Source organism: Rhodovibrio salinarum DSM 9154, assembly GCF_000515255.1.
Classification (GTDB): domain Bacteria; phylum Pseudomonadota; class Alphaproteobacteria; order Kiloniellales; family Rhodovibrionaceae; genus Rhodovibrio; species Rhodovibrio salinarum.
In genome coordinates, this window is sequence record NZ_KI911559.1 from 1,956,936 (window position 1) to 2,069,785 (window position 112,850).

The 112,850-nt window shown below is 66.0% G+C and carries 103 protein-coding genes (1 of these 103 only partly in view); 40 read left to right on the forward strand and 63 right to left on the reverse strand.

Features of this window, described 5'->3' with window-relative positions:
* Both RHOSA_RS0109085 and RHOSA_RS0109090 read right to left on the reverse strand, forming a co-directional pair.
* Positions 1-815, reverse strand: the 5' portion of a protein-coding gene (locus RHOSA_RS0109085; protein ID WP_027288420.1) for an NADP-dependent isocitrate dehydrogenase. Its footprint begins 406 nt before the window's first position; 815 of the gene's 1,221 nt are visible here — the first part of the coding sequence; it begins with the start codon at positions 813-815; the stop codon falls past the left edge of the window.
* Positions 816-968: 153 nt separating this feature from the next.
* Positions 969-1,553 carry an LOG family protein gene (locus RHOSA_RS0109090; protein WP_027288421.1) on the reverse strand — a complete coding sequence of 195 codons (585 nt, stop codon included), beginning with the start codon at positions 1,551-1,553 and terminating at the stop codon, positions 969-971.
* Positions 1,554-1,848: 295 nt separating this feature from the next.
* On the opposite strand from RHOSA_RS0109090, the gene RHOSA_RS24165 reads away from it, so the two are divergent.
* On the forward strand, positions 1,849-3,390 hold the full coding sequence (locus tag RHOSA_RS24165; RefSeq protein ID WP_051431984.1) for a LysM peptidoglycan-binding domain-containing protein: 1,542 nt from the start codon (positions 1,849-1,851) through the stop codon (positions 3,388-3,390).
* Between the two features lie 27 nt (positions 3,391-3,417).
* Here the strand turns inward: RHOSA_RS24165 and RHOSA_RS0109100 are convergent, their stop codons facing one another.
* Positions 3,418-3,969, reverse strand: coding sequence for a hypothetical protein (locus RHOSA_RS0109100; protein WP_027288422.1), 552 nt, complete (start codon positions 3,967-3,969; stop codon positions 3,418-3,420).
* Between the two features lie 131 nt (positions 3,970-4,100).
* Here RHOSA_RS0109100 and RHOSA_RS0109105 point away from each other — a divergent pair, with 131 nt between their 5' ends.
* Positions 4,101-4,721, forward strand: a complete 621-nt coding sequence (locus RHOSA_RS0109105) for a CDP-alcohol phosphatidyltransferase family protein (RefSeq protein ID WP_027288423.1) — start codon at positions 4,101-4,103, stop codon at positions 4,719-4,721.
* On the opposite strand, the gene RHOSA_RS0109110 is transcribed toward RHOSA_RS0109105, so the two are convergent.
* The 3 genes from RHOSA_RS0109110 to RHOSA_RS0109120 all read right to left on the reverse strand — a co-directional run bounded on the left by RHOSA_RS0109110 (position 4,718) and on the right by RHOSA_RS0109120 (position 8,632).
* Positions 4,718-5,128 (reverse strand): YbaN family protein, encoded by a 411-nt coding sequence (locus RHOSA_RS0109110; RefSeq protein ID WP_081728603.1) that lies wholly within the window; start codon positions 5,126-5,128, stop codon positions 4,718-4,720. The genes RHOSA_RS0109105 and RHOSA_RS0109110 overlap by 4 nt on opposite strands.
* A gap of 121 nt (positions 5,129-5,249) precedes the next feature.
* Positions 5,250-7,097, reverse strand: a complete 1,848-nt coding sequence (locus tag RHOSA_RS0109115) for a glycine betaine ABC transporter substrate-binding protein (RefSeq protein WP_081728604.1) — start codon at positions 7,095-7,097, stop codon at positions 5,250-5,252.
* Complete coding sequence (locus tag RHOSA_RS0109120; RefSeq protein WP_200372060.1) at positions 7,088-8,632, reverse strand: BCCT family transporter; 1,545 nt, start codon at positions 8,630-8,632, stop codon at positions 7,088-7,090. Before RHOSA_RS0109120 ends, RHOSA_RS0109115 begins: the two co-directional genes overlap by 10 nt.
* A 277-nt stretch (positions 8,633-8,909) precedes the next feature.
* On the opposite strand from RHOSA_RS0109120, the gene RHOSA_RS0109125 reads away from it, so the two are divergent.
* Positions 8,910-9,752 (forward strand): SDR family NAD(P)-dependent oxidoreductase, encoded by an 843-nt coding sequence (locus RHOSA_RS0109125; protein ID WP_027288427.1) that lies wholly within the window; start codon positions 8,910-8,912, stop codon positions 9,750-9,752.
* A gap of 82 nt (positions 9,753-9,834) precedes the next feature.
* Here the strand turns inward: RHOSA_RS0109125 and RHOSA_RS0109130 are convergent, their stop codons facing one another.
* A complete protein-coding gene (locus RHOSA_RS0109130) occupies positions 9,835-10,527 on the reverse strand; it encodes a metal-dependent hydrolase (protein ID WP_027288428.1) in 693 nt (230 codons plus the stop codon).
* 247 nt (positions 10,528-10,774) lie between these two features.
* Here RHOSA_RS0109130 and RHOSA_RS21530 point away from each other — a divergent pair, with 247 nt between their 5' ends.
* Entirely contained in the window at positions 10,775-12,742 is a 1,968-nt protein-coding gene (locus RHOSA_RS21530) for a lytic transglycosylase domain-containing protein (RefSeq protein ID WP_156092632.1), read from the forward strand.
* Between the two features lie 74 nt (positions 12,743-12,816).
* Here RHOSA_RS21530 and ade read toward each other — a convergent pair whose 3' ends face one another.
* On the reverse strand, positions 12,817-14,571 hold the full coding sequence (gene ade, locus RHOSA_RS21535; RefSeq protein ID WP_051431986.1) for an adenine deaminase: 1,755 nt from the start codon (positions 14,569-14,571) through the stop codon (positions 12,817-12,819).
* 127 nt (positions 14,572-14,698) lie between these two features.
* Here ade and RHOSA_RS24170 point away from each other — a divergent pair, with 127 nt between their 5' ends.
* Complete coding sequence (locus RHOSA_RS24170) at positions 14,699-15,295, forward strand: YqhA family protein (RefSeq protein ID WP_051431987.1); 597 nt, start codon at positions 14,699-14,701, stop codon at positions 15,293-15,295.
* Positions 15,296-15,500: 205 nt separating this feature from the next.
* Positions 15,501-16,844, forward strand: a complete 1,344-nt coding sequence (locus tag RHOSA_RS0109150) for an alanine/glycine:cation symporter family protein (protein WP_027288429.1) — start codon at positions 15,501-15,503, stop codon at positions 16,842-16,844.
* A gap of 56 nt (positions 16,845-16,900) precedes the next feature.
* Here RHOSA_RS0109150 and RHOSA_RS0109155 read toward each other — a convergent pair whose 3' ends face one another.
* The 3 genes from RHOSA_RS0109155 to RHOSA_RS21545 are packed head-to-tail and all read right to left on the reverse strand — an operon-like array spanning position 16,901 to position 21,389.
* The gene (locus RHOSA_RS0109155) at positions 16,901-17,353 is read right to left on the reverse strand and encodes a YaiI/YqxD family protein (protein ID WP_027288430.1); all 453 of its coding nucleotides are present in this window, start codon (positions 17,351-17,353) and stop codon (positions 16,901-16,903) included.
* A gap of 5 nt (positions 17,354-17,358) precedes the next feature.
* A complete protein-coding gene (locus RHOSA_RS0109160) occupies positions 17,359-17,751 on the reverse strand; it encodes a response regulator (RefSeq protein ID WP_027288431.1) in 393 nt (130 codons plus the stop codon).
* Complete coding sequence (locus RHOSA_RS21545) at positions 17,748-21,389, reverse strand: CheR family methyltransferase (protein WP_081728607.1); 3,642 nt, start codon at positions 21,387-21,389, stop codon at positions 17,748-17,750. The genes RHOSA_RS0109160 and RHOSA_RS21545 overlap by 4 nt, the downstream gene beginning before the upstream one ends.
* A 132-nt stretch (positions 21,390-21,521) precedes the next feature.
* Between RHOSA_RS21545 and RHOSA_RS0109170 the strand changes: the two genes are divergently transcribed.
* A complete protein-coding gene (locus tag RHOSA_RS0109170) occupies positions 21,522-22,223 on the forward strand; it encodes a Crp/Fnr family transcriptional regulator (RefSeq protein WP_081728608.1) in 702 nt (233 codons plus the stop codon).
* Between the two features lie 13 nt (positions 22,224-22,236).
* Here RHOSA_RS0109170 and RHOSA_RS0109175 read toward each other — a convergent pair whose 3' ends face one another.
* Positions 22,237-22,980, reverse strand: coding sequence for a CDP-alcohol phosphatidyltransferase family protein (locus tag RHOSA_RS0109175; protein WP_037255987.1), 744 nt, complete (start codon positions 22,978-22,980; stop codon positions 22,237-22,239).
* Positions 22,981-23,088: 108 nt separating this feature from the next.
* Complete coding sequence (locus RHOSA_RS0109180) at positions 23,089-23,622, reverse strand: glycine cleavage system transcriptional repressor (RefSeq protein ID WP_027288434.1); 534 nt, start codon at positions 23,620-23,622, stop codon at positions 23,089-23,091.
* Positions 23,623-23,867: 245 nt separating this feature from the next.
* Between RHOSA_RS0109180 and RHOSA_RS24175 the strand changes: the two genes are divergently transcribed.
* Positions 23,868-24,596, forward strand: a complete 729-nt coding sequence (locus RHOSA_RS24175) for an EthD domain-containing protein (RefSeq protein WP_051431989.1) — start codon at positions 23,868-23,870, stop codon at positions 24,594-24,596.
* Between the two features lie 11 nt (positions 24,597-24,607).
* On the opposite strand, the gene RHOSA_RS0109195 is transcribed toward RHOSA_RS24175, so the two are convergent.
* Positions 24,608-25,129 carry a CIA30 family protein gene (locus tag RHOSA_RS0109195; protein ID WP_037255990.1) on the reverse strand — a complete coding sequence of 174 codons (522 nt, stop codon included), beginning with the start codon at positions 25,127-25,129 and terminating at the stop codon, positions 24,608-24,610.
* A 223-nt stretch (positions 25,130-25,352) separates the two neighbouring features.
* Between RHOSA_RS0109195 and RHOSA_RS0109200 the strand changes: the two genes are divergently transcribed.
* Positions 25,353-25,589 (forward strand): HP1242/YdcH family protein, encoded by a 237-nt coding sequence (locus RHOSA_RS0109200; protein ID WP_027288436.1) that lies wholly within the window; start codon positions 25,353-25,355, stop codon positions 25,587-25,589.
* Between the two features lie 220 nt (positions 25,590-25,809).
* Here the strand turns inward: RHOSA_RS0109200 and RHOSA_RS24180 are convergent, their stop codons facing one another.
* Together RHOSA_RS24180 and RHOSA_RS0109210 are read right to left on the reverse strand one after the other, a co-directional pair.
* Complete coding sequence (locus tag RHOSA_RS24180; protein ID WP_027288437.1) at positions 25,810-26,244, reverse strand: response regulator; 435 nt, start codon at positions 26,242-26,244, stop codon at positions 25,810-25,812.
* Positions 26,245-26,680: 436 nt separating this feature from the next.
* Positions 26,681-27,058 carry a hypothetical protein gene (locus RHOSA_RS0109210; protein ID WP_027288438.1) on the reverse strand — a complete coding sequence of 126 codons (378 nt, stop codon included), beginning with the start codon at positions 27,056-27,058 and terminating at the stop codon, positions 26,681-26,683.
* A gap of 767 nt (positions 27,059-27,825) precedes the next feature.
* Between RHOSA_RS0109210 and RHOSA_RS0109215 the strand changes: the two genes are divergently transcribed.
* From RHOSA_RS0109215 to ccmI, 4 genes are all read left to right on the forward strand, one after another.
* Entirely contained in the window at positions 27,826-28,257 is a 432-nt protein-coding gene (locus tag RHOSA_RS0109215; RefSeq protein WP_027288439.1) for a CBS domain-containing protein, read from the forward strand.
* A 264-nt stretch (positions 28,258-28,521) separates the two neighbouring features.
* Positions 28,522-30,534 (forward strand): heme lyase CcmF/NrfE family subunit, encoded by a 2,013-nt coding sequence (locus RHOSA_RS0109220; RefSeq protein ID WP_027288440.1) that lies wholly within the window; start codon positions 28,522-28,524, stop codon positions 30,532-30,534.
* A gap of 18 nt (positions 30,535-30,552) precedes the next feature.
* A complete protein-coding gene (locus RHOSA_RS0109225; RefSeq protein ID WP_242468840.1) occupies positions 30,553-31,059 on the forward strand; it encodes a cytochrome c-type biogenesis protein in 507 nt (168 codons plus the stop codon).
* Complete coding sequence (ccmI, locus tag RHOSA_RS0109230) at positions 31,056-32,945, forward strand: c-type cytochrome biogenesis protein CcmI (protein WP_027288442.1); 1,890 nt, start codon at positions 31,056-31,058, stop codon at positions 32,943-32,945. The genes RHOSA_RS0109225 and ccmI overlap by 4 nt, the downstream gene beginning before the upstream one ends.
* 64 nt (positions 32,946-33,009) lie before the next feature.
* Here ccmI and RHOSA_RS0109235 read toward each other — a convergent pair whose 3' ends face one another.
* Entirely contained in the window at positions 33,010-34,020 is a 1,011-nt protein-coding gene (locus tag RHOSA_RS0109235; RefSeq protein ID WP_027288443.1) for a ChaN family lipoprotein, read from the reverse strand.
* Between the two features lie 167 nt (positions 34,021-34,187).
* Between RHOSA_RS0109235 and RHOSA_RS0109240 the strand changes: the two genes are divergently transcribed.
* Complete coding sequence (locus tag RHOSA_RS0109240) at positions 34,188-35,861, forward strand: thiamine pyrophosphate-binding protein (protein WP_027288444.1); 1,674 nt, start codon at positions 34,188-34,190, stop codon at positions 35,859-35,861.
* Positions 35,862-35,923: 62 nt separating this feature from the next.
* Here the strand turns inward: RHOSA_RS0109240 and RHOSA_RS21565 are convergent, their stop codons facing one another.
* Positions 35,924-37,570, reverse strand: a complete 1,647-nt coding sequence (locus RHOSA_RS21565; protein ID WP_051431991.1) for a trimethylamine methyltransferase family protein — start codon at positions 37,568-37,570, stop codon at positions 35,924-35,926.
* Positions 37,571-38,004: 434 nt separating this feature from the next.
* Here RHOSA_RS21565 and RHOSA_RS0109250 point away from each other — a divergent pair, with 434 nt between their 5' ends.
* Positions 38,005-39,660, forward strand: a complete 1,656-nt coding sequence (locus RHOSA_RS0109250) for an electron transfer flavoprotein-ubiquinone oxidoreductase (RefSeq protein WP_027288445.1) — start codon at positions 38,005-38,007, stop codon at positions 39,658-39,660.
* A gap of 51 nt (positions 39,661-39,711) precedes the next feature.
* Here the strand turns inward: RHOSA_RS0109250 and RHOSA_RS0109255 are convergent, their stop codons facing one another.
* Positions 39,712-40,161, reverse strand: coding sequence for a host attachment protein (locus tag RHOSA_RS0109255; RefSeq protein ID WP_027288446.1), 450 nt, complete (start codon positions 40,159-40,161; stop codon positions 39,712-39,714).
* Between the two features lie 184 nt (positions 40,162-40,345).
* On the opposite strand from RHOSA_RS0109255, the gene guaB reads away from it, so the two are divergent.
* The 4 genes from guaB (at position 40,346) to guaA (ending at position 45,463) form a co-directional block, all read left to right on the forward strand.
* Entirely contained in the window at positions 40,346-41,800 is a 1,455-nt protein-coding gene (gene guaB / locus RHOSA_RS0109260) for an IMP dehydrogenase (RefSeq protein ID WP_027288447.1), read from the forward strand.
* Between the two features lie 30 nt (positions 41,801-41,830).
* On the forward strand, positions 41,831-43,237 hold the full coding sequence (locus RHOSA_RS0109265; protein WP_027288448.1) for an RsmB/NOP family class I SAM-dependent RNA methyltransferase: 1,407 nt from the start codon (positions 41,831-41,833) through the stop codon (positions 43,235-43,237).
* Entirely contained in the window at positions 43,234-43,788 is a 555-nt protein-coding gene (locus RHOSA_RS0109270) for a GNAT family N-acetyltransferase (protein ID WP_027288449.1), read from the forward strand. Before RHOSA_RS0109265 ends, RHOSA_RS0109270 begins: the two co-directional genes overlap by 4 nt.
* A 106-nt stretch (positions 43,789-43,894) precedes the next feature.
* Positions 43,895-45,463 (forward strand): glutamine-hydrolyzing GMP synthase, encoded by a 1,569-nt coding sequence (guaA, locus tag RHOSA_RS0109275; protein WP_027288450.1) that lies wholly within the window; start codon positions 43,895-43,897, stop codon positions 45,461-45,463.
* Positions 45,464-45,492: 29 nt separating this feature from the next.
* Here the strand turns inward: guaA and RHOSA_RS26060 are convergent, their stop codons facing one another.
* Entirely contained in the window at positions 45,493-45,915 is a 423-nt protein-coding gene (locus tag RHOSA_RS26060; protein WP_169816619.1) for a DUF488 family protein, N3 subclade, read from the reverse strand.
* A complete protein-coding gene (locus tag RHOSA_RS25725; RefSeq protein WP_027288451.1) occupies positions 45,887-46,822 on the reverse strand; it encodes a hypothetical protein in 936 nt (311 codons plus the stop codon). The genes RHOSA_RS26060 and RHOSA_RS25725 overlap by 29 nt, the downstream gene beginning before the upstream one ends.
* Before the next feature lie 70 nt (positions 46,823-46,892).
* Between RHOSA_RS25725 and RHOSA_RS0109295 the strand changes: the two genes are divergently transcribed.
* On the forward strand, positions 46,893-47,987 hold the full coding sequence (locus RHOSA_RS0109295) for an IS630 family transposase (protein WP_027288061.1): 1,095 nt from the start codon (positions 46,893-46,895) through the stop codon (positions 47,985-47,987).
* Positions 47,988-47,989: 2 nt separating this feature from the next.
* Here RHOSA_RS0109295 and RHOSA_RS0109300 read toward each other — a convergent pair whose 3' ends face one another.
* The gene (locus RHOSA_RS0109300) at positions 47,990-48,385 is read right to left on the reverse strand and encodes a hypothetical protein (RefSeq protein WP_027288452.1); all 396 of its coding nucleotides are present in this window, start codon (positions 48,383-48,385) and stop codon (positions 47,990-47,992) included.
* A gap of 162 nt (positions 48,386-48,547) precedes the next feature.
* On the opposite strand from RHOSA_RS0109300, the gene RHOSA_RS0109310 reads away from it, so the two are divergent.
* Positions 48,548-49,567: an SMEK domain-containing protein gene (locus tag RHOSA_RS0109310; protein WP_156092636.1), complete on the forward strand. Its 1,020-nt coding sequence runs from the start codon at positions 48,548-48,550 to the stop codon at positions 49,565-49,567.
* A gap of 414 nt (positions 49,568-49,981) precedes the next feature.
* Here the strand turns inward: RHOSA_RS0109310 and RHOSA_RS21570 are convergent, their stop codons facing one another.
* From RHOSA_RS21570 to RHOSA_RS0109325, 3 genes are all read right to left on the reverse strand, one after another.
* Positions 49,982-50,353 (reverse strand): hypothetical protein, encoded by a 372-nt coding sequence (locus tag RHOSA_RS21570; protein ID WP_156092638.1) that lies wholly within the window; start codon positions 50,351-50,353, stop codon positions 49,982-49,984.
* 332 nt (positions 50,354-50,685) lie between these two features.
* A complete protein-coding gene (locus tag RHOSA_RS0109320) occupies positions 50,686-51,153 on the reverse strand; it encodes a RidA family protein (RefSeq protein ID WP_027288454.1) in 468 nt (155 codons plus the stop codon).
* 133 nt (positions 51,154-51,286) lie between these two features.
* Positions 51,287-51,910, reverse strand: coding sequence for a glutathione S-transferase family protein (locus RHOSA_RS0109325; protein ID WP_027288455.1), 624 nt, complete (start codon positions 51,908-51,910; stop codon positions 51,287-51,289).
* 198 nt (positions 51,911-52,108) lie between these two features.
* Between RHOSA_RS0109325 and RHOSA_RS24185 the strand changes: the two genes are divergently transcribed.
* Together RHOSA_RS24185 and RHOSA_RS0109335 are read left to right on the forward strand one after the other, a co-directional pair.
* Positions 52,109-53,227 (forward strand): hypothetical protein, encoded by a 1,119-nt coding sequence (locus RHOSA_RS24185; RefSeq protein WP_051431992.1) that lies wholly within the window; start codon positions 52,109-52,111, stop codon positions 53,225-53,227.
* 71 nt (positions 53,228-53,298) lie between these two features.
* On the forward strand, positions 53,299-53,526 hold the full coding sequence (locus RHOSA_RS0109335; protein WP_027288456.1) for a hypothetical protein: 228 nt from the start codon (positions 53,299-53,301) through the stop codon (positions 53,524-53,526).
* Between the two features lie 11 nt (positions 53,527-53,537).
* Here RHOSA_RS0109335 and RHOSA_RS0109340 read toward each other — a convergent pair whose 3' ends face one another.
* A complete protein-coding gene (locus RHOSA_RS0109340; protein WP_027288457.1) occupies positions 53,538-54,074 on the reverse strand; it encodes a DUF2867 domain-containing protein in 537 nt (178 codons plus the stop codon).
* Between the two features lie 201 nt (positions 54,075-54,275).
* Between RHOSA_RS0109340 and RHOSA_RS0109345 the strand changes: the two genes are divergently transcribed.
* A complete protein-coding gene (locus tag RHOSA_RS0109345) occupies positions 54,276-54,899 on the forward strand; it encodes an SAM-dependent methyltransferase (protein ID WP_027288458.1) in 624 nt (207 codons plus the stop codon).
* Positions 54,900-54,994: 95 nt separating this feature from the next.
* Here RHOSA_RS0109345 and rpmG read toward each other — a convergent pair whose 3' ends face one another.
* Positions 54,995-55,162: a 50S ribosomal protein L33 gene (rpmG, locus tag RHOSA_RS0109350; protein ID WP_027288459.1), complete on the reverse strand. Its 168-nt coding sequence runs from the start codon at positions 55,160-55,162 to the stop codon at positions 54,995-54,997.
* 202 nt (positions 55,163-55,364) lie between these two features.
* Between rpmG and RHOSA_RS0109355 the strand changes: the two genes are divergently transcribed.
* On the forward strand, positions 55,365-56,507 hold the full coding sequence (locus RHOSA_RS0109355; RefSeq protein WP_027288460.1) for an ISAs1 family transposase: 1,143 nt from the start codon (positions 55,365-55,367) through the stop codon (positions 56,505-56,507).
* Between the two features lie 47 nt (positions 56,508-56,554).
* Here the strand turns inward: RHOSA_RS0109355 and RHOSA_RS21580 are convergent, their stop codons facing one another.
* From RHOSA_RS21580 to RHOSA_RS0109410, 11 genes are all read right to left on the reverse strand, one after another.
* Complete coding sequence (locus tag RHOSA_RS21580) at positions 56,555-58,222, reverse strand: S41 family peptidase (protein ID WP_051431993.1); 1,668 nt, start codon at positions 58,220-58,222, stop codon at positions 56,555-56,557.
* A 256-nt stretch (positions 58,223-58,478) separates the two neighbouring features.
* Positions 58,479-60,935 (reverse strand): ribonuclease R, encoded by a 2,457-nt coding sequence (gene rnr / locus RHOSA_RS21585; protein WP_215905000.1) that lies wholly within the window; start codon positions 60,933-60,935, stop codon positions 58,479-58,481.
* A gap of 51 nt (positions 60,936-60,986) precedes the next feature.
* Positions 60,987-63,782, reverse strand: a complete 2,796-nt coding sequence (gene topA, locus RHOSA_RS21590) for a type I DNA topoisomerase (protein WP_051431994.1) — start codon at positions 63,780-63,782, stop codon at positions 60,987-60,989.
* 49 nt (positions 63,783-63,831) lie between these two features.
* Positions 63,832-65,013, reverse strand: a complete 1,182-nt coding sequence (dprA, locus tag RHOSA_RS0109375; RefSeq protein WP_322786838.1) for a DNA-processing protein DprA — start codon at positions 65,011-65,013, stop codon at positions 63,832-63,834.
* A 100-nt stretch (positions 65,014-65,113) separates the two neighbouring features.
* Entirely contained in the window at positions 65,114-65,584 is a 471-nt protein-coding gene (locus tag RHOSA_RS0109380) for a DUF4760 domain-containing protein (RefSeq protein ID WP_027288462.1), read from the reverse strand.
* Between the two features lie 113 nt (positions 65,585-65,697).
* The gene (gene plsY, locus RHOSA_RS0109385) at positions 65,698-66,330 is read right to left on the reverse strand and encodes a glycerol-3-phosphate 1-O-acyltransferase PlsY (RefSeq protein ID WP_027288463.1); all 633 of its coding nucleotides are present in this window, start codon (positions 66,328-66,330) and stop codon (positions 65,698-65,700) included.
* Between the two features lie 21 nt (positions 66,331-66,351).
* On the reverse strand, positions 66,352-67,683 hold the full coding sequence (pyrC, locus tag RHOSA_RS0109390) for a dihydroorotase (protein WP_027288464.1): 1,332 nt from the start codon (positions 67,681-67,683) through the stop codon (positions 66,352-66,354).
* A complete protein-coding gene (locus RHOSA_RS0109395; RefSeq protein ID WP_081728613.1) occupies positions 67,680-68,720 on the reverse strand; it encodes an aspartate carbamoyltransferase catalytic subunit in 1,041 nt (346 codons plus the stop codon). The genes pyrC and RHOSA_RS0109395 overlap by 4 nt, the downstream gene beginning before the upstream one ends.
* A 318-nt stretch (positions 68,721-69,038) precedes the next feature.
* Entirely contained in the window at positions 69,039-69,314 is a 276-nt protein-coding gene (locus tag RHOSA_RS0109400; RefSeq protein ID WP_027288466.1) for a hypothetical protein, read from the reverse strand.
* Between the two features lie 80 nt (positions 69,315-69,394).
* On the reverse strand, positions 69,395-70,612 hold the full coding sequence (locus RHOSA_RS0109405; protein WP_027288467.1) for a CaiB/BaiF CoA transferase family protein: 1,218 nt from the start codon (positions 70,610-70,612) through the stop codon (positions 69,395-69,397).
* 47 nt (positions 70,613-70,659) lie between these two features.
* On the reverse strand, positions 70,660-71,568 hold the full coding sequence (locus RHOSA_RS0109410; RefSeq protein ID WP_037255997.1) for an AEC family transporter: 909 nt from the start codon (positions 71,566-71,568) through the stop codon (positions 70,660-70,662).
* 149 nt (positions 71,569-71,717) lie between these two features.
* Here RHOSA_RS0109410 and RHOSA_RS0109415 point away from each other — a divergent pair, with 149 nt between their 5' ends.
* Positions 71,718-72,275 (forward strand): DUF29 family protein, encoded by a 558-nt coding sequence (locus RHOSA_RS0109415; RefSeq protein WP_027288469.1) that lies wholly within the window; start codon positions 71,718-71,720, stop codon positions 72,273-72,275.
* Here the strand turns inward: RHOSA_RS0109415 and ruvX are convergent.
* The 7 genes from ruvX to proV form a co-directional block, all read right to left on the reverse strand.
* Positions 72,259-72,732, reverse strand: coding sequence for a Holliday junction resolvase RuvX (gene ruvX / locus RHOSA_RS0109420; protein ID WP_027288470.1), 474 nt, complete (start codon positions 72,730-72,732; stop codon positions 72,259-72,261). The two genes, RHOSA_RS0109415 and ruvX, sit on opposite strands and share 17 nt — an antisense overlap.
* 3 nt (positions 72,733-72,735) lie before the next feature.
* Positions 72,736-75,960, reverse strand: coding sequence for an efflux RND transporter permease subunit (locus tag RHOSA_RS21595; protein WP_081728614.1), 3,225 nt, complete (start codon positions 75,958-75,960; stop codon positions 72,736-72,738).
* On the reverse strand, positions 75,957-77,126 hold the full coding sequence (locus RHOSA_RS21600) for an efflux RND transporter periplasmic adaptor subunit (RefSeq protein WP_051431995.1): 1,170 nt from the start codon (positions 77,124-77,126) through the stop codon (positions 75,957-75,959). The genes RHOSA_RS21595 and RHOSA_RS21600 overlap by 4 nt, the downstream gene beginning before the upstream one ends.
* 27 nt (positions 77,127-77,153) lie before the next feature.
* On the reverse strand, positions 77,154-77,723 hold the full coding sequence (locus tag RHOSA_RS21605; RefSeq protein WP_051431996.1) for a PadR family transcriptional regulator: 570 nt from the start codon (positions 77,721-77,723) through the stop codon (positions 77,154-77,156).
* A 253-nt stretch (positions 77,724-77,976) separates the two neighbouring features.
* A complete protein-coding gene (locus RHOSA_RS0109440; RefSeq protein ID WP_027288471.1) occupies positions 77,977-78,846 on the reverse strand; it encodes a glycine betaine ABC transporter substrate-binding protein in 870 nt (289 codons plus the stop codon).
* 143 nt (positions 78,847-78,989) lie between these two features.
* Positions 78,990-79,925, reverse strand: a complete 936-nt coding sequence (locus RHOSA_RS21610; RefSeq protein ID WP_051431997.1) for an ABC transporter permease — start codon at positions 79,923-79,925, stop codon at positions 78,990-78,992.
* 4 nt (positions 79,926-79,929) lie between these two features.
* A complete protein-coding gene (gene proV, locus RHOSA_RS0109450; RefSeq protein WP_027288472.1) occupies positions 79,930-81,120 on the reverse strand; it encodes a glycine betaine/L-proline ABC transporter ATP-binding protein ProV in 1,191 nt (396 codons plus the stop codon).
* 530 nt (positions 81,121-81,650) lie between these two features.
* Between proV and otsB the strand changes: the two genes are divergently transcribed.
* From otsB to RHOSA_RS24190, 5 genes are all read left to right on the forward strand, one after another.
* Complete coding sequence (gene otsB / locus RHOSA_RS0109455) at positions 81,651-82,496, forward strand: trehalose-phosphatase (RefSeq protein WP_200371927.1); 846 nt, start codon at positions 81,651-81,653, stop codon at positions 82,494-82,496.
* A 133-nt stretch (positions 82,497-82,629) separates the two neighbouring features.
* Entirely contained in the window at positions 82,630-84,510 is a 1,881-nt protein-coding gene (locus RHOSA_RS0109460; protein ID WP_081728616.1) for a glycoside hydrolase family 15 protein, read from the forward strand.
* A complete protein-coding gene (gene otsA, locus RHOSA_RS0109465) occupies positions 84,507-85,889 on the forward strand; it encodes an alpha,alpha-trehalose-phosphate synthase (UDP-forming) (RefSeq protein WP_027288475.1) in 1,383 nt (460 codons plus the stop codon). The genes RHOSA_RS0109460 and otsA overlap by 4 nt, the downstream gene beginning before the upstream one ends.
* Positions 85,890-85,925: 36 nt before the next feature.
* A complete protein-coding gene (locus tag RHOSA_RS21615) occupies positions 85,926-86,876 on the forward strand; it encodes a glucokinase (protein ID WP_037255999.1) in 951 nt (316 codons plus the stop codon).
* A 63-nt stretch (positions 86,877-86,939) separates the two neighbouring features.
* Positions 86,940-87,848 (forward strand): peptidoglycan-binding protein, encoded by a 909-nt coding sequence (locus RHOSA_RS24190; protein ID WP_051431998.1) that lies wholly within the window; start codon positions 86,940-86,942, stop codon positions 87,846-87,848.
* 11 nt (positions 87,849-87,859) lie between these two features.
* On the opposite strand, the gene RHOSA_RS0109480 is transcribed toward RHOSA_RS24190, so the two are convergent.
* Positions 87,860-89,836 (reverse strand): M1 family metallopeptidase, encoded by a 1,977-nt coding sequence (locus RHOSA_RS0109480; RefSeq protein ID WP_051431999.1) that lies wholly within the window; start codon positions 89,834-89,836, stop codon positions 87,860-87,862.
* 111 nt (positions 89,837-89,947) lie between these two features.
* Entirely contained in the window at positions 89,948-90,901 is a 954-nt protein-coding gene (locus RHOSA_RS0109485; RefSeq protein WP_027288477.1) for an SEL1-like repeat protein, read from the reverse strand.
* 283 nt (positions 90,902-91,184) lie between these two features.
* Between RHOSA_RS0109485 and RHOSA_RS0109490 the strand changes: the two genes are divergently transcribed.
* On the forward strand, positions 91,185-92,210 hold the full coding sequence (locus RHOSA_RS0109490; protein WP_027288478.1) for a rod shape-determining protein: 1,026 nt from the start codon (positions 91,185-91,187) through the stop codon (positions 92,208-92,210).
* Between the two features lie 35 nt (positions 92,211-92,245).
* On the opposite strand, the gene RHOSA_RS21625 is transcribed toward RHOSA_RS0109490, so the two are convergent.
* The 5 genes from RHOSA_RS21625 to ubiT all read right to left on the reverse strand — a co-directional run bounded on the left by RHOSA_RS21625 (position 92,246) and on the right by ubiT (position 96,901).
* Positions 92,246-93,601 carry an ABC1 kinase family protein gene (locus RHOSA_RS21625; RefSeq protein WP_037256003.1) on the reverse strand — a complete coding sequence of 452 codons (1,356 nt, stop codon included), beginning with the start codon at positions 93,599-93,601 and terminating at the stop codon, positions 92,246-92,248.
* Complete coding sequence (locus tag RHOSA_RS21630; protein ID WP_051432000.1) at positions 93,598-94,080, reverse strand: type II toxin-antitoxin system RatA family toxin; 483 nt, start codon at positions 94,078-94,080, stop codon at positions 93,598-93,600. The genes RHOSA_RS21625 and RHOSA_RS21630 overlap by 4 nt, the downstream gene beginning before the upstream one ends.
* Positions 94,081-94,269: 189 nt before the next feature.
* Positions 94,270-95,196: a ubiquinone anaerobic biosynthesis protein UbiV gene (ubiV, locus tag RHOSA_RS0109505; protein ID WP_027288479.1), complete on the reverse strand. Its 927-nt coding sequence runs from the start codon at positions 95,194-95,196 to the stop codon at positions 94,270-94,272.
* Positions 95,196-96,203: a ubiquinone anaerobic biosynthesis protein UbiU gene (gene ubiU / locus RHOSA_RS0109510; RefSeq protein ID WP_027288480.1), complete on the reverse strand. Its 1,008-nt coding sequence runs from the start codon at positions 96,201-96,203 to the stop codon at positions 95,196-95,198. The genes ubiV and ubiU overlap by 1 nt, the downstream gene beginning before the upstream one ends.
* Positions 96,200-96,901, reverse strand: a complete 702-nt coding sequence (ubiT, locus tag RHOSA_RS24195) for a ubiquinone anaerobic biosynthesis accessory factor UbiT (protein ID WP_051432001.1) — start codon at positions 96,899-96,901, stop codon at positions 96,200-96,202. The genes ubiU and ubiT overlap by 4 nt, the downstream gene beginning before the upstream one ends.
* Before the next feature lie 379 nt (positions 96,902-97,280).
* Between ubiT and RHOSA_RS25090 the strand changes: the two genes are divergently transcribed.
* Entirely contained in the window at positions 97,281-97,442 is a 162-nt protein-coding gene (locus tag RHOSA_RS25090) for a hypothetical protein (protein ID WP_156092640.1), read from the forward strand.
* A 177-nt stretch (positions 97,443-97,619) separates the two neighbouring features.
* Here RHOSA_RS25090 and RHOSA_RS24200 read toward each other — a convergent pair whose 3' ends face one another.
* The 6 genes from RHOSA_RS24200 to RHOSA_RS0109550 form a co-directional block, all read right to left on the reverse strand.
* Positions 97,620-98,147 (reverse strand): YMGG-like glycine zipper-containing protein, encoded by a 528-nt coding sequence (locus RHOSA_RS24200; RefSeq protein ID WP_051432002.1) that lies wholly within the window; start codon positions 98,145-98,147, stop codon positions 97,620-97,622.
* A 46-nt stretch (positions 98,148-98,193) separates the two neighbouring features.
* Positions 98,194-99,063, reverse strand: coding sequence for a hypothetical protein (locus tag RHOSA_RS0109530; RefSeq protein ID WP_027288481.1), 870 nt, complete (start codon positions 99,061-99,063; stop codon positions 98,194-98,196).
* Positions 99,060-99,569 (reverse strand): putative periplasmic lipoprotein, encoded by a 510-nt coding sequence (locus RHOSA_RS0109535; protein WP_051432003.1) that lies wholly within the window; start codon positions 99,567-99,569, stop codon positions 99,060-99,062. The genes RHOSA_RS0109530 and RHOSA_RS0109535 overlap by 4 nt, the downstream gene beginning before the upstream one ends.
* A 44-nt stretch (positions 99,570-99,613) precedes the next feature.
* Positions 99,614-100,909: an outer membrane protein assembly factor BamD gene (locus RHOSA_RS21645; protein WP_051432004.1), complete on the reverse strand. Its 1,296-nt coding sequence runs from the start codon at positions 100,907-100,909 to the stop codon at positions 99,614-99,616.
* A gap of 71 nt (positions 100,910-100,980) precedes the next feature.
* Complete coding sequence (locus tag RHOSA_RS0109545) at positions 100,981-101,613, reverse strand: LpoB-related protein (RefSeq protein WP_027288483.1); 633 nt, start codon at positions 101,611-101,613, stop codon at positions 100,981-100,983.
* Between the two features lie 219 nt (positions 101,614-101,832).
* Complete coding sequence (locus tag RHOSA_RS0109550) at positions 101,833-102,264, reverse strand: DUF4399 domain-containing protein (RefSeq protein ID WP_027288484.1); 432 nt, start codon at positions 102,262-102,264, stop codon at positions 101,833-101,835.
* A gap of 170 nt (positions 102,265-102,434) precedes the next feature.
* Here RHOSA_RS0109550 and crcB point away from each other — a divergent pair, with 170 nt between their 5' ends.
* The 3 genes from crcB (at position 102,435) to RHOSA_RS21650 (ending at position 103,908) form a co-directional block, all read left to right on the forward strand.
* Positions 102,435-102,827 (forward strand): fluoride efflux transporter CrcB, encoded by a 393-nt coding sequence (gene crcB, locus RHOSA_RS0109555; protein ID WP_027288485.1) that lies wholly within the window; start codon positions 102,435-102,437, stop codon positions 102,825-102,827.
* 106 nt (positions 102,828-102,933) lie between these two features.
* Positions 102,934-103,374, forward strand: coding sequence for a VOC family protein (locus RHOSA_RS0109560; RefSeq protein ID WP_027288486.1), 441 nt, complete (start codon positions 102,934-102,936; stop codon positions 103,372-103,374).
* 126 nt (positions 103,375-103,500) lie between these two features.
* Positions 103,501-103,908 carry a GFA family protein gene (locus RHOSA_RS21650; protein ID WP_037256007.1) on the forward strand — a complete coding sequence of 136 codons (408 nt, stop codon included), beginning with the start codon at positions 103,501-103,503 and terminating at the stop codon, positions 103,906-103,908.
* An 8-nt stretch (positions 103,909-103,916) separates the two neighbouring features.
* On the opposite strand, the gene RHOSA_RS0109570 is transcribed toward RHOSA_RS21650, so the two are convergent.
* The 5 genes from RHOSA_RS0109570 to RHOSA_RS0109590 all read right to left on the reverse strand — a co-directional run bounded on the left by RHOSA_RS0109570 (position 103,917) and on the right by RHOSA_RS0109590 (position 108,140).
* Positions 103,917-104,120, reverse strand: a complete 204-nt coding sequence (locus RHOSA_RS0109570) for a YgaP family membrane protein (RefSeq protein WP_027288487.1) — start codon at positions 104,118-104,120, stop codon at positions 103,917-103,919.
* Between the two features lie 130 nt (positions 104,121-104,250).
* On the reverse strand, positions 104,251-105,324 hold the full coding sequence (locus RHOSA_RS0109575; protein WP_027288488.1) for a Glu/Leu/Phe/Val dehydrogenase dimerization domain-containing protein: 1,074 nt from the start codon (positions 105,322-105,324) through the stop codon (positions 104,251-104,253).
* A 177-nt stretch (positions 105,325-105,501) separates the two neighbouring features.
* A complete protein-coding gene (cobD, locus tag RHOSA_RS21655; RefSeq protein WP_037256010.1) occupies positions 105,502-106,548 on the reverse strand; it encodes a threonine-phosphate decarboxylase CobD in 1,047 nt (348 codons plus the stop codon).
* A 15-nt stretch (positions 106,549-106,563) separates the two neighbouring features.
* The gene (locus RHOSA_RS0109585; protein WP_027288489.1) at positions 106,564-107,157 is read right to left on the reverse strand and encodes a 2-hydroxychromene-2-carboxylate isomerase; all 594 of its coding nucleotides are present in this window, start codon (positions 107,155-107,157) and stop codon (positions 106,564-106,566) included.
* Between the two features lie 92 nt (positions 107,158-107,249).
* Entirely contained in the window at positions 107,250-108,140 is an 891-nt protein-coding gene (locus RHOSA_RS0109590) for a DMT family transporter (protein WP_027288490.1), read from the reverse strand.
* Between the two features lie 264 nt (positions 108,141-108,404).
* On the opposite strand from RHOSA_RS0109590, the gene ugpB reads away from it, so the two are divergent.
* The 4 genes from ugpB to RHOSA_RS0109610 all read left to right on the forward strand — a co-directional run bounded on the left by ugpB (position 108,405) and on the right by RHOSA_RS0109610 (position 112,760).
* The gene (ugpB, locus tag RHOSA_RS0109595; protein WP_027288491.1) at positions 108,405-109,730 is read left to right on the forward strand and encodes a sn-glycerol-3-phosphate ABC transporter substrate-binding protein UgpB; all 1,326 of its coding nucleotides are present in this window, start codon (positions 108,405-108,407) and stop codon (positions 109,728-109,730) included.
* Positions 109,731-109,892: 162 nt separating this feature from the next.
* The gene (gene ugpA, locus RHOSA_RS0109600; protein ID WP_027288492.1) at positions 109,893-110,780 is read left to right on the forward strand and encodes a sn-glycerol-3-phosphate ABC transporter permease UgpA; all 888 of its coding nucleotides are present in this window, start codon (positions 109,893-109,895) and stop codon (positions 110,778-110,780) included.
* A 13-nt stretch (positions 110,781-110,793) separates the two neighbouring features.
* Positions 110,794-111,642, forward strand: a complete 849-nt coding sequence (gene ugpE, locus RHOSA_RS0109605) for a sn-glycerol-3-phosphate ABC transporter permease UgpE (RefSeq protein WP_027288493.1) — start codon at positions 110,794-110,796, stop codon at positions 111,640-111,642.
* 35 nt (positions 111,643-111,677) lie between these two features.
* A complete protein-coding gene (locus RHOSA_RS0109610) occupies positions 111,678-112,760 on the forward strand; it encodes a sn-glycerol-3-phosphate import ATP-binding protein UgpC (RefSeq protein ID WP_027288494.1) in 1,083 nt (360 codons plus the stop codon).
* Positions 112,761-112,850 lie beyond the last annotated feature (90 nt).

A 112,850-nucleotide genomic window follows, 5' to 3' on the forward strand; every position in this document is an offset into this window, starting at 1 on the left:
TCGTAGTTCTTGCAGGCCCAGATGTAGCCACCGGACCACTTCAGCGAGGCGGCGACCATGTCGTCGATCAGCCGGTGCTCGTAGGTGATGCCCAGACGGTCGAACTCGGCCTTGAACTCGTTGTCGAACACCTCCTGGAAGATGTCCTTGAAGCGGCCGTCGTAGGTCTTGAGGATCGTGTTCTTGGTCGAGAGGTAGACCGGCCAACCGCGCTGCACGCCGAACTGGAAGCAGGCGCGGGCGAAGTCGCGGATCGACTCGTCCAGGTTGTACATGCCCATGGCGATGCCGGGACCCTTGAAGTCCTGCACCTCGTAGGTCACGGGCTCGCCACCGTCCTCGGGCGTGTAGGTCATCGTGACCTTGCCCGGGCCCGGCACCTTGAAGTCGGTTGCGCGGTACTGGTCGCCATGGGCGTGACGGCCGATCACCACCGGCTGCGTCCACCCCGGCACCAGGCGCGGCACGTTCTGGCAGATGATCGGCTCGCGAAACACGGTGCCGCCCAGGATGTTACGGATCGTGCCGTTGGGCGAGCGCCACATCTTCTTCAGCCCGAACTCCTCGACGCGCGCCTCGTCCGGTGTGATCGTGGCGCACTTGACGCCGACGCCATGCTCCTTGATCGCCTTGGCGGCGTCGACCGTGACCTGGTCGTCGGTCTCGTCGCGGTGCGTGACCGACAGGTCGTAGTACTTCAGGTCGATATCGAGGTAGGGGAGGATCAGGCGTTGCTTGATCCAATCCCAGATAATCCGGGTCATTTCGTCGCCGTCGAGTTCGACGACCGGGTTGGCGACCTTGATCTTCGCCATTTCTGCCTCCCCTTGGGCGCGGTCTGAAACGTCGGATGCCGAGGCTGCGTGCGCGTATTCTCGCGCCCCGGCCGGTCTGGTGCGCCGGACAATAAGCAGGCCGCTTGTGCGGTGCAAGAACCGGGCGCGGCACCTGGTCGCGGGGTTGGCGCTTCAGGTCCAGTCTGGCCGGTCGGGTCGGGTCGGCTCCGGATGGTTGGCGATCGCGGCAAACAGCCCGTCGATGTCGGGAACGACCTCGAACAGCTCGACATGATTGGGCCGTAGGAAGCCCATCGCCTGCTGGTGCGCGAACAGGTCGAACAGCGGTTGCCAGAAGCCGTCGTGATCGATCAGGACAACCGGCTTGTCGTGCAGGCCAAGCTGTTTCCAGGTCAGGATCTCGATCGTTTCGTCCAGCGTGCCGATGCCCCCCGGCAGGCTGCAGAATGCGTCTGACCGCTCGAACATCGCCTGCTTGCGCTGGTGCATGTTGTCGACCACGACGAGTTCGCTGTCAGCCTGCTCGCCGACCTCCCGGCTCATCAGATGGTGCGGGATGATCCCGGTCACCGCGCCGCCCGCTTCCACCGCCGCTTCGGCGACCTGACCCATCAGGCCCACCGTGCCACCGCCATAGACCACACCCACGCCACGTTCGGCGCAACGCCGGCCCAGTTCCTGGGCGATCGTGGTGTAAGCCTGCGCGGCTCCCGGGCTGGAGCCGCAGTAGACGCAGAGGGTGTCGAGTTTGGCCATGGACGTTGCGCTTTCGTGGGCTGGCGATGGGAGGCCGGGAATTGCCTGTCTGCCTTGTCCAACAGGGCGGCCATTCGGTCAATCGCATCGACCGTGTATCTGCAGGGCAGGGTGCGCGTTCAGGTCGTGGTTCGGGTTAAAACATTTCGGGAACGTTGCGCATTTCCTTGGCAAAGGCTAACAATGACGGGCGTGTGGGGGCACGCGACTGGGGGATCGAAAGTATGACGGCATGTCCGGACGATTTGTAGCCGGGGCCGGGGGACTTATTCTGGCCGCAGCCATCGGAGTTTTCGTGGCGCAGCGCGCTGGCTGGTTCGATACGCCCGAATTCACGGGCATACTGCCGGATGCCGGGCCGTCTGGCACCTTGGCACCCAAGGATCAGTCCGCTGAGCAGACTCCGCAATCCGAAACGGAGTCGGAGGCGATCTCGCAGCGTGGCACGGCGATGCCGAGCGAGACACCGCCCAAGACGCGGCCATCGCCGGCGCGTCAGCCCGATGCGCCGACATCCACTGCGCCGACATCCACTGCCATAACCGACGGTGGACAGGAGACCGGCCGGGCGACGTCGGCCTCCACCCCCGATCCGCAAGACACCTCCGCGCGAGCCAGCCGGACGGGCGGCAGCCACAGTGCTGCCATGCCCGAGGATAACGACGCTGGCCCGGAAACCGGTCCGACGCCGACCACGCGTCAGCACTCACGCGTGCGCGATGCCGATTCCGGCATGCAGGTGACCGTGCCCGTGCGCGACGAGGAAGCCAGGGCGCCCGACGCCCAGGTCACCCGGGCGGAGCCGCCTCAGGTGCCGAGCTTCGATATCGTGCGCGTCGAGCGCAGCGGCGAGGCCGTGATTGCCGGGCGTGCGGCGCCGGGCAGTCGGGTTACCGTACTGCGAGACGGGCAGACGGTTGCACGATCAGAGGCGAATACGCGTGGCGAGTTCGTCGCCATTCCGCATCGTCCCCTCCCGTCCGGTCAGCTCCAGTTGACCCTGCGCGCTGAGGGGCCGGAGAGCAACGAGACCCGTGAGTCCGAGCGCGTGGTCGTGATCGATATTCCGCGTGGACCCGGCGGCAACGCGTCCGAACGGGCCGGTCAGGGTCGGGAGTCTCCCACGCAGGCGTCCGGCCAACGCGATGGCGACGGCAGTGCGCGCGTCGCTACGCAGCCGTCGCAAGACGGCTTGCAGCGTACCCGCGACCCCTCAACCGCTCAGGCGATGCGCTCCATGGCTGCCACGCCTGATGCTCATGGAGATACGGACAACGGCCCGGGTACGCGCGGCGATGCGCCGATCGCCGTCCTGGTTCCGCGCGCCGGTCCGGGCGCGGTAGAGCTGTTGCAGCGTCCTGCCGGCGAGACCGGTTTGGAAGACCGCCAACTGGTGCTTGATGCCGTGCAGTACACGGTTGATGGCGGCATCACGATCCGTGGCCAAGCTCCGGCGGGGGCATTGGTCGTCGCCTATCTGAACGCCACCGAACTGGCGCGTACACGGGCTTCTGCCGATGGCGACTGGACGATGACGCCGGATGCCGAGGTCTCGCCCGGTTTGCACACCCTGCGCATCGACCAACTGGGGCCAGAGGGTCGAGTCCAGGCCAGCATCTCCACGCCGTTCGCCAACCAGCCGATGGTCGACGAGTTGGAAGAAGACGACAGCATGGTGGTGATCCAGCCGGGCGATAACCTCTGGACGATCGCGCGGCGGATCTATGGTCAGGGTTGGGAATACACGTTGATCTACCGGGCCAACCGCGATCAGATCGGCAACCCGGACCTGATCTATCCTGGCCAGGTGTTCGTCGTGCCGGAAGCGACGGAATGAAGCCCCGTCGGCGGAAACCGGGGTGGTTCAGTTGCGCGCTGGTTTCTGGCGCGGGCGCAGGGCACCCACAGCATCCAGCAAGTCAAGGTAGGGGCGCAACTCGACCAGCAGGACGCCGACGGTCGCCACCACCGTCACTGGGGTGCGGGGACGGGGAACCTGCGCTGTAAAGGTGATGCGGATTCGTCCGTCCGTTTCCAGACTGAAGCTGCCACTGGCCGGTTGGGCCAGCTTCAGGATGTCCTGGGTGGCTTTCCGGCCCGCGATCGTCTCCGCGGAGTAGGGCAGAACGCCGACCACGGCTTTGATCGTGAGCGGCGCATCGAGGTCGCCTGGCAGTTGCGCCTGAAAGGGCACACCGCGGTAGGAGAATTCGAAAGCGACCGGGCAGGTGCTGGGGTATGCGACGGCGACCTCGCCGGCGGGTGACACCGTCAGATGGCCGACTTCGTATTTACCCTCCGGCGGTACATTGAACGTGTTGAAGACGGTCTGTCCGCCTGCCTTCGCGTTCGAAGTCGCGCTGCTGGATGCTGGCGATGTGTCGATGTACTCGTGATCCCGCGCCACTTGATCCACCGCTGGGCCCCTTCATGATCTGGGACAGTCCGTCCCGGACGCCATTCGACGGCAAACGGCTTAAGAACCGGTTACCGGTTGCCTGCGCGCCGGCGAAAGTCGATAGAACTGTCAGAAGGAGCGATACGCGTATGCTGGACGCCTACATGCGTCGGCGGATCGATCCTGCGCTGGATCGCGTCGGTGCGCGGCTTGCCGCCATTGGCGTACGGGCGGACGCGGTGACGTTGGTGGGGTTCGCGGTCGGCCTGCTGGCGGTCCCGCTGGCGGCGATGGGCTGGCACTTGGCAGCTTTGATCGCCCTGCTGGCGAATCGGCTGGCGGACGGGTTGGACGGCGCGGTTGCCCGGCATGACCGCCTGACCGATCTGGGCGGCTATCTGGACATTGTCTGCGACTTCCTGATCTACGCCGGCCTTCCGGTCGGTTTCGCGCTGTTCGATCCAACGGCGAACGCGCTTGCGGCGGCCGTCTTGTTGTTTTCCTTCATGGGCACGGGCAGTTCGTTCCTGACCTACGCGATTATCGCGGCCAAGCGCGGCGAGACGACGGAAATCCGGGGCAGGAAGTCGCTGTATTACCTGGGCGGCCTGACCGAGGGGACGGAGACGTTCGCCTTCCTCGCGGCGATTTGCGTGTTTCCGCAGGCCTTCGTGCCGCTGGCGTACGTCTTCGCGGCGGCCTGCTGGGTCACCACGGTCTCGCGCATCCTGGCGGCCGTCCGGGCGTTTGGCGAGCGGGCGGGAAGCTAGGGAGTATTGCGCGGCGTCGGGCGAGTGGTGACATACAAGCCGACGCAGCTCAGGATCGTGCCAAGAGCGAGCAGGACATACCCACCTGCGCCGCCGGACCAGGCGAGAGCGAACGAGCCGGCCATCGCGGCTACGGCCAGGATCTTGGCGCGTGTGGGGATCGCCCCTTCGACCTGCCAGGCCTGGATGTAGCGACCAAAGCGCGGATGGGTGTGCAGCCAGTGCCGCAGCGCGGGCGAAGAGCGGGCATAGGCCCAAGCGGCGAGCAACAGCAGCGGGGTGGTTGGCAGCAGCGGCACGAACGCGCCCACCACGCCGAGCCCGACCGCGCAGTGGCCAAATGCGAGCCATAACCAGCGCGTCGCTGGCGCGGCCAGTTGGTGATCCTTGTCCTCGCGCACGCTCATGCGGATCGAACCGTGTTCAGAAGAAAGCGCCCTATCAGAAATGGCAATCGCGGTGCGCCATGACCAGGGGGCGGGGAAGGATAACATGGTCGGGGTAAACGAACGGTTGGCGGTCAAAAGCCTAGACCGGCGGCCTTTGTCGGTGCGCGAGCAGCGAGCCGGCCCAGGCCAGATAGGCCAGGGCTGCGAGTATCATCCCGGTTTCCAGCCAGTTGGAGCGATCGTCGCGCCGGGCGGCCTCGGCCCGTGTGGCGCGGTCGCGGAAGCTGGGCAGCACGGGGTCGAGGGTTTCCGTCGTGTCGTTGGCCGCGGCAAGCGTCTCCGCTTCCCGCAGCGGCACCGGCCGTCCCTGGATGCCGACCGTGCTGGCCGGGCCGCCATGGACGGGGCCTGTCGTCGCTTCCTGGAGCGCGGGGCCGGCCAGCACCAGTTGCATCGATAGCGTGTCGATCGGGCCATCGCTTCCGGGGACCGCAGAGGCCGGCAGCCGCTGGGCGTTCAGAAAGAAAGGCGGGGCGATCACCCACTGGCTCAGGTCTGCTGCCTGGATATCGTTGTTGGCCGGGGTGCCGAGCGCCTCCCGCGCACCTTCGTCCAGCAGCAACAGAGCGGCGTCCAACTCGCCCGCGCGCAGGGCCGAGATCAGTTGGCCAGAGGTCATCCGTTGGGCTGGTTGGTTGCTGGCCAGCGCCAGGATGCGCGCCGCGACCTTGCCGCCAGCGGTCCAGCCGGGCTGTGTCCCGACGCGCTGGGTCAGGGGGTTACGCTCCGGAGCTTCGCGCCCGGCGCGCGTCAGGAGCAAGAATGGCTGGCGGCCGACGGCGGTGATCGCTTCCAGTCGCGGGTCGCGCCCGCCATAGGCGCCGCGCCAGCTTAGCTGGAAGAAGTCGCTGGTGTGCACGATGGCAAGTTCGGCGGTACCGTCGGCAAGCGCGGCGGCCGGATCGTTGCGCGTGACCATCTGCACCGGACGCTCGGGAAACGCGCGGCGCACAGTCAAGAGTGCCGCACCTCCCAAGTCGCCGAGTTCCGCTCCGCCCCGGACCGCGACCGTCATGTCGGGTCGGCGCACGCTGGGGCCGGTCGCGTCCAGCACGCCCAGGTCGACCAGCAAGCGGCTGGCGAGCGGGCCCGCCTCCCGGCCCTGCAACACCTGCTCGCGCAGCAGTGGCTGCACCGTCTCGTCGGTGACCCGGCCAAACAACGGCTTGAGGGCTTCTTCTATGAACGCCTGCCGAGCGGTCGCGGCCGGGCCCAGTACGACGGCTGCTTGATAGCGGGGATAAAAATCCAGCGGATCGCTCAGGGCAGTCATGCTCGTCTGCCGCACGAAAGGCGCGCGCGTGACCGCAACGTCGACCTCGTCGGATAAAAGCTTGGCGACCCGCTCGGACGGCGCTTGCAGCTCCGCGACCTGCTCGGGCGTGATTTCGAGGCCGTAGCGCCTGGCGAGCGCGAACAAGCCGTCGCCCGGCTGACGCATGTACCCAGGCGGGACAGCGAACCGTGGGCGCTCCAGCTCACTCAGGTCCGCGATCGTCGCGACGGCCTGCGTTTCGGCCTGGGCACTGCGCATCAGCAGGCGATAGGGCGCATCGAAGCCAAAGGCCGGCGTGGCGGCGAGCCCGGCGTCTTCGAGTGCGCGTTGGACCGCCGGGAGACGGCCGTCGCTTACCGGCTCGCCAGCGAAGAAGGCTCGCGCGGTGCCGGAATACTCTGGCAGCAGGTCGATGTCGCCGGCCTGCAGCTGCCGGCCACAGGCCAGCGGGGTGGAGCAGGCGGTCAGCACCGTCCGGGCGCCAGCATGCTTGAGGGTTTGGGCGACGAGTTCGGCCATCAGCGCGCTGTCCGGCTGCCCCTCAAGATAGCCGATGCGGAAGCTGGGCCGTTGGGCGCAGCCGGCAAGCAGGGTCGCAGCCAGCAATATCCCGACCAGGACGCGCAGCATCGCATTCGCCTTCATTGCCATGACCGTGCCCGCTCCCGTTCGGCCAGGTAGCGGGCCTCGTCGAACTTCAGGGCGCGCAGCAAGGCAACCATCTGCAACACCATCACCGCAGCGAACGGGATCGCCCCAAGAACGGAGAGGCTACGCACCGCCTGTATGTCGCCGGCGAGGATCATCGCCGCGCCCAGCAGAGCCAGCACCAGCCCCCAGGCGACCTTGCTGCGCCGGTCCGGGTTGGCGACGTGACTGGACAGCATGCCAAGGACGAAGGCAGCCGAGACCACGCTGGTCACCAGGAAGACGAACGCCAGCACCATCGCGGTGGCGTTCAGGACGCCGGGAAAAGGCACACGCTCCAGCAGCGTGAACAGCGCGATCGAGACATCGTAACGCACCATCTCCACAACCCCGCCCAGGCCGTAGAGTTCCTCGTACAGACCGAACCCACCGAACACGGCGAACCACAGGACCGAGAAGACGGTCGGGACCAGGATCACCCCGGCGATGAACTCGCGGATCGTCCGCCCGCGGCTGATCCGGGCGATGAACACACCGACGAAGGGCGACCAGGAAATCCACCAGAAGAAGTAGGTGAGCGTCCAGCCCTGGAACCAGCCGGCGGCTTCCTGGCGTTCGAAGGTGAACAGCTGGAACGACAGACTGACCAGTTCGGTCAGATAGTCGCCGGCGGTGGTGACGAAGCCGCGCATCAGGAACGCGGTGGGCCCCGCCAGCAGCAGGAACAGCATCAGCGCGATGGCGAGCGCCATATTGGCGTTGGACAGCCACTTCACGCCTTTATCGAGCGGCATCACCAGCGGCAGGGCGTAACAGACCACGAGCATCAGGAGCAGCGCGCCGGAGATCCACAGCGCTTCGGGGTCCGTCTCGACGAGCACGAACAGGCCGCGCTGTAGCTGGAACACACCCATTGCGATCGAGCCCGCCACCCCCAGGGCGATCGCAACGATCGCGGTGATGTTGGCGGCTTCGGCGGCGGCCGGCACCCAGCGCCCGGGCAGTTCCGCGCGCAACCCGGCGCCCGGCATGAAACTGCCGCCGCGCTTGAATGCGAAATAGGCGAGGGCGAGCGCGGTCATGCCGTAGATCGCCCAAGCGTGGAAGCCCCAGTGGAACAGCGTGACCGCAAGCGCGTGGCGCGCCGCCTCCCGGCTGCCAGGGGTGTAGCCGGGCGCGCCGTCGAAGTGCAGCACCGGTTCGGCGACGCCCCAGAACAGCAGGCCCACGCCCATGCCGGCGGCGAACAGCATGGACAGCCACGACGGTGTCGAGAACTCCGGGGACTCGTCACTGCGCCCCAGTCGGACACGCCCGTGCCGGCCGAGCGCCAGCCAAGCGGCCAGCACCAGCAACCCGGTCACCCATAGCATGTAGAGCCAGTCCAGCGCGTCGAACGCCGCGCCCGTCACTTGGCCGGCCCAGGCCGCGAGCCCCGCGGGGTCGGCGATGCCCCAGATCGCCACCCCCGCGCACAGCGGCAGCGAGATCAACAGCGCGCGCATGCGCGTCAGCCAGGTTCGCAATCCTGTAAGCATGTTGTTGGATATTTCCTGCCCGCCTCGCCCAAGCGGAGCGCCCTGCGAGGGACGCGCCGATGCAATCCGCGCCTGAACTGCCTGAAAGTAAGCGGGCATACAAGCGAATGAGCGCCTCCTGACCCTGCTTGGCGGACGGGTCATGACGCCGCTGAGCCAGGAAGCGCCGGCTGATTGGGCCGACCCTCGGGGAATCGACGGGGCATAGCCTTGCCGCATGTGGACCGGGTAGCCAGGATGCCCGCAGCTTTCTCACAGACGTGGTGTCTCTCACTCCATGGCCTCTCAGCCCGCCGTTCTGATCACCGGCTGCTCCTCCGGCATCGGCCACGCCAGCGCGCGCCTGTTGCATGCGCGCGGCTGGCAGGTGGTCGCGAGCTGCCGCAAGCAGGCCGACGTCGACCGGCTGCGCGGGGAAGGGCTGGCGAGCGTGCGCCTGGATTACGAGGAAGCGTCCAGCATCACGAGCGGCTTCGAGGCCGCCCTGGAGATTACGGGCGGGCGGCTCGATGCTCTGTTCAACAACGGCGCCTACGCCATTCCGGGCTGCGTGGAGGATCTGCCGACCGACGGTCTGCGGCAGATCTTCGAGGCCAACCTGTTCGGCTGGCACGAGCTGACGCGGCGCGCAATCCCGGTGATGCGCGCGCAGGGGTATGGACGGATCGTGCAGAACTCCAGCGTGCTGGGGCTGATCGCGCTCAAGTACCGCGGCGCCTACAACGCCACCAAGTTTGCCCTGGAAGGGCTGAGTGACACGCTACGGCTCGAACTGGCCGGCACCGGGATTCAAGTGTCGACCATCGAGCCGGGCCCGATCGCGACCCGCTTCCGGCGGAACGCCAAGCCGCAGTTCGAACGCTGGATCGATTGGGAAAATGCGCCGAACAGAGCGCTTTACGAGCAACGGATGATTCCGCGCCTGAACGCGGAGGACGGCGAGAGCCAGCCCTTCGAGCTGCCGCCCGAAGCGGTGGCGCGTAAGCTCGTTCACGCGCTCGAAGCCCGTCGGGCGAAGCCGCGCTACTATGTCACCACGCCGACCTACGCGCTCGGCGGGCTCAAGCGACTGCTGTCGACCCGGTGGCTCGATCGGGTCGCGGCCGCGGCGTCGAACTAGTCACGAAGTCGCACTCCGGCGGTGCGACAACGGCCGGGCGCGATACACCCGACCGTTTCGCAATCATCTGGCCGCGACGACCTTACAGGTCCATCGCCTGACCCGGCGTTGCGATCGTCACCTCGCCACGGGTGACCTTCTTCTTGAAGTCCTCCGGGTCGCCGGTCAGCAGTTCCATCGTGCCCCAGTGGATCGGCACGATCGTCTCCAGGTTCAGGAACTCGTTGCACGCCAGCGCGGCCGTATCCGGGCCCATGGTGAAACGGTCGCCCATCGGGATCAGGCCGATCTTCGGCTCGTGGATGCGCTGGATCAGCGCCATGTCCGAGAACACTTCGGTGTCGCCGGCATGGTACAGGGTCTTCTCGCCCGGCGCCTTGATGATCATGCCAGCGGGATCGCCCATCGTGACCGGCTTGCCCGCTTCCATGAAGGCGCTGGAATGCTGGGCGTTGACCATGGTGAAGGTCAGACCGTCGTTGGTCACGCTGCCGCCGATGTTCATCGGCTCCACCTTCTCGTGACCCTTGCTGCCATAGTACATGGCGATCTCGTACATGGTCACGAGCGTCGGGTTGAACTTCTCCAGCACCGCGTCGCTGTCGCCGAGGTGATCCTCGTGGCCATGGGTCAGGACCAGGAAGTCGACCCGGTCGAGGCTGTCCAAGAAGCCTTCGGGCGCTCTCGGGTTACCAGTCAGGAACGGATCGATCAGCACGCTCTTGCCGGCGATCTCCGCGTGGAATGCCGAATGGCCGAGCCAAGTCAGTTTCATGGCGGCTATCTCCCTTCTGGCTTGCGCAAGGAGGTTAGGGTATGTCGAAACGGCCAGGAGGCACGAAGTTAGCATGCGCCCGTGACCGGTTAACCTTTCGCCCATGCTTGTAAGTGCACCCTGCCTGACAGACAACGGGGGTGGTTGTGTGAGAGACGTGTGTCGGCGGATGCCGCCGCGCGCGTATCCGGCCTGCTGTGGCATGTGGGGGCGCAGCAGGCACTTAAGACCTTGGAGGCCTTGGGCCGTGTCGATCCGATCCCGCGCGTGTACGTATGTCCTCGTGTTCGCCTTGATGGGCGTTCTGGTCCCGTCTGTTTCCGCACAGGCGCTCCGGGACGTGCCGTTGCCACCCGATCTGGCCGGCGCGGCCTTGGATGCGGCGGGCGACGACGACCTGGCGACGGCCCGCCGGCTCGCCAACCGGGCGTCCGATGGCGCGTTGCTGGATAAGCTGGTGCGCTGGCGCTGGTTGACCGCGCCGGGCAGCCATCCGCCGTTCGCCGCGCTGCAGGAGTTCCTGCAGAAGAATCCGGATTGGCCACGGCGCCGGACGCTTGTGCGCAAGGCGGAGAACACGCTGCCGGCGTGGTGGAAACCGGATGAGCGGGTTGCCTGGTACAACGCGCATCCGCCCAGAACCGCACGGGCCAAGGTCGACCGGCTACTCGAACTCGCTGAGCTGGGAGCGAGCGAGCAGTTGGCGGGCGATCTGCGGACGCTGTGGCGCACCCAACCGTTGCGCGCCTATGAGGAACAGCGGCTGCAAGAGCGCTTGGGCGAGCTGATCGCCCGCGCCGATGAAGTGGCGCGCATGACCAACATGATGGATGCACGCGCGTTCGATGTGGCTGACCGGGCGGCGGAACGCCTGGGCGGCGCCTATCCCAAGCTGGTGACCGCGCGGCGCAAGCTGGCCCAACGCGCGGCCGGCGTGGATGCGGCCATTCGCGCCTTGCCGGAATCGCTGCGCGGCCGGCCCGGGCTGCTGTACGACCGGGCCTGGTGGCGGCTGCGTGCCGGGGACCTGGACGGTACGGTCGAGCTTTTGGATCAGCTCGAGGACGAACCCAAGCCTGAGCGCTGGTGGCGGATTCGCCACTGGGTGGCGCGCGACCTGATGGAAGATGGCCGGACGGCAAAGGCCTACGAGATCGCCGCCAACCACGGCCTGAGTGAAGGCATCGGCTTCGCCGAGGGGGAATGGCTGGCTGGTTGGCTGGCGCTGACCCGGATGGACCGACCGGAAGATGCGTTCGAGCACTTCGTGCGGCTGCATGACGGGGTGTCCACCCCGATCAGCCGCGCCCGCGGCGCCTACTGGGCCGGCCGTGCGGCGGAAACCCTGGGCCGCGCCGACACCGCGCGGGGATGGTATGCCGTGGCCGGGCAACATTGGACGACCTATTACGGCCAGCTCGCGCGGGGTCGGCTGGGCAGCACGGTGGTCCCGCCGCACGCCCTGTCGGACGCCCGTGCCCTGCAGGCCGATGCGCCGGATGATCCGGATCTGGCCGAGGCTGCCCGGTTGTTGGCCCGCCATGGCCAAGACCGCCTGGCGGACTCGTTCCTCTACACCTTGGCCGCGCGTGCCGAGCAACCGGGGCAGGCGCGTGCGGTCGCCGATCTGGCCTGGTCACTCGACCGACCCCAGGTGGCCTTATGGCTTGGTCGCCAAGCACGCGGCGATGGGCAGGTGCTGGCGGACATCCTGTTCCCGCGCCATCCCCTGCTAACGGAACGCAAGCATACCGCCCTGTTGCACGCGATCGGCCGTCAGGAAAGCGGCTTCGATCCGCAGGCTCGCAGCCGTGTCGGGGCTCGTGGGTTGCTGCAGTTGATGCCCGCGACCGCCGAGCGGACCGCGCGGTCGGCTGGTCTGCCGGTCAGCACCACGGCGCTGACGGATGATCCCGCCTATAACGCCACGCTGGGCGCCCTGCACATCGATGACCTGATCGCGCGTTTCGATGGCTCCCGCCTGCTTGCGATCGCGGCGTATAACGCGGGCGCTGCGCGGATAGAGGAATGGATCGACCGGTTCGGCGACCCGCGCCGCGAGAGCGTCGATGTCGTCAACTGGATCGAACAGATCCCGTTCGGCGAGACCCGGAACTACGTCCAGCGGGTGATCGAAGGCTATAACGTCTATCGCCAGGACCTGGGCGATGAACCGCATCTGCCGGGCCGGCTCGCGCGCGCGGATACCGGTTGACCCAACCTGATTCACGCGGGAGCGCTCCGCGGAGCGCTGACGCTATCGCCAAGTTTGGTGGATGATGAGGGCGCTCAGCCTGCGATCCTTTGCGGCACCGGGTGGCTGTCCGCGTTGAAGCGGGTCAGGCCGGTGTCGCACAGCTTCAGGTCCGGGATCACCGGCAGCGCCAGGAAGGCGAGGGTCATCGTCGGGTCGGTGACCGACAGGCCCATCCGCGCGGTCGCGGCGATCAGGGCATCCTGCCGGTCGGCGACCTCTTCCCAGGGGCGGTCCGACATCAGACCGGCGACCGGCAAAGGCTGTTCGGCGACGACTTCGCCTCTCTGAACCAGCACGAACCCACCACCGAGTTCCTTCACCCGGTTGACCGCCCGGGCCAGTTGCTGATCGTCGCTGCCGGCGGCGATCACGTTGTGGTCGTCGTGCGCCAGCGTGCTGGCGATGGCCCCGTCTTTGAGCCCGAAGCCGCGCACGAAGCCGACGGCGATGTTGCCGGTCTTGCCGTGACGTTCGACGACCACGAGTTTTGCGATGTCCTGCCGTGGATCGGCCAGCAGGTTGCCGTCCGCACCGACGGACAGATCGGCCGTCTCATACTCGGTCACGATCTGACCCGGCACGATCCGGATCACCGGGACCGTGCGTCCGCTGGCCGGCTTGGCGAAGTCGTCGGGCGCGAGTTGGTCCCGTCCCTTGAAGCGGACGGTGCCGTAAGCGCCGTACTCTTGCGGATCGATGCGCGGCCGCTCGGCAAGCCGGGCGGCATCGACTGGCCGACCGTCCTTCAGCACCGTTGCGGCGCGGCAGTCTTCGAGATCGTCCAGCAATACGAGATCGGCCAGCATTCCCGGTTCGACCGCGCCGCGGTCGCGCAGGCCGAAGTTCTCGGCCCCCCACAGGGTCGCCATCTGATAGATGCGCAGCACGTGCGCATCCCGGTTCGGCCCATGCTGGCTCGGATCGTAGAGCGCGATCGCTTGGCGGATGATGTGGTCGAGCTCGCCCTCGGCACGGACCTCGTTGGGGTGCCGGTCGTCGGTGCAGAAAGCGAGGCGGCCGGCGTTCTCGGGGCGGATCAGGCCGACCAGCGCTTCCAGGTTCTGCGCGGCCGTGCCTTCCCGGATCAGCAGGTTGAAGCCGTGCTTGAGCTTGGCCGCCCCCTCGGCATGGCTGACGCTCTCGTGGTCGTCGAGCAGGCCCAGCTTGCGGAAATGACCCAGCTTGTCGCTTTCCGCGATCAGCGGCAGGTGGCCGCCGACGTAGCGGTCGCGGAACAACTCCAGCTTCTCAAGCACCACCGGGTCGTCGCCCAGCATGCCGCCGATATCCATCATCTCGGCAAGGCCGATCACCTCCGGCATATCCATGTAAGGGGCCAGATCGCGTGCCCGCAGCACCGCGCCCGACGTGCCGAGGTCGGTCGCCGGCACGCAGGACGACAGCCCGATCTTCATGTCGAGCACCATCGTTCGGGCGTGGTCGAGGAAGAAGTCGAACGCCCGCTGGCCCAGCACGTTGGCCATCTCGTGCGGATCGCAGACGATCGTCGTGGTGCCGCGCGGCAGCACCATGCGCTCGTATTCCTGCGGGGTGACGAGCGAACTTTCGACGTGCAGGTGGGTGTTGATGAAGCCGGGCGAGAGAACTTGGCCGCGGGCGTCCAGCGTTTCCCGCGCGTCCGGCCCGTCGCCCGGTGCGTGCAGGTCCGCGATCCGGTCGCCACAGATGCTGACATCGGCCTCGACCAGTTGTCCGGCGCGCGTATCGATCACGCGCCCACCCGTGATCAGCAGGTCGGCGGTTTGGTTGCCCTGGCGGTCGTTCACTCGGGTCCTCGTGGCTCGATCTGAATGTATTTGGGAAAGGCTAGCCTGCGTCGCCGCTTGCGGCTACCCACCGGTCCCGGTCGCGGTGCCTTGCACGGGTGCGGGCGCGTCGGCATGCTCCCGGCCCATGGATTGGAACCGGCTCGAACGACAGGTGCTTTCTGGCACGCGGCTCTTGACCCTGGTGGCGGTGGTCAGCTCGTTCGCGGGAGCCCTATTGATGACCTTCCTGGGGCTGGTCAATACGTTGGAGGCCTTCCACATCCAACTGGGCGGTGTCGATACGGAGTTGCCGGGCGAGGAAGCGACCATCGTTCTGTTGATCGGCGCGCTCGACCGCTTTCTGATCGGGATCGTTCTGCTGTTCTTCGGCTACGGCATCTACACCCTGTTTGTACGTCCCGACAGCACGCCGAGCGATCTGGGATTGCCGCGTTGGCTGCACGTCGAGCGGATCGGCCAGTTGAAGCAGACGCTGGCCGAGGTGATCATCGTTGTCCTGTTCGTGCTGTTCCTGCGGGTGGCGCTGGAGACTTTCGTCGCCTCCGATCCCGACCTGAACTGGCTGGATGCGGCCAAATTCCTATTGTTGCCGCTGGCGATCCTGTTGCTGGCCTGGGCGCTCAAGCTGGCCGAGCTGCATCCCAAGCACGGCAATGACAGCACCCCGCCGCGTAAGAGCGTCCGGCCCGAACGCCCGCATCAGAAGTCGGCGGAGGATTAGGCGCCCGCGACTCCAAGGGGGCAAAAAGCCGCTTGATTGTGTGAACAGGTGCATTCCTGACATGTTTTCAACCAGCGCGTTGTTGCGCCGCATTGACCTCTTTGGCGAGGCGGCCTAGGCGGGCCGGGCCTGTCTTTTGCGCGCGCCGTGGGGGCGGTGCTGCGCACCAAGCCGCCATAATCACACACTCTTCGAGAGGTTCGCGATGGAAGCGCTTTCCGAGCTGCTAGATACGATCAGCGATTTCGTCTGGGGTCCGGTTATGCTGGTGCTACTCCTAGGCACCGGACTCTATCTTACTGTCGGTCTACGTTTGTTGCCGCAGCGCAAGCTCGGTTACGGTCTGCGCACCGCGCTCAAGGGGCGCAGTGCCGGGGCCACGGACGAAGGCGAAATCACTGCGTTCCAGGCGCTCACCACGGCGCTGTCGGCGACCATCGGGACCGGCAACATCGCCGGTGTGGCCACGGCGATCTATATGGGCGGTCCGGGGGCCGTGTTCTGGATGTGGCTGACCGCGCTGGTCGGGATGGCGACCAAGTATGCCGAGGCGGTGCTCGCCGTACGTTACCGCGAGGTGGACGCCGACGGACGTTTCGTCGGTGGGCCGATGTATTACATCAAAAACGGTCTTGGCGCGGGATGGGGCTGGCTTGGTGCGGTCTTCGCCCTGTTCGCCGCCATCGCCGCGTTCGGTATCGGCAATACGGTGCAGTCGAACTCGGTCGCCCGTGCCTTGGAGCGCACACTGGACGTATCCTACCTTACCACCGGCATTGTGCTTGCCGTGCTCACCTTCCTGGTGATCATCGGCGGGGTGAAGCGGATCGCGCGTGTCGCGGAGACGATGGTGCCCCTGATGGCGGTGCTCTATGTCGCCGGCGCGCTGGTGATCCTCGCCGCCAATGCTCCGCAGGTGCCGGGCGCGCTCGGTATGATCTTCCAGGATGCCTTCTCGGGTACGGCGGCAGCCGGCGGCTTCACTGGCGCGGGAATCCTGGCGGCGATCCGCTTCGGCGTCGCCCGCGGCATTTTCTCCAACGAAGCCGGCTTGGGCAGCGCGCCGATCGCCCACGCCGCCGCGAAGACCAGCGACCCGGTGCGTCAGGGCTCGGTCGCGATGCTGGGGACCTTCATCGACACCATCGTGGTCTGCACGATGACCGCCCTGGTGATCATCACGACCGGCGCCTGGACCAGCGGCGAGACGGGCGCGGAGCTGTCGACGCTGGCGTTCAACACCGGCCTGCCGGGCGGCGAATGGATCGTCTCGATCGGACTGGTGGTGTTCGCCTTCACCACCATCCTGGCATGGAGCTACTACGGCGAACGCGCGGCTGAGTACCTGCTGGGCACCAAGGTTGTGATGCCTTTCCGGGGGCTCTGGGTGCTGGCGCTCGTGGGTGGTGCGGTTGGCGACCTGGGTGTGATCTGGACGGTCGCTGACATCATGAATGCGCTGATGGCAATTCCGAACCTGATCGCGCTGGTTGCTCTTTCGGGCACAGTGTTCGCGGTCTCCCGGGCGTACTTCCGGAAGACCGAGTAGCGGGGCCGGTACGCAATGGCGCGCTGGCCGATAGCCGGTCGGCGCGCCGTTGCGCCTCAGCGGCCTCGCTGGGTGGCGCGGACCAGCTGTTCCAGCTTGTCCAGGAAACGTGACCGGTCGGACTTGCTGAACGGGGCGGGACCGCCGGTGACCGCGCCGGTTTCGCGCAAATCGGCCATCAGGTTACGGTTGGCAACCGCCATGCCGATGCCGGCCTGGGTGAACGGCTCGCCGCTCGGTTTGATCGCCTTGGCGTTGACATCCAGGCAGCGCGCGGCCAGCCGGATGTCGTTGGTGACGCAGATGTCGCCTGCGTCGATGTGTTCCGCGATCCAGTTGTCCGCCGCGTCCTCGCCGCTGGCGACGTAGACCATCTCAACCAGCACATCGCGTTCCGGGCGGACGCCGCCGTCGGAGACGATGTAGGTTTTGAGTTTGTGCCGCCGCGCGACCCGCAGCGTTTCCTCTTTTACCGGACAGGCGTCGGCGTCGATGTAAATCTCTGTCATTCAGCTCAGTTGTGTGTCTCTGTCGCCGGCGGCAAGGCCGTGACCAGCGTGGAAACGAGTTGCAGGCGCGGGAACGGTTTGGCGAGCAATGGCAGATGGCCGAGGTCTTCGGGAATTACGGCTTCCTCGTAGCCGGTGATGAACACTACAGGGATGCCGGCCGCGAGTACCTCTCGTGCGAAGTCGCTCGCATCGCCATCTCTGAGACGTAGGTCCAGAACGAAGGCGTCGAGTCGCTCCTGCGCGCGAATATGCTGGCATTCCGCGATGCTGGGCACGAGAAAGACCTTTGCACAGCCGGCATCGATCAACGTCAACTCCAGATCGCGGGCGATCAGATATTCGTCCTCGGCGATTAAGATATGCCGCCCCGCGAGCGATGGGGTAGGGGCGCTCATGCGGGCCCCCCTTGCCGCGGGGTTGGTCGGTCAGGAGGGGAGTCGTCGTCAGCTGTGTCGAGTGGAGTGGGTCCAAAGTCAATCGAGAGAACGTTGGGGGTCAGCGGGATATCGAGCAAGCATGTAAGCGTGCCATCGCTCGTCGACATCTGACCTTTGCCGCCCAATTCGTGCGGCACACCGCGTTCGATCAGCTCACGGCCGAAGCCATACGACCGTTCCGGAAGATCGCCAACTCCGGTTTCCTGCCAGCGCAGACGTAGCATCTCTTGCCCGGTCTGGTCGGCGATCAAACCCCAGCGCAGGGTCACCCGGCCGCTACCGTCGATCAACGCGCCGTGTTTGATCGCGTTGGTTTTCAGTTCGTTCAGCGCGAGCGCCAGGATCTGTGCTGCTTTCGGTTCCAAGGTCACATCCGGGCCGTCGATCGTGACGGTGGCGGCATCGGGCTCGCGCCCCACCAATTCGCGCACCAATTCGTCTAGGTCGAGTGAGCCGCGGCCGGTGCGCGAGATGATGTTCTCGGTCAGGGCCAGTGTATCCATGCGGCTCTCGAAACGCTCTTCGAAGTCGTCCAGTGTCTGGCTGGTGCGCAACGTCTCGTTGGTGATCGCGCGGATGTTTGCCAGCATGTTGCGCACTCGGTGCTGCAAGGCATTCAAGAGTAGCCGGTGGCGGCGCTGGGCGGCCTTGAGGTCGGTCACGTCGGCGAACACCATGATGGCTCCGCGACCGGTTTCAGTTGTGTGACCAAGCGGCATGGCGGAGACCAGAACTGCGCGTTCGGGGAAAGTCGGACGATCGTGTCGCAGCCCAGCCGCGGTGCCGGACTCTTTTGGATGAACCCAGGCTTCAATTTCGGTGAGCCGACCGCCTCGCGCGGCCTCGCGAAGAGGAAAGTCTAGGCGTTCGGCCCGCTCTGGCTGATCCGTGACAAATGCCCGGGCCAGCCAATTGCAATCGATCGTCGGGTTTGCCTTGTCGGGTAGCCCAAGGATCGTGCGTCCATAACGGTTCACCTGCACGCTGGTCATCTGCTCGTCGCGGGTTAGGGCGATTCCCACGGGTACCAGATCCATCAGCGAGGTTAGGTCGGCGGTCGCCTGGCGCAACTGGGTCACGTCGATGAAGGTCAGCACCAGCCCCTCTGCCATGCCCTCGATATTATGGTAGGGTAGCAAGCGCATCATGAAGACGGCGCTACCGTCGGTAAGCTGAACTTGGCGTTCCACCGGCCGGTGATTTTCCAGCGTTTGCGCAAGTTCCCGCCCGGGCGGACTGTCGAGCTTACCCGAGATATCCGTGAACGGTCGGCCGATGTCGCTGTCGATCAGGTTGAACAGTTGGCGGGCGTCCGGCGTGAACCATTTGATGCGTTGCTCGGAATCCAGGAAAATTGTGGCGATCCGCGTGCTTTCCATCAGGTTGCGCAAGTCCGCGTTCGACCGGTTAAATTCCTCGACCTTCCGACGGAGCTCGTCGTTGATGGTCTCCAATTCCTCGTTGGCGGATTGCACCTCTTCCTTGGAGGCCTCAAGTTCCTCGTTGGAGGACTGCAGCTCCTCGTTCATTGACAGCAGTTCTTCGTTGGCTGACTGCAGTTCCTCGTTCGAGGTTTCTAGTTCTTCGATGGTGATCTGTAATTCGTTCTTGGTTTCGGCGAGTTCGCGCTCGAGCTCTTGTGTGTCGTGATCGTTCTTCACGGGCATGGCGGTAGCGCGTGTAGGCGGAGCCGGGTCCTGGAAAACCAGCACCAGCATCTGTTCGTTGCCGCGTCGCTCGCCGATCGCGCGGGCGTGGACTTCAATCGTTCGGCGATCGCGGTTGCCACCAGCAATGTCGACCGATTCGGAGACAGTGCCGCTGTTTTGTTCAGCCTGGCGCAGCAGGCGCCGCAGTGCCGGGCGCAGCCCCTCACGCGCCATCTCCAGAACGTTGCTGCGGGGCGGGCCTACCGGCGGCTCCAGGTACCGTCCGACACCTTGAGAGAAGTAGATGGCCTCGTAATTCGAAGAGACCACAACATAGGGCGGACCAAACTGATCCAAGACCGCCCGTTCCGCCTTGCGTGTCAGACGTTGGTGTATGTCCTCATCGTGCTGGCGCGGCAGGATCGTAAACGGCTGGCGATGGGCGGCAGCCGGGGTCAGCGGGAATTCCGGCACACGGTGATGCACGTCGTCGCGCCGACGGAAAATGCGGTTCTTCTTGTCAACTTCGGCGAACAGGTCCGCATGCGGGCCGAGAGACTCCGAACTGCCCAGAAACAGGAATCCGCCAGGTTTCAGGGCATAGTGAAACAGCGGGAGCAGTTGCGCCTGCAGATCCGCGTTCATGTAGATCAGCAGATTGCGGCAGGAAATCAGATCCATCTGCGAGAACGGCGGGTGGCGGATCAGGTCGTGCTCGGAAAACAGGCAGATATCGCGCAAGCTACGAACGACGCGGTAGCCGTTGACCTCGGGTGTGAAGAAGCGTGCCAGCCGGTCCGGCTCGATCTGTTCGGTGATCGTGCTTGGATAGATGGCCAGCCGGGCGTGGCGGATCGCATTGGCGTCCACGTCGGTGCCGAATACCTGAGCGGTGGTTTGCGTTGCCTGACGGTCCATCGCCTCGCGCAGCAGGATGGCGAGCGAATAGGCTTCCTCACCGGTGCCGCATCCAGGCACCCAGATTCGCACGGCTTCCTCGGGCCCATGCGGCCGGCGCACCAATTCCGGAAAAACCTGCCGCTCCAATACCTGGAATGCGTCTGGATCGCGGAAGAAGCTGGTCACGCCGATCAAGATGTCGTTGTGTAGCATCTCGATCTCCCGCGGCTCTTCATCGAGCCGGGCTAGGTAGGCGACGGGATCGGCGATGCGCAGCGCCTGCATCCGCCTTTGGATGCGACGGATGAGAGTGGCGGACTTGTATTGGCTCAGATCGTGATCGGTGCGATGCAGGATACGCCGACTGATCTCGGGTAACTGGGCTTTGATCGCCGCGACGGGATCTTCCGATGCCGAGGATTTTTCTTGCTGTTCGATGTGCCGGACATAGTCGAGGATCAAATCCGGCATGGCAGCCACCCCGACCACATGGTCGACGATGCCCGTTTCGGCGGCAATGCGCGGCATGCTGTCGTAGGCTGGCTGCCCACTGCCCGCCACATCCGTCGCGGCTGCGAGGGCCAGCCCCCCATGCTCCTTGATCGCGCGGAGCCCGATGGCGCCATCGCTGCCGGCCCCCGACAACACGACACAGATCGCTTGGTCGGCCTGATCGGCGGCGAGCGATTGGAAGAACTGGTCGATCAGGCCGTAGCTTCGAGATGTCTGGACCGGTGTCAGCCGGAGTTGCCCCTGCGCGATGGTGAGCGCACGGTTGGGCGGGATCACGTAGAGCGTATCTGGGGCGACACGCTGGCCATCCTCCGCCTCGACCACCGAGATTTGGGTGGCCGTTTGCAACACCTGGGCGAGCTGGCTCGGATGGTCGGGACGCAAATGCATGACCAGCACGATCCCCAGGCCGCTATCTGACGGGAGTGCTGCCAGAAAGCGCTTCATGTCGTCGATTCCGCCCGCCGAAGCGCCGATTCCAACGATTGCGCGCGGGGTGTCCGGCTGTGGCTTGGCGGTAGCGCTAGACGGCATACTACTAACTTTTTGCGGTATAGCCTGGCGGGTGGTCGCGTGATTGAGTGGTGTCGGGTGGGGTGTCTTTCCCGCTCGGATACCAGGTCAACCTAGAAAGTTGTAAGCAACCTCGTGGCGAGAGAATCTATAATGTATACCGCCGATAGACCAAGTCTTGGTTGGATCGCGGGTCAAGGTAGTTGGACGGCGCATTTCTCCGATACGGCGCTTGAACAGATTGCCGAGTTGGTCGGTCCGCTTTTCGATGTTAGCACACGCAATATTCTGCCCGATGGTGGGGCACAAAACCCTGTTTTTCTCATTGCGGAAGGATGGGGATATTCGTACTACGACTTCCCGGATGGGCGCCGGCATGTGGTCGATGTACATCCGCCCGGCGAAATCATTGGCGTCGCAGCAGCTTGCAGCCGCCACAACGCGCCCCGGGTCAGTACGCTGACCCAGGTCACGGCGGCACGGCTCGATGGCGCCGTGTTGCGCAAACGTCAGGACACCTCGGACGACATGGCCCGGGGGCTGAGCCGTCTGCTCGCCGCACAGCAAGCGGATTTGATTGACCAGATGGGCAGCCTAGCACGGCATACCGCCTACGAACGCGTCGCGGCGTTCTTGTTGCGGCTATACGAACGCCTGGAAAAAGGCGCGCCGACCGGACGCGGGGTGTTCGCTTGCCCGGTATCCCAGCAGGTGATGGGCGACCTGCTGGGGCTCAGCGTGGTGCACGTCAACCGATCGCTACGCCGGCTCGCCGAGGATGGAATCCTGCACAAGCGTGCGAGCGATGTCGAAATCCTCGATGCGCGCGCCCTGCGCCGGCTCGCCGTGGGCTGAACGGCGGCGGTCCTCAGCCGCTGGACAGGTGTCCCCGGGCGGTGCGCACGCCGCTGATCACCAGGAAATAGGCCGACAGAAGGATGAATGCCCAGAAGAGGATCGGGTGGTTGGTCTGAAGACCGCCGTTGGGCGTCTGCAGCAGTACCGCGGCCAGTGTGACGGCCGACCACGCGCCGGTTATGGCCAGGGTGAGCGGGCGCAGCGCCTTCACCCGGAAAGGATGGATGAAGGTGATCGGGATGAACGTCAGCACCGCGCACAGCACCACGATGGCAAGTGCGAACCACTCGGGTAGATCGAGCAGGTAGAAACACAGCGCGATCATGTTCCAGGCCGCCGGAAAACCGGCAAAGAAATTATCCGACGTCTTGGCGTCCCGGTTCGCGAAGCAGTACTGCGCGGTGACCATCACCACTGCGGCGCCCAACAGGTTCAATCCATCCGGCAGGAAGCCGAAGGTATAGATGAACATCGCCGGGATGACCGCATAGGTCATGTAGTCGATGATGTGATCCAGGATGGCGCCGTCGACGCGCGGCAGCACCTCCCGGATCGCGTAGCGACGGGCCAGGGGACCGTCCAGCCCGTCGATCACCATGCCGATGCCCAGCCAGACCAGGGCGGCCGCCGGGCGGCCGTCAGCCACGGCGATCAGGGAGATCAGGCCGGTGACGGCGCCCAATGCGGTAAACAGGTGGATCGCCCAGGCGCGTAGCTGCGCGGCCGGACTGTGGGAGTGCAATCTGTTTGTCATATTGCGCGGCAGTCTATCGACTTGCAACGCCCGGGGACACAGCAGATATCACCCGTTCGCGATGCTTTTTTTGCACCTGAGCCGCGCATGGCGTTGACGAGGCGTGCGCTACTCGTCGACCAGTTCGCGCACGTGAATGTCGACCATCAGTTCATTGGCCAGCGCTTCGATATCCTCGCGCAACTGCTCCAGCGGCAGGTCGTTCGGGACCTGAAGCTCCGCCACGGCGCGGAACAGCGCGCCGCCGGACATCGCCCCGCTCATCCGTTCGGTCACCAGATCGTCGATGTTGACGTCCCGATCGCGCAGCACCCGGGTGATTTCATGCACCAGGCCGGGGCGGTCGTGACCGGTCAGCTCCAGGCAGACGGCATGGTGCGGGCGGACTTCCCGTGGCGTCGAATCGGCGCGGCGCAGGGAGAGTTGCAGCCGGTCGCCCGCCAGCTCCTTGAGATCGCGTTCCAGCGCCGCCGCCTGGTTGGGATCGACGCGCACGAGCGCGACACCGGCGAATTGTCCGGCCAGCACAGACATCCGGCTTTCGCTCCAGCTGCCGCCATGCTCGGCGACCACGCTGGACAGCTTCTCCACCAAGCCCGGGCGGTCGTCGCCGACCAGCGCGATCACGTAGCGCGTATGCATCTCGGTTCTTCCCCAAACGGTGTTCCGCGTTTGCCTGAACGGGTGCGACATCGCGCACCCGCCGAATTGCGCTCATCGTGCGGCGGTCGGGGCGGCGATGCAAATGCCTGAACGCGTATGCGTGGGACGCGATGACGCAGGCGGACATTGCGTTGCGCTTCAAGAAAAATCTGCTATTGGCCGGGCGAGACACGGGCCCGCCTCGGCGTGCGGCCCCAAAGCAACGGCACGAGAGGGCCTGCCCCATGATCAAGCTGATCGTCTTCGTCACCCGTCGCGACGACCTGTCGCCGCAAGCCTTTCAGGACTACTGGCGCCAGAGTCACGGGCCGCTCGTTCGCGGTATGGCGGTGACCGGCCGGACGATGCGTGGTTACGTACAGGGGATGACCGTACTGGAGGCCTACGAAGGCGCGCAGTTGCCTGCCTACGATGGCACCGCGGAGCTGTACTTCGACAGCCAAAGCGACGCGGATGCCTTCTTCGGCGATGCGGAATACCTGGCCAAGATCCAGCCGGACGAGTCCAACTTCGCCGATCTGAGCCGTTGTGCCTTCATCCCGACCAGCGGCCCGGAGATCGTGTGCGGCCCGGAGCCTGCGGACGCGCAGGGCGTGAAGCTGATGATCGGCGTCAAGCGCCGTCCTGACATGACGCTTGCGGCCTGGCGGGACCACATGCGCACACGTCATGCACCGCTGGTGCGCGATCATGCGACCAGCCAACGGTACCTAACCGGCTATATCCAGTGCTTTACCGCCGACGGTGCCTACGCGCAGGGCGAGCCGGCGGTCGATGCGACCTCCGAACTTTATTTCCCGGATTTGGCCGCGATGCAGGCGTTCCTGGACGACCCGGCGTATCGCTCGGAGGTGTTCACTGACGGGGCGGAGAACGCCGACATGTCGCGCACCGTGTTCTTTCCGACACGGGAGGAGACGGTTATTCCGGTGCCATCGTGCGTGCACACGTAAGGGCAGGGTGTTCAGCTATAGAAACGCAGGTCGGCCACCGCGAGATCGGCGTGAAACGCTCTGCCGATCGCGACCAGGCCGATACGCCTGATCCGCGTATGGTCAAGCGGTGTGTCGATCCGGTGGGCCTGGAAATTCGCGAAGGGCAGACGCACCGTCTGCCACGCGCGCGCAACCTCGAAGCTTTGACGGTAGGATTGCCAGGGCCGCTGTACGTCGCTGGTGCGCAGGTGCAGGTTGTAGCTTTCGCCGTTGCCGCTCACGGTGAGCTGGACGCCGCGCCAGCCACTGGCGTCGACCGGCCCGCCGTCCGGACGCAGGTCGAGCGTGGTCTGGGCGAAGCCGCCGTTGTTTTCCAGACTGACCTCGCCGGTCAGATGCACGGCTTGGCGGCCGTCGACGGTCGCGCGGCGGACCTGCGCTTGGGAGACCCCACCCATCACCCGGTCGGTGACCAGCCGCCACTTGGTGCCGGGCGCGGCGGTCAGGTCGGCGGCAGCCGCGTCGTCGATCAGCTCCGGGGCTTGGGGCATTGCCTTGGCCTCTACGTGTTGGAGGTGGGAGGGCGGCAAACGCTAACGGAGCCAGCGCAGCCCTGCGAGGGGGAGGCTCGACGGCCGCTGCGCCGATGTGCTGATTTTTCCGCCGCTTTCGATTACATCCGGTCGTGGCACAGGCCGTCTGGCGGCAGCGCTGCCGACGTGTTCGTTCGCCGCGACCCATCTCGACAAGACGCACATGGGAGACGATGAGGAGATGAGCCAGCATACGCCGCACGAATTGTCCGAGGAGTTCCCGGATCACAAGGACAAGATTCACGCGCTCAAGGAAAGCGACGAGCACTTCGCCGAGCTTGCCGAGGCGTATCACCAGGTCAACCGCGACATTCACAGGATGGAAACCGAGGTTGAGCCGGTCGCGGATCTGACCGAGCACGAATTGCGCAAGCGGCGTCTACAGTTGAAGGACGAGATCGCCAGCTATTTGCGCTGAGTACACGGACACAGCGCTGTCCGCCATGCATCCCGAGACGCTCATGTCGCCGAGCGTCTCGGGGCGTGGTGGTGCTTTGGCAAACTGGCTTGTCGCTGGAACAAAAGACGCCGTGCTTGGCTGCATTCGCACGGTGGCAAGGTTCCCATTGTTGCGCCCGTGATCGCTTCCTGAGGCAACTGCCACGTCGTCGTACCCGACGGCTGTTCTGAGGATACGCTCACTCGGTGCGTGGGCGGGGCTTCTGTCCTGACGAGAGCTCGGCGGATAGAGAGCCGTTCCGGTATATTGAGCGTGCGATTTGACGGGTGGTCCCCGCCACGGCTTGCAGCTTGCCGGGGCCATTGAGGCTGACGACCGCGTCGGCACCGAGCTTTTCCGCGATCGTGGCGTACATCGGAATCTCTTTGGAGTAGGCAACCACTGGCAGGTCAAGATTCCGCGCGTTGCGGATCTCGCGGAGCAGTTCGAAACCGTCGCAGTCCGGCATGACAATGTCGGTCACCAAAACGTCGACAAAGTCCAGGTGAATCGCCTTGAGCCCACGGCGGTCGGGGTCGTACTCAACGACCTCGAAGCCGTCCTGCTCTAGCAGCGCTCTAAGTTGGCGCCGTATACCAACATCGTCATCGATCACGGCAATTGTTACGGTCAATTGTGCCTACCACAGGGTGTAATTGTTCCTCGGGTACTACTGGAAGCTGGTCTTCTTTTAAGACCTATAAACCGCGACCAAGGTTTTGTCACAGTTGTGCTACGGCCCTGTTGCGACCCTCGTGGGGTGTGCGCTCCAGCGAGCGTAAATTTCGCGGCAAATGTTCGTTTAGGCGTTTAATGCTTAAAACGATGCGGAGTCAGGTCGGGGACGGGCTGTCGACCGCGCTCAAGGCATGCCTGATGCAGTACCAATCCGTTTTGGCCCAATACGTTCCGACAGGTGGGGCGCTGGCGGCCCCGCTTGGCGGGCAGGCCCGGTCATGCTCGTGACCCGATTAAGTGCGGGAACCAGTCACGTTCGCGAAATGGACAGGAGCATAACGATGCGACTTGCAAACGCGGCCTTCGTCTGAAGGGTATGGCCGCTGGTATTGTCAGCGTGGCGGCGCGTCATGCTCGTGCAGGCGACGGATTTGCGCGGCCAGATCGGTCATTTCGGTATGCATGCGCTGACGCATCGCGTGTTCGCAGACCTTGCGCATAACGCCGAGTGCCTGCAGTAGGCGCAGTTTTGCTGCGCGTGTTGCCGGTGTTTCTGCGTTTCTGCGTGCTTCTGCCAGGCCAGCCAAATCCGTGTCGGTGCGCCAAGTGCTCGCCGAACCGTCATAGCCGCCGCGTTCGTAACTGGGCGATGAGCTTGCCGTCAGCGTATCCGACACATGATCGTCCGCCTCGCTGGTACCGCTGTAGTCGACCGGGTCGTACTGCCATTCAGATGCCGGATGGCCGTGCGACGTGTCTTCGGCGAGCAAACGGTCGGCCGCAGCATATCGTGGGATGGGATTGGCGCGGCGGAGTCCCGGTAACAGCGACGTTGTGCTCATTTCCAGCCTCCCATGTGACCCATGTTGGGTCCTGGTGGTGCACTCCGGTCTGTTTTGTCCCGACCGTTGCCGTTGAAGCGGGTGAGGCGGATCGGGATGCCGGATTGTCGCCGGTCGTCCAGGCTGGGCTATGTCGCCCAAACTGGACTATGCAATAGACCAGTTGGTAGGGCCAGAGTTTTTCGCCATGACCCGCACGGCCCAAAACTCTGCCTGAAGGTGGTCGGCACGCAAAACGATTTCAGAAAGCGAGGCATTATGTCTCGTGTCCCGCGGTCCGAGGCCCTCATCAAGTTTGCCTGCCAGGTTTGCCGGAACGCACGCGGCGTACTCTAAAAAAAAGTCCCCGCAGTATCTGCTCAACAGCGGGGACTGGCGAGGAAGGCATCCGCCGGTCGGGCCAACGGATTGGGGACGATCTGATCGTACTGCAGATCGCCCGAGCTTGCGTTGCCATATGTTATAGATTGCGAGAAAATTTTTCCGTTCTTGCGCGTATCGCGCGTGCACCCTTGCAGGCATTCCACAGGCCAAAGCGGTTGGCGTGTCGAATGCCACTTTTGACTCTGCCCGACCCCGGCCCTGGGACGTTACAGTGGTCTGCACGGGGGACCGCGGCCGGTGCGCCGCGCAACGAGATGCCGCTGGGCCGGAAGCCCCGGAAAGTCGGCCTGGCGATCGAGGGAGGAGGTAGCATGAAGGTACGCCAGATCCTGGAAAGCAAGGGTGGCGAGCTGGCCACAATCACCCCGGAGCGGACCATCGAAGAGGCGGTCGGCGAACTGGGCCGGCGTCGAATCGGGTCGCTGGTCGTCGTTGATGACGCCGGCAGTTTGATTGGCATCCTGTCCGAGCGCGATGTCGTCTCTGCGATGGCGGAGCACGGCATGGACCTGACGCGCAGCCATGTCCGCGACCTTATGACCCATACCGTGACGACCTGCCGGCCGGACGACGAAGTCACGGACGTTACGGTCAAGATGACCGACGGTCGGTTCCGGCACGTGCCGGTGATGGACAAGGGCCAGCTGGTCGGCCTGATCTCGATCGGCGACGCAGTAAAAGCCCGGATTCAAGAACTGGAGCATGAGCGCGAGGCGCTGCGCGATTACATCTCCTCCGGTTGAGTCCGCATCGCCTGGTGGCAGTATCCATGCTGTCGGACCCGGCGGCGATAGGCACGGGATTGATGTGCAAACCGGGGCGACCAGTCGCCGCGATGGCTTGCCTGGCGTCGTGTGGACGGTTACCTGTCTAGGTGCGTTGACGCAGGCTGACCCACGGCGGCTTCCCGCTTCGCACGGCGCCGGCCGAAAGCGGTCCGTGCGCATGGTTTACCCGTGCGCGTATCGCGGCAGCCAGCCAGTGGAACACGAATAGGCGAAGCCCCCATGATCGTCGAACTCGGCCATTTCGCCCTGATCCTGGCCCTCTGTACCGCGCTCGTTCAGTCTGTGCTTCCCATGTGGGGGGCACAGCGGAATATCCCCGGCTTTATGGCGATCGCGACGCCGGCGGCGCTGGTCCAGCTTGGCTTGATTCTGGTGTCCTTCGGGGCGTTGATGCATGCCTACGTGGTCAGCGATTTCAGCGTCCTGAACGTGGCGCAGAATTCGCACACGCTGAAGCCGATGCTCTACAAGATCTCTGGCGTGTGGGGGAACCACGAGGGCTCGCTGCTGCTTTGGGTGCTCATCCTGGCGCTGTTCGGCGCGATCGTGGCGCTGTTTGGCCGTAACCTGCCGCCGGGGCTGAAGGCGCGCACCCTCTCCGTTCAGGCGATGATTGCGGTCGGCTTCATCCTGTTCATGGCGCTGACGTCCAACCCCTTCACGCGCATTACGCCGGCCCCGGTGAACGGGCAGGACCTGAACCCGCTGCTGCAGGACCCCGGCCTCGCGTTCCATCCGCCGATGCTCTACGTCGGCTATGTCGGTTTCTCGATTGTCTTCTCGTTCGCCATTGCGGCGTTGATCGAGGGGCGCGTGGATGCGGCCTGGGCGCGCTGGGTCCGGCCGTGGACGCTGCTCGCCTGGGTGTTCCTGACCTTCGGGATCGCGCTCGGCTCCTGGTGGGCGTACTACGAGCTCGGCTGGGGCGGCTGGTGGTATTGGGACCCGGTCGAGAACGCCAGCTTCATGCCCTGGCTGCTGGGCACGGCGCTGCTGCACAGCGCGATCGTCGTGGAAAAGCGCGACGCGCTGAAGACCTGGACGATCCTGCTGGCGATCCTGACCTTCGGGCTGTCGCTGATCGGCACGTTCCTGGTGCGGTCGGGCGTGCTGACCAGCGTGCACGCCTTCGCGACCGACCCGGACCGCGGCATGTTCATTCTGCTGCTCCTGGTGATTGCGATCGGGGGCGGGCTGGCGCTCTACGCCTATCGCGCCCCGCAGCTGAAGGGCGGGGGCCTGTTCGCGCCGATCAGCCGCGAAGGTGCGCTGGTTCTGAACAATCTGCTGCTGACCGCGGCCTCCGCGACCGTTTTCCTGGGCACGCTCTACCCGCTGTTCCTGGAGGCGCTGGGCGGCGGCAAGGTCTCCGTCGGGCCGCCGTACTTCAATGCCACCTTCATCCCGCTGATGCTGCCGCTGGTGGCCGCACTCGGTATCGGTCCGCTGCTGGCCTGGAAGCGCGCGGACCTGAAGGGCGCGCTGCAGCGCCTGAAGGTCGCATTTGTGATCACCGGCGTGGTGTTCGTGGTCTGCGCCTACGTGCTTTGGGGGCGCAGCGTGTTCGGCATGCTAGGCCTGGCCCTGGCCGCCTGGCTCGCCACCGCGGTGCTGATCGAGTTCGCCGAGCGCATCGGGATCGGCAAGGGCATCGGCTGGAACGGCGTCTGGCGCCGCGCACGCACCATGCCCCGGGCGTCTTTCGGGATGATGCTCGCACACCTGGGGGTGGCCGTTGCCATGACCGGCATGACCGCCTCGACCCTGTGGCAAAGCGAAGTGATCACCACGATGCAGCCGGGCGAAACCCGTACGGTCGCCGGCTACGACTTCACCTTCCAGGGCGCCAGCCCGGTGAAGGGTCCGAACTACCGCGCGACCGAAGGCCGCTTTCTGGTCGAGGTCGATGGCGAGACGCTGGCCAAGCTGACCCCCCAGAAACGCCAGTACGTCGTCTCCGGCCGCAGTACGACCGAAGCGGCGATCCGCACGCGTCCCTTGGGCGACATCTTCGCCGTGGTCGGCGATCCGCAGCAGAACGGTCCGGGCTATACCGTGCGCCTCTACTTCAAGCCGCTGGTCGCCTGGATCTGGTTTGGGTGCGGCATCATGGGCCTGGGCGGTCTGGTCAGCTTGAGCGACCGTCGCCTGCGGGTGGGCGCGCCGACCCGCGCGCGCCGGCGGGGCGCTGCCCCGCAACCGGCCCTCGGCGCGGCCAAGGCACAGGACTAGACGGACATGATGCGAGGCATGAGCAAGATGGTCCGTGGTTGGCGCGTATGCGTCGGCGTCTTGGTGGTGGCCGCCGTGACGGCCATTGCCGGCGTTGGGCCAACGCTTGCCGTGGAGCCGGACGAAAAGCTGGACGACCCGAAACTGGAGCAGCGCGCGCAGGAGCTGGGCAAGGAGATTCGCTGTCTGGTCTGCCAGAGCGAATCGATCGCCAATTCCAATGCCGATCTGGCCAAGGACCTGCGTATCCTGGTGCGCGAGAAGATTCAGGAGGGGATGTCCAACGCCGAGATCAAGGACTTCCTGCAGGCCCGTTATGGTGATTACGTGCTGCTGCGCCCCCCGATGAAGCCCGAGACCTATGTGCTGTGGTACGGCCCGGCTGTGGTTACGGCGCTCGGCGCGCTTGGCATCGGCGTGTTCTTCTGGCGCCGACAACGGCGCCCGGCTGCCCAGCAGAAGCTGTCGGCGGACGAACAGCGCCGCTTGAACGACATCCTTGGAGAGAGTGACGACCAGGCATGACTTTCTGGATCGCCGCCGGTCTCATGACGTTGGCCGTGGTGGCGGCCGTCGTCCTGCCCATCCTGCGTTCCCGCGCCGTCGCCCGGCGTGCGGCGGATTACGACATCGAGGTCTACCGCGACCAGCTCAAGGAGGTGGAGCGCAACAAGACCCGTAACCTGATCGGTGACGAGGAAGCCGAGGCGGCCAAGGCTGAGATCGGCCGGCGTATCCTGGAAGCCGACCAGCGCCGTCAGAAGGCCGCCAGCGAAGGAGCGAGCACCAGTCGGGCCACTGTGCGGGTTGCCGCCGTCCTGATCGCGGTCGCGGTACCGGCGGGGGCGGTTACGCTGTATCTGAGCGAGGGCCGCCCGGACCTGGAAGGCCAGCCGTTCGCCAGCCGCAACCTGCCGGAGGACGCGGGCACGCGTCTGTCCGGTCGTGGCGGCAATGGCATGGGACAGCAGGCCCAGTCCGGGAGTCCTGCTCAAGGTGGCGGTCAGAGCGGTCAGGGACAGTCGCTGGCGCAGGCCGCAGACAATCTGGCCGCGAAGTTGGAGCAGAACCCGGACAACGTGGACCAGTGGGTTCTGCTGGGCCGTACGCGTTTGGCCATGCAGCGTTACGACGCCGCCGTCGAGGCGTTCGAGCAGGCGGCCCAACGCGCGCCGGAGCGGGCGGAGGTCAACGCCTACTATGGCGAAGCGCTGGTGATGGCGAACCGGGGCACCGTCGTGCCGAAGGCGCAGGATGCCTTCCGCAAGGTACGTGCTCAGGTGCCGGACGATCCGCGCAGCCGTTTCTACCTGGGTCTTGCGGAGAAGCAGGCAGGCAATCCGCAGGCCGCGCTGGAGATGTGGAAGCAGCTGGCCGCGGACGCCGAGCCAGGCGCCCCGTACCTGCAGGCGCTCAGCCAGCAGATGGCGCAGGTCGAGCGCGAGCTGGACATCGAACCCGGAACGACCTTCGCAGAGGTGAAGCCGGAGGCGCCGGCTGCGGACGCGGGCGGCCAGAGCGCGCGGACTGGCGCGTCGGATGGTCAGGCCGGGAGCGCGTCAAACGGCAACGCCCCCAATCCCAGTCGCGAGCAGGTCGAGGCGGCGCAGAACATGTCCGCCGAAGACCGTCAGCAGATGATCCAGGGCATGGTGGACCGCCTGGCGAGCCGTCTGGAGGAGAACCCGCAGGACGCCCAGGGCTGGCAGCGCCTGATCCGCTCCTATGGCGTGCTGGGCAGAAACGCGGAGGCGACCCAGGCGCTGGCCGACGCATTGGCGGTGTTCCAGGGCAACGCGCGCGTGCGCCAGCAACTCAAGCTGGCTGCTCAGCAGCAGGGCGTGGCGATGCCGGAGGGCGTGAGCCCGCCGGAACGAACCGCCAGCGAAGGCAGTGGACAAAGTGGCGGGCAGCCAAGTGGCGGCGCGGCCGGGATGCCGTCCGGCGGTCAGCAGGGCCAGTTGAGCGCGGCGCAGCGTCAGCGCATGCTGGAGCAGATCGCCGAGGGCCTGTCCAATCAGTTGCAGAACAATCCTGACGACGTCTCCGGATGGACCCGTCTGGGCCAGACCTATTTGCAACTGGGCGAGATGGAGAAGGCGATCGACGCGCTGGCCAACGCGGAGCAGCGGGCGCCGGAAGATCCGGCCGTGCTGCTGACCTATGCCCGTGCGTTGCGTCAGGACGCCGGCACCCAGACCGAGCAGACGGTGCAGCTGACCCGTCGGGCCCTCGAGCAGGTGCCCGACAATCCCGAGGCGCTGTGGTTCGGTGCGATGGCGGAACTGCGCGAGGGCGACAAGGACGAGGCCCGGGCGATGTTCGATAAGGCAATCGACCAACTCCCGCCCGATACCCCGCAGACCGCCGAGCTGCGCAAGCGCGCCGACCAGATGTTGGCGGACAATTGACCGCGTTCTTGCGTGACCGCGGGGTCGGGGGAAGGCGGAGGAGGCTCTTGGCGCGCCCGTCTTTCTAGTCGCCGTGTCCTTCCATCCGTTTCTTCAGATCCGCGCAAGGATCGCCGCGCTCGTTAGCTGGCGTGAACCAGACGTAATCGAACGCGCGCGGTGCGGCGTCCGGCTGGTCGGGCAGGTAGGCGGCGGGATCGGTGACCTCGGGACGGACTTCCAGGAAGCGGACGACCACCACATCGGGGTTGTCTAGGCGCTGGCGCAGATACCAGGGCACCGCCCGGTCCGCGCGAGCGTGGCCGCCGCCGGCGATCAGCACGGCACCGCGGTCCTGTTCCCGGGCGCCCGCGATCAGCGTATCGGCCATCACCGCGTCGCGCAGGCGCTGGACGTTGGCCATCGGACCCATCGCCTCCTTCGGCATCAGGTTGCAGTGCCCTTCCCGGAGTTCGGTCAGCAGCCGGTCGCGTTGCGCCGCCGGGAGCGGGGTATCGAGTCCGAGTGCCGCAACCCGGTCGGCATCGAGCGCAGCAAAGCCCTGCCGGCCAACCGTTCGGGTCTCCTCCGGCGTCGGGTTGGCGGCCAGGATCGGCAGGTCGGCCTGCAGCGCCGCCGCTGCGATCGGCTGGTAGGTCGACCAGGCAGGCCAGCCGCGCTCTTCCCACGTCACCGCTGGACCCAGACCGGTGGCGTCGTCCGGATGATCGTTCAGATAGGCCTCCAGGGCGGGGGTCTGGCTTTGGTCGATCATCTCGAAGGCGAGGGCGGGCGTTCGGCCTTGAGCGGTCATCGCCTGCACGAGCCACGCCTGCAGGGCGTGGTGGTCCGGGTTATCGTGCCGCTCTCCCAGGATGACGAAACGGGCCTTGGCCGTCGCTTCGGCCACGGTTGCCGGGTCGACGGGCTGTTCGCCGGCCGCATCGTACACCTGTCCGACCAGCGGATGGTCGCGGTGCAGGGGAGTTTCGAACTCGGGCACGGGCGGCAGTTCAGCAGCCTGCGCCAGCAGAGCGGGGGGCGCCGTGGCCAGGATGGCGACGACGAGCACATTCCGGAGTCGCGATGGTTTCATGCCGCTCAACATGGGCTTCTCGGCGCCAGCCGGCAACGCGCCTCCGGCTGGCGCAGCCCGGTCGGCTCATGCTAAGCGCGATGATAGGGCACCGGCAGCGTGGCCCGCTTCCCTGAGGGAAGAGAAGACCGACAGCGTTATCAGTGGAGAGGAGGCGTCGGGCGGACATGGGGCAAGGTGAGCCGCGGACCGGTGGGCAGGTCCTGGTCGATCAGCTGGCGCTTCAGGGCGTCGAGCGCGTCTTCTGCGTACCCGGCGAGAGTTACCTGGCGGCGCTGGACGCGTTGCACGACACCCCGCAGATCGATCTCACGGTCTGCCGGCAGGAAGGCGGCGCTGCCATGATGGCGGACGCGCACGCCAAGCTGACCGGCAAGCCGGGGGTTTGCTTCGTGACCCGCGGGCCCGGGGCGACCAACGCCGCCAGCGGGGTGCACGTTGCTTTCCAGGATTCCACGCCGATGGTGCTGCTGATCGGGCAGGTCGGCCGGCCGATGCGCGACCGGGAGGCGTTCCAGGAGATCGATTTCCGCCGAATGTACGGCGAACTCGCCAAATGGGTCGCGCAGGTCGACGATCCCGCGCGCCTGCCGGAATACCTCTCGCGCGCTTTTCATACCGCCCAGCAGGGCCGCCCTGGTCCGGTCGTGCTTGCCTTGCCGGAGGATGTCCTGAGCGAACGTGTCGAAACGCCCGACGCTGGCCCCGTGCGCCCTGCCGTCGGCCGGCCGGGCGCGGCGGAGATGGCGGAGCTGCGCGACCGTCTGAGCCGGGCCGAGCGGCCGCTCGCGATTCTGGGCGGGGGCGGCTGGAGCGCGGACGCCAAGACCGATTTCGAGGCGTTCGCGCAGGCCAACGACCTGCCGGTCGCCTGCGCGTTCCGCTGTCAGGATTATTTCGACAATCGCCACCCCTGTTACGCCGGCGACGTCGGCCTGGGCGTCAATCCGGCGCTTGCCCGCCGGGTGCGGGAGGCCGATCTGCTGCTGGTGGTCGGCGCGCGGATGGGCGAGGCGACCACCGGCGGCTACGCCCTGATCGACGTGCCAACTCCGAAGCAGACGCTGGTCCACGTCCATCCCGGTGCGGAGGAACTGGGCCGCGTCTATCAGCCAGCGCTGGCGATCCAGGCGGCTACGGGCGCCTTTGCGGCCGCGGCGCGCGCGCTCGCCCCGCTTAACGCACCGCCCTACACCGGTGTCCGAGAGGCCGCGCGACAGGACTACCTGGACTGGACCGCGCCCCCCGTGGCGAAGGCCTCCACCGGGACGGTCGACATGGCGCAGGCGATTGCCGATCTGCGCGAGCGCCTGCCGGACGACGCGGTGATCTGCAACGGCGCGGGCAACTACGCGGCCTGGCTGCACCGCTACTACCGCTACCGCAGCTACCGCAGCCAGTTGGCCCCGACCTCCGGGTCGATGGGGTACGGCGTTCCGGCGGCCGTGGCGGCCAAGCTCGCCGCGCCAGACCGGCCGGTGATCGCGTTCGCCGGCGATGGCTGTTTCCAGATGACCGGGCAGGAACTGGGCACCGCGATGCAATACGGCGCGGGCATCGTGGTGATCGTCGTGAACAACAGCAGCTACGCCACGATCCGGATGCACCAGGAACGGCAGTATCCGCATCGCGTTACCGGTACCGATCTGCGGAATCCGGATTTCGCTGCACTCGCCCGCGCCTATGGCGCCCATGGCGAGTTGGTGAGCGACCAGGCAAGCTTCGCCCCGGCCGTCGAGCGCGCCTTGAACGCCGGCGGTCCCGCTCTCATCGAGGTGCGCACCGATCTGGAACAGATCAGCCCGGCGAAGACGATCGCTGAACTGCGCGCAGGAAGGTGAGCAACGGGGCCGAGAGGGCGTTCTTCGACCGTCGGCCCCGGCTGCCTAACTCGAGAAGCTGCCTAACTCGAGAACGAGTCCGCCATCGAGGCCTTGGTGCGCGCGACGTAGTCCTGCAGCGCTTCGTCGGTCGCGGGGTCGAGGGCGGGCGCCTCATACTCCGCCAGGCGCTTCTTCCACAGGGTATTGGCGCGTTGGGCGGCGTCCTGCGCGCCTTCGCTCTCCCACTGCTCGAAGGAGTTGTTGTCCGCGATCTTGGAGCGGAAGAAGGCCGTCTCGAAGTTCGCCTGGGTGTGGCTGGCGCCGAGGTAGTGGCTGCCCGGGCCGACCTCGCGGATGGCATCCATCGCCTGGCCGTTTTCCGACAGATCCACGCCGTTGGTCATGGCGTGCATCATCTCCAGCTGGTCGGCGTCCATCACCAGCTTTTCGAACGACGCGGCCAGTCCGCCTTCCACCCAGCCTGCGGAATGCAGCGTGAAGTTCACGCCGGCCAGCACGGTCGGCAGCAGGGTGTTGGCGCTTTCGTAGGCCGCCTGCGCATCCGGAATCTTGGACCCGCACAGCGAGCCGCCGGAGCGGAACGGCACGCCCAGCCGGCGCGCCAGCGCGGCGGCGCCGTACAGCACCAGCGCCGGCTCCGGCGTCCCGAAGGTAGGCGCGCCGGACTGCATCGAGATCGAACTGGCGAACGAGCCGAACACCACCGGCGCACCGGGGCGCACCAGCTGGGCGAACGCCATACCCGCCATCGATTCCGCGAGCGTTTGCGCCAGCGTGCCGGCGATCGTCACCGGCGCCATGGCGCCGGCCAGAATGAACGGCGTGATGATGCAGGCCTGACCCGCGCGGGCGTAGACCTTGAGCGCGCCCAGCATGGTCGCGTCGAAGGTCATTGGCGAGTTGGCATTGATCAGCGAGATGGTGACGACGTTCTGCTCGACCGTCTCCTTGCCGAACAGGATCTTGGCCATCTCCACCGTGTCTTCGGCGCGTTCGGGCGCGGTGACGGAGCCCATGAATGGCTTGTCGCTGTAGCGCATGTGCGCGTACAGCATGTCCAGGTGCCGCTTGTTCACGGGCACATCGACCGGCTCGCACACCGTACCGCCGGAGTGGTGCAGCGACGGCGTCATGTAGGCGAGCTTCACGATCTTCTGGAAGTCGTCGAGCGTGGCGTAGCGACGACCTTCGTCCAGCGTGCGCACGAACGGCGGGCCATAGACCGGGGCAAACACCGTATTGTTGCCGCCGATCTCGACCGACCGCTCGGGATTGCGGGCCAGCTGGGTGAACTGCCGGGGCGCGTTGTCCTGGATGATCTTGCGCGCCATGCCGCGCGGCAGGCGCACCCGCTCGCCCTGGACGTCCGCACCGGCCTGGCGCCAGATCTCCAGCGCCTCCGGGTCGTCGCGGAACTCGATCCCGATCTCTTCCAGGATGGTGTCGGCGTTGGCCTCGATCGTCTCCAGGCCTTCTTCGCTCAGCACCTCGTAGGGCGCGACCTTGCGGGTGATGTAGCGCAGCTGCTGCACCCCGCCGCCGCCGCGTTGGGCGCGCCGGCCTTCCCGGCCGCTGCCACGCCCGCCACGGCCACGCCGGCCGCCGCGGCCGCCAGCATTGGCGGTACTGTCGGCGGTGTCGCTGGCCGTTTCGGCGGATGCGTCGTGTCCGGCGGGCGTCTCGGCGGTTTCGGCAGTGTTGGTCATGACTCTCGTCCCCAAAGCCCGGGCGCGTGGTGTTATGGATCGCGGACTCGGGCGGCGTTCGCGCGCCGCGTCTTAGCCTGGATTATTCGGAGTGGGTCCCTAGCGGGGCTGTCGTTTCCGCGACGGGGAACGGCTGAATTGCGGCGCGGCGCGGGGCCGCAGGGGCTCTACGTCGCGTAACGGCTCTATGCTTCTGTCCGCTGTGCTACACCGTGTCGGTCCCACACTTGCTGGGTGTCGCTTTTCGGGGGGCTGGCCGGTTTGCGATCCCGCAGCGTCCGGCTCGCTGGACGGGCAGGCGGGCGACCGGTTAACTGTCGCGGGCAGGGGCTTCGAAGACAGCCCTGCGCGTGGGCCGGTTGCGGAGACCGTCCCTAAGGCCACGCGACGCCGACGCGTGCGATCCGCCGGGACCAAGACGAAGGATATGCTTGATGAGCGAACGTGAGGCGATGGAGTACGACGTGGTGATCGTCGGCGCGGGCCCATCCGGCCTGTCCGCGGCGATCCGGCTGCGTCAGCTGGCCGAGGAGACGGGTCAGGAGATCAGCGTCTGCGTCCTGGAGAAGGGCTCGGAAGTGGGCGCGCACATCCTCTCCGGCGCGGTGATCGAAAGCCGGGCGCTGGATGAGCTGATCCCCGACTGGCAGGACAAGGGCGCGCCGCTCAACACGCCGGTCAAGAACGAGAAGTTCCTGTACCTGACCGAGCGGGGCGGCTTCAGCGTGCCGGTTGGCCTGTTGCCCGCGCAGATGCAGAACCACGGCAATTACATCGTCTCGCTTGGCACCGTCACCCGTTGGCTGGGCGAGCAGGCGGAGGCCATGGGGGTCGAGATTTACCCTGGCTTTGCCGCGGCCGAGGTGCTGTTCGACGCGCAGGACCGGGTGGTCGGCGTGGCGACCAACGAGCTGGGCGTCGCCGCCGACGGCAGCCACAAGGACAGCTACACGCCCTCGATTGAACTGCGTGCCAAGTACACCATTTTCTCCGAGGGCTGCCGCGGCTCGCTCTCGGAACAATTGGTCAAGAAATACGGCCTGCGCGACGCCGCCGATCCGATGACCTACGGCATCGGCATCAAGGAGCTGTGGGAGGTTCCAGCTGAGCAGCACGACGAGGGGCTGGTCATGCACTCCTCCGGCTGGCCGATGGACGATGCCACCTGGGGCGGCTCGTTCATGTACCACCTGGAGAACAACCAGGTGTATGTCGGCTACGTGATCGGCCTGGACTACAAGAACCCCTACCTCTCGCCGTTCGACGAGTTCCAGCGGTTCAAGACGCATCCCAAGGTCCGCCCCTACCTGGAGGGCGGCAAGCGGGTCTGCTACGGCGCCCGCGCACTCAACGAGGGCGGGCTGCAGGCGCTGCCCAAGATGCAGCTACCGGGGGGAATCATTACCGGCTGCGCTGCCGGCACGCTCAACGTGCCCAAGATCAAGGGCACCCACAACGCGATGAAGACCGGCATGCTGGCCGCCGAAAGCATCGCCGAGGCGTTGCAGGCGGGGGACGAGGGGCAGTCTACGCTCGACAGCTATCAGGAGAAATTCGACGCCAGCTGGGTGAAGGAAGAGCTGTACGCCGCGCGCAACGTCCGTCCGGCGGTTTCCAAGCTCGGCATGAAGCTCGGCACGCTCTATGCCGGGATCGACCTCAAGCTGTTTGGCGGCAAGGCTCCCTGGACCTTCCATCACAAGCACGGCGACCACGAATCGCTGAAGCCCAAGGAGCAAATGCCCCAGATCGAGTATCCCAAGCCGGATGGGGTGGTTTCGTTCGACAAGCTGTCCAGCGTCTATCTGGCGAACGTCTGGCATGACGAGGACCAGCCGTGCCATCTGCAGCTGAAGGACAGCCGGATGCCGGTGGAGCATAACCTGGAGTGGTACGACGCCCCCGAGCAGCGCTACTGCCCGGCCAGCGTTTACGAGATCGTCACCGACAGCGACGGCTCCAACCCGCGTCTGCAGATCAACTTCACCAACTGCGTTCACTGCAAGACCTGCGATATCAAGGATCCGACCCAGAACATCGTCTGGACCACGCCGGAAGGCGGCGGCGGGCCGAACTACCCGAATATGTGATGGGCAGCGGACGGGCCGGTCGGTAGGCGTACCGGCCCGTCCTGCGGCAGCTCAAATTGCCATCACCGCGCCAAGTTGTTCCTTCAGGTCCGCGTCGCTGGCGTTGGTCAGGTCCTTGGCGATCTCGCCGGTGACCTTGGCGTAGGTCGGCTTGCTGAGCTGTTCGCGCAGCCAGCCGAGCGTCTTTGGTGGGGCGACCAGCACCAGGCGGTCGAAGCGACCTTCGGTGCGGGCGTGATCGAGCGTCTCGGCGACCTGGTGGGCAAAGCGTTCCTTCTCGAAGGTGTGCCAGTCGGTGCGCGGTGCGACGGCGTGGCGGCCGCCGCTGGCCGGGCTGCTGCCGCGGCCGGGCTTGTCGGTCACCAGCTCGCGGTTGGGCGGCAGGTGTTGTTGCATCTCGGAGTCGAGGGCGGCTTCAAGGCCCTTGCCGGGGCCATGGTTCTCCAGAAAACGGGCGCGAGCGCCGTCGGCGACGAGGATCCAGGTTCGGATGGGTTTCATGGCCAGCAATTACCTCCGCTCAACTTGTTGTTTTACCCGGATTTTGGCGGTTGCCTCTCAGGCATGTAGGTAGCCCGGCGGCGGCCCGCAACGCGGCATGCCAGCCGTGTCGTCACGCCCCCTTGTTAGGTCGGGTTCAGACTGTATGATGCGGCGCCACATTCGGCGGACAGGATTGTTTGGCATGGAACTGCGCACGGCGCTCACATTCGACGACGTTCTCCTTGAGCCCGCCGAAAGCTCCGTCCTGCCCAACCAGACCGATACGCGCACGCGCTTTACCCGCTCGATCGAGCTGGGCATCCCGTTGGTGTCCGCTGCGATGGACACGGTGACGGAAAGCGCGCTCGCCATCGCGATGGCGCAGGCCGGCGGCATCGGCGTGATTCACAAGAATCTCGAAATCCCCGAGCAGGCCGACGAGGTTCGGGCGGTCAAGAAGTACGAAAGCGGCATGGTGATCAACCCGGTCACCGTGCGCCCGGAACAGACGCTGGCCGACGCGCTGGCGCTGATGGACCGGCACAAGATCTCCGGCATCCCGGTGACGGAAGAGCAGGGGCGGCTGGTCGGCGTGTTGACCAACCGCGATGTGCGCTTCGCCTCCAACCGCAAGCAGCCGGTCTCTGAACTGATGACACGGGACAACCTAGTCACGGTGAAGGAGAACGTCGGCCGCGACGAAGCCAAGCGCCTGTTGCACCAGCACCGCATTGAGAAGCTGCTGGTGGTCGACGAGAGCTACCGCTGCATCGGCCTGATCACGGTCAAGGATATCGAGAAGGCGAGCGCCTTCCCGGATGCCTGCAAGGACGACCAGGGCCGCCTGCGCGTTGCCGCCGCGACCGGTGTGGGCAAGGATGGCATGGCACGCGCTGAGGCGCTGCTCGAGGCCGAGGCGGACGTGATCGTGGTCGATACCGCGCACGGCCATTCGCGCGGCGTGCTGGAGCAGATCAGCCAGATCAAGCGGCTGTCCAACCAGGCCGACGTGGTCGCCGGCAACGTCGCGACCGGGGAGGGCGCCCAGGCGCTGATCGACGCCGGCGCGGACGCGGTCAAGATCGGTATCGGCCCCGGCTCAATCTGCACCACGCGGATCGTGGCCGGCGTCGGCGTGCCGCAGCTCACTGCCCTGCAGAACACGGTCAAGGTCTGCCACGACAACGGCGTGCCGGCGATCTCGGACGGCGGTATCCGCTTCTCCGGCGATCTCGCCAAGGCGATCGCCGCGGGCGGCGACGTCTGCATGATCGGGTCGCTTTTGGCCGGCACCGATGAGAGCCCGGGCGAGGTGTTCCTCTACCAGGGCCGGACCTACAAGGCCTATCGCGGCATGGGCTCGATGGGTGCGATGGCGCGCGGCTCCGCTGACCGCTACTTCCAGGAAGAGGTGTCGGATCGCCTGAAAATGGTGCCGGAAGGTATCGAAGGGCAGGTGCCCTACAAGGGTCCGGCTGGTACGGTGATCCATCAGTTGGTCGGCGGCCTGCGTGCGGCGATGGGTTACACCGGCTGCCCGACCATCCCGGAGCTCCACGAGCGCGCCAAGTTCCTGCAGATCACCAATGCCGGCATCCGCGAAAGCCACGTCCACGACGTTACCATCACCCGCGAGGCTCCGAACTACCGGAACTGACGGCCGAGGCCGTCAGGCACGGGGGCGACGATGACCCCCGGCGCCCGGATCGCCGCAGCGATCGAGCTATTAGCGGAGGTCGATGCGCACGACCGGCCAGCCGATCAGGTCGTGCAGGAGTACGTGCGTCAGCGCCGGTTCATGGGAGCCAAGGACCGGCGCGCGGTGACCGACCTGGTGTTCGCCGCGATCCGCGCCCGGGCGCGGACGTCCTGGTGGTTGGCACTGGCGGCGGGACACGATCCGGAGCATGTCGGCTCGGAAAGTGTCGGCGAGCAGGCCGCCCAGACGCCGCCGGCCCCGCGCGCCCGTGTGTTCGCCTTGTTGATCCTGGGCGAGGGATGGACGGTCGAGCAGCTGGCCGGCGTGTGTGATGGCACCGGCTACAATCCGCCGCCGCCCGACGAGGCTGAACAGGTGCTGCTGTCCGCGCTGGAGGGACAGACGCTGGATGACCCGCGCCAACCGGACTGGGTACGCCTGGAGACGCCGGCGTGGCTCCTGCCTGCCTTCCGAGAGGCGTTTGGCGAGGCAACCGAGGCGGAACTGACCGCGTTGCGCCAGGAAGCTCCGGTTGACCTGCGCGTCAACCGCCTGCTGACCGACGGTCCGCGTGAGGTCGCCGAGGCGCTGGCCGCCGAGGATCTCCAGACCCAGCCCACGGCCTATTCGCCGCTCGGCCTGCGTTTGACCGGCCGGCGGGCGGTGCAGGCAACCGCGCCTTACCGCGATGGCTTCGTCGAGTTGCAGGACGAGGGCTCGCAACTGATCGCGCTTCTGGTCGCGGCCAAGCCCGGCATGGCGGTGTGCGACTTCTGTGCCGGGGCTGGCGGCAAGACACTGGCCCTGGCAGCCGAGATGAACGACCGCGGCCGGCTGGTGGCCCTCGATGTCGACGGCGAGCGGCTGGGCCGTGCGGGGCCGCGGTTGCAGCGGGCGGGCGCCCGGAATGTCGAACGGCGGATGCTGGCCACCGACCAGGATGGCGAGAGCGACCCTTTCGTGGAGGAGAACGCCGGCAGTTTCGACCGCGTGCTGATCGACGCGCCTTGTACCGGAGTTGGGGCCTGGCGCCGGCAGCCCGACAGCCGTTGGCGTCTGTCGGAGCATGCACTCACCCAGCGTACACAGGCGCAGGATCGCATCCTTGCGCAAGCGGCGAAGCTGGTGAAGCCAGGCGGCCGGCTGATCTACGCCACCTGCTCGCTGTTGCCGCAAGAGAACCGTGTGCGCACCTGGGATTTTCAGTCCGCTCATCCGGAGTTTCGCCAGTTGCCTATTGACGAGGTCTGGGCCGAAGGGGTCGGTACGGATACGACCGGCGTGCTGCCGAACGACGGCCAGGACCTGACCCTGACGCCGGCACGCCACGGGACCGACGGCTTCTACCTCGCGGTGTTCGAACGTCAGGCCCAGGGAGCCGGGGGCGGGAAATGAGCGCAAGCATCCGTCTGGCCCAGCCCGCCGACGCCGCGGCGATCGCCCATGTGCATGTCGAGACCTGGCGCGCGGCCTACGCCGGCGTGGTGCCGGACAGCTACCTGGTGCGGATGAGCGAGCAGGGCCAGGCCTTCACGTGGCGCAAGATGCTGGCCCGTCGGTCGAAGGACGAGCGCACGGTGGTCGCCGAAGTCCGCCGGGGCGAGAGTGGTGCGCAGTCGCTGGTCGGTTTCGCGTCGTACGGTCGCCAGCGGGGCACGGACCTCGGCTACACCGGCGAGATCTTCGCGCTGTATGTGCTGCCGGACTGGCACGGCCAGGGTATCGGCCAGCAGCTGATGCACGCGACCTTCCGCCGTCTGTGGGAGGCCGGGACGCCGGGCTGCCTGATCTGGGTGCTGGCGGAGAACCCCGCGCGCTTCTTCTACGAGCATATGGGCGGTCAGCGAGTCGCCGAGCGGATCGAGAACTTCGCGGGCGAGAACCTGACCCAGGTGGCCTACGGCTGGCCCGACCTGGAAACCTGGCTGCAGCAGACCGGTGGGTAGCGGGAAGGTGTGTGCCCGCCACCCCTGCCGCCCGCTTGCCGCCGCACCGCGCCGTCGCTAGCCTCCGCCGCACTTCACGCCCGCCTTCGCTGACGAGACAGTTCCCATGACCGACGCCATCGCCCAGCAGCACGACTGCATTCTAATCCTCGATTTTGGCTCGCAGGTGACGCAGCTGATCGCCCGTCGGGTGCGGGAGAGCGGGACCTTCTGCGAGATCCTGCCCTACAACGCCGACGAAAGCCGGATTCGGGGCTACGACCCCAAAGGCATCATCCTGTCCGGCGGACCGGACTCGGTGACGCGCGAAGGCTCGCCGCGCGCCCCGCAGGCGGTGTTCGAGCTGGGCGTGCCGCTGCTCGGCATCTGTTATGGGCAGCAGACGCTGGTCGAGCAGTTGGGCGGCCGGGTCGAGGGCTCCGAGCATCAGGAGTTCGGCAAGGCCTTCCTCGAGATCGGCGCCGACGTGCCGCTGTTCGAGGGTGTCTGGCAGGCGGGCGAGCGCCATCAGGTCTGGATGTCCCACGGCGATCGCGTGGTTTCGCTGCCCGACGGCTTCCAGGTGGTCGGCACCAGCGACGGCGCGCCCTGCGCGGCGATCGCCGATCCCGAGCGTGGCTATTACGGCGTGCAGTTCCATCCGGAGGTGGTGCACACCCCTGACGGCGGCCGCCTGATCCAGCAGTTCGTGCGCGAGATCGCGGGCTGCCGTGGCGACTGGTCGATGGCCGCCTTCCGGCAGGAGGCGATCCGCAAGATCCGCGCCCAGGTGGGCGACGCCAAGGTGATCTGCGGCCTGTCCGGCGGGGTCGACTCCAGCGTCGCCGCCGTGCTGGTGCACGAGGCGATCGGGGCGCAGTTGACCTGCATCTTCGTCGATCACGGCCTGATGCGCGCGGACGAGGGGACGCAGGTCACCGAGCTGTTCCGCAACAGCTACAACATCCCGCTGGTACACCGCGATGCCTCGGACCTGTTCCTAGGCAAGCTGGACGGCGTTACGGACCCGGAAGCCAAGCGCAAGATCATCGGCACCACCTTCATCGACGTGTTCGAGGAGGAGGCGACCAAGATCGGCGGCGCCGACTTCCTGGTGCAGGGCACGCTCTATCCCGACGTGATCGAGTCGGTGGCGCCCAAGGGCGGGCCGTCGCAGACCATCAAGTCGCACCACAATGTCGGCGGCCTACCCGAGCGGATGGACATGGACCTGGTCGAGCCGCTGCGCGAGCTGTTCAAGGACGAGGTGCGCGCGCTGGGTCGCGAACTGGGCCTGCCGGAACGCATGGTTGGCCGACACCCCTTCCCGGGACCGGGCCTGGCGATCCGCATCCCCGGCGGGGTCACGCGCGAGAAGGCGGACATCCTGCGCAAGGCCGACCGGATCTATCTCGAGGAGATCCGCGAGGCCGGCCTGTACGACGCCATCTGGCAGGCGTTTGCCGTGCTCCTGCCGGTGCAGACGGTGGGCGTGATGGGCGACGCGCGCTCCTACGACTACGTCTGCGCCCTGCGTGCGGTGACGAGCGTTGACGGCATGACGGCCGAGTCCTATCCGTTCGACCACAGCTTCCTGTCGCAGGCCGCGACCCGCATTATCAATGAGGTTCGCGGCATCAACCGGGTGGTCTACGACGTCACCTCCAAGCCGCCGGGAACGATCGAGTGGGAGTAGGGCGTTAGCCGGCGCCGACCGGACCGGGCCTATTCGATCTTTGCCCCCCGCTCTGCCAGCAGGGCGCGCAGGACGGAGCGGTGGCAGCGGTCTTCGCGCGCGCAGTAGCAGCCGACCGAGAAGTTGCCGGTGTGGGAGAGGGCGGCCAGCAGGTCCAGGCCGCGGGTGTCGACGCCGCCCAGGGTCACCTCGGCCGTGCGGTAGCCCTCGGTGCCGCCGGGGACGAAGCGGTGGCGGTTGAGGGTCTCGGCCAGGCGGGCGAGGGCGCGCTTGTCCAGGTCGGCGATGCGCGCTGCGCTGAGATTACCGAGCGGGCCAACCGCGCGGCGGACTAGAATAGAAAAGCGGTGAGAGACATGCGCGCATTTCGCGGGAGTGATGTGGCGAATGCCATTTTGAATGCGTACGGAGCTTACAAACTCCTCAAGCGGTGTCGGTAGGGAGTTCCTCATCCGCTCCCAGATCCAACGAAATGTTGGAAATGTTGGTAGCCGGCAGCGGAGCGCCGACAGCTGCGGCGTAGTCGGCATCGGAGATAGAGACGAGAAAAGGCGCGGCGTCAGCGGGGCTGATGTCGAACTTCGGCTCGGGATTCGGCACTGCGAAGGCTGGCGTGCCGATCTGGCCATCGCGAGCGACGACGGCGCCGAAGCCGGTGATGTAGACTGCGTTGACGTGGGTGGCCCCGTAATGCCCGAACAAGGCATATGACAGGATACCGGTTTTACGCCGTATGTGTGGAAGCATCAGGTCGGCGGGCTCGATGCCATGCTCCTGGATGGCGATGAAGGCCGGGCGTTCGCCGGTGAACTGGACGGCTGCCTTTCGCATTGCCTCGAGCTTCGGCTTGGATGGATCGTCCTCTCGGTTGCTCCGCATCACGACGAGACAGCCTCCATCCTCGGTCAAGTTCCCGGCGACATGGGTGTTCTGTCCAAAGGCTTTGCCGCAAGCTCTATAGTAGGCCTTCTGGTCCATGAGCTGCGCCGTACCGAAGCACTCGGCATAGGGGTGAAGCTCCAGGCGGAAGCCATCACCCAGACCAATTCGCCGCGTGCCGTCGTGCATGAGCGAGTCAACCGCCTTCACCAAGGGCTTCTGCTCATTCGTGTTCGAGGGTAGCCGGGCAGCTAGCGTGATGAGGAGCACCTCCTGCCGCCGCTGCTCGGCCTGTGCGGCCAACGCCGTCGCAATCGACTCCATAAAGCGGTAGAAGTCCTTGCGATGGATCTGGCGGCCCGCATCAGCCGAGAGGCTCTTGCACTCCACCTCACCGACGAACGCGCCGCGGCTGAACAGAAGATCGTACTGGGAGGTGCCCGCCATGTCACCGAACTCGACCTCGTAGCCGGCGTCCATGAGGCGCTGAGCTAGTCTTCTGGAACTGTAATTCATATCATTTACTGGATCAGTTTCGGGAGATGATGGGATGTCAGGTCGGGTGGCGGATGCAGTTGTTCTGAGTGACGAGGAGCAGGTTTTTCTCGAAGCGCAGGTTCGTCGGCATAAGGCGGCACGGTCGCTTTCGGATCGCTGCCGAATGATCCTTCTCTGTGCTCAGGGTTTGCAGAGTAAGGAAGTCGCGAACCGGCTCGGTGTGCATGAGCACACGGTTGGAAAGTGGCGCAGACGGTTCGTGAAGGACCGGATCGAGGGCCTCACGGACGAACATCGCCCCGGCCGGCCGCGCACAGTTTCGGACGACCAGGTTGCCGATGTGATCGAGCGCACGCTGCACACCACGCCCAGGGACGCCACCCACTGGTCGATCCGAACCATGGCCGCCGAGAGCGGGCTGTCGCACACCACGATCCGGCGGATCTGGACAGCCTTCGGCCTGCAGCCACACCGGAGCGAGACGTTCAAGCTCTCGACCGATCCCCTATTCGTCGACAAGGTGCAGGACATCGTCGGCCTTTACATGTCGCCGCCGAACCGGGCCATTGTGTTGTGCGTGGACGAAAAATCCCAGATCCAGGCGCTGGATCGCGAGCAACCGGTGCTGCCGATGGCGCCGGGTGTCGCCGAGCGGCGAACCCACACATACATTCGCTATGGCACCACGTCACTCTTTGCTGCGCTCGACATCGCCACAGGGGCGGTGATCGGGAAATGTTACAAGCGCCACCGGACGACAGAGTTCCTGGACTTTCTCAAGAAGGTCGATGCTGCCGTGCCGAAGGGGCCGGACGTGCATCTGGTGATGGATAACTACGCCACCCACAAGGCACCGAGCATCAAGGCCTGGTTGGCACGCCGCCCGCACTGGCACGTCCACTTCACCCCCACATCGGCAAGCTGGATCAACCAGGTCGAACGTTGGTTCGCGGAACTGACCCGCAAGCAGTTGCAACGCGGCGTTCACCGCTCGACCACCGAACTGGAAGCCGATATCGCTGCCTTCATCAAGGCGCATAACGAAAATCCAAAACCCTACAAATGGGTCAAATCCGCCGACGAAATACTCGCCGCCGTCAAGCGGTTCTGCCAGCGAACGGAGCAAACCCTATGCGCCGAACTTTAGATTCAGGTGACTAGGGCCAGTTCCAGATACAGCGGAGCAAAACCGGTTTCGGCCTTAAGCGAGTCTCGCAGGCGTCCCTCAAGCACCTGCCGCCCCTTTGGCGGCAGGTGGGCGTAGATCTCTGTTGCTGTTGCGGCGAAGTTCAGTGACGCGAGGATACGCCCATCCACGAGTTCTGGCAGGAGGCGGCCATGCTTGGCGAAAACGTCAGCCTGGAAGCCAAGCGCCATCTCTAGCCAATGGTAGTCCGAGACGATCTTCCACCGGTAAGGCGAACGGTGCTGGTCTGCGTCGAGCTGATCGCATCGCTTGAACCAGCGCTCCGGGCCCGCGAGATCGAGAAAGCGGGTGAGGTATGGCGCCAGATCATCCAGCTTAGACGGGATCGAGAGGAGCATGGGGTCAGGCCTAGCTTTGGCGGGATGCTCCCGTCAGGGTAGAAGTGGACAGTGTTGTGCAGCGCCCGGACATCTCGCTGCCAGTCGTGAGAGGACGTAGGACTAGAGCTGGGCGGGACTAAAGGCATCAGCTGATCCGATAGGCCGCAAAGGAGCAAGCCTATGCTAACGCGAGGACACCTGATCGGCCAGATCGTCGACGACCTGGCGGGGATCGACGCCCAAGCCAAGCAGCGCGCGCGCCTTCACCTCTTCGATATACACACCCATATCGAGGATTTCGCAAAAGAGGTATTGAATCGGGCTCTCGGCCTCGGTCTGTCCAATCTCAATGCTGAGCATTCGAACAATCCTGGCCTCGATCTCGGTGATTCGACAAGCGGTTGGGCCTTTCAAGTCACTGCCGACAAGTCAGGCGCGAAGGTTAAGGAGACATTGGAGAAGATCGACGCTGACCAACGGGTGAAGTACACGAACATCCGCGTGCTCGTGATCGGAGAGAAGCAGGGCTCATACACCTTTACCGGCGAGCCTTATGCAAGCTTCGGCTTTACCCCCCACATGGTCTGGGATTTCAATGACGTTTGCGGCCGGATAATGTCGCTCTCGATCGACAAGCTGGTCGATCTTCAGGGCTACATTTCGCGCGAGACGCGCCGTGTTCGGATAGAGCTTGAGATCCCGGATGAGGAGGGCCGGTTTCCGACGAGCATTGACAACCTGATCGAGGCTCTGCCGCGCCCGCAGCTTTCTGGTGCCGCAAAGATCGAAGCGCACTTCGAGGCCAAGGGCACGCCGATCGACCGTACCGAAGCGGAGAAGGCGATTGCCGAGCTGAGCCACCGATTGTCTGCTCTGCCGCGCCTGACTCGAGAAGTGTTCAAGTTCCTTCTCGAGCGGAGGGACGAGCGCTCGACGGGTTTCGATGACAGCTTCCGCGTCAGCGATCCTAAACTCCGTCGGATATACCATGGGGACGACCTTGACGGTGATCTAGCACTTCTGTCGGAGGCTAGTCTTCTGAGCATCAACGAGCCGGATAATCATGGTGAGGCCTATTACTGGCGTATCCACTTTCCTGGTGCCGGCGACTGCTTCCACCTTACGTTCATTGAATATGTAGAAGACCTGAAGCTCGATTTGCGCAAGCCTCTTGTCACACTAGACTTCTCCGACTTCTAAATGGCCGAGGAGTGGGGGCGAGAGCGAAGCGTGAGCCGTCTAAAGCTGATGGGATTCTCTAGTCGTGTGTGCCCAGCTAATAGCGGCGTAGCGTGCACACGGGTGGGTCTCGGCATGGCTGCGCAAGCGTTGGAGTAGTATGGCAGCGGTAGATCGCTGAAGCCGGTTGGGGGCGTTAATGGCCAGCCTGGGAGAAGAAAGGCCCGATTGGTTGCGACTGTACGCGAAAAGCGAATCTATGGTTTGAGATCAAAAAGATCCGCGAAATCAGCAGCGCCAATTTCTGACGGGCTGGGTGCCGGTTTGCGGAGTAGTAGAGTCGGAAATTACGATTCCAAAACAACAGGTTAAATCTATTCTGAGCAATCGAGTGGGAGTGACCCGACGCACGTGGCGGGGGCTTAGCCTGTTCGCCTAGTGTCTGCCGCCGCGCGCGGGTGCTGCGGGCATGGGCATGGCGGGCGTCTGCACGGGCTGTGCTGACGCCGCCGTTTCTACGCCCCTCGCTTCCGGGAGCGGTTTGTTGCGGCTCTGGTCGGGCCGGGCAGGGTGGGTGGCGATGTCTTTGCCATTGCAGCCGGTGCAGCGCAGCCGGCCGCCGACTTCCGGTACCGGGAAGGCCGGACCCAGGTCTTCGAGCAGCCGGCCGATCTCCAGCACCGCAGTGTGGCCGCAGCGGTTGCACTGACAGAAGACGCCCACCCTACTGACCGCCAGTTCACCCAGCGTGGCGGCGCCGAGCCGAGCGTCCGCCTTTCGTTGCGCCGCTTCCTTGATCCGACCCATCGCATTCGCCCTGGTTCCAAACCGATGCCCGCTAAGTGAGAACATAGAGTGAACATATGAGGCCGGCAAGCCGGTTCAGGCGTGTTGGGGTCGGACGGTGATGACAGGCGTGCTGGCGCGTCGCCGGTGACGCGCGTTGCTAGGGGTAGGTCGTAAGTTGTTCAGAAATAAATAAAAATAGCAGTCGTTGGCTGCTGCGTCAGCTTATCCGAACAGCCTGGTAGCAGGCTTCCCTCCCGCAAGGGCGCGGACAGGCGAGGGGAGTCCGCCGCACGCGCCGCGGAGTTCCCCTCACCCGTCTCATAAACCGGAGGTTTGCGGTTCCTGCGCGGCTACTTGATCTCGAAGATGCCCTCGACCTCGACGGCGACGCCGAGCGGCAGCGACCCGGCGCCGACCGCCGCGCGGGCGTGGGCGCCGGAGTCCCCGAACACCTCGGCCATCAGGTCGGAGACGCCGTTGATCACCTTCGGCTGGCCCTCGTAGTCCGGCACGGCGTTGACGAAGCCGGTCAGCTTCACGACCCGAACCACGCGGTCCAGGTCGCCGCCGAGTGCCTGGCGCAATTGGGCGATCAGGTTGAGCCCGCAGATGCGTGCCGCCTTCTGACCGTCTTCTAGGCTGACGTCGTCGCCCAGCTTGCCCTTGACCTGGATCTCGCCGTTCAGCATCGGCAGCTGGCCGGCCATGAACACCAGGTTGCCGCTGATCACGTAAGGCAGATAGGCGCCCTGCGGCGTCGTCACCTGCGGCAGCTCGATCCCCTTATCCTGCATGCGCGTCTCGACCGTCCCGGCCATCGTTGTCTCTCCCCTGTCTGTTTCCGGTGGATGCAGTGATCACGGTGCCAGAGCCTAGGCCCCTGGCACATGGACGCAATCGTCAAGGCGCGACGAGGCTCGGCGTGGACGCGCCGCTGCCTGACTGCGGGAATCAGGTTAGTGGGATCATCACGTGCTGGCGGAACGCCGGCCGCTCCGTCAGACGGGCATACCAGGCGGCGACGTTCGGCAGGTCACATCGGCGCATCGGCAACTGGTACCAGCGGTAGGCGCAGACGCCGAGCGGGATGTCGCCCATGGTGAGGCGGTCGCCCGAGATGAAGGCGCGCGCCTCAAGCGCCTGATCCAGGAGCGAAAAGGCCTGGTCGGATGCGGCCTCGCAGCGGGCGACCAAATCCAGGTCGCGGTCGGCTTCTGGCGTCCGGATCAGTTGCCAGAAAGCTGGATTGAACGACGACAACAGGGCGGTCTGCTGCCAGTCCATCCACTGGTCCGCCTCGCCGCGCTCGCCGGCGGTTTCAGGCCACAGGCCGCCCGGATCGTACTGCGCGGCCAGGTAGCGCACGATCGCGTTGGACTCCCAGATCACCCGGTCCCCGTCGACCAGCACCGGCACCTTGCCGTTGGGGTTGAGCGCGCGGAACCATGGTGTGCCGCCTTCCTCCCGGTGGCCGCGGCCGATGTCGATTCGCTCGTGGGCGAGACCGAGTTCGCCAATCGCCCACATCGCCTTCTGCACGTTGAGCGAGTTCGGTCGGCCGTAGAGCGTCAGCATGGGCGAAGGTCCTCGTTGGGATCGAAAACGGATGGCGGGCCGTCAGCCTAGCGGCCGATCCGCCAGAGGACGAGGAAGATCACGACCGACCGTCCGGATCGAACCTCCCCCGCGCCGGCGCCCCCGTTCTGTGCTGTCCCAGGGCGGCACACATTGGCCCTTTGACCGGCATAGTGTGCGAGTCGATACTCGCCGACCATGCCGTATCCGCGTTCCGTGATCCTGCCACTTATCCTTGGGGCTTTGCTCGCCGGCGCGCAGCCGTCCGCGGTTGGGGGCGCGCCAGCCCGCGACGCAGAGGCCCAGGGGCGCCGCTCGATCGAGACCTTGGGTGAGCGCGTGCAGTTCGACTACCGCGTGCGCAGGGCGGACGGGGACATGCGCACGGTGTCCTTCGCGTTGCCGGCCGAGGCATACGCCGAAGCGCGCCAAGGCCTGACGCCGCTACAGTCCGACGCGGTGAAGGGGCGGCTGGACCGTCAGGTCCGTCGCTACGCGGAAGATAGCCGCCAGACGTGGCGCGCGGGCATACGCGCGCGCCTGGAGGCGCTCCAGGGCACGCTGCCGGACGGCATCGAGATGACCTATACCCTCGATGAACAGAGGCTGAGCTGGTCGCTCAAGGGCCAAGGCGTCACGCAGGCCCAGGTAGAGCGCACGGGCCGGCGCCTGAAACAGCAAATCCGCCGGGCGAGTGCCCGCCTCAAACAGCAGCAGCGCCGCGACCTGCGCGCCTATGCCGAGGGGGTGCGCGACGAGTTGTTGGCCAAGCTGAACTACGTTCGCGACCCCAACCTCGGGAACCTGATCCGCCCCGACTACGCGGCGCTGGCGCGCGGGCAGGCGGGGCTGCTGCAGCCAATGGCTCGCGCGATCGCACGCGCCGCCGGCAGCCGCGACCCACGTCGGCGGATCGACCTCGCGCTCGCGCTGATGCAGCAGATCCCCTACGACGAACTGCGTGTTCGCGGGGCGACCGACGGGACCGGCTTCGCGGTTCCGGCCGAGCTGCTGCACGTCAATCGCGGCGACTGCGACAGCAAGGCGACCGCGCTTGCCGCCCTGATGCGGACGCTGTCCCCCGAAATTGCGACCGCGATCGTGCTGCTGCCGGGCCATGCCGTCCTCGCGGCCGATCTGCCGGTCCGGCCGGGCGATCGCACGCTGGAGTTGGACGGGCGCACGTTCGTTCTGATGGAGCCCGCGGGGCCACTGCGCTTGCCGGTCGGCCGGATCGCGCAAGGCAGCCACGACCTGCTCCGCAAACAGGGCGTGGCTTCCCTGGTCTGGATCACCGGCGGTCCGCAGGACGCCTGATGGCTCTGGACGCCCAGGGCCACGGCCATAGCTTATTGGGGCGTAGATCGATCAAGCGTAGGGAGGGTGCGGTGAGGGGGAAGCATGACCGGCTGCCGCAGGCCCTCACACTCGGTATCATCGCGCTCGGGATCGCCGGGGCGGGGGCATTGCTGGTCGGCGTGCTGCTGGAAATCGGCTTCTTGTTCCTGGCCGGTGTTGGCGGCGTGGTCGGCGCCCTGGTCGGACACAACACGCTCGATGCCTACAGCCGGCGCAAGTCGTTCGACCCCGGCCAGCAGCGCGGTCCCTGGGACTGACCCCGATGGTGTCAGGACGAGGCGGCGGTGTGGGGATGGTGCGTGCCTGAGCCGTGCTCGGCGTCCAGCGCGCGCCGGCAGATCTCCTGCGTCAGGCGGTCGAACAGGACCAGGTGTGCGGGCTGCATCGCCCGCCAGTACAGCACGCCGGCGAGGCCGTCCGGCTCCCAATAGGCGGTTGCGGTCAGGCGGTTCGTCCGACGCGTTGCGTCGATATCGAAGGCCAGCACGCCGCGCCCCGGCGCCCGCATGCCGAAGATCAGCGCCAGATGCGTCGGCGCGACGACGTCCAGCACTTCCCAGCTGTCGATCCGGTCGCCCGGGCGAAGCTCCCGGTCATGCGGGCGCGCGTGGCGCAGCCCATTCCCGCCCAGCGCCGCGTCCATCAACTCGCGTACCGTCCAGAGCGCGTTCAGGGTGTAGTAGCGGTTCTCCCCGCCGATATCCGAGACGACGTCGAAAAGCGCCTGCTGCGATGCGCGCGTCTGCGCGGCACCGCCGGCGCTGTAGCGGAAGCGGCGATAGCTCCTGTATCGGCGATGATCCATGGGCCGCCGGGTCCTCGACATTGCGGTGCGCGGGTGACCTGTCGGCGGGAGCCTAACGCACGCAGCCGCCGCGTCCACCCGCCATGGATGACGGGCTGCACGGGCACCCCTATGTTGGAAGCTGACCGAAGTCGTGCGATCTCCCGGCAATCGCGATGCAGCGCGGCTTCAGCCCACGACGATCCAGGAGAACACCGATCCATGCCGCAGTTCGACGATGCCGCGCATTTCTGGGACGGCCGCTATGCCGAGGACAACTACCTGTTCGGGACCGAGCCGAACGCCTTCCTGGCGCGCGAGGGATGGCGGTTGCCGGGCCGCGGACACGCCCTCGCGGTGGCCGATGGTGAAGGCCGCAATGGCGTGTGGCTGGCCCAGCAGGGCCTGGACGTGATCAGTATCGACATCTCAGCACGCGGGGTGGAGAAAGCGAAAGCGCTGGCCGCGGCCCGCGGGGTCACGCTCGACCTGCGGCTGGCCGACATCACCACCTTCGACATGGGCGAGGGGGCGTTCGACGCTGTGGTGGCGATCTTCATCCAGTTTGCCCCGCCAGGTACGCGGGAGGAGCTGTTCGCCCGCATGGTCCGGGCGCTCAAGCCGGGCGGGCTCTTGTTCCTGCAGGGCTACCGGCCGGAGCAGGTCGACTACGGCACGGGCGGTCCGCCGCAGCGGGAGCATATGTACACGATGGATCTGCTGCACGCGCAGTTCGGTCAGTTGGAGTGGCTGCACAGCGACAGCTACGATGCCCGGATGCGTGAAGGCAGCGGCCACGATGGCTTGTCCGCGCTGATCGAGCTGGTGGCGCGCAAGCCGGCGTAACACGGCCGGAAATCGCCGCTGGGCAGCAACGAAACGGGGCCGGCTTCCGTTCGGAAACCGGCTCCGCCGCGTAAGATCAGCGCGGAAAAGCGCGCTTACTTCATCTTGGATTCCTTGAAGATCACGTGCTTGCGCGCCTTCGGATCGTACTTCTTCAGCTGAAGCTTTTCCGTGGTCGCGCGCGTGTTCTTCTTGGTCACATAGAAGTAGCCGGTATCGGCGGTGCTCACGAGCTTGATCTGCTGCGTGGTTGGCTTGGCCATGGTTTCGGTTCCTCGCGCTCGCGGGCGATGAAGGGGGTTGACTGGCGCCGCAAGATACTTGCGGCCAGCGACCTGTCAAGTCCAGGGGCGTCGGACCACGGCAACCTGCTCAGGTTAACGCGGTGAGGTACGGATTTCGCTGGTGCCGACGCGGAGCGGTTTGATTCAAACAGGTTTCCCCGGTTCGAAAGGAGACCTGCGGATGGATCAGGCGCCGCCCCGCGATAGTCTGCGCCTCTTGTTGCAGCACTTCAGCCGGGTCGAGGATCCCCGCGATCCGTGGCGGGTTCGCTTCCAGCTGTCGGAGCTGTTGTTCCTGGTGACCAGCGCCACCATCGCTGGATGCGATGACTACGACGAGATCGTGGCTTGGGGCGACAGCCACGTGGCGTTCCTGCGCCAACACGGAGAGTTCTACTTCGGCGTGCCCAAGGAGGACTGGCTGCGAACTGTGATGAACCGGATCGATCCCGCGCTGTTCGAGGCGGCGTTCATGGCCTGGGTGGCCGACTTGCGGCCAGATGGCCCCGAGGTCGTCGCGCTCGACGGCAAGACGTTGCGGCGCAGCCACGATACCAATGCCGCCCAGGCGGCGCTTCATCTGGTCTCCGCCTGGGCGTCCAACGAGCGCCTCGTCCTGGCGCAGGAAGCCGTGCCGGACAAAGCCAACGAGACCGCAGCGATCCGCGCCATTTTGGGGCGCCTGCCGGTCAACGGCGCTTTGGTCACTGTGGACGCGATCGGCGCCACGCCCGCGGTCGCCGCCGCGATCCAGGAGGCCGGAGCGGATTACGTCGTCGCGCTCAAGGCCAACCAGCCCAGCCTACACGCGGAGGCCGACCTCTTCTTCACCGACCCCGCCAGCGCCGGGCTGCCCAGTCTGGAGGTCGTCGACAAGGACCATGGCCGGCTGGAAACCCGGACCTACCGGGTCTGCCATGATATCGCGTGGCTCGGCGGCAACCGGCGCTATCCCGGCGAACCGCGGTTTCCCGGCCTGGCCTGCCTGATCCAGACGACCACTCGCAGCGAGAAGGCCGGCCACGTCAGCGAGCAGATCCGGTACTACCTCTCCTCTGCCAAACTCACCCCCGAGCGCGCCGCCCAGGCGATCCGCGGCCACTGGGGGATCGAGAGTCTGCACTGGGTGCTCGACGTGACCTTCAAGGAGGACCTCTCACGCCTGCGCCGCGGGCACGGCGCCAAGAACATGGCGCTGGTCAGGCGCTTCGCCTTCAACATCCTGCGACGCGGCAAAGACAAAAACTCCCTGAAAACCGCCCGGAAAATCGCCGGCTGGAACACCGACTACCTCCAGAAGATCCTCACCTCTGCCGCCCGTTAACCCGGACTCGTTGCCGTGGGCGTCGGACAGAGGGTATCTGTCTACGGTTACCGTGCAGCCTGGGCGATCGCCGGGGCGTCTGCGCTGGCGCTACGATAGAGCGTGCGATCGGTCAGCAGACGCCGGGCGACGGCCATGTCGGTGGGGGAGCCGGCCGGCCGGCTGGGGCAGTCGACCGTGGCGGCGGTATCATTGGGCAGGTCGCCGCGCCCGGAGAGTTGGGCGTCAGCACGGCTGCGCCGTTGCGTCAGGTCGCTCAACTCGGCCAACACGGCGTCTAGCGTGGGGTCCGGCGAACGGCTGGTGCACACGTCCGGGGTGACCCCGCGTCCGGAAAGCGCGTAGCCGGAGGGCGCGTGGAAGCGGGCCCAGGTCAGGGTCAGCTCGCCCCGGTTCGGTAGGCGCAGGACGGTCTGGACTGTCCCCTTGCCATAGGTCAGTGATCCGACGATGACCCCGCGGCGGTTGTCCTGAATCGCTGCCGCGACGATCTCCGCGGCGGAGGCGGAGCCGCTGTCGACCAGCACCACCAGCGGACGGTCGTCGCCAACGTCGTCCGGGCGGGCGGTGAAGTACTGATGGCTGTCCGGATGCCGCCCGTGGGTCGAGACCAGCCGGCCATGGCGCACGAACAGGTCCGCGACGTCGACGGCCTGATCGAGTAGCCCGCCTGGGTTGCCGCGCAGATCGAGCACGTAGCCGGCCAAGTGTTCGCCCATTTCCGCGTTCAACGCATTGATCGCCTGTTCCAGCGAATGCGTGGTGTCCTGGTTGAAGCCACTGATTTCGATCACCGCCAGGCGACCTTCGGCGTGTGCCTTCACCGTCTGGGGGACGATGTGGGCCCGGCGTAGACGCAGGGTACGCGTGCTGGAGCCCGTTTTGGGGTTCACAGTGAGCGTTAGCCGGCTGTCGACCTGACCGCGCAGGCGGTCGATCGCTTGGCGTTGGCTGAGCGCGGTGGTCGGGCTGCCGTCGATCGCCACGATGATGTCGCCGGCCGTGAGTCCCATGCTGGCCGCCGGGCTGCCGCTGCGCACCGACAGAACCTCGATGCCCTGCTTGCTGGCTTGGACGCGCGCGCCGATTCCGCCGAAGCCATCGCGGCTGGCGCGATTCTGCTGCGCGGCGTCGGCGCCGGCGTAGCGGGAATAGCCGTCCAGGCGATCCAGCACACCGTCGAATACCCGCGCGTACAGATCTTCTGCGCTGTGCCCGGACAGATCGCTCGACGACCGCAGGGCAAGGTCGATCACGCCGGCGGTCACGGCGCCCCAAGCATCGGTGTCGCGCGGGGCGGGCACGTGGTAGCTGCCGACCCGGTGGCCGTCGACCTGTACGACCAGTTCACCATCGCGCCGGGCGACGGCGAAGCCGTCGTCCAGGCTGCGCAAGGCACGCAGGCCATCGAGCACGAGCGGCGGCAGCGCTACATCCTCGATATAGATCTTGGAGATGTCGTTATAGCCGGCAGCGAACAGGCGACTGGCCTGATAGGCATTGTAGTCGCTGCCGATCGCGCGCTGGTCCATGCCAGCAGCGGCGACCAGGAACAGGGCGAGCGAGATTGCGCCCGCGCGCGCGGTGCGCCCCAAACCCTGTTGCAGGCGTTGGCTCAGCCGCGTTCGTAGGGGCGCGCAGGGCCCATCGGTTTGCATGGTCTCCGCGACATCCTGCGGTGGCAGATTTCGCCGATTGCCCAGTCTGAACGCCATGTCCAGCTCCGCCTCGTCAGAGGTGCCCCGTATGGTATCGGGGTCGACTCCGCAGTTCTACCTGCATTTTACCCGCTTTCGGGCAAATCCTGAACGAGTGTCCGGCAGCGGACGTCAAGAAGACGTTAAACTCGCTTGTTGTGTCGCTGTCTCGGGGGCGAAGGCGGCCACGCGCGGATGTTGGGGCCGGTCACGGTCCTTCGATACGCGCGCCTGACGGCGGTCTGCGGAGCAGGACGACCACCGGGGCCGCGCGCTACATCTTCGGCTTGGCATTGGCCTTGCGGGCCGGCTTGCCGGTCTTTTTCGGCTTGCCCGACTTGGCTGCAGGCCTGTCACCGGCAGTTTTCGGAGACGTCTTCTTCTGCGATGCCTTGTTTGAGGACGGGGGTCCACCGGCCTTCTTCGCCTTTTTCGTGGCCGCTTTCTTTTTCTTGTCGGCCTCGCGCGCGGTTTTGCCGGTGCGCGCGGCATGGCGGCGCTGGCCCTTGCCGGGACCACCAGGGGTGACCGGCTCGTCCTCCGGCTTGTCACCGGAGGCGGTGGCGATCACCTCGACCATCTCCAACACGATGCCGCCCGTGATCGGATCGGCCTCGGTCAGGCGCACACGCACCTTGTCGCCGAGCCGGTAAACCCGCCCCCAGCGCTCGCCGACCAGGCGGTGGCGGGATTCCTCGTGCTTGTAGAAGTCGTTGGGCAGGGTGTTGATCGGCACCAGTCCGTCGGCGCCGGTTTCGGTCAGGGTGACGAACAGGCCGAACCGGGTGACGCCGCCCACGCGGCCCTGGAACTGCGCGCCGACCTGCTCCTTCAGGAAGGCGGCGGTGAACCGGTCGATCGCGTCGTATTCCGCCCTCTGCGCCCGGCGCTCGGTTGCGGAGATGTGCTCGCCGATCTCCTCGAACTGGTCGGATTCGCCCGGGCGCAGGCCATCTTCGCCCAGCTGTAGCGCGTCGATCAGCGCGCGATGGACCAGCAGGTCGGCATAGCGGCGGATCGGCGAGGTGAAGTGAGCGTAGCGGTCGAGCGCGAGGCCGAAATGCCCTTCGTTGTCCGGCGAGTAGTAGGCCTGCGACTGGCAGCGTAGAACCATCTGGTTCAGCATCGGCGCCTCGGCCCGCCCCTTCACCTGTTCCAGCACGCGGCCGAACGCCTCCGGCCGGGCCGACTGGTCCTTGGCAAGGTTGATGCCGTAGCTCTTCAGCGTCTCGCGCAGGGCGTCCACCTTGTCCTCGTCCGGCGGGGTGTGGACGCGATACATGCAAGGCGCCTGCTTGCGCTCCAGCGTCTGGGCGGCGGCCACGTTGGCCGCGATCATGAATTCCTCGATCAGGCGGTGCGCGTCCAGCCGCTCGCGCGCCTCGATCCCGGTGACCTCGCCCTGGTCGTTCACCACCACCTGCTTCTCGGGCAGGTCGAGGTCGAGGGTGCCGCGCTGCTGGCGGTTGCGCAGCAAGGCATGGAAGGCGCCGTACAGCGGCTCGATCACCGGCTCCAGGAGCGGGGCGGTCAGCTCCGAGGTCTGGCCATCCTTGGCCGCCTGCACCTGTTCGTAGGTCAGGCGCGCGGACGAGCGCATGATGGCGCGCATGAAGCGGTGCTTGCCCTTGAAGTGGCCGTCCCGGTCGATCCGCATCTCGACCGCCAGGCAACCGCGGTCCTCGTGCGGGCGCAGGGAGCACCAGCCGTTCGACAGCGCCTCGGGCAGCATCGGCACGACGCGGTCGGGGAAGTAGACGGAGTTGCCGCGCTGGTAAGCGGTCTTGTCGAGCGCACTGCCGGAACGGACGTAGTGCGCCACGTCGGCGATCGCGACGATGATCCGGTAGCCGCCTGGATTATCCTCGGCCGTGTCTGCCTGGGCATAGACCGCGTCGTCGAAGTCCTTGGCGTCCGCGCCGTCGATCGTGATCAGCGGGACATCGCGCAGGTCGGTGCGGCCGGCCGGTGTGATGGCCTTGGCCTGATTGGCTTGGTCGATCGCCGCGTCAGGGAAGTCGGTCGGAATGTCGTGTTCGTGGATCGCGATCAGGCTGACCGCCCGGGGGCTGTCGACGTGACCCAGACGTTCCTCGACCAGCACTTCGGTGGCGCCGCCGCCGGCGCGTTTGTGGCTGGGCTTGATCCGGCAGAGCACGAATTCACCGACCTGGGCGTCGGCCAGATCGCCTTTGCGCAAGACGAAATCGCCCTTCGCCCGCTTGTCGGTGGGGCGCAGGAAACCACCCGCTTCGATGATGCCGAGCACCCGTTTCGGCGGCCCCCCGAGCACGCGGATCGTGCGTGCGTCATAGGTGCCGTCGGCTTCCCGCTTGAGGCGCGCAAGCACCCGCATGCCGGCCTCAAGTGTCGGATGGCCGCCGCGTTCGGGTTGGATATAGATGTGCGGCGGTTCCGCTTCGCGCTGCCAATTTGCTGGACGTCCCAGCAATTCGCCGTCGGGATCGCGCCCGGTCACCTCGATCACCGTGACTTCGGGCAGGGCGCCGACGGATTGCCAGGTGCGCTTTTCGCCGCGCTCGACCAGGCCTTCTTCTTCCAGGTCGCGCAGCATGTCCTTCAGCCAGGCGCGCTGTGCGCCTTTCAGGCCGAAGGCGCGGACCAGTTCGCGCTTCTCAACGGGGGTTTCGCTGGTCTCGATGTAGTGGACCAGTTGTTCGCGCGTGGGCAGCTCGCCGGACGGCTGTCCTTTGGCTTTATGGTGCGCCAATTCCGGGGGCGTATCCTTATCGTCTTTGCTGCGCTTCGGGGCAGGCGCGGCTCAGCTTTGGTTGCTGGAGCTGTCGGCGGCGTCGCTGCCGCTTGCTGCCGTCGTCCCCGTGGACGCAGAACTCTTGCTGCTACTTGTCTTCTTCGACGTCGTCTTGCGCGTCGTGTTCTTGCTGGCGCTGCTCTTGGTCGCCGACTTGGTGCTACCGGTCTTGCCTGCGGCCGTCTTGCCGGTCCCGGACTTGCCCGTCCCGGATTTGCTGGTGCCAGACTTGGCGGTGCCGGACTTGGCAGTGCTCGTCGACTTGCCGCCCTTGCCCTTTTTCGCGGCCTGCTCGTCCAACAGCGGGATCGCCTGCTCCAGCGTCGCGCTTTCCGGCTCTGTCCCTTTGGGAAGGGATGCATACAGCCGGCCGTGCTTGACGTAGGGGCCGAAGCGGCCCTGGCCTGCGGTGACCGCGCCGCCTTCGCGCGGGTGCTCGCCCAGCTGGATCTGGTTCGACTGCCGCTTCTTCTTCGGCGATTCGTCGATCAGCGTGACCGCCCGATTCTGCCCGATCTCCAGCACATCGTCGTCTGGGCCGAGCGAAACGTAGGTGCTGCCGTGCTTGACGTAGGGCCCGTAGCGGCCAATGCCGGCCAGGATGGGCTCGCCGTCCGAGGGGTGCTTGCACACTTCCCGCGGCAGCTCCAGGAGCTTGAGCGCGCGGTGCAGCGTCAGCTCGGCCGGGTCGTAATCCTTGGGCAGGGAGACGCGCTTGGGCTTCTTGCCCTTCTGCGCCTCGCCGAGTTGGATGTAAGGCCCGTAGGGACCTTTTTTAAGGGTGATGGATTCGCCCGTGTCAGGCTCGGCGCCGAGTTCCTTCGGGCCCGTGTCGCCCTCCGGCGGCGCTTCACCCGGGGCCGGGGCGATCAGCGGGCGGGTGTACTTGCACTCCGGATAGTTGCCGCAGCCGATGAAACCGCCTGTGCGGCCGATCTTGAGTCCCAGCCGGCCGCCGCAGTTCGGGCACGTACGCGGCTCGTGGGTCTCGTCGTTCGGATCGGCGGGGAAGAAGTGCGGGCCCAGTTCCTCGTCCAGGGCGTCGATCACGTCGGCCATCTTCAGGCCCTTGGTGCGGTCGACCTCGGTCTTGAACTGCTCCCAGAAGTCGCGCAGCACCTGTTTCCAATCGGCCTTGCCGCCGGAGATGTCGTCGAGCTGCTGCTCCAATTTGGCCGTGAAGTCGTATTCGACATAGCGGTCGAAGAAGGACGACAGGAACGCGGTCACCAGCCGGCCGCGGTCCTCCGGCACGAAGCGGCGCTTGTCCAGCTTGACGTACTGCCGATCCTGCAGGACCTGCAGGATCGAGGCGTAGGTCGACGGCCGGCCGATGCCGAGCTCTTCCAGCCGGCGCACCAGGCTCGCTTCGGAGTAGCGCGGCGGCGGCTGCGTGAAGTGCTGCTCCTCGACGATCTTGTCGCGTTGCGTCGGCTCGCCTTCCTTGAGCGGCGGTAGGCGCTTGTCGTCCTCGGTGCCCGACCTGTCCGAACTCTCGCTCTCTTCGTCCCGGCTTTCCCGGTACAGGCGGTAGAAGCCGTCGAAAGTCACGGTCGAGCCGTTGGCGCGGAGCTGCGCCAAGTCGTAGTCGACCCGGATGGTCGCCTGCACCTGATCCAGGCGCGCGCTTTCCATCTGGCTGGCGACCGTACGCTTCCAGACCAGCTCGTAGAGCTTGTAAGCCTCGTCGTTGAGAACGCTGCGCACGTCTTCCGGGGTGCGGAACAGGTCGGTCGGGCGGATCGCCTCGTGCGCCTCCTGGGCGTTCTTCGCCTTGGTGGCATACTGCCGCGGCTTGTCGGGCAGGTAGTCGCTGCCGAAACGCCGGTTCACCAGATCGCGGGTCTGGGTCAGCGCCTCCTGCGAGATCTGGACGCCGTCGGTCCGCATGTAGGTGATCAGGCCGACGGCCTCGCCGTTCATCTCCACACCCTCGTACAGGCGTTGGGCGACCTGCATGGTGCGGCTGGCGCCGAAGCCGAGCTTGCGGGAAGCTTCCTGCTGCAGGGTGGAGGTGGTGAAGGGCGGTTGCGGATTGCGCTTGCTCTGCTTGCGCTCGACGCCGGCGACCTTGAAGTCGTTGGCGTTCTCCAGCTTCGCCTTGGCGGCCTCGGCGCTTTGCGCGTTGGGCAGGCCGAACTTGTCGAGCCGCTGGCCGTCCAAATGGGTCAGGCGGGCGGTGAACTGACCGCCCTGCTGGGCCGTCAGGTGGGCGTCGATCGTCCAGTATTCCTGCGGCCGGAAGGCCTCGATCTCGGCCTCGCGCTCGCAGATCAGGCGCAGCGCGACCGACTGTACGCGGCCGGCCGACTTGGAGCCCGGCAACTTCCGCCAGAGCACGGGAGACAGCGTGAAGCCAACCAGGTAGTCGAGCGCGCGGCGGGCGAGGTAGGCCTCGATCAGCTCGCGGTTCAGGTCGCGCGGCTGCTCGAAGGCTTCCTGAATGGCCGACTTGGTGATCGCGTTGAACGCTACCCGGCGGATCGCGAGGTTCTCGCCAAGCACACGCCGGCGGCGCAACTCCTCCAGGATGTGCCAGGAGATGGCTTCGCCTTCGCGGTCGGGGTCAGTCGCGAGATAGAGCGCGTCGGCGCCCTTGACCGCGCTGGCGATCTCCTTGATCCGCTTCTCGGCCTGGGAATCCACCTCCCAGTCCATCTCGAAGTCGGAGTCCGGACGCACCGAGCCGTCCTTGGACGGCAGGTCACGCACGTGCCCGTACGACGCCAGCACGTGGAAGTCGCGGCCTAGGTATTTGTTGATCGTCCGGGCCTTGGCCGGAGATTCGACGATGACGACGTTCATGCTTTAACCAGGCTGATCGGCCAGCCCGGTGACGCGGCCGGGGCCGGCCTTAGGACGCGTCCGCGATGTCGTCCTGGCGCCGGGCGACACGGTTGCCCGGATGCCGCTCGCAGCGTCCGGCGAGCTCCATTTCCAGGAGGACCAGCGTCACGATCGCTGGCGATAACTGGCATTGCCGGATCACTTCGTCAACCGCGACTGGGGTTGGATCGAGCAACTCCGCGATTTCCGACCGTGCGCGCGCCAGCTCAGACTCGGTGACCTCGCTTCCGGCCATCTCCCCCTCCGTGCGCATATCGGTCTCCCATCCCAGGGCGCCGAACAGATAGCCGCGGGCAGGCGACTCGTGCGGGTCGCTGCGTAGCAGCGGGCGCAGACCGTCCAGTACGTCGCGCGTGGATTCGACCAGCACCGCACCGTCGCGCAGCAGCCGGTTGCAGCCCTTGGCGCGCGGATCGAGCGGGCTCCCGGGGACCGCGAAGACTTCCCGCCCCTGCTCGCCGGCCAGACGCGCGGTGATCAGGGAGCCGCTCTTGAGCGCCGCCTCGACCACCACGACGCCGAGCGACAGGCCGGAGATCAGGCGGTTGCGGCGGGGGAAGTGGCGGGCTTGCGGTTCGGTGCCGACCGGCATCTCGGAGATCAGCACCCCCCGAGTGGCCAGTTCGTCGTAAAGCTGCGCGTGGTCCGGCGGATAGACGACGTCGACCCCGCCGGCCATGGCCGCACAGGTGCCGCCCGCCAGCGTACCGTCACCGAGCGCGCCCGTGTGTGCCGCGCCGTCGATTCCCCGGGCGAGGCCGGAGACCACCAGCAGCCCCTCGCTGGCCAGTTCGTGCGCCAGCGTTCGCGCCATCCGGCGACCGTTGGCGCTGGCGTTGCGCGCGCCGACGAGGGCGATCGCCGGCTGGTCCAGCAGAGCGGGGTGGCCACGGACGAACAACAACGGCGGGGCATCGTCCAGCGCGGCGAGCAGCGCGGGGTAGCCCGCGTGCCCGCACGCAAGCGCATGGCCGCCCAACTTCTCCAGCCGGTTCAGCTCCTTCTCCGCGACGGTGCGGGGACAGATTTTGATCGGTTTCTTGCGTCCGCCCCGCGTGGCCAGCTCGGGCAGGGCGTCGAGGGCGGTTGCGGGCGTTCCGAAGCGTCGAAGCAGGGCATGGAAGGTCACCGGCCCGACGTTCTCGCTGCGGATCAAGCGCAGCCAGTCGATCGTTTCCTGCCGTGACAAGGCCCGCCCGTCGCCACCGTCCATACACGCAATTGTAGGTTGGGTGGTTATTGCGTCAACTGATAAGTGCTGGCTTCGTCAGCGCTGCCGAAAAGGCCTGTTATGCGGCGGTCGGCTCACGGTCCGCACGCCACTTGTCGTGCAAGCGAACCAAAGCTTCATACCCTTCGGCTTTTACAAACCGCCCTGATGGTTCCGTGAGAATAAAGGTCGATACGGCATGCGCGATGATGATCGACATATGCGCTTTGACCACGGCCTCGTCGTAGAATCCCTGCTCAACGCCAATTGCGAGAGCATCGAAGTAATTCAGCAACGCGATGAGATCGTGCGTGTCGATGTGATCAGGATCGTAATGCTTGCCGCCTGCACTGGCGGTCCAGATACGCTTTGTGATCTGGTGAATAACCGGATCGGTGTCGAACCGTTCGCACGCGGCGACGGTCGCTCGCTGACGGTTTTCGTCCGCGTTCAGTCGAATTTGGCTACGGATAAGCTGGAGTTGGACGGCCGCTGCGACGAAAATTCCACAAGTCGCTGCGGCGGAAATCCAGAAGGGAAGCTGGTTCACCCGGCTGTCTACGCCGTTAGTTTAAAAGTTGGGGCGCCCGAAAGTCATCTCGTTCTCCTAGTGTTCTCGTTAAATTAGCAATTGCCGGGGCAATGTCAAGTTTGCGTCGAAGGTCATACGCGCGGCTTTCCCTTCTGCCCGATCTTGCTTTCCTCGCCCTTGATCAGGCGGCGGATGTTTTCGTGGTGCTTGAACCAGACGACGACCGCGATGATCGCGGCGAACTGGACGAGTTGCACGTCGTGGACGAGGTACCAGGCCCAGATCGGTGCGCTCGCCATCGAGATCAGGGCGGCGAGGCTGGAAAAGCGTGTCGTCACAGCGGTTGCGAGCCAGACGGCGCAACAGGCAAGCCCCATCGGCCAGGCGATCGCGATGTGGACACCCAAGGTGGTCGCCACCCCCTTGCCGCCCCGGAACTTGAGCCAGACCGGAAACAGATGGCCCAGCACCGCGCCATAGGCGGCCATCAGGGCGATGTCCGGGCCATACAGCCAGCCCGCGAGCAGCACCGCCGCCGCGCCCTTACCGGCGTCCAGAATCAGGGTTGCGGCGGCCAGGTCCTTACGCCCGGTGCGCAGCACATTGGTCGCCCCGATGTTGCCGGAGCCCATCTTGCGCAGGTCGCCATAGCCGGCCAGACGCGTGAGCACGATGCCGAACGGGATCGCGCCCAGCAGGTAGCCCGCCAGCAAGCTCGCGAACAGGTAGGGACCGGACAGGCTCCAGGAAATTGGATCGGGCATCGTACGTTTTTGCTACGGGGGTTAGGCAGCGGCGGTCGCTGGCGTTTCGGCGTAGATCGTTCGGCCGTCGACGATCGTGCGCAGGACCCTCCCGCGCGCCGGCCAGGCGTCGAACGGCGAGTTCTTGCACTTGCCCAAGAAGCCGTCCGGATCGATCGTCCAGGTCTGCGCGGGATCGAACAGGATCATGTCGGCTGAATCCCCGGCACGCAGCCGTCCGGCGTCCAGGCCCAGGATGTCGGCGGGCTTGCAGGTCACGCGGGCGAGCAGATCCAGCAGATCGACTTGGTCGGTGTGCGCCAGTTTCAGCGACAGGGCGAACAGCGTTTCTAGCCCGGCGATGCCGTCCGCCGCCGCGGCGAAGGGCAGGCGCTTGCTGTCCTGGTCCTGCGGGTTGTGGTCGCTGACGATGGCGTCGATCGTGCCGTCGGCCAGACCAGCGATGAGCGCCTGCCGGTCGGCCTCGCGGCGCAGGGGCGGATCAACCTTCGCAAAGGTCCGGTAGTCGCCGACCGCGTCTTCGGTCAGGGTGAAGTAGTGCGGGGCGGTATCGCAGGTGACCTGCAATCCTTTCGCCTTGGCCTGGCGGATTGCCTCGACCGCGGCGGCGGTGGTGATCAGGCTCGCGTGGTAGCGTCCGCCGGTCATCTCGACCAGTCGCAGATCGCGCTCGACCTGGATTAACTCCGCCATTGCCGGGCTGCCGGAGAGGCCCAGCCGGGTAGCGAGCGCGCCGCCGTTCATCGCGCCGGTCGCCAGTGTCGGCTCCAGCGGATGCTGTAGAATCACCGTGTCGAACACGCTGGCGTAGGACAGGCAGCGGCGCAGCGTCTGCGCGTTGGCGATCGTACGGTTGCCGTCGGTGAAGCCGACCGCGCCCGCTTCCGAAAGCAGGCCTATTTCGGTCATCTGCTCGCCCGCGCAGCCGCGGGTCAGCGCGCCATAGGCGTAGACCTTGACCATCTTGGTCTCGCGCGCCCGCCGGGCGACGAACTCCAGCCCGGCGACGTCGTCGATCACCGGGTCGGTGTTGGGCAGGCAGGCGAGCGAGGTGATGCCGGCGGAGGCCGCCGCGCGCCCGGCCGAGGAGATCGTCTCCTTGTGCTCGCGACCCGGTTCGCCCAGTTGGGCCCGCATGTCGACCAGCCCAGGCGCCAGGCACAAACCGCCGCAGTCAACCTCCTGGACGGCCTCTGGCAGGCCGTCGCGAAACAGCCCGGGGCCGATTTCCGCGATCCGGTTGCCGTCGACCAGCACGCCACCTTGGGTGTCCAGGCCGCTCGCCGGGTCCAAGAGGCGGGCATTGGTGTAGGCGACCTTGGTCGTGCCCGCGGGCTTGGCGTGTAGGCTCATGCCCCGATGCTCCCGTCGACGTCGCCGGTGGTCGCGCGGGTGGGCGCCTGACGGGTCAGCGCATCGAGCACGCCCATTCGCACGGCAACCCCCATTTCGACCTGCTCGCGGATCGCCGAACGGTCGATGTCGTCCGCGACCACACTATCGATCTCCACGCCCCGGTTCATCGGGCCCGGGTGCATGATCAGCGCGTCCGCCTTGGCGTGGGCCAGCTTGTCGTAGTCCAGACCGTAGAAACGGAAGTACTCCCGGATCGAAGGCACATAGGAGCCCTGCATCCGCTCGGTTTGCAGGCGCAGCATCATCACCACGTCGCAGTCCGCGAGCCCGGCGCGCATGTCGGTGAAAGCGGTGACACCCAGCGTCTCGATCCCGCTTGGCAGCAGGGTCGGGGGCGCGATCACCCGAACCTCCGCGCCCAGCGTCGTCAGCAGGTGGATGTTCGAGCGCGCCACACGGGAATGGGCGACGTCGCCGGAGATTGCGACCTTCAGCCCGGCGATCTCGCCCCGGCGTCGGCGGATCGTCAGCGCGTCCAACAACGCCTGGGTGGGGTGCTCGTGGCTGCCGTCGCCGGCGTTGATCACTGCGCAGTTGACCTTCTCGGACAGCAACTGGACCGCGCCGCTGTCCGGCGCGCGGACTATAAGGGCGTCGGGGTGCATGGCGTTCAGGGTCATCGCGGTGTCGATCAGGGTCTCGCCCTTTTTGATCGACGACCAGGCGACCTCCATGTTGATCACGTCCGCGCCCAGGCGCTTGCCGGCCAGCTCGAAGGAGGTTCGGGTCCGCGTGGAGGTCTCGAAGAACAGATTGATGACCGTGCGCCCGGCCAATAGGTCGGAGGTCTTGTTGGCGGCCTGATTGACCGCGACGTAACTTTCTGCCCGGTCTAGCAGCGCCACGATTTCCTGTGCATCCATCCCCTCGATTCCGAGCAGATGGCGCAAATGCGTGCCGGATCCGGGTCCTGGCTGGGACTCGCTCGTGGCACGGTTCGGAAGATTGTGGGAGGTGCGATCGACGGGGCTCATCGAGCGCGGATCATGTCACCGGCTCCTGGGGGAGGCAAGACCGCTGCGTACCTTCATGCGCATCGTCACACACCGAAATACTGCGTGTCGCTCGTGACGGAATTGGTGCCGGCAGGAAGCAACGACGCCTTCAAGCCCCTTGGGCGTGTGCGCGCCGGGTTCCGTGTAGGGAGAATGTTGTTGCACAACGTCTCCGCCCTCGCGCCATCTCCGGCGGCAAGGCGTCATCGTTCGCATTTCGGGTCCGGCTTGCCGAGGACGTGACTGAGGCCTGGGGTACAGCGCGATTGCGCAGGCAGGAGTCACGCCGGGTGCAGGTTACGCACTCTTCGCCAGCAGGTCGAGTTGGCGCGGGTCGGCCTCGGTCTCGACCGGCTCCCTGTCCATCTCGCTCTCCGTGGGGCGGACATCCGCGCCCAGACCGCCGAGCAGAACGTCGTCCTGGCTCATCATCTGCGGGGCGCGCATGGCGCCGTTCAGGGCGTCCAGCAGATCGGGGGCATCGGTCCGCTTGGCGGCGCGGTGCGGGGCGATCGGCTCGACCTTGTCGGCGGCGGCTTGGGCCGCTCGATCGGGGGCTTGGCTTGTGCTCACGGGATTTCCTCCGGGCTCGCGCGCGGTTGTCTGCGCGTCGTTGGCGCTTTACGCGCGCGCGTTTTACTCCCTTTCCCGGATTAAATCACCCCCTGATCGCGCAGCCGCGTGATCGCCTCGGCATCCAGGCCGAGCGCTTCCTGCAGGACGGCGTCGGTATGCTCGCCCATCTTGGGGGGATGCTGGCGGTAGCTGACCGGCGTCTGCGAGAAGCCGATCGGGTTGCCGATCAGGTCGATCCGGCCGTTGCCTGCGTCCGGATAGTCCATCTGGATCTGCATCTTACGGTGCTGCACCTGCGGGTCGGCGAAGACGCGGTCGACGGTGTTGACCGGACCGCACGGGACGCCGCGGGCATTCAGCGCATCCACCCAGTCCTGCATCTCGCGTTTTGCGGTGATCGCGTCCAAAAGCGGGTAAAGCGCGTCCCGGTTGCGGACCCGCGCGGCGTTGGTGGCGAAGCGCGGCTCCTCGGCAAGTTCGGGACTGCCGGCTTCGGCGCAGAATTTGGCGAACTGGCTGTCGTTGCCGACCGCCAGGATGAAGTAGCCGTCGGATGCTGGCATCGTCTTATAGGGGACGATGTTGGGATGCTCGTTGCCGCGGCGTTTCGGCAGATCGCCGCTGGTTAGGTAGTTCAGCCCCTCGTAGGTCAGCCAGGAGACCTGCGTGTCCAGCAAGGCCAGGTCGATGTGCTGACCTTCACCGGTCTTCTCGCGGTGGTGCAGGGCGGCCAGGATGGCGGAACTGGCGTACATCCCGCACATCAGATCGGCGATGCCCACGCCGACCTTCATCGGCTCGCCCTCCGGCTCACCGGTCAGCGACATGATCCCGCCCATCCCCTGGGCCAGGTAGTCGTAGCCCGCGCGGCTGGCGTAGGGGCCGGTCTGACCGAAGCCGGTGATCGAGCAGAAGATGATGTGCGGCGCGATCTCCTTCACGTCGTCGTAGGACAGACCGTACTTCTTCAGCCCGCCGGTCTTGAAATTCTCGACGACGATGTCGCTCTGCTGGATCAGTTGACGTGCAAGGCGCTGACCTTCTTGCGTCGCGATGTCCAGTGTCACCGAGCGCTTGTTGCGGTTGGCCGAGAGGTAATAGGCGCTGGTCTCGGTGTCGTTGCCGGCCGCGTCCTGCACGTAGGGCGGGCCCCACTTGCGGGTGTCGTCGCCCTGGCCGGGACGTTCGATCTTGATCACCTCCGCGCCCAGGTCGCCCAGCAGTTGGGTGCAGGTCGGCCCGGCCAGGATGCGGGTCAGGTCGAACACGCGCAGGCCGGCGAGCGGTGCGGTCATGGCGGAAGCTGTCCTCTAAGTGTCTCTGTTATAGGCGTTCTCGCGGGCTAGCCAGCGAGGGTCAAGATCACCGGCAGGCTGACCATCGAGGCGGCGGTCTGTAGGGTGATCACCCCCGCCATCAGCGTGGCGTCGCCGCCCAGCTGTTTGGCCAGGATATAGCTGGAGGTCGCGGTCGGGGAGGCCATGAACAGTAGCGCGATCGCCGCCGTCAGCCCTTCCACCGCGAACGTCCAGAGGGTGAGGGCGGTCAGCGCCGGCATGGCGACCAGCTTGAGCGCGGTGGTTTGCACGACCGTCCGCGCGTTACGCCGGACGGCTTGCCAGTCGAGCGCGGCACCGACGCACAGAAGGCCGATCGGCAACGCCGCCCGCCCCAGGATATCCAGCACGTCGGCGACCACGCCCGGCATGCCGGTGAAGTTGCTCAGCGCGCCCAGCACGGCGGCGATAATCAATGGGTTGGTCACCACCTGCTTGACCGTGCCGAGCGCCGTCGGTTCGGCTGCGGTCCCCCAGTGGGCGAGCGCGATCACGCAGATCAGGTTGACCGTCGGCACGATCACCGCGATCGCGATCGCTGCCACGGTCAAGCCGGCGCTGCCCCAGATCGCGCCTGCGATCGACAGGCAGATGTAGACGTTCATCCGCACGGCCCCCTGCACCATGCTGGTGAAGGCGGGGCCGTCGACGTTCAATCGCCGCTGAGCGATCACCAGAACGCCCGCCATGAGCAGGATTGCCACGACCAGCGCAGCAGCCATCGGGAGCACCGAGAGCCCAGCCATATCGGCGCCTGAAAGGGCGGTGACGATCAGGGCCGGGAAGAAGATGCGATAGGTCAGGCGTTCCGCTGGCTGCCAGAAGCCATTGCCCGGAAAGCCGCGCCCCTGCAGCCAGCTGCCGAGGAAGATGAGCAGGAACACAGGCAAGACCGCGGCGGCGATGGACAACATGCGGGCTATATCCGGGAACGGGGTGATCAGGCTACAAGGCTAGGGCGGTCATCGGACGATGGCTAGGGTCGCGCGGGTGAAGGCTTTGTACCGCGCGTCTCGGGGTGTGTATTTTTGGCTGCGAACAAACTCCAGGCTGGAGGCCAGCGATGGCCGGCAACGACCTCTACCACCGCGACTATTACCGCTGGACGCGCGAACAGGCCGCTCGGCTGCGTGCGCTTGCGTATCGGCAGGAGCAGGAGGCCGGTGCGCCTGGAGAGGGAAGCGGATTGGACGTCGCCCATTTGGCCGAAGAGGTGGCGCAAGCCGGTCGGCTGGAGTTGAACCGCGTTACCCAATATCTGACCAGCACGTTGATCTATGTGCTTGAAGCGGCGTGGTTGCAGCATGCGCCGGCCAACCGTCGGTGGCGCGGCGAGGCCAAAAGCGCGGCGCGCGAAGCCTACCAGGCGTTCACCGACGGCATGCGCCCCGATCTCAACATTCGGGAAATCTGGGCGGATGCCGTGGAGGAGACCAATGTGCGTCTGCGCGAGACCGGCGAGGAAATGTTGCCTGCCGACGTTAGCTGTCCGCTCGCGCTGGACGACCTGCTGGCCCGCCGCCTGGATGCCAACGCCGCCGTCAGCCGCGTGCGCGCGGCATTGCTGGGAGACGACGGACAGGGGCCATGTGCCGCCGGTCCGGCTAGCCCCGCCTCATAGCGTCGAGCGCGCCCTGGAGGATGTAGGCGGCGGCCATCTGGTCGAGGTGCTGTTTCTGCTTGTGGCTCGCCATCTCGGCCTCGTCGCTCAGCAGGCGCTCGACCGCCGCCGTGGACAGACGCTCGTCCCAGAATGCGATGGGGAGGCTGTAGCCCGCTTCCTGTACCAGGTTGCGCGCGAACTGCCGGGTTGCCTGGCAACGCTTGCCCTCCACGCCGTTCAGGCCAACCGGCAGACCGATCACCAGGGCCTTGACCGCGCGGTCCTCGATCGCCTGAGCGAGTGCCTGCGCGTCAGCGGTGAACTTGCTGCGCCGGATCGTGTCGACCGGGGAGGCGACCGAGCGGTCGCGGTCGGAAACCGCCATGCCGATTGTCTTGTCGCCGAAGTCGAGGCCCATCAGGCGGGCACGGGCCGATAGATGCTGCGGCAAATCCGCGAAGTCGATGATCGCCATGGTTTACTCGGCGGCGTGAGGCAGTTGGGCTTGGCGTGTTTCCGCGTCGCGCGTTCCCCCCGCGTGCGGAGTCCCGTCCCCGCGCTTGCGCCGGTACCAGTTCTGTAGGTTGGCCCGCCACATCAATGCGCAGGGCGTGATGAACAGCGTCAGCAGCGTGGCGAAGGTCAGGCCGAACACGATCGCGGTCGACAAGGGCTGCCACAACTCGGTCGAGGGCGCGCCGATCTGGACCAGCCGGTTGAGGAAGTCGATGTTCACGCCGAGCACCATCGGCATCAGCCCCAGGATCGTGGTGACCGTGGTCAGCATCACCGGGCGCAGGCGCTGCGCGCCGGTGCGCAGGATCGCGGTGGTGACGTCGGGGTCGTCGGCCTTCAACCGATCGAAGGTATCGATCAGCACGATGTTGTTGTTCACCACGATGCCGGCCAGCGCGATCACGCCGATGCCGGTCATCACGACGCCAAACGGCTGATTGGTGATCAGCAAGCCGATCATGACCCCGATGGTCGACAGGATCACGGCGGAGAGGATCAGGAAGGCGCTGTAGAAGCTGTTGAACTGCGTGACCAGGATGATCGCCATCAGGAACAGCGCCACGACGAATGCCTTGGTCAGGAAGCTCTGTGCCTCCTTTTGGTCCTCGTTCTCGCCCCCGAAGGTGATGTTGACGCCCGCGGGCACGTCCGCCTGCTCCAGGAAAGCTTGTATCTCCTGGAGCTTGTCGTTCGCCAGCACGCCGGGCGGGACGTCGGCCTTGACCGTGATCGAACGGTCGCCGTCGGTGCGTCGGATCAGACTGGTGCGCTGTTTGGGCGTGCGCTGGACGAAGTTGGCGAGCGGCACCTGACCGTCCTCGGTGCGCACGCGGATCTGGTCGAGTTGATCCAGGTTGCGCTGGTCGCCGGGGAAGCGCACGACCATGTCGATCTCATCATCGGAGTCGCTGGAGCGGAATTCGCCGACCTTGAGACCGTTGGTGACCATCCGGATGTAGCTGCCGACCAGCGAGACGTCGGCGCCGAACTTGGCGGCTTGGGCGCGGTCGACCGACAGCTCCCACTCGATCCCGGGAACCGGGCGGCCGTCCTCGATCCCGACGAATTCTGGGTCCTGCTGCATCCGCTCGACGATCTGCGCCACGGTCGGCGTGATCAGTTCAGGGCGGTCGCTCGTGACCTCGATCTGGATCGGCTTGCCGCCGGGCGGACCCATGTCCTGTTCCTGCGCTTCGACCTTGATCCCGGGCAAGGCGCTGGCGCGCTGCTTGATATCGTCGATGATTTCCTGCGCCGGTCGGCGGGTCCACCAGTCGGTGAACTCGAGCGTGACCTGGCCGATGATGTCCTCGGGTTCGTCGCGCCGTTGACCGGAGGCGATCTGCGAGCGGGCGTAGATCGCGTGGAACTCGCCCCGCTCCTGATGCAGTTGCAGGATCTGGCTCTCCACCTCCTGGACCAGCCGGTCGCGTTGCTGGATCGACAGGTTGCCGCGGCCGTGGATCTGGATCACCGCGCTTTCCGGCTCGGTGTTCGGGAAGAACTCGATCCCGCGCCCGTACATCGCATAGGCAGTCTGCACCGCGACCAGCGCGGCGACCGACGCCAGCAGCAGCTTGCCAGGATGCTTGATCGCGAAGCTCAGCAGACGGACGTAACCGCCGGTGAACCCTCCCAAACTCTTCAGGTCCGACTTCCCGCCGCCGGCAATTGCCTGCGCCTTGTCATCGTTGTCCGGCTGTTCGGTGGTCTCGCCGCCTTTGCCGCCGAACACCGCGCCCATGGCCGGTACGAAGATCAGCGCCATCGCAAGCGAGGCGGTTAACACGGCCAGGAGCGTGATCGGCAGGTATTTCATGAATTCGCCGATCACGCCCGGCCAGAAGAGTAACGGCAGGAAGGCGGCCAGCGTGGTCGCGGTCGCAGCGATGATCGGCCAGGCCATGCGCTTGGCCGCCAGGCCGTAGGCCTGCTTCTTGGACAAGCCCTCGCGTAGCTTTCGGTCGGCGTACTCGACCGTGACAATGGCGCCGTCGACCAGCATGCCAACGGCCAGAATCAGCGAAAACAGCACCACGACGTTGACCGTCAGCCCGGCCAGAAAGACGACGAGCACGCCGGTCAGGAACGACCCCGGGATCGCTACACCGACGAATGCGGCCGAGCGCAGCCCGAGGGCGGCGACGATCACCACCATGACCAGCAGCACGGCCGCCAGGACGTTGTTTTGCAGATCGCTCAACATCGTGCTGATGTTGGTCGACTTGTCCTGGGTGTAGGTGACCTCGACCGCGTCCGGCCAGGCTTCGCGTTCCGCTTCTACTACCTGGCGGACCTGTTCGATCGTCTCGATGATGTTCTCGCCGGTGCGCTTGGACACCTCCAGCGCGATCGCGGGCTCGCCGTTGATTCGGGCGTAGCCTTCAGGGTCCTTGAAGGTCCGGCGCAGATGGGCGACGTCGCCGATCGTCACCACCGTATCGCCGTCGACCTTGATCGGCATGTTCAGGATGTCCTGGGAGTTCTGGAACAGCCCTGGAACCTTGATCGCGAAACGGCCGGCACCGGTGTCCATCGCGCCCGCGGCGACCAGGCGGTTGGACCGGTCGACCGCGTTCAGCACCTGCTGGGCATCGATGTCGTAGCTTTCCAGCAATGTCGGATCGATGACGAGCTCAACCAGCTCTTCCCGGTTACCCGCCATTTCCACCTCGAGCACGGGCTGCAGGGCTTCGACCTCATCCCGCAGGTCGCGGGCGAGATCGAGCAGCGTCCGTTCCGGCACGTCGCCCGACAGTGTGACCACGAGCACGGGGAACAGGCTCAGGTTCACCTCGTGCACCGTCGGCTCGTCGGCATCGACCGGCAGTTCCGGTTTTGCCGCGTCGACCTGCTCGCGGACATCGATCATCGCCTGATCGGCGTCGAAGCCGGCCTCGAACTCCAGTACGACGTTGGCGCCGTCCTGGTAGGCGGTGGCGCGCATCTCTTTCACGCCCTCGACGCTTTCGAGCTCCTGCTCCAGCGGCTTGACGATCAGCCGCTCGGCGTCCTCAGGCGAAATGCCCTCGTGGTGGACGTTGGTGTAGATCAGCGGGATATTGACGTCCGGATCGCTCTCCTTGGGGATCGCGACATAGGCGTAGGCGCCAGCGATCAGCAGCAGCAGCAGCAGGCTGAGGACCGTGCGAATATGACTGAGGGCGGCATCGATCAGGGTGTTCACGGCCGCCCCTCCGGTCCCGGCTTACCGGGGCCGCCCGTTGGCAGGTTGAGTGGCGTGTCTTGCAGGCGCTGCTGCACCTCGCCTTCGGCGACCGGTTTCACCTGCTGGCCGACGGTAACGAAGTTCTGGCCCAGCGTGACGAAGGTGACGGTTTTGGGCAGGCCGGTGATCCACACGCCGTCCGGCTTGTCGGCCAGAATGTCGACCTCCTGGAAGTGCACGCGGTTGTCGTCGTCCAGCACCTTTACGCCCACTTGGCCCGCGTCGTTGAGTGTCAGGATCGACGGCGAGACGAAGTGCGAAACCCGTTCCTTCAGCGGCACCGTCATTTGTGCCGTCACGCCATCGCGCAACGCCCCCTCGGGGTTGGCGACGCGCATCTCCACCTCGAAGGTGCGGGTGCGGTCGTTCGCTTCGCGCGCGACGAAGTCCACGGTTCCGGTGACCTGTTCGCCGGTGATCAGCTCGGCTGTTGCCTGCGTGCCGGTCTCGATCTGCGCCACCCGCCGTTCGTTGACGCTGCCGACGATCTTGAGCGGGTCGAGATCGACCAGACGCAGCAAGTCCCGCCCGCTGGTCATGAAGTCGCCGACCTCCGCCATCGTCTCGCCGACCCGTCCGGCGAAAGGGGCGTAGATCGTCGTGTTGTCCAGGGCGGTGCGGGCCTGCTCGACACGCGCCTGCGCTTCTTCGAAAGCGGCGCGGGCCCCGGCCAGCTGGGTATCCGAGCGGTGGCCGCGTTCATGCAGCCGCCGGGCGACCTCCAATTCCAGTTGGCGTTGCTCCAGCAGGGCCTTCGCTTCGCGCAGTTGGGCCGAGCGGTCTTCCTCGGCGAGCTGAGCGAGTACCTGGCCTTTGTCGACAAGATCGCCCTTGTCGACCAACAGCTCTTCGATCCGGCCGTGCGTTTGCGCCTGCACCACCACCTTGCGGTCGGCCTGGGTGCGTCCCTGGACGCGTAGCCTGTCGGTTCGCGGTTCGGCGGTCTGGGTGGCGACGCGCACCTCCGGCACGTCGCTCAGCTTGGATAGCTGCGCGGGCCCTTTGCGGGTTTCCGGTTCGGCGCTGCCCAGGTACTGACCCGAGGCGATCCAGACAATGGCCGCCCCCGCGATGGCCAGCGCGATCGACACGGACCCGAAGCGGCGGAGAAGCTTGATAAACATAGCAGGGGTCTCGGGCTGTTTCGGGCGCTATTCTGCGGCGTTGGCGGCTGCATGGGTGCGGGCGTTCGCGGGCGCGTCCGCGGCACCGGCCAGCAACGCATCGCGGTGTTCGCGCAGATAGTCCCGCGCGCACTGGTATACGGCGAGGCCGAGGCCGTGAACGAAACGCTCGCCTGCCGGCCGGTTGTCGAGGTTGGCGTTTTCGCTCATGCGCTGCAGCACATCCTCGTACCAAGTGATCCGATCATCAATCAGGCGGTCCAGTGTCGCGGCCGGCAGGAGGTGCGCGAAAAACAGCACGAACAGGAAGTCCGAGCGCACTTCGTCGTCGACCGGCCGGCGGTGCAACGCCCGTTCCAGCGCAGCGCGACCGGAGGCTGTGATCGAATAGAGTTTCTTGTCCGGACGTTTGTCCTGCGGTTGCGCGTGGCAGACGACCAACCCGTCGGCCGAGAGTCGGGTCAGCGCCGGATAGATCGAGCCAAAGCTGGCCTCCTGAAAGTGGGCGAGCAGGCCTTCTTCGAAACTCTTTTTGATCTCGTAGCCGCTGGCGTCCCCCCGGTTGAGAACGCCCAGGCAAAGGGTGCGTGTATCCATCGACGGTCCCGAAACGCCACGAACGGCGTCAAAGTGGATGCATTTATGCAGCTAACAGTATCGGGCCGATATATCAGAGTCCAGCTCATTATGGTCGATATCGGTCTGACGGTGGGCACGGGGTGGGCAGGCCTTGCCGGCGCGAGGGCGGCAGGCAAGATCGTTCGCGCCCGCATGAAAAAGGGGCCCGGCGCATGGCCGGGCCCCTCGTCGTCATCGAGCCGGGTGTCGCGTGGACACCTGGATCAGCGGGTTACCCCTCGCTCGGCAGTTCGCCGGTGATCCAGTACTGCACGCGGTCCTCGTTGTTCTCGATGTACTTGTCGACGGCTTCCTCGTAGGAGGTCTCCTGGGCGTCGTACATCGCCGCCTGGAGGTCATCGAGTGGGATCCACATGCGCCCGATCATGGTCGCCGCATCGATGTTGTCCTGGTAGAAGCCCTGACGGGCGATCGCGTGGATCGACTCGTAGCTGCCCAGCGTGCCCTTCGGGTCTTCCAGGTATTTCAGATCGTACGCGCCGAACTTCCAGTGCGGGCTCCAGCCGGTCACGACGATCGGCTCATCGCGCTTGATCGCACGATCCAGAGCGGCCGTCATGCCAGCTCCGCTGGAGGTCTGCAGCGTGTACATGTCGCTTAGACCGTAATCCTCAATGGCCTGCTTGGACAGGCGCGTGAGGCCGGCACCTGGATCAATGCCGACGATCTTGCCGTCAAGCTTGTCGGCCCACTCTTCGCTCTTCAGATCAGCGATCGAGTCGACATCCATGTATTCCGGAACGATCCAGCCGAGGCGGGCATGGTCGTACAGCATGCCGAGATCGACCGTCTGATTGGCGAACTTCTCAAGGTAGTCCGCGTGGGTTCCCGGCTGCCAGGACATCATCATGACATCGATGTCGCCCTGAGCTAGGCCCTGGTACTGCGGGGCAATACCGGTCTGGGTCAGGGTCACATCCTGGTCCATCCGCTCTTCCAGGATCTGCTGGGCCAGCTTGGTCACAAATTCGGCGTCCGACCAAGCGGTCCAGCCGATTTGGACGTCGGCTGCCGCAGGGCTCGCCGCCAGGGTGACCGCTGTGGTCGCGGCGATCAGGGTCTTCTTGCCGTAGTCCAGCATTAAAATCCTCCTCTGTTGCCTCTATCTAAGGCGTGTTCACCGCCCTTCTCATGGGGCGATGGAGCGTCGTCCGGATTATCCGGACGCGCCCGGTTGCGGCCTTACCCGCTCAACATCCGTTGTAGAGCGGGTAGTCCATGCACTCAAGCCGCGCGACTGGTTTTGGTTTCCTGGTCGTCGTCGCTGGCGGGTTGGGCGCCGCCGAGCAGGCGACGGACCTTCGCGATCAGGCCTTCGCCGCGGCCAGCCTGGCCGATGCTTTGGGTGATGCGGTCGAGCAGGATCGCCACGATCACCACGCCCAGGCCGCCTTCGAAGCCGAGACCGACATTGAGGCGCTGAATACCGGTCAGCACCACGTTGCCAAGGCCGCCAGCACCGATCATGGAGGCGATAACCACCATGGAAAGGGCCAGCATGATGGTCTGGTTGACCCCAGCCATGATCGAGGGGAGCGCCAGTGGCAACTGCACCTTGGTCAGCAGTTGTCGGTCGGTGCAGCCAAACGCAAGGCCTGCTTCGACGTTTTCCTTGCTCACCTGACGGATGCCTAGGTTGGTCAGGCGCACCGCCGGGGGCATGGCGAAGATCACCGTTGCGATCGTGCCCGGCACCTTACCCAGACCGAAGAACATCGCCGCCGGGATTAGATACACGAAGGGCGGCATGGTTTGCATGAAGTCCAGCACCGGCCGGATGACCGCCTCGACCGTGTCGTTCTTGGCCATCGCCACGCCGACCGGAAAGCCGACCACGAGCGCCACGAATGCGGCGGAGACCACCAACGCCATCGTGGAGACGGACTCTTCCCACAGATTCATGCCCATCAGCAGGAACATCGAAACCGCCACGAATATGGCGAACTTCCAGTTCACCCGCCACAAGCCGATCACGATCAAGATCGCGGCCAGTGCGAAGGGGTGAAGCCACAGCAGGAAGTCCTCCAGCGTGGTCGACACCGCGCCGATCGCCGCCGAGATCGCGTCGAGCAGCGGCTGCATGTTGTCCAGAATCCAGTTGACCAGTGCCTCAACCCAGGCGCCGATCGGGATTTTTACTTCTTCAACGAATTCCATCATGGTTTTAGCCTGCCCTGTCGAGTGTTTGCAGAAGGGCGGTCTTGGTTACCGATCCCAGGTAGCGGTTGTTCTCGTCGACGACCGGCACCGGATGGGGGCTGTTAGCCACCTTGTGCAGCACGTCGGACAACCCTTCGCTGGCCTGGACGGGCTTGATATCCGCGAGGAAGGCGCTGGCGAGCTGGCCGTCACCCTTCCGGGCCCGCGCCAGGCTCTCGGCGCTGACCATGCCCTCGAACTTCTGGTTCTTGTCGACCACCACGGCGACGTCGCGGTCGGCGTGCTTGACCTGCTCGATGACCGAGTTGAGGTCGTTGCCGCTGTGGTCGATCACCGACAGCTGTTTCTTGCGCGCGATGTCGCCGGCCGAGAACACCTGAGTAACGTCGACGCCCTTGAAGAAGGAGCTGACGTAGTCGTCGGCCGGTTTGGTGACGATCTCCTCCGGCGTGCCGATCTGCACGATCCGACCGTCCTCCATCACCGCGATCCGATCGCCGATGCGCATCGCCTCGTCCAGATCGTGGGTGATGAAAATCACGGTGCGCCGACTTTCCTGCTGCAGGCGCATCAGTTCGTCCTGCATCTCCGTGCGGATCAGCGGGTCGAGCGCGGAGAACGCCTCGTCCATCAGCATGATTTTGGGATCGTTGGTCAGCGCACGGGCCAAACCAACGCGCTGCTTCATGCCACCGGACAGTTCGTCCGGGAAGGAATTGGCGTTCGCCTTCAGCCCGACGGCTGCGAGCGCCTCCAGGGCGCGCTTGTGCCGCGTTGCGCGGTCGACGCCGGCCACCTCGAGGCCGAATGCGGCGTTGTCGACGACCGTGCGGTGCGGCATCAGCGCGAAGGACTGGAAGACCATCGCCATTTTCTGCCGGCGCACCTCGATCAGGTGCTGGCGCGACATCTTGGTGATGTCCTCGCCTTCGATCTCGACACTGCCGTAGGTCGGATCGATCAGGCGGTTGAGCATTCGGACCATGGTGGACTTGCCGGAACCCGACAGGCCCATGACGACGAACACTTCGCCCTCATAGACTTCGAACGAGGCGTCGCGGACGCCCACGGTGTTGCCGGTTTCGGCGAAGATTTCGTCTTTGCCCTTGCCCTGTTCGATCAGGCGATAAGCTTCGGCAGGGTTCGGTCCGAATATCTTATAGACGTTTCTGCAAACGAGTTGTGCGTTCGCCATTGCGGTTTCGGCCCCCTGTGGAACAAGCTGTCTTGTTATTGGGTCCAGCGCGCCCGCGCTATTACCGTCTTCGGCGCGATGGAGTAGCGGTCGACCGTCTCCCGTGCGGGTACGGGATTATTCTGCCTCGGGCCAACGTTACCAGCCAGCTATGGTTCCCCCGTCCAGGCGTCAAGTGGCGTGTCAAGAGACGGGAGCGTAAGAAGGCTGTGTCTGTGCCGGCCGTGTGACAGGCCTTTGGGTAACGGTCGTGGCCGTTGATTGCAAGGCACCCGCGGATGAAAGAACATTGTCCGGCGGGTGAAATGCCTGTGTCAGTGCCTCCCAGGAACTGTGGTAAACTGTCATTGAGACGGTGGCGTTCGCGTGACGACAGGGGATATTGCTCCATATCTGTGCTCGTAACGTATAGACGCAGAATCCAGTAGGCAGATGTCTGGTCTGGTAGCGACGCCTGAAGAGGCTGACGCGAACTTGCGTCGTGCGTGCACCGATTGGTTGGTGGAAAAGCTTCTGGGATTCAGCTGTTCATGTCTCACGATCGTGGTGACGAACTGACCGGTATGTCCGGCAGGCCGATATCCTGTGCGGCAGGATTCAAGGCCGCGCCCGATCCGCTGGATCCCGCCACGGACGATCCGGCTAGCTGGGCCCTATTCCTGGATGTCGACGGGACTTTGCTGCGGTTCCGGGGCCGCCCGGAGGACGTGCATTTGCATGCGAGTCTCCGCGCCATTTTGGCGGACCTGTACGCTGCTCTGGGGCAGGCGGTCGCGCTGGTCAGTGGACGCACACTGGCGGACCTCGACCGTATCCAGGCGCCCCTGAAGCTGCCGGCAGCCGGCCTGCACGGTCTGGAGCGTCGAGACGCCGACGGCACGATCGACCGGGGCGTTGAAGGGGATGCGCTCGACCACCTGCGCAGCGGGCTGCAGACGTTTGTCGCAAGCCACGAAGACCTGTGGCTGGAGGATAAGGGCCGGGCGCTGGCAGTGCATTACCGTGCCGCCCCGAAGTTGCGCGACGTCGTCTTGGAACATGTAAGAAATCTATGCGTCCAAGAAGATCCGGACGCGCTGGCCGTGCTCGACGGCAAAATGGTGTGCGAGGTGAAGCCGCGCCACGCAGATAAGGGGACAGCGATCCGTACGTTCATGGCCCATGCGCCGTTCGCTGGCCGCATGCCCGTCTTCCTCGGCGACGATGTCACCGATGAAGACGGCTTCCGTGCCGTCAACGCGCTGGGTGGCCTGTCGATCCGCGTTGGCAGGACGCCAGCCGGTCAGGTGACGCACGCGGACCACAGTTTGGCCGATGAGTCGGCCGTGGAAGCATGGCTGGAGCGCTTGCGCCGCGCGGTGTCCGGCATGACCTGATCCGTTCAGTGGGTTGAGCCGCGACGGACCACGGCGCATAACGGGGCTGAACGCCATGCGTGCGTCTTGGAATGGCGGCGCAACCAAACGACGTCGAAACCACGCGACCCAGCTCGCTTGAGAGCGGAGATATATGACCACACCCGCCCCCGACCCCTCCGCCAAGACCGCAGCCGTCCCAGACCTGACGCCGGCAGGTACGCCTGTGCGCACCGACCTGTCCCAGACGGCGAGCGACCTGAACCTGGCCGTGATCGGCAATTGCGCCCACGCCGCCTTGATCGACCGCCGCGCGCGGATCGTCTGGAGCTGCTTGCCGCGTTTCGACGGTGATCCGGTGTTCTGCTCCCTGATCGACGACGACGACCGGGCCGAGCAGGGTTTTTGGGACATCGTCCTCGACGGCCAGACGTCGAGCGAACAGGTCTACTGGCGTAATTCCGCGGTGCTTGAAACACGGCTGTACGATGCGGAGGGCGGGGGCATCGCGATCGTCGATTTTGCCCCGCGGTTCAAGCAGTTCGACCGGACCTTCCGGCCGACCACCCTGGTGCGCCGGGTGCGTCCGCTCAGCGGCGCGCCGCGCATCCGCATCCGCTTGCGTCCGGCCTGCGACTACGGGCGGGCACAGCCGGAGATCACACGGGGCAGCAACCATGTGCGTTTCGTCATGCCGGATATGACGCTGCGCCTGACCACCGACGTGCCACCGACCTACGTGTTGAACGAGACGCCTCATATCCTGGAGCGCGAGATCACCCTGCTGCTGGGACCGGATGAGAGCTTGACCCAGGCGGTTGGCGAGACCGGGCGCGACTTCCTCGAGAAGACCGACCACTACTGGCGGGAGTGGGTGCGTTTTCTGTCGCTGCCGTTCGAATGGCAGGACGCGGTCATCCGCGCGGCGATCACGCTCAAGCTGTGCTCCTTCGAGGAGACTGGCGCGGTGGTTGCCGCGCTCACCACGTCGATTCCCGAAGCGCCGGACAGCGGGCGCACCTGGGACTACCGTTACTGCTGGTTGCGCGATTCCTACTTCGTCGTGCACGCCCTCAACCGTCTCGGCGTCACCCGGACGATGGAAGGCTATCTCTCCTACATCACCAACATCGTTTCCGGTCACGAAAAGGGGCCGTTGCAGCCGTTGTTCGGGATCGTCCTGCAGCGCCGCCTGGACGAACGGCAGGAGCAAGACCTCGCTGGCTATCGCGGCATGGGCCCGGTGCGTGTGGGCAATCATGCCTACATCCAGACGCAGAACGACGGTTACGGCGCGGTCATCCTGGCAGCCACGCAAGCGTTCTTCGATAAGCGCCTGGCCAGGCCCGGCGATGTGGACTTCTACCGACGGCTGGAAGCGCTCGGCGAGCAGGCGGTCGAGTTGTGGGACACGCCGGACGCGGGGTTGTGGGAACTGCGCACGCGCGAGGCCGTGCACACCTTCTCCGCGTTGATGTGCTGGGCGGCTTGCGATCGGCTGGCGCGGATCGGCGCGCATCTGGGCCTGGACGATCGGGCACAGACGTGGCGGGCGCATGCGGCCACGATTCGCGAAGCGATCCTGGAGCGGGGGTGGAGCGACGCGCAAAACAGCTTCACCAGCACCTTCGATGGCGAGGAAATCGACGCCAGCCTGCTGTTGATGCCGGAACTGGGCTTTCTGGAAGCACGCGATCCGCGTTTCCTGGGTACGCTCAACTACGTCGAGCGGCGGCTGAAGCAGGGCTCGACCGTCTACCGCTATGCGGCGCCCGACGACTTCGGCACGCCCGAGACGTCATTCAACGTCTGTACCTTTTGGTATATCGACGCGCTTGCGCAGGTCGGACGGAATAATGAGGCGCGTCAGCTCTTCTGCGAAATGCTGGCCAAGCGCAACCACCTCGGTCTGCTGTCGGAGGACATCGACAGCGAGACCGGCGAACTCTGGGGCAATTTCCCGCAGACCTATTCCATGGTGGGGTTGATTAACTCGGCCCTGCGCCTCAGCATTTCCTGGGAGGAGGCTTTTTGAGTCGTCTCATCGTCGTCTCCAACCGCGTCGCCACCCCCCGCCACGCCCGCTCGGGGTCGCAGGGCGGGTTGGCGGTCGCCGTGCAAGCGGCGCTCGAAGAGCGTGGCGGTCTCTGGTTCGGCTGGAGCGGCGAGGTCGACGAGCAACCCGCCCGTAAGCCGGATGAGTTCACCAGCGGCGCGGTCAGCTACGTCACCAGCGACCTCAGCCCGCGCGATTACGAAGAATACTACAACGGCTTCGCCAACCGGACGCTCTGGCCGCTGATGCACTATCGGCTGGATTTGACGGAATTCAGCCGGCGCAACTATTCCGGTTACGAGCGGGTGAACGCGCTGTTCGCCGACCGGCTGCTGCCCTACCTGCAGGACGATGACGTCGTCTGGGTGCACGACTATCACCTGATCCCGATGGCCGATCAGCTGCGTCATGCTGGCTGCAGCCAGCGCATGGGCTTCTTCCTGCACATCCCCTGGCCGGCGCTGGAGGTCTTCCTGGCGCTGCCCAACCACCGCGACATCGTCAAGCAGATGTGTGCCTACGACCTGCTTGGCTTCCAGACCGAGCGGGATCTGGCGAATTTCCAGCACTACATCCGCGTCGAGGCCGGCGGACGGGTCGATCCCGATGGCACGATCATGGCGTTCGGCCGGCGGCTGGTCGCGGGGGCCTATCCGATCTCGACCGACACCGCGCGCGTGGTCGAGTTTGCGCAGGAGGCGGCGGACGCCCGCCAGACCCAGCGGCTGCGCGAGTCCCTGCGCGGCCGCGACCTTTTGATCGGTGTCGACCGGCTCGACTACTCCAAGGGGTTGCTGCAGCGCTTCCGCGCGTTCGGGACGCTGTTGGAGAATTACCCGGCAAACCGCGGGCGGGTGGTGATGATGCAGATCGCCCCGCCGTCCCGCCAGGATGTGCCGGAGTATCTGCAACTGCGCCAGCATCTCGAGAGTGAGGCCGGGCACGTCAATGGCGCCTACGCTGAGTTCGACTGGAACCCGATCCGCTATCTGAACAAGGGGTTCAGCCGGCGCATCTTGGCGGGCTTCCTGCGCCAGGCCCGGGTCGGGGTGGTGACGCCGCTGCGTGACGGCATGAACCTGGTTGCCAAGGAATACGTCGCCGCCCAGAACGCTGAAGATCCGGGCGTGCTGATGCTCTCCCGTTTCGCCGGTGCAGCCCTGGAACTGGATGGCGCGCTGCTGGTGAACCCGTATGATGCCGAGGGGATGGCGGAAGCGATGCAGACCGCGCTCGCCATGCCGCTGGAGGAGCGTCGGGAGCGTTGGCAGACCATGTTCCGCCGGCTGGAGACCCACGACGTCGATGCCTGGTGCAAGCAGGTGGTGGGCCAGCTCGACCGGATCGGGCAGGGCTGAGCCGGCGATGCGCGCGCGTTATTTGCAGGACGTGAGATGACGGACGCGTTGCTGGCCGACATCGGCGGCACCAACGCCCGCTTCGCTCTTTACAAGCCTGGTGAGGGCGTGCAGCCGCTCGCCACCCTGAGTGTCGGGGCGCATGATGGTCCGGCTGCGGCGATTCAGGCCGCCCTGGATGGGCACCCGGTTCCGGAGTTGGCCGTGTTGGCGGTCGCGGCGCCAGTGCATCGCGCGCCCGTGCGCCTGACCAACGCGGGGTGGACCTTCGACCCGGCGGCCATTGCGGCAGCGACCGGGATTACCCGGGTCGAGCTGGTGAACGACTTCGCGGCGCAGGCCTGGGCGATCGGGCAGTTCGCGCCAGAGGACGTGCAGCCGATCGGGCATGGTGACGGTCTACCCGGGGCCGCCCGTGCCGTTCTCGGGGCCGGTACGGGCCTCGGCGTCGCTGCTTGGTTGCCGCCGCAGGCCGGCACGCCGGCGCAGGTGGTGACGGGGGAGGGCGGCCATGCCGCGCTGGCCGCCGAGGACGCGCGCGACGCCGCCCTGCTTGCCCGCCTGCGCCATGCTGTTGGCGGCCGGGTGTCTGCGGAGCGGGTGCTCTCCGGGAACGGGTTGGTTTTGCTGGCCCGCGCCATCGCGATGGAAGACGGTTTCGGGCCGTCGCCGGTGAGCGCGTCGGCAATCACGGCGGGGGCGGATCGGGGCGATCCGCTCTGCGTGAGCGCCGTCCGGCAATTCGCCGCCTTCCTTGGCAGCTTCGCCGGCGACCTGGCGCTGATCTCGGGGGCTTGGGACGGTGTCTATGTCGCCGGCGGCATCCCGCCGCGCATCCCAGGCTTTCTGTGCGATGGCGTCTTTCGCGCCCGGTTCGAAGCCAAGGGCCGGTTTGCGGATGATCTGGCCCGCATCCCGGTGCGCCTCGTTGTGCGCGACGATCCGGCCCTGTTGGGGTTAAGGGTGTTGGCGGACAGGCTGTCCTGAGCATCCTTGTCGGCCTGCACCCAAGCCATATTTCTGCGTTCGCGCTTTCTTTGGAGAGGTTCGATGCACCGCCGCGGTGGCTTACGTTGCCTGCTTTCGCTGCTGATCGCGGGCGTGATTGCTCTGCAGGGCAGCGCGTACGCCCAAGAACCCCCGTCCGGACAAGACGATGGCGAGACCGCGCAGTCCGGCACGACCGAGGAGACAGCGGAAAGCGCCGATCCGGCGGAGGAAAAGGAACGCGACTGGCCGGGCGATCCGCTGGTGGCGCAGATTCAGCAAGGGCTGATGGACCTTGGCTACGATGTCAGCGTGGTCGACGGTCTGATGGGTCCGAACACCCGCAAGGTGATCGAGGCGTTCCAGCAAGATCAGGGGATGACGCCGACGGGCGATGCGACCGACGCGGTCAAGCGCGCGATCGCCCGCACGAAGTTCCAGCGGACGCAGGAGGCCAAGCGGCTGTGGGAGGAAGCGCGGCTGCACCTGCGCGCGCTCGGCTACCAGCCCGGAGACGGCGCATTCGATAGCCTGCAGGCGCAGGCCGCCCTGAAGCGCTTTGCCAATGATCACTGGCTGGAACTCGGCACCACCTTCAACGCCCGCATGGCCGACGTGATCAAGCGCGCGGCCGGCGCCGACGAGCTGGCCCAAAAACGCCTGTGTGGTCACCATATGGACGCCAGCCGTTACGAGGCGGCGTTCGACTGGTGCGAGCGGGCCGCGCGCAACGACGACCGGCGCGCGCAGTACATCGTCGGTTGGATGCACTACTACGGCAAGGGCACGCAGCAGGACTACGAGGCGGCCTTCAAGTGGTACCGCAAGGCCGCTCTGCAGGGCGACCCGCGTGCGATGACGTTCCTCGGCCTGATGTACCGCAAGGGGCTCGGTGTGGCCCGCAATCCCGAACGCGCGATCGCCTGGTACGAACGCGCCGTGGAGACGCAGGAGCAGCGCGACGGTCGCTAGGGCGGGTTTTCCTACTCCGCGAAATCTCGGCTGAGCGGGTTGGCGCCGGTTGGCCAGCTGCCGCGTGCTTGCAGTTGGCCATCCTGAATGACCAGCCAACTGGCACGCAGGTAATATGGCAGAAGACGGGCGTTGCGTGGCAGGTTCCCGGGATCGTCGGCCGCGACGGCAAGCGCCGGTCGCCCATCGGCCCGGGCCGTCCAGGCGCGCAGATCGCCTTTGCCGGCAACCTGCTCTGGCGGCGATCCGAACCCCGTCTCTTGCATGACCTGCTCAACCGCCTGGGTCTCGCCGACGACGAGCAGCGGCGCATCGCCTTGCGTTGCCGCCTCGGCTGAGATGGTCGTCACCTTGGTGTCCAGCAGGCGGTCGGCAAAACGTTGGGCGGCCTTGCCGTCGATGCCGACACTGATCAGGCGGGTGTCCGGATTCAGGGTAAGCGCGCGCATCACGAGCGGTACCTGGCTGTCGGGCAGCGCGCGGAACAGGTCGTAGTCGGGATCGACTCGTACAGTCGTCGGCTGCGCGCGCAGGTCGATCGTGTGTGTAGCCGACGTTTCCCGCAGCGCGACCGTGATCCGTTTCGGCCCGAGCGCGGTGTCGATCGTGATGGGAACCTGCAAGTCGTAAGTCGGCGTGCTCTGGCTCAGCGCGAGCTTGACCTGCCAGCGGTTCTGTCCGGTCTTGGCCCGCACCGCCTGGTCGAGCGTGAGCGCCGGCGCACCGGGTCGGGTCAGCCACTGCTGGAACACGTCCTTCAGCGTTTGGCCGCTCGACGCTTCGAATGCGGCCCGCAGGTCTTGCCAGCTGGCCGTCTTGAACCGCTGTGCCTGGTAGAAGCGGCGCAATCCGTCCTGGAACGTCGCTTCGCCCAGGCGCTGGCGCAGCATGTGGAACAGCATCGCGGTCTTGTTGTAGCCGGTTACCTGGGCGGCGTCGTGTAGCTTGCTGGTAAAGGCGGTGAGCGGCTGGCGCCGGCTGTCCGGCAGCGCCGCGAAGTCACGCAGCCACTCCCGGCGCAATTCCCGCCCGGCGGCGTCGCTGCGTGCGGCGGCCAGGCGGTGATCGGCTTGATAGGTGGTCAAGCCCTCCGCCCAGTTGCCCTGGTCGTAGGCGATCTCGACCGCGTTGCCCCACCAGGAGTGCAGGATTTCGTGGGCCAGCGACCGGCCCTTCATGTAGGGCAGGTTCAGGATCCGCGCACTGACGTAGGTCGCCCCCTCGAAGCCCAAACCAACGGGGTAGGGGGCTGCGACCACCGTAAATGCAGGGTAGGGGTAGGCGCCGATTGTGCGCGCATAGTGGCCCAGATAGTCGGCCGTGCGGTCGAGGTAGGTTTCGGCCAGGTCGTCCTGCTTCTGCGGAAACAGGGTGCGCAGCGTGACACCATTCACGGTGCGCGTATGTGTGCTGTAGCGTCCGGCGAACACGGTCGGCCCGTGGCTCGGGTAGTCGGCGCGGTAGGTCGCCTGGTAACGGCCGTCACTGCGCTGCTCTGATTGGCGGGCGCCGGTGGCGAGCGCCATCTGCGGTCGCGGCACATCGAGATTGATCTCATAGGTGATCCGCTCCGCCGCGCCGCGCGGCAGCCAGCCACTGCGCGCCGGTAGCACGCTGCCTTCCGGACGGATCGTGGGTCCGAGCCCCGGACCTTGCCGGCCGATGTCGAGAGCGCCGGCATAGGCGATTTCGACTGTGTGCTCCCCGTCCTCGCCAAGCGTGGCCGTCAGCTGGTCGCCGTCGCGTCGGACCGTTTGCGCCGAACCGTCGACCCGGACCCGCAAGACATCGAGGGAGTCGCGCAGGAAGAAGCGCACCTTGCCCCCGCCGGTGAGGGTGATCGTGTCGCGCGCCTGCAGTTGGTGTTCGCTTGGGGAGAGCTTGAGCTCGATGGCGTGGTGCACCTGCTCTGCCGCATGTCCGGGGATTGCGGCAAGGCAGAGCGCGGCAGCGAGCGCAATCGGTTGGGCGCGGTGCCTCAGCGGCAAGGTCAACCTCCTCGACGATGCAGGGGACGCGGGGACACGGTGAAAGGGTGTGGATCGGGTCGGTGACCGCAAGCAAGCTGCCGCGTTGAATCGCCCGCGGCCGTGGACGCCTTAACCGCCGCCGGCAGCGCTTTGGCGGGCGCGGGCTACCAGTTGCTCCGCGGCTTGCAGTTCCGCAGGGGTCATCTCCGCGCGTAGTCGGTCGAGCAGCGGGCCGGCGTTCTGCGAGCCGTTGTCCTGGGCGATTGTTAGCCAGGCATGCGCGAGTGGGTCGTCCTGTTGTGTCCCCCGACCTTCCAGGAACAGGGCGCCCAGGTGTAACTGCGCGCGGGCATAGCCGGCCTGCGCCAGCGGTAGCCAAGCGTCGAAGGCCGCTTCGTAGTCGCCGTCCTGATAGGCCTGTACCCCGACAACCAGCCGGTTGGCCTGCTGCGTCGACGGGCTGATTGCGGAGATCGCCTGCGGCCCAGGTTGCGGGGCGCTGTCGAAGCTTGGGGGCGCATTGTCCGTTGTGGCGGCGTCGTCGGCCGACTCGTTGGGCGCCGCCGTTTCGGGGCCCGCGTTGGCGGCGTCGTCTTCGATGGCCGTGTCGGCTGTGTCATCTGTGGGGAGGGGGGCTGCGTCAGCCGGCTGCTCGGGAACCGCCGTATCGGCGCTGCTGGTGCCGCCGCTCGTCTCAGGTACCGTGCGGTCGGAGGTTGCCCGGGAGTCCAACGCGTCGGCGCGCTCGGCCAGCGCACGGCTCTCACTCTGGGCGTTCGCCTGGGCTTCCTCGGCAGTGTCCGCCCGGCGCTGCAACGCGGCGGCGCGGTCGCGGGCGGTCTGCACTTCGCCACGCAGCCGCTCGATCGTTTCCTGCGCGCGTTCGAGTTGCTCGGTCAGGTCGGTGGTCTCTTGGCGGGCCTGTCGCAATTCCTGCTGCAGGCGGGGCGCTTCCGGCGACAGGTCGCCCAGTGCACGGGTTTGTGTCGGCGTGAACGGGTCTGTCACCGCGCCCGCCAGATAGCCGGCAACGCCGAGGACGAGGGCCAAAAGCAAGAATGGCAGGGCACGCGCAATCGACATGATACCTCCAGGATGCCCGCCGGCTGCATGCGGTCAACTCAAGACTTCGATTTTTACGCGATGGTTCTAAGCGATATCGCGATCCCGGCGCTGGTGCGCATTTGGCTTAGAACGGATGGCTTGTCCGGGGAAGGTCACACGTTGCGTGCGCGACGAAGGCTTGCGTCCGGGGCCGCCAACGGCTAACCCCGGCGCTGGCCGGACCGGAATCGTCCGCGCGCTACCCCGCGCACGGCGACCCGCCATCACATCAGCCACCATCGACATCTGGGTTGGAGGGGGCATGCTTTCCTTCGGGTCTCGCGGCGGCGATCTCGCGATCGACCTGGGCACCGCCAACACGCTGGTCTTTGCCAAGGGCCGGGGGATTATCGTCAACGAACCCTCGGTCGTCGCCATCACCCAGCGTGGCGGTAAGACCCAGGTGCTCGCGGTCGGCGAGGACGCGCGCCAGATGCTCGGCAAGACGCCGGAGCAGATTCGCGCGATCCGTCCAATCCGCAAGGGCGCGATCGGCGATTTCGAGGTCGCGCAGGCGATGATCGCTCACTTCATCGGCAAGGTTGCCAAGCGCCGCGGCTTCCGTCGACCACGCGTGGTGATCTCGACTCCCCAGGGCGCGACCCCGGTGGAACGCCGCGCGATCCGCGAGGCCGCGGAGGGGGCGGGCGCCGGCCATGTCTACCTGATTGAGGAGCCGATGGCCGCCGCGATCGGCGCCGACCTGCCGGTGACCAGCCCGCAGGGCTCGATGGTGGTCGACCTTGGTGGCGGCACGACCGAGGTTGCGGTGATCTCGCTGGGCGGGGTGGTGAATTCCGTCTCCGTCCCGGTCGGCGGCGACGACTTCGACGAAGCGGTCGGTGCCTACGTTCGCCGGCTGCACAATGTGGCGATCGGCGAGGCGACGGCCGAGCGGATCAAGCGCGAGGTCGGCAGCGCGCTCGAGCCTGAGGGCGAAGGGCGTTCGATTCAGGTTTCCGGCCGGGATCTCGTGACCGGTGTGCCCAAGGCGGTGACCGTCACCGAGGGCGAGATTGCCCAGGCTTTGGCCGAGCCGGTGACGGCCGTGATCGAGGGGGTGAAAGACGCACTCGAGCGGACCGCGCCGGAACTCGCCGCGGATATCGTCGACGGCGGCCTGGTGATGACCGGCGGCGGCGCCTTGTTGAGCCGCTTGGACGAGGCGATCCGGAACGCGACCGGCCTCGCTGTCGTGGTCGCCGAGGACCCGCTTACCTGTGGCGTCCGCGGCGCCGGTCGCGCGCTCGACGAAATCAAGGCGATGCAGAACGTCCTGCAGGATTAGGGCTGCAGGTGCAGCGACGGACGTCGCGACGCGGTCTACAGGTCGGCTGCCTGAGCGGCCGGATGGTTGTGGCGGGCAAGCAGGTCCTGTTGGCGCGCGGCGACCGTATCGACGTCGAAACCGGCGACCATCTCGTTGAACAGGCGATGCCAGTTGACCCGGGCGTCCAGGCGCATGAACAGTGCGCCCAGGCCGACGCTGGCGCGGTCCATGAACACGAACTCGCGCGGCATCTCGACCCCGCCGGCCTCCTTTAGCAGCTTGCGCACCTCCTCCACCTTGCGCCGGCCGATCTCGACGTTGTTGGTCGCGTTCACCGACTGCGGGTTGTCGGTTAGCACGGGCCCGTAGATAAAGCGCGCCCAGTCGTTCAGCGCATCGACCAAGTCGTTCGATAGGTTCTGGAAATTCCAGCAGCGGTAGGCGTAAGCGGCCTTGTCGCGGTCGTCGTCGCGGAGCGCCTCGTACAGCCGGATCACCCCTTCCACGAAGTGCGCGGGGAAGACACGGATGCAGCCGTAGTCCAGCAGGTTGATGCTGCGATCCTCGCGGATCGTGTAGTTGCCGAAGTGCGGATCGCCGTGAATCACCGCGTAGTCGTAGAGCGGCTTGTACCAGAGGCGGAACATCTGGGTGGCGATCTCGTCGCGCACCTCCTGGGGATAGTCGGCTGCTTCCATGATCGGCCGACCCGGCAACCACTCTGCCGTCAGCAGGCGGTTCGTCGACAGTTCCGAGATCGGCTCGGGGACATGCACGCCGGGCTCTTCGCTGAGCATTTCGCGGTACATCGCGATCCGGCGGAATTCCAGCGAGTAGTCCAGCTCCTCGAAAATCCGCTCCTTCAGTTCCTCGACGATCCGCCCCGTGCGCACCGAGCCTTCGTAGCGCTCGAACATGGTGAGCAGCCAACCGGCTTGCTTCAGATCGGACTCCACCGTGTCCTGCATGCCGGGATACTGCAGCTTGCAAGCAACCTCCCGACCGTCGTGCATCTGCGCCCGGTGCACCTGGCCGAGCGATGCGGCGGCCTTGGGCTCCAATTCGAAGTCGGCGAACTGCTTGCGCCAGCCTTGGCCCAACTCGTGGGCCATCCGGCGCTTGACGAACGGCCGGCCCATCGGCGGCGCGTTGGATTGCAGCTCGGCCAGCTCACGGGCGTATTCGGGCGGCAGCAGGTCGGGCAGCGAGGAGATCAGCTGGGCGAACTTGACCAATGGGCCGCGCAAGGTGCCAAGCGCTTCCTTGAGCGCTTCGGCCTCGCGTGCCCGATCGCCGCCGAAGCCGGTGCGTTGACGCAACTGGTTGAACAGAACGCTGCCGGCGGTGGAGCCGATCTTCAGGTTGCGACGGGCGCCCCGCAGGGTCTCGTCAGAGGAAATGTCGCTCATATGGCGCCTTTGGCGGTGGTGGTGCGGCCCGTCGGACTGCGATACGTGCGCCCGCCCAGCTTGGATCGCGCGCGTACGACGAAGGCGTCCATCATCCGCTTCGAAACCGCATCGAACAGCTTACTGGCCAGCATGTTGAGCCGCCGGCCGCGGAAGGCAAAGGTAACGTGGAAATGCACATAGGTGCCGCCGTCGACCGGCGTGAAGGTCCATGTGCCCGCCAGGTTGGACAACGGCCCGTCGAGGTAGCGGAAGGCGATCTTGCGGTTTGCGCGATCCAGTTGGACACGGCTGATGAAGTGTTCCCGCAGGCCGCGCACACCGACCGCCAGCCGTGCGTCGAAGCCGTCCGCCCAGCGCTCGGTGATCTGACTCTCGACGCAGAAGGGCGCAAACTCCTCGTACTTGTCGACGTCGGCGACGAGGTCGAACAACGGGTCGGCGTCGTAGGGGAGCGTGCGCGCGGTATCGAATTCCATGCCTGGCTCCTCGCGGGTGTGCCCGTTTGCCATATTCTTTGACTTTAAAAGAAATCGGCACGGTCCTCCCCATGCGCCATGCGCTGCATGGTCGCGGGGGACCGTGGTCGATTCTTCTGCGAGTCAAGATGGCTGTTCGGGGCCCGATCCGAAAGGGGCCCCGGCAGACACACGCCGTGAGAGACGCGCTCAGGCTTCGTGCCAGGTAACCCCTGGGGCGTCGTACAGATAGCCGTTGGCGAGTGGCACCTCGCCACAGAGTTCCTCGAGGGCATCGAGCGCCGCCGGGGTTTCCTCCCGTCCCTCCAGCAGGCCGCTGAACACCTGGGCGACCGCAACCATGTCGACATCCTGCGGCAGCAGGCGAAAAGCCTGCACACCGGCCTGGCGCAACGCGTCCAGCTCGCCCGCCAGGCATGCGTAGGCGCGGGAGAGCGTCTGCACGCCGTTAACCGTCAAGAACGGTTGATCGTCCAGCGTGTCGACCGGCAGGCCGTCTGGATCGGCGCCGCACGCGAATTGGCAGGTCGCCTTGTCCCGGCCATAGGCGCGGGCATGATAGCAACGCGCTGAGATCGCCAGTGGCCAGCGGCCAAACGCCTGCACCTCGATTGCCGGCGCCTTTGCGTCTGCGCCCTGCAGACCCGCCAGATGCAAGAGCGAGGCGCGCGGCAACTCCGGCGGCGGCAGCACACGGCTCACGCCTTGGGCGCCCAGGTGGCGCAGCGTCGCCTCGTTGTAGCTGTTCACGCCCGGCCCCGCGGACTCGACCGCGATGCCGTCGCGTTGCAGCAGGCCGAGGGCGGCCATGTCGTTGACCTCGACTGGCAGGCCGTGGCCGGCTAGTTCGCGCACCAGCGTGGCGTCGCGATCATCCGCCACCAGCGCCGGCGTCGACATCATCACCCGCTTGCCCGCGCGTTGCAGGCGGTCGATGACTGCGTCCAGGTAGGGGCGATTGAACGGCCAGCGCTTGGGGCAGACCACTTCGCCCAGGGCGACGGTGTCGACCGGCGCCTCGTCGGCGATCCGGAAGTGGAAGTCGCGCCATGCTTCTCCCGGCCAGTGCAGCAGCAGCGGTCCGAGTGTCAGGTCCGAAGCCGGGCGTTGCGTCATCACTGCCAATCCTTCCGATAGGCGCCGGTGGAGCCGCGCGCGCCTTCCTCCAGGCCGGCCAGGCCGGCGGTTTCGGAGATTTCTCCGCGAACCGCGGCGTCACGCAGCGCGCGCATGTTCCGGACCACCTGCGCGACGTAGGCGCGCCCGCGCTGGCGGCCTTCGATCTTCAAGGCCGAGACGCCAGCAGCGACCAAGTCCTGCATCACGCTTGCCGCGTTCAGGCTGGTCGGTTCCTCGAAGATATGCGTCTCCGCCCCGCGTACCTTGAAGCGCCCCTTGCACAAGGTTGGGTATCCCGCCGCTTGGCCCTCGGCGAAGCGGTTGATCGTGAACGCACCCAACTGCGTGACCAGGCCGTCGGCGCGTTCCTCGTAGCGCACGTCGGAGGCGGGTGAGCAGACGCCCACGGTATTGGGCGACTTGCCGGTCGCATAGGACGACAGAAAGCAGCGCCCCTCCGCCATCGGGCATAGGCCGCCGAACACGAACACCTCGTATTCGACATGGGTCGCATCACCCATCGCCCGGATGTCGTCGACCGTCAGCACGCGCGGCAGGACCGCCCGGCGGATGCCGAAGTTGCGGCTGTAGTACTCCAACGCTTCCGCATGCGCGGCACTGGCCTGAACGCTCAGATGCAGACGCAGTTCCGGGTGGCGCTCGGCCGCAAGGGAGAGCACGCCGAGGTCGGACAGGATGACCGCATCGACCCCGATCCGCGCCGCATCATCCAGCGCCCGGGTCCAGGGCCCCAGGTCGCCCGCCCGCGCGAAGGTATTGATGGCGAGATACAGCTTGGTTCCACGTGCTTGGGCATAGGCCCGTGCCTCGGCAAGCTCCTCGCGAGAGAAGTTCAAGCCGGGGAAGTTGCGGGCATTGGTTTCGTCGCGGAAGCCGACGTACACGGCATCCGCGCCGGCATCGACGGCAGCGCGCAGGGCCGCAGGCGTTCCGGCCGGGCAGACCAGTTCAGGCCCCGGCCGCTCAGCGGCGACGGCGGTCATGTTGGAACCTCCACATCCCCTTGGGCGGATACGGTCGACGACGCTCGGCTGCTGCGCGGTTGTCGACGGCGTAGACGCTGCACTTCAGCGCGTAGCTGGGCGATCTCTTGCGCTTGAGTGTCCAGGCGGTTTTGCAGCGGCGCCCGGATCTCGGCTTTGAGTGAGTCCAGGCCATCGGCCATGCGACGGTAGAGCCAAGCCGCGCCCCCGATGGCATCGGTGGCCGGACGCTGTAGCGGACCCGCGAGCGCGGCGAACTCCTGCCCGACATCCAGCTCCGCGCCGTCGAGCGCGTTCCGCAGGGCCACCAACACATCGCTGTTGCCGGTGACCTGAATCTCCCGGGCGAAGAACATCGCATCGCCATCGCCGCCGCCTTGTGCACAGGCGACCAGCCGCTCCACCGGACCGGTGACGGTCGCTTCCGCCTCGGGTGCGGACTCGGCGTCAGTCCGGCTGAGGGTCACCTCGGCCCCGTCAGCGGTGAAGGTGATCAGCGCAGACCACGGCAGATCGGTGGCAACGAGCAGGAGCCGCGCCGTGCCAACGTCGGACAGGCGGTCGAGCACATCGGGGTGACTTCGACTCAGCCGGTCGGCCAGACGCTGTAGCAAAGCCTGCAGCGGGGCCGGGGGCAAAGGACGCAACAGCGCCCCAATCGGCGTCAAAGGCGTCAGGCGGGTTGCGCCGGCGGTCACGGTAAACCCCTCCGCGGTGACGTTGGCTCAGACAGCCTTATTCAAGCGCACGTGCACGGTTCGATATGACCTGGATCAATAGCGCTCCCCGCAGGTCCACCCAGATCAGCGATCTCTTCCAATTCAACCCGCGAAATCCTGGATACAACGGCCCAAGAGACCGGTTTGCGTGGCAGACCGGAGCTGGCAAAAAACGTTTCCGCAAACGCCCCATGTGCCGGGAGGTGTTTCACGGCTGTGTCGCTATGCACACACACCAATACGGGGGTGTGCGGAGAGGGTAATTCTTCCTTTTGACGCCGGGGGTTGGCTCTACCAATTTTCAGGGTGCGGTGATGGCGCAAGCCGCGGCAAACCTCGGGTCAGAAGGAACGGCGAAATGCAGGGCGTGCAGGTGACAGACAACCGGTACAACGTGATCGACAAAGCGGTCGGCGACATGGCCGGCGGTACCGTGAAACTACGGCACATTGGTTATGCGCTGGTGGCGTTCTTGACGCCGCTCGCCATCGGTATGCTCGCGATGGGGTCCCTTGCCTAAACCAAGGCGCGTATATCGGGAGGCGTCCGTGGCCAGTGCGGACGCGCGATCTTCCCTCTACGCGATACCAGTATACGCAGAACCCTCCAGTAGCTCCGCCCCGCCGGTTCTTAGATCGGCGGGGTTCTTTTTTTACCGCTTTTACCGCGCGCAAGGAACTGAAGGCCGCTGCCCCGTCTATTGCACCACGTAGGTGACGCCCTGCGTGGTGCAGCGGTAGGCGGGTTTGAGCTGTTGTCGGTCGAGCGGGACGCAATCCGGGTCCGAGGCCGGCACAGCTGCCTGCTGCACGTTGCGCATCGGTGCTGGCGGAGCGAAGTCCGGCAGCCAGAACCAGAAGCTGCCTGGTACGTCTGCGCCCGGGATCGGCACCTGTCGGGTCGGCTCGGCGACCGGCTGGGCCAACTGTCGAACGACCGGTCGCCGGCGCACCTCGCGGGGGGCGACGCGTCGTGTGTCGGCGGCGCGGTCCAGGCTGCGCCCGGCCGCCGCGCCGGCCAGCGTGCCCAGCCCGGCGCCACCCGCGGTGGCAGCCAGCTGGCCGGTTCCCTGTCCGATCTGCGCGCCGGCGACGCCGCCAGCGGCACCGCCGAGAACGGCGCCGACCTGCTCACGCGGGCCGGCGCTGCAGGCCGCCAGCGTGGTCAGCGCAAGCGCGACGACGGCAAGGCGCGTAGATACGCCACGCCAGTGCAATGCGTTCATGGTCGCTCTCCCGAAACCTTGCACGTGGGATCGATCAGCTTACCGCCTAGCGCCAGCGTTGCGCCAGTGCCTGCATCGTCTCCAGCGCGACGTGCTGGGCGAGCGCCGAGACGCGTACGCTTTCGGTTTGAGCTTTCTTCTCGTAGCTCCCGGCGGTCGCTTGCCAACGGTGCTTTTGGGTATCCGTTGTATCGCGGCCGCGGGTCACCAGATTTGCGATGATCCCGCCATCGGCGATCCGTGTCACCTTGACCTGGAAGGCGGTGTCGAGGGGCGCATCTGTGTCGTCCAGCATGGTGATCTGAACCAGCAAATCGGCGAACGACTTGAGGGCTTCCGTCTCGACCAGTTGGGCGTCGTCCAACCGTCCCGGTCCGGTGCCCCGGCCGATATTGCTGTCCGTCACGCGCAGGATGACCGCGCGATCGACCAGGTCGGCGCCGCTGGCGAGCAGCGGGCGCGTGAAGCCGGCTTCGAATTCCGCCGCCGCGAGCGGGTCCAGGCGCCGAGCGCGCGCATCCTGTCCAGCGTTGCGTTCCAGCACGACCTTGCCGCTTTCCGCGCTGTCCAGTTGCAGCCGCTGGTCACCTCCATCCTGGTCATCCAGTTGGCCGGTGACACTGGCGGTGCGGTCGATACGCAGCCGCCCGAACGCGACCCATTGGCTGAGCCGGGCGGAGAACGGACGGTTCCAGTAGACCGCCAGCCGCGGCGACCCGGCATTGGCGTATCCACGGGCGAAATCGGCACGGATCGTCGCCGCTTGTGGGGCTGGGTCGGCCGTCGGGGCGCTGGCTTCCGGTCGATCGAGAACCGTCGGCAGGTTCGTCCGGTACTCCGCCGCGGTCAGCGGACCGCTCAGCAGAACGAATGGAAGCGTCGCGGCCAGCCAGACCGCCGCGCGGCGCGCGCTCACGACCCCTCCCGCAGTTCGATGTAGTAGGTGTCGACCGCCTCCGTGCGCGCCGAGGTCGCGCTGTAGGTGCCGATCGTGTGCGGGGGCATCGGCAAACGCTGCCAAGCGGTCGGCGGCTCGACCTCGCCCTGGCCTTCGTCCAGGAAGTGCGTCCGACCCTCCACCTGCAGGGCATAATCGGTGCAGTTGACGATCCGGGCGCGCGCCTCGACTTGGCCGCCGTCCAGCCGTCGGGCATTGGTCGACTGCACCAGGACCTTGTTGCTGATCGCCTTGTCCGTGACGTTGACCGCGTTCAGCGGGATGTCCGCGATTGACCCCGGTGTTTGCGGCACCATCACGGGGCCGGTCTGCTCCGCTTCGGCGAGTTGTTGCTTGTAGGTTCGGAAGTTGCAGGCCGGTCCGGGGGTCACGGTGCTACTACAGGCGGCCAATACCCCGCCGGCGAGCAGAAGCCCGCCCAGGGCGGTCCAGCGGGAGGCGGAACGGCGGTTCGACGCGGTCATGGCGGACTGGCTCCATCGTTTAGGGGCGGCTTTGAAGGCACCGCCTAGTCGGCTGCGCTGCCAGGGGCAGCATCGGGGATGTCGGTCGCGCTGTGGGCGCGGGCCCAGGCAATCGCGCACGGGCCGGCCTGTGTCACCGGGACGGTTGTGCGCGCTACTGTCTGGCCACCGTAGTCGGTAAAGCGGGCGGTTATCTGCCCTGGAATGTTCTCCGCCGTGACGGCCGCGAGATGGACGCGGTCCGGCAGGTTGTCCCAGGTGCGCAGGTCCGCTTCCGGCCGCGTGGCCGCGGAAATGCCCTTGGCGATCAAGCCGGCCATCATGACCGCGAGACCGGCCGCCATCGCATTGTTGTTATCGTCGTACGCACCGTAGGTCACCGCCGCCGCGCCGCCTTGAATCGCGACGTCGCCGACGGCATCGCTGGTTCCCTTGAACTGTGCCTGCCCCTCCAGGATCCGGTCGACTTCCCGCCCGCCGCGGGTGGACGCCTGGAAGTAGACGTCCTCGGCCTGGGTGAGCTGGACCGTGCGCGGCGCTTCATCTGCATCTGCGTCGGATCCGACCAGTCCCATCTCCACGCGCCGGTCACGGAAACCGCCCGCGCGTTTGAAGGCGAGCGCCTCGTCATACCTGCCGACCGCGACCTTGCGCGGCGCCAAACCGGTTTCGCCAATCAGCAGCAGGTTCGCGTCCTCGCCTGGCGGATCGAGGTCATCATTGTACTCCTGAGCTTCCTCGAACGCCTGGAACGCCAGACCCGGATCGTCCGCGCAGTGCGAGGCCCAGCCGGACAGGTAAGCGAGCAAGGCCACGTCCTGACTGTAGGTTTTGTTCTGGGCGAGGGTATCCTGCAACAGACCGCCCTTGAAGGACGCGCGCGCGTTCTCGTAGTCGCCCGCGCGCAGGTACAGCAGACCCCGGTAATAATAGGCCATCGCGCGCTCGTAAGACTCGCCCTTGAACGCCTTATAGTTCTCCTTGATCCAGGTGCTGCGGGCTTCCTCGGCCTGCGCGCTGTCGGCATAGACCGTCTCGATCCCGAGCAGGGCCTTGTCAAACGACCGCTCGGCGAGGTCCCAGGCCCCGATCTGCATCGCCGCCAGGCCAGCGCGCATCTGGTTCAGCACGGCGTTGCGGGGGCCCTGCGTCAGCACCTTGGCGTAGAGGCGGTGCAGTTCCACCGGCTTGTCGGAGAGATAGAGCGCCATCTCGGCTTTCGGGACGTCGATCTCGCGCTCATGTTCCTGAACCGACGTACAACCGGTGAGTGCCGTGCCCATCAGCAGCGCCCCCGCCAAACGCGCCCGGAACGTCCGTCGCCGCCCTGTGTTGCCCATGCCGGCCCCCGCGTTGCCGCACGTCATTTCCCCAAAGCCGTACCCGCCACACGGCCAGGGGGCATCTAGTCCTACCGATAGATCACGTCGTCCTGAGCGGCCTTTGAGAACTCGTAAATGCCGCTCCAGACGATCGTCCCGTATTCCAGGTCTAGCATCTCGAAGGTGATCTGACTGTAGCGCTGGGCGGTGCCGGTGCTGCGGTCGCGGGCGTCGAGCGAGTTGATCGTGCCGACTAGCCGGTAGTCCGCCCCGGCCGTCGCCTGGGTCAGGCCGGTGGTGGCGCTGTCGACCACGCCGTCGCGCTTGAGCTCGCGTTCCTTTTCCACCGCATCCGCATACTGCCGGCCGACGAAAACCATTCGCCCGTTGGCCGCACGCGACAGCCCGACGCGCAGGCGGTTGACGACCAACTGCTTGTCGATCCGCTGGCTGGAGCGGTTCTCGAAATAGGCATCGTCGATGATCACCCGCGGCGGTGTCCCGTCATCGTCGGTCAACTGCGGGTTGGTCAGCATGTCGCGCATCATCTGGTCGGTCATCGAGATGATGTCCTGCGATTCGATGCCGACCCCGCTGACGGCTCCGCGCGTGTCCGGATCCTGGTACGTCGTGGGTGTTCCCGGCTTGTTTTCGATGCCGGTGGAACAGGCGGTAAGCGCCAGCCCAGCCAGCAGCGCGACTGCGGTCGTCGAAATACGCATGAAGCCCTCGCTCAATCACTACAACCGGGCCGCAGGGCGCAGCTGTACCTGCGCCAAGGCCACGCCCGTGCATAAGGTCGCCCCGTCGGTTCGTGCATTAGAGCCGGCACAGGATATGTGACGCAATGTGCAATTAAGGGGCACGAGATTTGGCAAAGGACCCGCGACGGTCCCCCGTCGCGGGTCCAGAACGCATCTGAATTAGAGCTGTGTGACCGCTTACTCGACCACGGTAATCGTCACGGTTTCGGAGGTGATCGGCGGATCGTGCGGGAGATGCTTGGCGTCGCCCATCAGGAGCTGCAGCGTGTGCTCGCCCGGTTCCAGCTCGATGGTGGTCTGGGTCTGCCCGCCGCCGAAATGGATGTGGTGGTCGTCGGCCGGGATCGGCGCGTTCAGGTCCGGCAGGTCGGTGTCGACCAGCAGGTGATGGTGGCCGGTCTTCTCATGCTCAACGCCGGAGGGCGCGACGCCGATGTTATTGGCGCCAAAGCGCACGGTCACCGGGCTGGTGACCCGCTCGCCCTCGTTCGGCGTGATAATGTAGACGTTTGCGTCCTCGGGAGCGGGCGTACGTTCCATCTGCGCGCTTGCGACGAGCGGCAGGCTGACGACCGCGGCAGCGGCCAAGGCTGTGATCGTCTTCGTCATGGCACATTTCTCCCCGTGTCTGTGGTCGCTGTTGGCACTTGTTGCTCAGCGACACCGGACAGGTATCACGCCCGCGCCGACGGTCCAGAGCGACGCCGTCACATTTGCGTGGCCGTCGCAGACGCATTATTCCCGGTCGAACGCGAACGGCCGGAGAGGAACCGGAACAGATGAGTTGGGGTACCGCGCTTGTGGTGGCGTTGGGCAGCGCGCTGGGCGGCGTTGGCCGGGTCTGGAGCACCGTTTTGGTCGAGCGCCTGGCCGGGGACGGATTGCCCTGGGGGACCTTCGCCGTGAACGTACTCGGCTCGTTACTGATCGGCCTGGTCGCCAGCCTGAGCGTGCCCGAGGGGCGTTGGATGGCGCACCCGCTCACCAAGCAGTTCTTCCTGCTCGGCCTGTTCGGCGGCTTCACCACCTTCAGCTCGTTCTCGCTGCAAACGGTGAACCTGCTGCGCGACGGCGCGGTCGTGAAAGCGGCGGCCTACGTCGGTGCCTCGGCCGTGCTCTGCTTGCTCGCCGCCTGGCTCGGCCACTTGCTGGCGGTCGCTGCGCAGCGCTAGGAAAGTTGATGCGCCTTGTCACGGCGCTGGACGATGCCAACCTGTCGGACAGTTCCGCCGACCCAACACGGCAATCCGCAGACCAATGGGAGCGCCTGAAGACACCATGCAATATCTGCACACGATGGTTCGGATCAGCGACATCGAGCAGTCGCTGGACTTCTACTGCAACAAGCTCGGCCTGGTGGAGATGAGCCGGACGGACCTGGAAAAGGCCGAGGCGACCCTGATCTTCCTGGCCGCGCCGGAGGATGTCGAGCGCGCCAAGCAGGACAAGGCGCCGATGCTGGAGCTAACCTACAACTGGCAGCCGGAGGAGTATTCCGGCGGCCGGAACTTCGGCCATCTCGCCTACCGCGTCGACGATATCTACGAAACCTGCCAGCGCCTGATGGACGCCGGCGTGACCATCAACCGGCCGCCGCGCGATGGCCGCATGGCTTTCGTGAAGTCGCCGGACGGCATCTCGATCGAGCTGCTGCAGAAGGGGGATTCCCAAGAGCCGAAGGAACCCTGGGCATCGATGGAAAACACCGGCAGCTGGTAACACGGGCTGCCTAATCGCGGCTGTCGCAGTTGATTGTAGATTGTAAGGGTGCGGCGCACGGCGATGCGTCGTACCCTGACCTCCGGCTTACGAACGGTGAGCGTAACGGTGCCGGGAGGTCGCGCTATGATGGAAGGCGGCTGTCAGTGTGGCGCGGTCCGCTATGCGGTCGACGCCGAGCCGTATGGGGTTTTCGTCTGTCACTGCACGCAGTGCCGCCGGCAGTCGGCATCCGCGTTCGGAATCTCCGTCGATATTCCGGCGTCAGCCCTGCATGTTCTTCAGGGCACCACGCAGAGCTGGTGCCGGCCGACGCCGACGGGCAGGTTGATCTGCCATTTCTGTCCGACCTGCGGCGGCCGGCTTTGGCATGTCGCGGACCCGCCGGATGGCCGCATGACCCTCAAGGGCGGCACGCTGGACGTGCCGCTGGACCTCACCGCGGCGGTCCACATCTGGACAACCCACAAGCTGCCCGGTGTGATAATCCCCGAAGGCGCGGTCTGTTACCCAGGCGAACCCGAGGATCGTTGACGGTCTTTTCAGTTCAGCGCCGCGCCCGGTTTCATACCGACCGACTTCAGGAGTTTCGCCAGCGGGCAGAAGCCGGTGAAGGCCATCTGGAACAGATGGGCGCCGAAGATGACGGTCACCCACAGCCAGCCGCCAGCGTGCACCTGGCTCAGAATCACCGTTACCACCACGATTGCGCCGATCAGCGCCATCACGATCCGGTCCAGCGTCATCGGGACATCCTCCTCGATCCTTGCCGCGCTTGCGTCCATAGACACATAGGCGGTTCAGAATATTAGTCGGCTACCCGAGAGACCTCGTCAAGCGTGTCCAAGGCGGCCCTTTCGGGGAGCCTAGCTGCTTTCAAGCCGCCTGGGCCGGATCGGGATTGGGGTGGGTGAAGCGTTCCTCCGCCAGCCGGTCGGCGGCCTGCGAGGTGGGAATCCCGGCGGCTTCTGCGCGCTGGAAGATCGCCAGCAGGGTGTCGTGGATCAGCGCCACGTGGCTGAACGCCCGGGCGCGGTCGTAGCTCGCGCCCTCGTAGCTGATGTTGATGATCCCGCCGGCGTTGATGACGTAGTCCGGCGCGTAGAGAATGCCGCGTTCGCGCAGCATCTCGCCGTGGCGCGTTTCGGCCAGCTGGTTATTCGCCGCGCCGGCCACGATCGACGTGCGCAGCTTCGGAATCGTGGTGTCGTCCAGCAGCCCGCCCAGCGCGCAGGGGGCGAGCACATCGACCTCTGCCTCCAGGAAATGGTCGGTTGCGATCGGGGTGGCGCCGAGGTCGTCCTGCGCGCGCTTGACCCGGGCCGGGTCGACATCGGCGATCTGCACGTCCGCGCCTGCGCCGGTGAGATGGCGCGCCAGTTCGTAGCCGACGTGCCCCGCGCCCTGGATCGCGACCGAGATGCCGGTCAGCTTGTCGCCAGCGATCCGGTCTGCCCCCAGACGGTGCTTGATCGCTGCGCGGATCCCGACGAACACGCCGTAGGCGGTGGCGGGCGAGGGGTCGCCACTGCCGCCGGCCGGAACGCCAGCGACGTGCGCGGTTTCGTGCGCGACCTGTTCGATATCGGCGACGTCGATGCCGACATCCTCTGCAACGGTGTAGCGGCCGCCCAGGCTGTCGACGTAGCGGCCGAGCGCATGGAACAGGTCCGGTGACTTGTCGTGCTTTGGATCGCCCAGGATCACCGCCTTGCCGCCGCCGAACGGCAGGCCCGCCAGCGCGGACTTGTAGGTCATGCCGCGCGACAGGCGCAGCACGTCGGTCAGCGCGGCCGCGCTGTCGGCATAGTTCCACATCCGCGCGCCGCCCAGGGCGGGTCCACGGTTGGTGTTATGGAGTGCGATGATCGCCCGCAGGCCCGACTGAGGGTCGTGGCAGAAGACGATCTGTTCATGATGGTCGAAGGCAGGATCATCGAAGACGGGCATCTTGGTACGGCCCTCCTCGCCAATAAACGACTACGTTCTTATAGGAATGATTTTGGACAACACCGCAGGAGATCAATGAAAAACCGGTGCTGGTGCGTATGAAAGACCAGAGATAACGCCGGAACGATGGGGAACTGACCGATTTTTTGTCTGTGGGGCCGAAGTGATGAAACGTTGTTACCCGGCGGTCGCCGGCAACGACACGCCCAGCGTGGCGGAGAGGCGATGCCAGCCGTCGCGGTCTGCCGGCAGGCCAAAACGTAGCAGCTCAGAGCGTTCCGGGAACGCCCGCACCCAGATTCCGGCACGTGCCAGCCGGTCGTGCCAAGCAGGTGCCTCGACGCTCTGGACCAGGACATAGAGCGGGGTGCCGCCGACCACCTTGAACCCAGCCTGGCTCAGCAGTGTCTGAAGGCGCTCGGCCTCTTGGCTCAGGCGCACGCGCATTGCGGTTTGCCAGGCGTCGTCGGCCAAGGCCGTGCGACCGACGGCGAGCGCAGGCCCCGACACCGCCCAGGGGCCCAGGTCACAGCTCATCTCGTGAGCCAGCGCCGGCGGGCAGACGGCGAAGCCGAGCCGTACCCCGGCCAGTCCGAAGAACTTGCCGAACGAGCGCAGCACGACGAGCCCCGGCCGGCTGCCCCAAGGCCCAACGGAGATGTCCGGGGCGACGTCGGCGAAGGCTTCGTCCACCACCAGCGTGCCGCCTGCCGTGGCCAGGCGGTCGGCGAGTGCGATCAGTCGGGCGGGATCCGTGGTGCGGCCGTCGGGGTTGTTCGGATTGCACAGGATCAGCGCCGGGCGGGCGGCGCCCGACAAGGCGTCAAGGGCGGCGTCGATCTCGGAGGCCTCCGTCACGACCGCCCCGGCGGCCTTCCAGGCGGGGGTGTACTCGCCGTAGGTCGGCCCGATCACGGCCGCGTGGTCGCTGCCCAGAATACGCGGCAGCCGTTGGATCAGCGCCTGCGTCCCCGGCGCCGGCACGAGAGTCGCGGGATTGGGGACACCGTACGCCCGGGCGGCGGCTTCGGTCAGCGCTGTCGTATTGTCCGCCTGCGGCAGGGCGGTCCAAAGCGCCTGCGGCAGGTCGGGCAGGGGATAGGCGTGCGGGTTGATCCCGGTCGACAGGTCGATCCAGCCGTCCGCCGGTATGCCGTAGCGCGCCCGGGCGGTGGCCAGATTGCCGCCGTGGGCGATCGGTGTGCTGTCTTTGTGGTCCGACACGTTGCCGCCCGTCGCCTAGTCCAGCTTGCGCGCGACCATGTCCAGGCGGTCCTGGCCCCAGAACGGCTCACCGTCGACGATGTACCAGGGGGAGCCAAACACGCCGCGGTCGATCGCCTCGCCGGTCATTTGTTCGACTTTCTGGGCCATTGGCCGGCCCTCCGCTGTCTGGATCAGGGCATCGGCGTCGTGACCGGTTTCGCCGGCGATTGCATGCAGGGTTTCGCGGTCGAAGACGTCGCGCTCCTCCGCCCAGCAGGCCTTCAGGATCGCGTGCGCCAGCCTCAGGGGATCGCCGCCCTGCTCCTCGGCGGCGTAGATCGCGGCGCAGGACAGCAGGTCCGGCACCGGGAAGTGCGCCGGCTGCTTGGTGAGCGGCAGACCGCGCGCCTGCGACCAGCGGTCCAGTTCGACGAAGCGGTAGTCCTGGCGCGGCTGCGGGCGTTGAGCTGGCGGCACACCGCCGGTCTCTTGGAACACTGTCTTAACCTGGATCGGGCGCACGTTGATCCGCGCCCCGGTGTCCTGTGCGACCCGCTCCAGTTCCGCGCTGCCCAGATAGGCGAACGGCGAGATGGTGAAGAAGTAATAGTCGATCGTCTTCGCCATGGTGCGGGCCTGCCCTTTGACTCGTTCGGTTCGCGGCATGGCTTACGCGTCGGCTGCCGTGCTGGCAAGGCACGGCCCCCGTGATCGGCGCGTCAGCGGGCGCGCGCCACCCGGGTTTCGCGGTCGCGGGTGGTGATCCGGTTCACCGCATAGGTCGCGGCGAGCACGATCGCGCCGCCGATCCAGGTCTGCAGCGTGGGCGTTTCGGCGAACACGAGCTGGCTCATCGCGACCCCGAACACCGGCATCAGGACGTAGAAGGGGATCACGGTCGCCACGGCATAGCGGCGGTAGAGCGAGAACATCCAGACGTGCCCGACCAGCGAGACCACGAGGGCGGAGTGCAGCAGCACGCCCCACTGCAGCCAGCCGGCCGTACGGATCGCCTGCCACTGTCCGTCTTCGAACATGAGCGAGAGCAGGCCGAGGGGCAGGATCGCGCTGATCGCCATCCAGCCGTTCATCGCGAACGCGCTGACCCCACGCAGGGCGCGGGCGAACATCGTGGCGAGGGCATAGCTGAACGCGCTGACCGCGATCGCGCCCAGGGCGGGCAGGTCGTTCACCAGCGCGGGGTCGAAGGCGATCACCACCACGCCCGAGAAGGCCGCCAGGATCGCGATCCAGGTAGCCCAGCCAACGGGCTCCTTCAGAACCAGCAGCCCCAGCAGCACGGCGAATGGGACCGACAGCTGCGTTCCGATGATGATCGGGGCGACCGTATGGGTCAGCATCAGCGCGAGGTACATCGCCGCGTAGACCGCCGTGCCCATCGTCAGGCAGAAGCCGGCCAGGGCCGGCCAGCGTGTGCGGTCCGGAAGCTCGAACCGAAATAGCGGGATCAGCGCCAGGGCCAGAATCGCCGAGCGCAGTGCGGCGAAGGCGAACGGCGGGAAGTGGCCGACGCCCAGCTTGCCGACAACGTAGGCGCTGCCAAAGACGGCCATGATCAGGATCACGGAGAGGAGGTCGCGCGGGGCCATGGGCGCGCAGACTAGAGGGTATGGGCGGCGGCGTCCCGAGTTGTCTCGCGCCGCGGCGGTGCGAACCATGGCTGAAACAGAAGCTTCACATGTCTGAAACCAAGCTGTCCTGCGGGCCGGCCTAGCTTCCGCCTCGTTCGCTATCCGGGTGCTGCGCAAAGGGGGCGGGTATTTTGGGTGCCCGAAACCCGCGCTTAGTGTTACACGAGCATGGGCTCAAAACACATAAGATGCGCCCGCATCACATAAGGGAGGACTCGAGGGATGCGCACTTCAAAGCGTTGGCTTGCCGCGTTGACGACCACCGCCATCGTCGGCGTTGCGAGCGCCGCGCAGGCGGAGCCGATTACCATCGAATTCTGGCATGGCCTGGGCGGTGATACCGGCAAGGCGCTGGAGAAGATTACCGACGGCTTCAACGAGAGCCAGGACGCCTATCAGATCAAGCCGGTCTACAAGGGCAACTACACCGAAACGATGACCGCGGCGATCTCCGCGTTCCGCGCGCAGGAGCAGCCGGCGATCGTGCAGGTGTTCGAGGTCGGCACGGCGACCATGATGAACGCTGAGGGCGCGATCTACCCGGTCCACCAGCTGATGGATGACCAGGACGTGGCGTTCGACGAGGACGATTACATCCCCGCCGTCGCCTCGTACTACACGACGACCGACGGCGAGATGCTCTCGATGCCGTTCAACAGCTCCTCGCCGGTGATGTGGTACAACAAGGACGCCTTCGAGGCTGCCGGGCTGGACCCGAACCAGCCGCCCGAGACCTGGAGCGAGGTCGCCGAGTATTCCCGCAAGATCATGGACAACGGCTACGAGTGCGGCTTCTCGATCGGCTGGCAGTCCTGGGTCGCCATCGAGAACTTCTCGGCCTGGCACAACAGCCCGATCGGCACCAAGCAGAACGGCTTCGGCGGTCTGGATACCGAGCTGGTGTTCAACAACGATCTGGTGACCCGGCACATCGCCGACCTGCGCGAGTGGCAGCAGGAGGGGATCTTCCAGTACGGCGGTCGCCGCGGCGAGAGCCTGCCGATGTTCATCAATGGCAAGTGCGCCATGTGGCTGAACTCCTCGGCGTATTATGGCGGGATCAAATCGCAGGCCGACTTCGAGTTCGGCCAGGCGTTCCTGCCGCATTACGCCGACGTCGAGGACGCGCCGCAGAACTCGATCATCGGGGGCGCGACGCTGTGGGTGCTGCGCGGCAAGGATAACGAGCAGTACCAGGGCGTGGCCCGTTTCTTCGATTACCTCTCCCAGCCGGAGGTGCAGTTCACCTGGCACCAGGACACCGGGTACGTCCCGATCACTACCGCGGCGTACGAGCTGGCCCAGGAGGAGGGGTACTACGAGGAGAACCCGGGCACCGATACCGCGATCAAGCAGTTAAGCCTGAACGAGCCGACCCCGAACTCGAAGGGGCTGCGGTTCGGCAACTTCGTGCAGATCCGCGACGTCATCAACGAGGAGCTCGAGGCGGTCTGGTCCGGCGACAAGTCGGCCGAGGACGCCCTCGATTCCGCGGTTGAGCGCGGCAACCAGCTGCTCCGCAAGTTCGAGCGTCAGAACGCGAGCTAACGCCGTTCCACGTACGCGGATGAGCGCCCGCATGGCCAGCTACGGTCGTGCGGGCGCGTCCCGCTTCGAGGGTTCGGGGTAGGTCCGTGTCGGTAGCTTCCTCTCTGCCGTAAGGGAGAGAGGGCACATCCTTTCGCGCGATCATTCATTTCCACGGGCGCCATGCTCAAACGTGTTCACTTCAAGCACCCGGTGTTGCCCTACCTGCTGGTTGCCCCGCAGCTTGCGGTCACGCTGGTCTTTTTCATCTGGCCGGCCGGGCAGGCCCTCTGGCAGTCGATGTTGGTGGAGGACGCCTTCGGCCTCTCGACCGAGTTTGTCTGGTTCGAGAACTACCTCGCCCTGCTGTCCGACCCGCAGTACCTGAATTCGATCAAGGTGACGGTGGTCTTCACGGTCTCGGTCACGGCGCTCGGTATCGGCTCGGGCTTGTTTCTGGCGAGCATGGCCGACCGGGTGATCCGTTTCGCCACCGGTTACCGGACGTTGCTGATCACCCCGTATGCCGTGGCGCCGGCGGTTGCGGGCGTGTTGTGGCTGTTCATGTTCAATCCCACCGTGGGTATCCTGGCCTATCTGATGCACGGCCTGGGGATCAGCTGGAACCCGCTGGTCAACGGGTCGGACGCGATGGTCATGGTGATCATCGCGGCGGCCTGGAAGCAGATCAGCTACAACTTCGTGTTCTTCCTGGCGGGGCTGCAGTCGATCCCGCGATCCCTGATCGAAGCGGCGGCGATCGACGGCGCGGGGCCGTTCCGGCGGTTCTGGACGGTGATTTTCCCGCTGCTCTCGCCGACCACTTTCTTCTTGATGGTGGTTAACCTCGTCTACGCCTTCTTCGAGACCTTCGCGACGATCCATGCCACCACCTCCGGCGGGCCGGCGAATGCGACCAACATCATGGTCTACAAGGTCTACCGCGATGGTTTCGAAGGGCTCGATCTGGGGTCGTCGGCGGCGCAATCGGTGGTGCTGATGCTGATCGTGATCGCGCTTACGATCATCCAGTTCCGCTACGTCGAAAAGCGCGTGGAATACGGGACGTGAGGGGCGCTGAACCATGATCGAACGCCGCCGCGGTCTGACCATCTTCTCCCACGCCGTGCTGTGGGGCGGCATCCTGACCGTGATCCTCCCGGTCTATCTGGCCTTCGTCGCCTCGACGCACCCGCTGGAGGACGTGCTGAGCGCACCGATTCCGGTACTCCCGGGCGACCAGCTCATCGAGAACTATACGGCCGTGCTCACCGGCAGCGTCGCCAACTTCGGCAGCGCGCCGGTGCTGCTGCTGCTCGCCAACTCGCTGGTGATGGCGTTGGGAATCTCGATCGGCAAGATCGCTATTTCGGTGATCAGTGCCTATGCGATCGTCTATTTCCGCTTTCCCCTGCGCCCGCTGTTCTTCTGGTTGATCTTCGTCACCCTGATGCTGCCGGTCGAGGTGCGGATCATTCCGACCTACGAGGTCGCCGCCAATCTGTCGCTGCTGAACAGCTATCAGGGCTTGATCCTGCCGCTGATCGCCAGCGCCACCGCGACCTTCTTGTTCCGGCAGTTCTTCCTGACGATTCCCGATCAGATGCTGGAGGCGGCACGGATCGATGGCGCCGGGCCGATCCGCTTCTTTATCGACATCGTCCTGCCGCTGTCGCGCACCAACATCGCCGCGCTGTTCGTGATCCTGTTTATCTACGGCTGGAACCAATACCTCTGGCCGCTTCTGATCACCACGGATCAGGACATGGGCACCATCGTGGTCGGCATCAGCAACCTGGTTCAGGTGACGGAGGCCGAGCCGCGCTGGCCCTACGTGATGGCGACCACGGTGTTGGCGCTGATTCCGCCGGTGGTGGTGATCGTGCTGATGCAGCGGCAGTTCGTGCGCGGGCTGGTCGAACAGGAAAAGTAACCCTACCCAACGCTTGGATTACGTGAGTGAACGCCATGGGCGAAATCGGTATCCGCGAGGTCCGCAAAAGCTTCGGCAAGACGCCGGTGATCCACGGGATCGACCTGGACGTCGCCGACGGCGAGTTCATCGTCGTGGTCGGCCCGTCCGGCTGCGGCAAGTCCACGCTTCTGCGCATGGTTGCCGGGTTGGAGGAGATTTCGCAGGGCGAGATCTCGATCGCCGGCAAGCGCGTCAACGAACTGGAACCCAAGGAGCGCGGCATCGCGATGGTGTTCCAGAACTACGCGCTCTATCCGCACATGAGCGTCTACGCCAACATGGCCTACGGCCTGAAGATCGCCCGCAAGTCGAAGGACGAGATCGACCGCCGGGTGCAGGAGGCCGCGCGGATCCTCGCGATCCAGGACTATCTGGAACGCCGGCCGGGCCAGCTGTCCGGTGGGCAGCGTCAGCGGGTGGCGATGGGCCGGGCGATCGTGCGCGATCCCAGCGTGTTCCTGTTCGACGAGCCGCTATCCAACCTGGACGCCAAGCTGCGCGTGCAGATGCGCCTGGAGATCAAGCAACTGCAGCGCCGTCTGGGCACCACCTCGCTCTATGTCACCCACGACCAGGTGGAGGCGATGACGCTGGCCGACCGCTTGGTGGTGATGAATGGCGGAGTCGCCGAACAGATCGACACCCCGCTGGAAGTCTATCAACGCCCGGCGACCCGCTTCGTGGCCGGTTTCATCGGATCCCCGGCGATGAACTTCCTGGACGCCGAGGTCGCCGATGGCGGCGACGTCCGTCTCGCCTCGATGGCTCAGCCGCTGGCCCGCCACCACAGCCTCGCCAACCATGCCGGCCGGTCGGTGACGCTGGGCGTACGCCCGGAGCACATCCGCCCGACCGTGAACGGCGAGTCGCCGGGCTTTCAACTATCGGTCGATCTCGTCGAGACCCTGGGCGCCGACACCCTGGCCCACGGCCGGGTCGACGACACGCCGCACGAACTGACCGCCCGTCTGCCGGGCACGCACCAGGTGGCGGAAGGCGACCGCGTGCCGTTGATGGTCGAACCGGAGTCGCTGCACCTGTTCGACCGCGACAGCGGCCAGCGGCTGGCGGGGTAGGGGGCATCCGCGCGACTGGAACCGCGTTTGCATCGCCGACTCCATGGCGTGCATGCGGGCTGTATTAGCTTCGTTGTTTTCGTCGCGATC

Excerpts from the sequence above, each read along its gene's own strand:
- RHOSA_RS0109090 (WP_027288421.1), bottom strand. The coding sequence starts at position 1,553 with ATGGCCAAACTCGACACCCTCTGCGTCTACTGCGGCTCCAGCCCGGGA.
- RHOSA_RS0109105 (WP_027288423.1), top strand. The coding sequence starts at position 4,101 with ATGCTGGACGCCTACATGCGTCGGCGGATCGATCCTGCGCTGGATCGC.
- RHOSA_RS0109110 (WP_081728603.1), bottom strand. The coding sequence starts at position 5,128 with ATGAGCGTGCGCGAGGACAAGGATCACCAACTGGCCGCGCCAGCGACG.
- RHOSA_RS0109115 (WP_081728604.1), bottom strand. The coding sequence starts at position 7,097 with ATGGCAATGAAGGCGAATGCGATGCTGCGCGTCCTGGTCGGGATATTG.
- RHOSA_RS0109120 (WP_200372060.1), bottom strand. The coding sequence starts at position 8,632 with ATGCTTACAGGATTGCGAACCTGGCTGACGCGCATGCGCGCGCTGTTG.
- RHOSA_RS0109125 (WP_027288427.1), top strand. The coding sequence starts at position 8,910 with ATGGCCTCTCAGCCCGCCGTTCTGATCACCGGCTGCTCCTCCGGCATC.
- RHOSA_RS0109130 (WP_027288428.1), bottom strand. The coding sequence starts at position 10,527 with ATGAAACTGACTTGGCTCGGCCATTCGGCATTCCACGCGGAGATCGCC.
- RHOSA_RS24170 (WP_051431987.1), top strand. The coding sequence starts at position 14,699 with ATGGATTGGAACCGGCTCGAACGACAGGTGCTTTCTGGCACGCGGCTC.
- RHOSA_RS0109150 (WP_027288429.1), top strand. The coding sequence starts at position 15,501 with ATGGAAGCGCTTTCCGAGCTGCTAGATACGATCAGCGATTTCGTCTGG.
- RHOSA_RS0109155 (WP_027288430.1), bottom strand. The coding sequence starts at position 17,353 with ATGACAGAGATTTACATCGACGCCGACGCCTGTCCGGTAAAAGAGGAA.
- RHOSA_RS0109160 (WP_027288431.1), bottom strand. The coding sequence starts at position 17,751 with ATGAGCGCCCCTACCCCATCGCTCGCGGGGCGGCATATCTTAATCGCC.
- RHOSA_RS21545 (WP_081728607.1), bottom strand. The coding sequence starts at position 21,389 with ATGCCGTCTAGCGCTACCGCCAAGCCACAGCCGGACACCCCGCGCGCA.
- RHOSA_RS0109170 (WP_081728608.1), top strand. The coding sequence starts at position 21,522 with ATGTATACCGCCGATAGACCAAGTCTTGGTTGGATCGCGGGTCAAGGT.
- RHOSA_RS0109175 (WP_037255987.1), bottom strand. The coding sequence starts at position 22,980 with ATGACAAACAGATTGCACTCCCACAGTCCGGCCGCGCAGCTACGCGCC.
- RHOSA_RS0109180 (WP_027288434.1), bottom strand. The coding sequence starts at position 23,622 with ATGCATACGCGCTACGTGATCGCGCTGGTCGGCGACGACCGCCCGGGC.
- RHOSA_RS24175 (WP_051431989.1), top strand. The coding sequence starts at position 23,868 with ATGATCAAGCTGATCGTCTTCGTCACCCGTCGCGACGACCTGTCGCCG.
- RHOSA_RS0109195 (WP_037255990.1), bottom strand. The coding sequence starts at position 25,129 with ATGCCCCAAGCCCCGGAGCTGATCGACGACGCGGCTGCCGCCGACCTG.
- RHOSA_RS0109200 (WP_027288436.1), top strand. The coding sequence starts at position 25,353 with ATGAGCCAGCATACGCCGCACGAATTGTCCGAGGAGTTCCCGGATCAC.
- RHOSA_RS0109215 (WP_027288439.1), top strand. The coding sequence starts at position 27,826 with ATGAAGGTACGCCAGATCCTGGAAAGCAAGGGTGGCGAGCTGGCCACA.
- RHOSA_RS0109220 (WP_027288440.1), top strand. The coding sequence starts at position 28,522 with ATGATCGTCGAACTCGGCCATTTCGCCCTGATCCTGGCCCTCTGTACC.
- RHOSA_RS0109225 (WP_242468840.1), top strand. The coding sequence starts at position 30,553 with ATGAGCAAGATGGTCCGTGGTTGGCGCGTATGCGTCGGCGTCTTGGTG.
- ccmI (WP_027288442.1), top strand. The coding sequence starts at position 31,056 with ATGACTTTCTGGATCGCCGCCGGTCTCATGACGTTGGCCGTGGTGGCG.
- RHOSA_RS0109235 (WP_027288443.1), bottom strand. The coding sequence starts at position 34,020 with ATGAAACCATCGCGACTCCGGAATGTGCTCGTCGTCGCCATCCTGGCC.
- RHOSA_RS0109240 (WP_027288444.1), top strand. The coding sequence starts at position 34,188 with ATGGGGCAAGGTGAGCCGCGGACCGGTGGGCAGGTCCTGGTCGATCAG.
- RHOSA_RS21565 (WP_051431991.1), bottom strand. The coding sequence starts at position 37,570 with ATGACCAACACTGCCGAAACCGCCGAGACGCCCGCCGGACACGACGCA.
- RHOSA_RS0109250 (WP_027288445.1), top strand. The coding sequence starts at position 38,005 with ATGAGCGAACGTGAGGCGATGGAGTACGACGTGGTGATCGTCGGCGCG.
- RHOSA_RS0109255 (WP_027288446.1), bottom strand. The coding sequence starts at position 40,161 with ATGAAACCCATCCGAACCTGGATCCTCGTCGCCGACGGCGCTCGCGCC.
- guaB (WP_027288447.1), top strand. The coding sequence starts at position 40,346 with ATGGAACTGCGCACGGCGCTCACATTCGACGACGTTCTCCTTGAGCCC.
- RHOSA_RS0109265 (WP_027288448.1), top strand. The coding sequence starts at position 41,831 with ATGACCCCCGGCGCCCGGATCGCCGCAGCGATCGAGCTATTAGCGGAG.
- RHOSA_RS0109270 (WP_027288449.1), top strand. The coding sequence starts at position 43,234 with ATGAGCGCAAGCATCCGTCTGGCCCAGCCCGCCGACGCCGCGGCGATC.
- guaA (WP_027288450.1), top strand. The coding sequence starts at position 43,895 with ATGACCGACGCCATCGCCCAGCAGCACGACTGCATTCTAATCCTCGAT.
- RHOSA_RS26060 (WP_169816619.1), bottom strand. The coding sequence starts at position 45,915 with ATGAGGAACTCCCTACCGACACCGCTTGAGGAGTTTGTAAGCTCCGTA.
- RHOSA_RS25725 (WP_027288451.1), bottom strand. The coding sequence starts at position 46,822 with ATGGACGCCGGCTACGAGGTCGAGTTCGGTGACATGGCGGGCACCTCC.
- RHOSA_RS0109295 (WP_027288061.1), top strand. The coding sequence starts at position 46,893 with ATGTCAGGTCGGGTGGCGGATGCAGTTGTTCTGAGTGACGAGGAGCAG.
- RHOSA_RS0109300 (WP_027288452.1), bottom strand. The coding sequence starts at position 48,385 with ATGCTCCTCTCGATCCCGTCTAAGCTGGATGATCTGGCGCCATACCTC.
- RHOSA_RS0109310 (WP_156092636.1), top strand. The coding sequence starts at position 48,548 with ATGCTAACGCGAGGACACCTGATCGGCCAGATCGTCGACGACCTGGCG.
- RHOSA_RS21570 (WP_156092638.1), bottom strand. The coding sequence starts at position 50,353 with ATGGGTCGGATCAAGGAAGCGGCGCAACGAAAGGCGGACGCTCGGCTC.
- RHOSA_RS0109320 (WP_027288454.1), bottom strand. The coding sequence starts at position 51,153 with ATGGCCGGGACGGTCGAGACGCGCATGCAGGATAAGGGGATCGAGCTG.
- RHOSA_RS0109325 (WP_027288455.1), bottom strand. The coding sequence starts at position 51,910 with ATGCTGACGCTCTACGGCCGACCGAACTCGCTCAACGTGCAGAAGGCG.
- RHOSA_RS24185 (WP_051431992.1), top strand. The coding sequence starts at position 52,109 with ATGCCGTATCCGCGTTCCGTGATCCTGCCACTTATCCTTGGGGCTTTG.
- RHOSA_RS0109340 (WP_027288457.1), bottom strand. The coding sequence starts at position 54,074 with ATGGATCATCGCCGATACAGGAGCTATCGCCGCTTCCGCTACAGCGCC.
- RHOSA_RS0109345 (WP_027288458.1), top strand. The coding sequence starts at position 54,276 with ATGCCGCAGTTCGACGATGCCGCGCATTTCTGGGACGGCCGCTATGCC.
- rpmG (WP_027288459.1), bottom strand. The coding sequence starts at position 55,162 with ATGGCCAAGCCAACCACGCAGCAGATCAAGCTCGTGAGCACCGCCGAT.
- RHOSA_RS0109355 (WP_027288460.1), top strand. The coding sequence starts at position 55,365 with ATGGATCAGGCGCCGCCCCGCGATAGTCTGCGCCTCTTGTTGCAGCAC.
- RHOSA_RS21580 (WP_051431993.1), bottom strand. The coding sequence starts at position 58,222 with ATGGCGTTCAGACTGGGCAATCGGCGAAATCTGCCACCGCAGGATGTC.
- topA (WP_051431994.1), bottom strand. The coding sequence starts at position 63,782 with ATGAACGTCGTCATCGTCGAATCTCCGGCCAAGGCCCGGACGATCAAC.
- plsY (WP_027288463.1), bottom strand. The coding sequence starts at position 66,330 with ATGCCCGATCCAATTTCCTGGAGCCTGTCCGGTCCCTACCTGTTCGCG.
- pyrC (WP_027288464.1), bottom strand. The coding sequence starts at position 67,683 with ATGAGCCTACACGCCAAGCCCGCGGGCACGACCAAGGTCGCCTACACC.
- RHOSA_RS0109395 (WP_081728613.1), bottom strand. The coding sequence starts at position 68,720 with ATGAGCCCCGTCGATCGCACCTCCCACAATCTTCCGAACCGTGCCACG.
- RHOSA_RS0109405 (WP_027288467.1), bottom strand. The coding sequence starts at position 70,612 with ATGACCGCACCGCTCGCCGGCCTGCGCGTGTTCGACCTGACCCGCATC.
- RHOSA_RS0109410 (WP_037255997.1), bottom strand. The coding sequence starts at position 71,568 with ATGTTGTCCATCGCCGCCGCGGTCTTGCCTGTGTTCCTGCTCATCTTC.
- RHOSA_RS0109415 (WP_027288469.1), top strand. The coding sequence starts at position 71,718 with ATGGCCGGCAACGACCTCTACCACCGCGACTATTACCGCTGGACGCGC.
- ruvX (WP_027288470.1), bottom strand. The coding sequence starts at position 72,732 with ATGGCGATCATCGACTTCGCGGATTTGCCGCAGCATCTATCGGCCCGT.
- RHOSA_RS21600 (WP_051431995.1), bottom strand. The coding sequence starts at position 77,126 with ATGTTTATCAAGCTTCTCCGCCGCTTCGGGTCCGTGTCGATCGCGCTG.
- RHOSA_RS21605 (WP_051431996.1), bottom strand. The coding sequence starts at position 77,723 with ATGGATACACGCACCCTTTGCCTGGGCGTTCTCAACCGGGGGGACGCC.
- RHOSA_RS0109440 (WP_027288471.1), bottom strand. The coding sequence starts at position 78,846 with ATGCTGGACTACGGCAAGAAGACCCTGATCGCCGCGACCACAGCGGTC.
- RHOSA_RS21610 (WP_051431997.1), bottom strand. The coding sequence starts at position 79,925 with ATGATGGAATTCGTTGAAGAAGTAAAAATCCCGATCGGCGCCTGGGTT.
- proV (WP_027288472.1), bottom strand. The coding sequence starts at position 81,120 with ATGGCGAACGCACAACTCGTTTGCAGAAACGTCTATAAGATATTCGGA.
- otsB (WP_200371927.1), top strand. The coding sequence starts at position 81,651 with ATGTCTCACGATCGTGGTGACGAACTGACCGGTATGTCCGGCAGGCCG.
- RHOSA_RS0109460 (WP_081728616.1), top strand. The coding sequence starts at position 82,630 with ATGACCACACCCGCCCCCGACCCCTCCGCCAAGACCGCAGCCGTCCCA.
- RHOSA_RS21615 (WP_037255999.1), top strand. The coding sequence starts at position 85,926 with ATGACGGACGCGTTGCTGGCCGACATCGGCGGCACCAACGCCCGCTTC.
- RHOSA_RS24190 (WP_051431998.1), top strand. The coding sequence starts at position 86,940 with ATGCACCGCCGCGGTGGCTTACGTTGCCTGCTTTCGCTGCTGATCGCG.
- RHOSA_RS0109485 (WP_027288477.1), bottom strand. The coding sequence starts at position 90,901 with ATGTCGATTGCGCGTGCCCTGCCATTCTTGCTTTTGGCCCTCGTCCTC.
- RHOSA_RS0109490 (WP_027288478.1), top strand. The coding sequence starts at position 91,185 with ATGCTTTCCTTCGGGTCTCGCGGCGGCGATCTCGCGATCGACCTGGGC.
- RHOSA_RS21625 (WP_037256003.1), bottom strand. The coding sequence starts at position 93,601 with ATGAGCGACATTTCCTCTGACGAGACCCTGCGGGGCGCCCGTCGCAAC.
- RHOSA_RS21630 (WP_051432000.1), bottom strand. The coding sequence starts at position 94,080 with ATGGAATTCGATACCGCGCGCACGCTCCCCTACGACGCCGACCCGTTG.
- ubiV (WP_027288479.1), bottom strand. The coding sequence starts at position 95,196 with ATGACGCAACGCCCGGCTTCGGACCTGACACTCGGACCGCTGCTGCTG.
- ubiU (WP_027288480.1), bottom strand. The coding sequence starts at position 96,203 with ATGACCGCCGTCGCCGCTGAGCGGCCGGGGCCTGAACTGGTCTGCCCG.
- RHOSA_RS25090 (WP_156092640.1), top strand. The coding sequence starts at position 97,281 with ATGCAGGGCGTGCAGGTGACAGACAACCGGTACAACGTGATCGACAAA.
- RHOSA_RS24200 (WP_051432002.1), bottom strand. The coding sequence starts at position 98,147 with ATGAACGCATTGCACTGGCGTGGCGTATCTACGCGCCTTGCCGTCGTC.
- RHOSA_RS0109535 (WP_051432003.1), bottom strand. The coding sequence starts at position 99,569 with ATGACCGCGTCGAACCGCCGTTCCGCCTCCCGCTGGACCGCCCTGGGC.
- RHOSA_RS21645 (WP_051432004.1), bottom strand. The coding sequence starts at position 100,909 with ATGGGCAACACAGGGCGGCGACGGACGTTCCGGGCGCGTTTGGCGGGG.
- RHOSA_RS0109545 (WP_027288483.1), bottom strand. The coding sequence starts at position 101,613 with ATGCGTATTTCGACGACCGCAGTCGCGCTGCTGGCTGGGCTGGCGCTT.
- RHOSA_RS0109550 (WP_027288484.1), bottom strand. The coding sequence starts at position 102,264 with ATGACGAAGACGATCACAGCCTTGGCCGCTGCCGCGGTCGTCAGCCTG.
- crcB (WP_027288485.1), top strand. The coding sequence starts at position 102,435 with ATGAGTTGGGGTACCGCGCTTGTGGTGGCGTTGGGCAGCGCGCTGGGC.
- RHOSA_RS0109560 (WP_027288486.1), top strand. The coding sequence starts at position 102,934 with ATGCAATATCTGCACACGATGGTTCGGATCAGCGACATCGAGCAGTCG.
- RHOSA_RS21650 (WP_037256007.1), top strand. The coding sequence starts at position 103,501 with ATGATGGAAGGCGGCTGTCAGTGTGGCGCGGTCCGCTATGCGGTCGAC.
- RHOSA_RS0109570 (WP_027288487.1), bottom strand. The coding sequence starts at position 104,120 with ATGACGCTGGACCGGATCGTGATGGCGCTGATCGGCGCAATCGTGGTG.
- RHOSA_RS0109575 (WP_027288488.1), bottom strand. The coding sequence starts at position 105,324 with ATGCCCGTCTTCGATGATCCTGCCTTCGACCATCATGAACAGATCGTC.
- RHOSA_RS0109585 (WP_027288489.1), bottom strand. The coding sequence starts at position 107,157 with ATGGCGAAGACGATCGACTATTACTTCTTCACCATCTCGCCGTTCGCC.
- RHOSA_RS0109590 (WP_027288490.1), bottom strand. The coding sequence starts at position 108,140 with ATGGCCCCGCGCGACCTCCTCTCCGTGATCCTGATCATGGCCGTCTTT.
- ugpB (WP_027288491.1), top strand. The coding sequence starts at position 108,405 with ATGCGCACTTCAAAGCGTTGGCTTGCCGCGTTGACGACCACCGCCATC.
- ugpA (WP_027288492.1), top strand. The coding sequence starts at position 109,893 with ATGCTCAAACGTGTTCACTTCAAGCACCCGGTGTTGCCCTACCTGCTG.
- ugpE (WP_027288493.1), top strand. The coding sequence starts at position 110,794 with ATGATCGAACGCCGCCGCGGTCTGACCATCTTCTCCCACGCCGTGCTG.
- RHOSA_RS0109610 (WP_027288494.1), top strand. The coding sequence starts at position 111,678 with ATGGGCGAAATCGGTATCCGCGAGGTCCGCAAAAGCTTCGGCAAGACG.